Source organism: Billgrantia montanilacus, from assembly GCF_003336675.1.
Lineage (GTDB): Bacteria > Pseudomonadota > Gammaproteobacteria > Pseudomonadales > Halomonadaceae > Halomonas > Halomonas montanilacus.
In genome coordinates, this window is the sequence record NZ_QPII01000020.1 from 1 (window position 1) to 81,746 (window position 81,746).

At 59.6% G+C, this 81,746-nt stretch carries 78 protein-coding genes and 1 pseudogene; 53 read left to right on the plus strand and 26 right to left on the minus strand.

Annotated elements, in window-relative coordinates; all coding sequences use genetic code 11:
* The 3 genes from DU505_RS19190 to gntR form a co-directional block, all read left to right on the plus strand.
* A partial coding sequence (locus tag DU505_RS19190) for a TRAP transporter large permease subunit (protein WP_147273107.1) occupies nt 1-233 on the plus strand: 233 nt, incomplete at its 5' end.
* Nucleotides 234-246: 13 nt separating this feature from the next.
* Nucleotides 247-768, plus strand: coding sequence for a gluconokinase (locus DU505_RS19195; protein ID WP_114480580.1), 522 nt, complete (start codon nt 247-249; stop codon nt 766-768).
* 96 nt (nt 769-864) lie between these two features.
* Nucleotides 865-1,860 carry a gluconate operon transcriptional repressor GntR gene (gene gntR, locus DU505_RS19200; protein WP_114480581.1) on the plus strand — a complete coding sequence of 332 codons (996 nt, stop codon included), beginning with the start codon at nt 865-867 and terminating at the stop codon, nt 1,858-1,860.
* Nucleotides 1,861-1,895: 35 nt separating this feature from the next.
* Here the strand turns inward: gntR and DU505_RS19205 are convergent, their stop codons facing one another.
* Nucleotides 1,896-2,306: a RidA family protein gene (locus DU505_RS19205; RefSeq protein WP_114480582.1), complete on the minus strand. Its 411-nt coding sequence runs from the start codon at nt 2,304-2,306 to the stop codon at nt 1,896-1,898.
* A gap of 172 nt (nt 2,307-2,478) precedes the next feature.
* Between DU505_RS19205 and DU505_RS19210 the strand changes: the two genes are divergently transcribed.
* Together DU505_RS19210 and DU505_RS19215 are read left to right on the plus strand one after the other, a co-directional pair.
* Complete coding sequence (locus tag DU505_RS19210; RefSeq protein ID WP_114480583.1) at nt 2,479-3,879, plus strand: bifunctional enoyl-CoA hydratase/phosphate acetyltransferase; 1,401 nt, start codon at nt 2,479-2,481, stop codon at nt 3,877-3,879.
* Nucleotides 3,879-5,099, plus strand: coding sequence for an acetate/propionate family kinase (locus DU505_RS19215; protein WP_114480584.1), 1,221 nt, complete (start codon nt 3,879-3,881; stop codon nt 5,097-5,099). The genes DU505_RS19210 and DU505_RS19215 overlap by 1 nt, the downstream gene beginning before the upstream one ends.
* 52 nt (nt 5,100-5,151) lie before the next feature.
* On the opposite strand, the gene DU505_RS19220 is transcribed toward DU505_RS19215, so the two are convergent.
* Nucleotides 5,152-6,249, minus strand: coding sequence for a class I SAM-dependent methyltransferase (locus tag DU505_RS19220; RefSeq protein ID WP_245948082.1), 1,098 nt, complete (start codon nt 6,247-6,249; stop codon nt 5,152-5,154).
* A gap of 108 nt (nt 6,250-6,357) precedes the next feature.
* On the opposite strand from DU505_RS19220, the gene DU505_RS19225 reads away from it, so the two are divergent.
* Entirely contained in the window at nt 6,358-7,392 is a 1,035-nt protein-coding gene (locus DU505_RS19225) for a GlxA family transcriptional regulator (protein ID WP_114480585.1), read from the plus strand.
* Nucleotides 7,393-7,406: 14 nt separating this feature from the next.
* Here DU505_RS19225 and DU505_RS19230 read toward each other — a convergent pair whose 3' ends face one another.
* The gene (locus tag DU505_RS19230; RefSeq protein ID WP_114480586.1) at nt 7,407-8,801 is read right to left on the minus strand and encodes an aminotransferase-like domain-containing protein; all 1,395 of its coding nucleotides are present in this window, start codon (nt 8,799-8,801) and stop codon (nt 7,407-7,409) included.
* A 97-nt stretch (nt 8,802-8,898) separates the two neighbouring features.
* Here DU505_RS19230 and DU505_RS19235 point away from each other — a divergent pair, with 97 nt between their 5' ends.
* Nucleotides 8,899-9,501, plus strand: a complete 603-nt coding sequence (locus tag DU505_RS19235; RefSeq protein WP_114480587.1) for a LysE family translocator — start codon at nt 8,899-8,901, stop codon at nt 9,499-9,501.
* 46 nt (nt 9,502-9,547) lie between these two features.
* Here the strand turns inward: DU505_RS19235 and DU505_RS19240 are convergent, their stop codons facing one another.
* From DU505_RS19240 to DU505_RS19250, 3 genes are all read right to left on the minus strand, one after another.
* Nucleotides 9,548-10,495: a threonine/serine dehydratase family protein gene (locus tag DU505_RS19240; RefSeq protein ID WP_114480588.1), complete on the minus strand. Its 948-nt coding sequence runs from the start codon at nt 10,493-10,495 to the stop codon at nt 9,548-9,550.
* Nucleotides 10,496-10,649: 154 nt separating this feature from the next.
* Entirely contained in the window at nt 10,650-11,267 is a 618-nt protein-coding gene (locus DU505_RS19245; protein ID WP_114480589.1) for an exopolysaccharide biosynthesis protein, read from the minus strand.
* A gap of 106 nt (nt 11,268-11,373) precedes the next feature.
* Nucleotides 11,374-12,279 (minus strand): cation diffusion facilitator family transporter, encoded by a 906-nt coding sequence (locus tag DU505_RS19250; RefSeq protein ID WP_114480644.1) that lies wholly within the window; start codon nt 12,277-12,279, stop codon nt 11,374-11,376.
* Nucleotides 12,280-12,474: 195 nt separating this feature from the next.
* On the opposite strand from DU505_RS19250, the gene DU505_RS19255 reads away from it, so the two are divergent.
* The 3 genes from DU505_RS19255 (at nt 12,475) to DU505_RS19265 (ending at nt 15,739) form a co-directional block, all read left to right on the plus strand.
* Nucleotides 12,475-12,924 (plus strand): SRPBCC family protein, encoded by a 450-nt coding sequence (locus DU505_RS19255; RefSeq protein ID WP_114480590.1) that lies wholly within the window; start codon nt 12,475-12,477, stop codon nt 12,922-12,924.
* 196 nt (nt 12,925-13,120) lie between these two features.
* Nucleotides 13,121-14,836: a methyl-accepting chemotaxis protein gene (locus DU505_RS19260; protein WP_114480645.1), complete on the plus strand. Its 1,716-nt coding sequence runs from the start codon at nt 13,121-13,123 to the stop codon at nt 14,834-14,836.
* 99 nt (nt 14,837-14,935) lie between these two features.
* Complete coding sequence (locus DU505_RS19265; RefSeq protein WP_114480591.1) at nt 14,936-15,739, plus strand: class I SAM-dependent methyltransferase; 804 nt, start codon at nt 14,936-14,938, stop codon at nt 15,737-15,739.
* Nucleotides 15,740-15,915: 176 nt separating this feature from the next.
* On the opposite strand, the gene DU505_RS19270 is transcribed toward DU505_RS19265, so the two are convergent.
* Nucleotides 15,916-17,445, minus strand: a complete 1,530-nt coding sequence (locus DU505_RS19270) for a sensor domain-containing diguanylate cyclase (RefSeq protein ID WP_114480592.1) — start codon at nt 17,443-17,445, stop codon at nt 15,916-15,918.
* Nucleotides 17,446-17,670: 225 nt separating this feature from the next.
* On the opposite strand from DU505_RS19270, the gene DU505_RS19275 reads away from it, so the two are divergent.
* Nucleotides 17,671-18,522 (plus strand): AraC family transcriptional regulator, encoded by an 852-nt coding sequence (locus tag DU505_RS19275; protein WP_114480593.1) that lies wholly within the window; start codon nt 17,671-17,673, stop codon nt 18,520-18,522.
* Here the strand turns inward: DU505_RS19275 and DU505_RS19280 are convergent.
* Nucleotides 18,508-19,119, minus strand: a complete 612-nt coding sequence (locus DU505_RS19280) for a LysE family translocator (protein ID WP_114480594.1) — start codon at nt 19,117-19,119, stop codon at nt 18,508-18,510. The genes DU505_RS19275 and DU505_RS19280 overlap by 15 nt on opposite strands.
* Before the next feature lie 158 nt (nt 19,120-19,277).
* Here DU505_RS19280 and DU505_RS19285 point away from each other — a divergent pair, with 158 nt between their 5' ends.
* Nucleotides 19,278-19,592, plus strand: a complete 315-nt coding sequence (locus tag DU505_RS19285) for a YkgJ family cysteine cluster protein (RefSeq protein ID WP_114480595.1) — start codon at nt 19,278-19,280, stop codon at nt 19,590-19,592.
* A gap of 66 nt (nt 19,593-19,658) precedes the next feature.
* Here DU505_RS19285 and DU505_RS19290 read toward each other — a convergent pair whose 3' ends face one another.
* On the minus strand, nt 19,659-20,342 hold the full coding sequence (locus DU505_RS19290; protein WP_114480596.1) for a type 1 glutamine amidotransferase domain-containing protein: 684 nt from the start codon (nt 20,340-20,342) through the stop codon (nt 19,659-19,661).
* 206 nt (nt 20,343-20,548) lie between these two features.
* Here DU505_RS19290 and DU505_RS19295 point away from each other — a divergent pair, with 206 nt between their 5' ends.
* Nucleotides 20,549-21,022 (plus strand): GFA family protein, encoded by a 474-nt coding sequence (locus tag DU505_RS19295; protein WP_114480597.1) that lies wholly within the window; start codon nt 20,549-20,551, stop codon nt 21,020-21,022.
* Between the two features lie 75 nt (nt 21,023-21,097).
* Here DU505_RS19295 and DU505_RS19300 read toward each other — a convergent pair whose 3' ends face one another.
* Nucleotides 21,098-21,520: a DCC1-like thiol-disulfide oxidoreductase family protein gene (locus DU505_RS19300; RefSeq protein ID WP_114480598.1), complete on the minus strand. Its 423-nt coding sequence runs from the start codon at nt 21,518-21,520 to the stop codon at nt 21,098-21,100.
* A gap of 95 nt (nt 21,521-21,615) precedes the next feature.
* Between DU505_RS19300 and DU505_RS19305 the strand changes: the two genes are divergently transcribed.
* The 4 genes from DU505_RS19305 to DU505_RS19320 are packed head-to-tail and all read left to right on the plus strand — an operon-like array spanning nt 21,616 to nt 23,155.
* The gene (locus DU505_RS19305) at nt 21,616-21,798 is read left to right on the plus strand and encodes a hypothetical protein (RefSeq protein WP_220250903.1); all 183 of its coding nucleotides are present in this window, start codon (nt 21,616-21,618) and stop codon (nt 21,796-21,798) included.
* A gap of 37 nt (nt 21,799-21,835) precedes the next feature.
* Nucleotides 21,836-22,240, plus strand: a complete 405-nt coding sequence (locus tag DU505_RS19310) for a nuclear transport factor 2 family protein (protein WP_114480599.1) — start codon at nt 21,836-21,838, stop codon at nt 22,238-22,240.
* 1 nt (nt 22,241) lies between these two features.
* Complete coding sequence (locus DU505_RS19315; protein WP_114480600.1) at nt 22,242-22,400, plus strand: DUF3309 family protein; 159 nt, start codon at nt 22,242-22,244, stop codon at nt 22,398-22,400.
* 8 nt (nt 22,401-22,408) lie between these two features.
* Nucleotides 22,409-23,155 carry an SDR family oxidoreductase gene (locus DU505_RS19320; RefSeq protein ID WP_181872876.1) on the plus strand — a complete coding sequence of 249 codons (747 nt, stop codon included), beginning with the start codon at nt 22,409-22,411 and terminating at the stop codon, nt 23,153-23,155.
* Between the two features lie 44 nt (nt 23,156-23,199).
* Here the strand turns inward: DU505_RS19320 and DU505_RS19325 are convergent, their stop codons facing one another.
* On the minus strand, nt 23,200-24,120 hold the full coding sequence (locus DU505_RS19325; protein WP_114480601.1) for a LysR family transcriptional regulator: 921 nt from the start codon (nt 24,118-24,120) through the stop codon (nt 23,200-23,202).
* A gap of 113 nt (nt 24,121-24,233) precedes the next feature.
* Here DU505_RS19325 and DU505_RS19330 point away from each other — a divergent pair, with 113 nt between their 5' ends.
* Entirely contained in the window at nt 24,234-25,088 is an 855-nt protein-coding gene (locus DU505_RS19330) for an alpha/beta fold hydrolase (protein WP_114480602.1), read from the plus strand.
* A gap of 26 nt (nt 25,089-25,114) precedes the next feature.
* Here DU505_RS19330 and DU505_RS19335 read toward each other — a convergent pair whose 3' ends face one another.
* Complete coding sequence (locus DU505_RS19335) at nt 25,115-25,615, minus strand: CIA30 family protein (RefSeq protein ID WP_114480603.1); 501 nt, start codon at nt 25,613-25,615, stop codon at nt 25,115-25,117.
* 203 nt (nt 25,616-25,818) lie between these two features.
* Between DU505_RS19335 and DU505_RS19340 the strand changes: the two genes are divergently transcribed.
* The 6 genes from DU505_RS19340 to DU505_RS19370 all read left to right on the plus strand — a co-directional run bounded on the left by DU505_RS19340 (nt 25,819) and on the right by DU505_RS19370 (nt 33,585).
* On the plus strand, nt 25,819-28,011 hold the full coding sequence (locus DU505_RS19340; protein ID WP_114480604.1) for an OsmC domain/YcaO domain-containing protein: 2,193 nt from the start codon (nt 25,819-25,821) through the stop codon (nt 28,009-28,011).
* Nucleotides 28,012-28,445: 434 nt separating this feature from the next.
* Nucleotides 28,446-29,279, plus strand: coding sequence for an ion transporter (locus DU505_RS19350; RefSeq protein WP_114480606.1), 834 nt, complete (start codon nt 28,446-28,448; stop codon nt 29,277-29,279).
* 39 nt (nt 29,280-29,318) lie between these two features.
* Entirely contained in the window at nt 29,319-30,545 is a 1,227-nt protein-coding gene (locus DU505_RS19355; protein WP_245948086.1) for a GGDEF domain-containing protein, read from the plus strand.
* 85 nt (nt 30,546-30,630) lie between these two features.
* Entirely contained in the window at nt 30,631-31,281 is a 651-nt protein-coding gene (locus tag DU505_RS19360) for a dihydrofolate reductase family protein (protein WP_114480608.1), read from the plus strand.
* Entirely contained in the window at nt 31,282-31,929 is a 648-nt protein-coding gene (locus tag DU505_RS19365) for a glutathione S-transferase family protein (RefSeq protein WP_114480609.1), read from the plus strand.
* 300 nt (nt 31,930-32,229) lie between these two features.
* Complete coding sequence (locus DU505_RS19370) at nt 32,230-33,585, plus strand: diguanylate cyclase domain-containing protein (RefSeq protein ID WP_245948088.1); 1,356 nt, start codon at nt 32,230-32,232, stop codon at nt 33,583-33,585.
* Between the two features lie 64 nt (nt 33,586-33,649).
* Here the strand turns inward: DU505_RS19370 and DU505_RS19375 are convergent, their stop codons facing one another.
* On the minus strand, nt 33,650-34,096 hold the full coding sequence (locus DU505_RS19375) for a methyltransferase family protein (RefSeq protein WP_181872877.1): 447 nt from the start codon (nt 34,094-34,096) through the stop codon (nt 33,650-33,652).
* An 89-nt stretch (nt 34,097-34,185) separates the two neighbouring features.
* Here DU505_RS19375 and DU505_RS19380 point away from each other — a divergent pair, with 89 nt between their 5' ends.
* The 7 genes from DU505_RS19380 (at nt 34,186) to DU505_RS19410 (ending at nt 38,489) form a co-directional block, all read left to right on the plus strand.
* Nucleotides 34,186-34,794 (plus strand): Crp/Fnr family transcriptional regulator, encoded by a 609-nt coding sequence (locus DU505_RS19380; RefSeq protein WP_114480611.1) that lies wholly within the window; start codon nt 34,186-34,188, stop codon nt 34,792-34,794.
* Nucleotides 34,791-35,579: a VOC family protein gene (locus DU505_RS22640; protein ID WP_181872878.1), complete on the plus strand. Its 789-nt coding sequence runs from the start codon at nt 34,791-34,793 to the stop codon at nt 35,577-35,579. The genes DU505_RS19380 and DU505_RS22640 overlap by 4 nt, the downstream gene beginning before the upstream one ends.
* A gap of 57 nt (nt 35,580-35,636) precedes the next feature.
* Nucleotides 35,637-36,188, plus strand: coding sequence for a YdeI/OmpD-associated family protein (locus DU505_RS19390; RefSeq protein WP_114480612.1), 552 nt, complete (start codon nt 35,637-35,639; stop codon nt 36,186-36,188).
* A 227-nt stretch (nt 36,189-36,415) separates the two neighbouring features.
* On the plus strand, nt 36,416-36,868 hold the full coding sequence (locus tag DU505_RS19395; protein WP_114480613.1) for a Spy/CpxP family protein refolding chaperone: 453 nt from the start codon (nt 36,416-36,418) through the stop codon (nt 36,866-36,868).
* Nucleotides 36,869-36,944: 76 nt separating this feature from the next.
* Nucleotides 36,945-37,553 (plus strand): TetR/AcrR family transcriptional regulator, encoded by a 609-nt coding sequence (locus DU505_RS19400; protein ID WP_114480614.1) that lies wholly within the window; start codon nt 36,945-36,947, stop codon nt 37,551-37,553.
* Between the two features lie 2 nt (nt 37,554-37,555).
* Complete coding sequence (locus DU505_RS19405; protein ID WP_114480615.1) at nt 37,556-37,843, plus strand: YciI family protein; 288 nt, start codon at nt 37,556-37,558, stop codon at nt 37,841-37,843.
* 31 nt (nt 37,844-37,874) lie between these two features.
* Nucleotides 37,875-38,489 carry a DNA-3-methyladenine glycosylase I gene (locus tag DU505_RS19410; RefSeq protein ID WP_114480616.1) on the plus strand — a complete coding sequence of 205 codons (615 nt, stop codon included), beginning with the start codon at nt 37,875-37,877 and terminating at the stop codon, nt 38,487-38,489.
* Between the two features lie 91 nt (nt 38,490-38,580).
* Here the strand turns inward: DU505_RS19410 and DU505_RS19415 are convergent.
* Together DU505_RS19415 and DU505_RS19420 are read right to left on the minus strand one after the other, a co-directional pair.
* Nucleotides 38,581-38,844: pseudogene (locus tag DU505_RS19415) on the minus strand (beta-ketoacyl-ACP synthase II); the annotation flags it as partial.
* A gap of 55 nt (nt 38,845-38,899) precedes the next feature.
* Entirely contained in the window at nt 38,900-39,817 is a 918-nt protein-coding gene (locus tag DU505_RS19420) for a LysR family transcriptional regulator (RefSeq protein ID WP_114480617.1), read from the minus strand.
* Nucleotides 39,818-39,956: 139 nt separating this feature from the next.
* Here DU505_RS19420 and gstA point away from each other — a divergent pair, with 139 nt between their 5' ends.
* From gstA to DU505_RS19440, 4 genes are read left to right on the plus strand one after another with little or no spacing between them, the layout of a single operon-like run.
* A complete protein-coding gene (gene gstA / locus DU505_RS19425; protein ID WP_114480618.1) occupies nt 39,957-40,568 on the plus strand; it encodes a glutathione transferase GstA in 612 nt (203 codons plus the stop codon).
* Nucleotides 40,565-40,939, plus strand: a complete 375-nt coding sequence (locus tag DU505_RS19430) for a nuclear transport factor 2 family protein (protein WP_114480619.1) — start codon at nt 40,565-40,567, stop codon at nt 40,937-40,939. Before gstA ends, DU505_RS19430 begins: the two co-directional genes overlap by 4 nt.
* Nucleotides 40,940-40,955: 16 nt before the next feature.
* Nucleotides 40,956-41,174 carry a tautomerase family protein gene (locus DU505_RS19435; RefSeq protein ID WP_114480620.1) on the plus strand — a complete coding sequence of 73 codons (219 nt, stop codon included), beginning with the start codon at nt 40,956-40,958 and terminating at the stop codon, nt 41,172-41,174.
* A 25-nt stretch (nt 41,175-41,199) separates the two neighbouring features.
* Nucleotides 41,200-42,204: an NAD(P)H-dependent flavin oxidoreductase gene (locus DU505_RS19440; RefSeq protein ID WP_114480621.1), complete on the plus strand. Its 1,005-nt coding sequence runs from the start codon at nt 41,200-41,202 to the stop codon at nt 42,202-42,204.
* 98 nt (nt 42,205-42,302) lie between these two features.
* Here the strand turns inward: DU505_RS19440 and fabF are convergent, their stop codons facing one another.
* Nucleotides 42,303-43,568: a beta-ketoacyl-ACP synthase II gene (gene fabF / locus DU505_RS19445; protein ID WP_114480622.1), complete on the minus strand. Its 1,266-nt coding sequence runs from the start codon at nt 43,566-43,568 to the stop codon at nt 42,303-42,305.
* An 88-nt stretch (nt 43,569-43,656) separates the two neighbouring features.
* On the opposite strand from fabF, the gene DU505_RS19450 reads away from it, so the two are divergent.
* From DU505_RS19450 to DU505_RS19480, 12 genes are all read left to right on the plus strand, one after another.
* Entirely contained in the window at nt 43,657-44,301 is a 645-nt protein-coding gene (locus DU505_RS19450) for a TetR/AcrR family transcriptional regulator (protein WP_114480623.1), read from the plus strand.
* 223 nt (nt 44,302-44,524) lie between these two features.
* Nucleotides 44,525-46,726, plus strand: coding sequence for a catalase/peroxidase HPI (katG, locus tag DU505_RS19455; protein ID WP_114480624.1), 2,202 nt, complete (start codon nt 44,525-44,527; stop codon nt 46,724-46,726).
* Between the two features lie 370 nt (nt 46,727-47,096).
* A complete protein-coding gene (locus DU505_RS19460) occupies nt 47,097-47,711 on the plus strand; it encodes a DUF1294 domain-containing protein (RefSeq protein WP_114480625.1) in 615 nt (204 codons plus the stop codon).
* 262 nt (nt 47,712-47,973) lie between these two features.
* Entirely contained in the window at nt 47,974-48,651 is a 678-nt protein-coding gene (locus tag DU505_RS22430) for a hypothetical protein (RefSeq protein ID WP_147273108.1), read from the plus strand.
* 94 nt (nt 48,652-48,745) lie between these two features.
* Nucleotides 48,746-49,360 carry a hypothetical protein gene (locus DU505_RS22435; protein ID WP_147273109.1) on the plus strand — a complete coding sequence of 205 codons (615 nt, stop codon included), beginning with the start codon at nt 48,746-48,748 and terminating at the stop codon, nt 49,358-49,360.
* 128 nt (nt 49,361-49,488) lie between these two features.
* A complete protein-coding gene (locus DU505_RS22440) occupies nt 49,489-50,139 on the plus strand; it encodes a hypothetical protein (RefSeq protein WP_147273110.1) in 651 nt (216 codons plus the stop codon).
* Between the two features lie 119 nt (nt 50,140-50,258).
* The gene (locus DU505_RS23190; RefSeq protein WP_479688580.1) at nt 50,259-50,573 is read left to right on the plus strand and encodes a DUF7946 domain-containing protein; all 315 of its coding nucleotides are present in this window, start codon (nt 50,259-50,261) and stop codon (nt 50,571-50,573) included.
* Between the two features lie 585 nt (nt 50,574-51,158).
* Nucleotides 51,159-52,055 carry a hypothetical protein gene (locus tag DU505_RS22445; protein ID WP_147273111.1) on the plus strand — a complete coding sequence of 299 codons (897 nt, stop codon included), beginning with the start codon at nt 51,159-51,161 and terminating at the stop codon, nt 52,053-52,055.
* A 105-nt stretch (nt 52,056-52,160) separates the two neighbouring features.
* Entirely contained in the window at nt 52,161-53,018 is an 858-nt protein-coding gene (locus DU505_RS19465; RefSeq protein WP_245948090.1) for a HamA C-terminal domain-containing protein, read from the plus strand.
* Nucleotides 53,009-55,123, plus strand: coding sequence for a DEAD/DEAH box helicase (locus tag DU505_RS19470; RefSeq protein ID WP_114480626.1), 2,115 nt, complete (start codon nt 53,009-53,011; stop codon nt 55,121-55,123). The genes DU505_RS19465 and DU505_RS19470 overlap by 10 nt, the downstream gene beginning before the upstream one ends.
* Before the next feature lie 80 nt (nt 55,124-55,203).
* Complete coding sequence (locus DU505_RS22450) at nt 55,204-55,383, plus strand: hypothetical protein (RefSeq protein ID WP_147273112.1); 180 nt, start codon at nt 55,204-55,206, stop codon at nt 55,381-55,383.
* Nucleotides 55,384-55,874: 491 nt separating this feature from the next.
* Nucleotides 55,875-59,078: an ATP-binding protein gene (locus tag DU505_RS19480; RefSeq protein ID WP_181872879.1), complete on the plus strand. Its 3,204-nt coding sequence runs from the start codon at nt 55,875-55,877 to the stop codon at nt 59,076-59,078.
* On the opposite strand, the gene DU505_RS19485 is transcribed toward DU505_RS19480, so the two are convergent.
* From DU505_RS19485 to DU505_RS19495, 3 genes are all read right to left on the minus strand, one after another.
* On the minus strand, nt 59,001-60,743 hold the full coding sequence (locus DU505_RS19485; protein WP_114480629.1) for an NAD(P)-binding protein: 1,743 nt from the start codon (nt 60,741-60,743) through the stop codon (nt 59,001-59,003). The genes DU505_RS19480 and DU505_RS19485 overlap by 78 nt on opposite strands.
* Before the next feature lie 266 nt (nt 60,744-61,009).
* The gene (locus DU505_RS19490; RefSeq protein WP_114480630.1) at nt 61,010-63,082 is read right to left on the minus strand and encodes a diguanylate cyclase; all 2,073 of its coding nucleotides are present in this window, start codon (nt 63,080-63,082) and stop codon (nt 61,010-61,012) included.
* Between the two features lie 500 nt (nt 63,083-63,582).
* The gene (locus DU505_RS19495; protein WP_114480631.1) at nt 63,583-64,008 is read right to left on the minus strand and encodes a hypothetical protein; all 426 of its coding nucleotides are present in this window, start codon (nt 64,006-64,008) and stop codon (nt 63,583-63,585) included.
* Between the two features lie 270 nt (nt 64,009-64,278).
* Here DU505_RS19495 and DU505_RS19500 point away from each other — a divergent pair, with 270 nt between their 5' ends.
* The 5 genes from DU505_RS19500 (at nt 64,279) to DU505_RS22760 (ending at nt 72,038) form a co-directional block, all read left to right on the plus strand.
* Entirely contained in the window at nt 64,279-66,489 is a 2,211-nt protein-coding gene (locus DU505_RS19500) for a type VI secretion system Vgr family protein (protein ID WP_114480632.1), read from the plus strand.
* Nucleotides 66,486-69,911 carry a toxin VasX gene (locus tag DU505_RS19505; protein ID WP_114480633.1) on the plus strand — a complete coding sequence of 1,142 codons (3,426 nt, stop codon included), beginning with the start codon at nt 66,486-66,488 and terminating at the stop codon, nt 69,909-69,911. The genes DU505_RS19500 and DU505_RS19505 overlap by 4 nt, the downstream gene beginning before the upstream one ends.
* Complete coding sequence (locus DU505_RS19510) at nt 69,908-70,966, plus strand: hypothetical protein (protein WP_114480634.1); 1,059 nt, start codon at nt 69,908-69,910, stop codon at nt 70,964-70,966. Before DU505_RS19505 ends, DU505_RS19510 begins: the two co-directional genes overlap by 4 nt.
* Nucleotides 70,963-71,403 (plus strand): hypothetical protein, encoded by a 441-nt coding sequence (locus DU505_RS22755; RefSeq protein ID WP_220250905.1) that lies wholly within the window; start codon nt 70,963-70,965, stop codon nt 71,401-71,403. The genes DU505_RS19510 and DU505_RS22755 overlap by 4 nt, the downstream gene beginning before the upstream one ends.
* Nucleotides 71,404-71,546: 143 nt before the next feature.
* Nucleotides 71,547-72,038 carry a hypothetical protein gene (locus DU505_RS22760; protein WP_220250907.1) on the plus strand — a complete coding sequence of 164 codons (492 nt, stop codon included), beginning with the start codon at nt 71,547-71,549 and terminating at the stop codon, nt 72,036-72,038.
* A gap of 159 nt (nt 72,039-72,197) precedes the next feature.
* Here DU505_RS22760 and DU505_RS19520 read toward each other — a convergent pair whose 3' ends face one another.
* The 3 genes from DU505_RS19520 to DU505_RS19530 form a co-directional block, all read right to left on the minus strand.
* The gene (locus DU505_RS19520; RefSeq protein WP_114480635.1) at nt 72,198-72,938 is read right to left on the minus strand and encodes an SDR family oxidoreductase; all 741 of its coding nucleotides are present in this window, start codon (nt 72,936-72,938) and stop codon (nt 72,198-72,200) included.
* A gap of 81 nt (nt 72,939-73,019) precedes the next feature.
* On the minus strand, nt 73,020-73,940 hold the full coding sequence (locus DU505_RS19525; RefSeq protein WP_114480636.1) for an NADP-dependent oxidoreductase: 921 nt from the start codon (nt 73,938-73,940) through the stop codon (nt 73,020-73,022).
* 25 nt (nt 73,941-73,965) lie between these two features.
* Nucleotides 73,966-74,412 (minus strand): ester cyclase, encoded by a 447-nt coding sequence (locus DU505_RS19530; protein WP_114480637.1) that lies wholly within the window; start codon nt 74,410-74,412, stop codon nt 73,966-73,968.
* A 97-nt stretch (nt 74,413-74,509) separates the two neighbouring features.
* On the opposite strand from DU505_RS19530, the gene DU505_RS19535 reads away from it, so the two are divergent.
* Nucleotides 74,510-75,421: a LysR family transcriptional regulator gene (locus DU505_RS19535; RefSeq protein WP_114480638.1), complete on the plus strand. Its 912-nt coding sequence runs from the start codon at nt 74,510-74,512 to the stop codon at nt 75,419-75,421.
* 129 nt (nt 75,422-75,550) lie between these two features.
* On the opposite strand, the gene DU505_RS19540 is transcribed toward DU505_RS19535, so the two are convergent.
* From DU505_RS19540 to DU505_RS19555, 4 genes are all read right to left on the minus strand, one after another.
* The gene (locus DU505_RS19540) at nt 75,551-76,450 is read right to left on the minus strand and encodes a hydroxymethylglutaryl-CoA lyase (protein WP_114480639.1); all 900 of its coding nucleotides are present in this window, start codon (nt 76,448-76,450) and stop codon (nt 75,551-75,553) included.
* Nucleotides 76,451-76,865: 415 nt separating this feature from the next.
* The gene (locus DU505_RS19545; protein WP_114480640.1) at nt 76,866-78,917 is read right to left on the minus strand and encodes an acetyl/propionyl/methylcrotonyl-CoA carboxylase subunit alpha; all 2,052 of its coding nucleotides are present in this window, start codon (nt 78,915-78,917) and stop codon (nt 76,866-76,868) included.
* The gene (locus tag DU505_RS19550; protein ID WP_114480641.1) at nt 78,914-79,765 is read right to left on the minus strand and encodes an enoyl-CoA hydratase/isomerase family protein; all 852 of its coding nucleotides are present in this window, start codon (nt 79,763-79,765) and stop codon (nt 78,914-78,916) included. Before DU505_RS19550 ends, DU505_RS19545 begins: the two co-directional genes overlap by 4 nt.
* Nucleotides 79,766-79,889: 124 nt before the next feature.
* Complete coding sequence (locus tag DU505_RS19555) at nt 79,890-81,497, minus strand: carboxyl transferase domain-containing protein (RefSeq protein WP_114480642.1); 1,608 nt, start codon at nt 81,495-81,497, stop codon at nt 79,890-79,892.
* Between the last annotated feature and the right edge of the window lie 249 nt (nt 81,498-81,746).

The following is an 81,746-nucleotide window of genomic DNA, read 5'->3' on the forward strand; positions in this document are numbered from 1 at the left end:
ATCCCGCCTACTTCGGGGTGCTGATGGCCTTCATCCTCGGCATCGGGCTGCTGACGCCGCCGGTGGGCACCTGCCTCTATGTCGGCTGCGGGGTGGGCAAGGTCTCGATGGAGTCGCTGGTGCGCGCGATGCTGCCGTACTACGCGGCGCTGCTGGTAGTGCTGGTGATCCTGATCGCCTTCCCCGGCATCGTCACCTGGCTGCCCGACATCACCGCCGTGCGCGGCAACTGACCGGGAGCCTACCGTGACGGCAACTTCGCATCGCATCCTTGTCATGGGTGTATCCGGCTCGGGCAAGTCGCATATAGGCCGGCTGGTGGCCAAGTACCTGAGCATCGACTTCATCGACGGTGACCGCTATCACTCGCCCGGGAACATCGAAAAGATGGCCCGCGGCGTGCCCCTCACCGATGCGGATCGTCAGGAGTGGCTCGACACCCTGGCCGGCCTGTTTGACGAACATCGACGGCGCAATGAGTCGGTGGTGATTGCCTGCTCCGCACTGAAGGCCCGATATCGTGACATATTGCGCCAGGGGGACCCGGCGCTGTCCATTCTCTATTTGCGTGGCGGGCGCAAGCTACTGCTTGAACGTCTGTCCACGCGCCAGGGGCACTTCTTCAAGGGCGACAGCATGCTCGATAGCCAGCTGGCCGACCTGGAGCCCCCCGATGATGGCGAGGCGCTGGGTTTGGATATCTCGCTGCCACCCGAAACGATTGCCGGTGAATTCGCGCGTTGGCTGAGGCGGCATGAAATGTCGTGACGCCAGGCCGGCAATGATGTCGGGGCCTGAATGGTTTAAGGTATTCGGCGCTGAGCCGACCCTTGCTCAGGATATTCACCAGCACGCCGGGACGCCGTGAAGAAAAAACGCCCAACACTTCAGGATATTGCCGACCGAGTCGGTGCGACGAAGATGACCGTCAGCCGCGCCCTGCGCGACCCGACCACCGTCTCGGAAGGGCTGTGCGAGCGCATCTTCGCCGCCGCGGAGCAGGTAGGCTATATTCCCAACCGTGCCCCCGACCTGCTCTCCCGGGCGACGAGTCACTCCATTGGCGTGCTGGTGCCGTCGCTGACCAACCAGGTGTTCGCCGATGTGCTGGTTGGCATCGAGGCCGTGACAGAGCCGGCTGGCTACCACCTGATGCTTTCCCATTATGGCTACAGCCCGGAGCTCGAAGAGCGCAGCCTGGCATCACTGCTTTCCTATAATGTCGATGGTGTCATCCTTTCGGATAGTCAGCATACGACCCGGACCTGCCGAATGCTGGAGACAGCCGGTATTCCAACTATCCAGATCATGGATTCACGGACACCGCCGCTGCACCAGGCCGTGGGTTTCGACAATGTTCGGGCAGGCTATGACATGGTCAGCGAGATGATTCGACGAGGGCGACGGCATATCGTTTACCTTGCCGTCCGCCTGGACGAGCGAACCCGCCAGCGCGAGCAGGGCTACCGACAGGCAGTGGAAGAGCATGGCCTGCAACCCATCACCCTGCAGCGGAGCCAGCGTTCGTCATACAGCGTGGGTGCCGCGCTGCTCGGCGAGGTGCTCGACCAGTATCCCCAGACCGATGCGCTCTTCTGTACCAACGACGACGTGGCTGTCGGTGCCTATTTCGAATGTCTGCGCCGTGGTATCCGGGTGCCGGAGCGGATGGCCATCGCCGGCTTCCATGGCCACGACGTGGGGCAGGTGATGTCACCCCGACTGGCCAGTGTCATCACTCCGCGCCAGGCGATCGGAAACAGGGCCGCCAGTGAACTGCTCAAGCGCATTCGCGGTAATGCCATGGGCAAGGCGGTGATCGATCTGGGATACAAGGTCGAACCCGGCATGACGCTTTGAGAGTGCTTTGTTCCGGCAACGTCCAGAAAGTCGAATCAGCCCCTGGCACCTGCGTCTGTTTCTACAGGCCGGCGGGCCACAAGGGTAATCTCCACGTTCGAGTCACCGCTGAGCCGTGGCGATTCGGTGCAGGTCCGGGCTGGGTAGCGGTGGTCGTCGAAGAACTCGGCATAGGCCGCGTCCATGGTATGTATCGTATCCAGGTTGGTCAGGTGCACGTCCACCCGCACCGTGTCACTCAGGTTCCCACCGGCGAACTCCAGCATGCGTGCCAGGCGGCGCATGACCCAGCGGGTCTCTTCGGCAATGTCGCCGACCACGGCTTCGCCCCCCTGGATATCGGTGACCGTCAGTCCCGAGAGGAAGATATAGTCGCCGTCGATCACGATATGGCTGCCGGGAAAAACGGGTACGGCGAGAGTGGGGTCGTTGAGATATCGGTGCATATTGAGCTCCCCATGGTTTGCGTGCCTGTCTCACTATAGTTGGTCGGTCGCGGCCCCGTGTCAGCCAGCTGTCGTCACTTGATGTCGGTCAGCTATTGGCGGATAAACACTGACAACCTTTGCTGCGTCGCAGTATGCTGAATGGACCTGCCACACGGAGGATAATGGGCTTATGGACAGCAGTGACCAGATCGAAAACCGGACGTTCGACGAGATCAAGGCAGGCGACACTGCCTCGATCGAGAAGCGGCTCACGCTGGATGACATCAAACTGTTTGCCGTCATGTCGGGGGACATCAACCCGGCCCATCTCGACGACGACTTCGCCAAGAGCACCCGGTTTCAGGAAGTGGTCGCCCACGGTATGTGGGGCGGGGCCTTGATCTCCACCGTGCTTGGCACCGAACTGCCGGGGCCAGGTACGATCTATCTGGGTCAGACCCTGCGCTTTCTCAAGCCGGTGAGGCTCGGCGACGTGCTCCGGGTCAGTGTCCGGGCGCGTAGCAAGGATGAGCAGCGCAAGCGTATCGTCTTCGACTGTCTCTGCACCAACCAGAATGGCGACACGGTCATCGAAGGCGAGGCAGAGGTACAGGCCCCCACCGAGAAGATTCGTCGCACTCGCACCGTGTTGCCGCGGATTCGCATGGCCGAGCGGGCGCGATTGCATGAAATGCTGGCGGCAGCCGAGCACCCCGAGCCGGTCGATATGGCGGTGGTGCACCCGGTGGATGAAGTCTCGATCCTGGGAGCCGCCGAATCGGCTCGCCAAGGGCTGATCCGGCCGGTGCTGGTGGGGCCGGGGAGAAAGATCCATGCCGCCGCCGAAGCGGCCGGCATCGACATCGCCGAGTTCGAGGTGGTCGATGTACCCCACAGTCATGCGGCAGCTGCCGAAGCGGTCGCCATGACTCGCTCCGGGAGGGTAGGGGCGCTCATGAAGGGTGCGTTGCACACGGAGGAACTGCTGCACGAGGTGGTCAAGCGCGATACCGGTCTGCGGACCGAGCGCTGCTTGAGCCATGTGATGGCCTTCGACGTACCTACCTATCCTCGGCCACTGTTCATCACCGATGCTGCGATCAATATCTACCCTACGCTGGCCAACAAGATGGATATCGTGCAGAACGCCATCGACCTGGCCCATGCCCTGGGCAACGCCAATCCCAATGTGGCGATACTTTCGGCGGTGGAAACCGTCAATCCCAAGATCGCCTCGACCCTCGAGGCCGCGGCGCTATGCAAGATGGCCGAGCGGGGGCAGATACGTGGCGGGACGATCGACGGCCCGCTGGCCTTCGACAATGCCGTTTCCGAGGCTGCCGCGGCCGCCAAGGGGATCGTCTCGCCGGTGGCGGGGCGGGCGGATATCCTGGTGGCGCCCGACCTGGAGTCGGCCAATATGCTGATGAAGCAGCTCACCTATCTTGCCGATGCCACCGGGGCCGGTCTGGTAGTGGGCGCGCGGGTGCCCATTGTGCTCACCAGCCGCGCCGACGACGCCATCACCCGAATGGCCTCCTGCGCCCTGGCACTGCTGGTGGCTGAATACCATAAGCGGGAGCGCGGCTGATGCGAGAGATACTGGTCATCAACAGCGGCTCCTCCAGCATCAAGTTCGCCCTGTTCGGCGCCGTGCCGGAGGCCGAACCGAAGGACCTGCAGCTGCGCTATCGCGGCCACTTTGCCGGGCTCGGCAGCCAGGCCCGACTGAGCCTCAAGGATGGGGAGGGCGGCTCGCTGGACCCTGGCTTGGCCGGCCCTGCGCTGAGCGACGTGCCGGCCGATCTCGACCACGACGGGGCGCTGTCCAAGCTGTTGGCCTGGATCGAGGCGCACCCGAATCTTGGCGATATCGGCGCGGTGGGGCATCGCATCGTGCATGGCGGCAGCGACCACGTCGAACCAATTCGCCTCGACACCGGCGTGCTGGATGCCCTCGAGGCCCTGGTGCCGCTGGCCCCCCTGCACCAGCCCTACGGCCTGGCGCCGGTTCGTGCCCTGGCGGCACTTCGGCCCGACCTGCCCCAGGTGGCCTGCTTCGACACCGCCTTTCATGCCGAACAGCCCAGCGTGGCTCGAACCTTTCCCTTGCCGCGGCGGTATCGCGACGCCGGGGTGATCCGCTACGGTTTCCATGGGCTCTCCTACGACTACATCAACCGTACGCTGAACGACCGGATACAGCCGACGCATGGCGGCGAAGCAAAGGCGGGTAGGGTGATCGTCGCCCACCTGGGCAATGGCGCCAGTCTTTGCGCCATCCGCGACGGCAAGAGTATCGCCTCCACCATGGGTTTCACCGCCGTGGAAGGGCTGATGATGGGTACCCGAAGCGGCAGCCTGGACCCGGGTCTGGTACTGCACCTGATCAGGCAGGAGGGGATGGCGGCGGAAGCCGTCGAGCGGCTGCTCTACAAGGAGTCTGGCCTGCTGGGTGTCTCCGGTATCAGCGGCGACATGCGCGAGCTGTTGCAGAGCGATGCACCCGAAGCGGCCGAGGCTATCGAGCTGTTCGTCTACCGTATCGTCAGCGAAATCGGCAGCCTCGCCGCCGCCCTCGGTGGGCTCGACCACCTTGTGTTCACCGCCGGGATCGGCGAACGGGCCGCTCCGGTACGTGCTGCGGTGGTGGAAGGCTGCGAATGGCTGGGGGCAGTCCTCGATTCGGCTTCCAATCAGGCCGATGCCACTAGCATCGCGGCGGTAAACAGCCGGATGGGCCTGTGGGTGATCCCCACCGACGAAGAGCGCATGATCGGCTGGTACACCGCCGCTGAGCTGTTCCGCTGAGATTGGATGCAGGCCGGAATGGCCTGCATCCTCATGGGTCACCATTCGGGATTCATTTGCGACAGACGAAGTAATCGTTCTGGAAGTCATGCTCCAACTGATGGACTTCAATATCGCGAAAACCCGCCTCCTCCAGATAGGCAAGCGCTCTCTCGCGTCCCCACATGGTGCCCAGGCCTTCGCCGCCTTGGGCCAGGGATACCGTCATGCAGTGGCTTACTGAAACCGCATACAGCATGGTACCCAGCGGATGCTCCCGGTCGAGATGATGGTGGCTCGATGCATGGATGTCCTGCACCAGATAGATGCCATCTGGGGCCAAGGTACGGTGAATGCCCTTGAGCAGGCTGCGAGGCTTCGCTTGATCGTGAATGCCGTCGAAGGTAGTGACCAGATCGTAGGCGGCGGGCTCGGCCGTGATGTCGAAGTCGCTCAAGTCACGCACCTCGAAGGTGAGGTTGCCAAGGCCGGCTTTCTCGGTTTCCTGGCGCGCCCATGCGATGGCCTCCTCCGAGAGGTCATAGCCGACGAAGCGGCTGGTCGGATACCGCTCGGCCATAGCCATCAGCGCCCGTCCCCGCCCACAGGCGCAGTCGAGCACGTGAATGCCGCGATCGAGCCGTTCCGGCAGGCCTTCGGCCAGCGGAAGGATGCCATCGAACAGGGCTGGCAGGACGGTCTGAGCACTGTCGCTGGCCATGACCTCCTGAAAGCGGGGATAGCGCGAGTAGGGGACGCCGCCGCCCTCGTGGAAGCAGCGGACCACGTCATCCTCCACGTTGGCGAGGATGGCGATAAACTGGGAGTAGACGGCCAGGTTGACCGGCCCGGCGTTGGTGAGCAGCTGGGCGTGGGCCTCCGGTAGCCAGTAGTTGCCAGTCTGAGGGTCGTTCTCGACAATGCCGCTGGCTACCATGCCTCCCAACCACTCGCGTACGTAGCGTTCATCGAGTCCGGTACGTGCCGCCAGCGCCGAGCTGGTTTCCGGTGCAGCTCCAGCCATGGCCTCCAGCAGGCCGGTGCGATGGCCAAGCGAGAGCAGCAGCATCAAACCGCTTTCGTTGAGTGCCCGGACCAGCCGCTCCTCGAACGCATCGGTCGTGGTGGTGGCATCGGTGTCCATGGCGCCAAGGGTGTGAACGTCGCACATGGCCTCTCTCCTTCTGTTGCCTTTGTTATGGTTGATGCAAGGGCAACGTTACGACCAATGGAGCGACGCCACGCAAGTGTAATATGCCGAAATCGGGAGTTTTGAGCCATGAGCACAGATACTGCAAGCGCCGAGCCGTTGACGATCGCGCTTCTGGCCACGCCCGAAGCGACGGCTTCGACGCTGTATGGCATGTTCGACCTGTTTGGTTCGGCCGGGCGGGATTGGAATCTATTGATCCACGGGTGTATGGGAGAACCGCTCTTGCGTCCACTGATCGTCTCGAAGACTGGAGCAGGTTTTCGTGCGCCGAACGGTGCTTGGATCGAGCCCGACACCAGCCTTGAAGCGTGTCCGCCAATGACGGCGGCCTGCATACCGGATCTCCTGGTGGCACCCGATGAGTCGCTGACAGGACGCTATGGATCGGAGATCGCCTGGCTACGCGAATGCCATGCCCAGGGTGCTCTGCTGGCAGCAGCCTGTACGGGCGCCATGTTGCTGGCCGAGGCTGGATTGTTGGAGGGTCAGGAGGCCACGACTCACTGGGCTTATTGCGATGCGCTGGCGCGACGATATCCCCACGTGACGGTGCATCCCCATCGTATCCTCGTCGCCAGCGGGCAAGGGCAGCGGCTGATCATGGCCGGCGGCGGCACCAGTTGGTTCGATCTAGCCCTCTACCTGGTGGCGCGCCTGGTGGGTACCGACGAGGCAATGCGCCTGGCCCGTGTCCACCTCATCGACTGGCATCACGACGGGCAGCAACCCTATGCCGTGCTCAGCAGCTCACGACAGGTGGCGGACGCCTGCATCGCGCGCTGTCAGGTGTGGGTCGCCCAGCATTATGATTGCCACTCGCCCGTAGCCGGCATGGTGCAGGTCAGCGGCCTGTCGGAGCGCGCCTTCAAGCGGCGTTTCAAGGTGGCCACTGGCATGACACCGATGGACTACGTGCATACCCTGCGGCTGGAGGAAGCGAAACAGATTCTTGAACAGTGTGACGATCCCATTGAAGGAGTTGCCGAACAACTTGGCTATGCCGACCCCAGCTTTTTCCGCCGCCTGTTTAGCCGTCGCGTCGGGCTGACCCCCAGCCGATACCGGAAACGCTTTCGTGGGCTTAGGCTTCGTCTGTCATGACAATGTCGTTTGGCCTATACCGTCTGCCAGGGAGCGGCAGGAGGGTCGTGCAGCAGTTCCACCAGGATGCCCAGCGCCTTGGCCAGTGCTTCCTGGGATGGGGCGGCACTAAGGCACAACCGCAGCGCCTGGGGCGCGGGTTCGCTGCCGACGCAGAAGGGTTCGGCGCTGGTGACCAGTACATCGCGTCGTGCCAGAGCTTCCTGCAGCACTGCGCTGCGCTGCCCCTCCGGCAGCGGTAGCCACAGGTTGGCACCATGCGGGCGGCCGCCGACGGCGAAGCCGGCCAGTGTCTCCCGGGCCAGGCGCTGACGCTCCCCCAGCTCCTGCGTCTGCCAGGCAAGCAGCGTTCTGTCGTCCTCGCTCGCCACCCAGCGACACACGGCCTCGACCATCAGCGAGGGCACCATCCAGCTCTGGGCCCGCAGCGCCGCGGACAGGCGCTCGCGTAGCGCGGGCGGTGCCAGCAGGGTCCCGATGCGCAGCCCGCCGGCCAGCACCTTGGCGGTACTGAAGATGAACAGGGTGCGCTCCGGTGCCAGTTGATGCAGTGGCGTACCGCGCTCCTGTTCCGGCAGGTATTGAACGCCGTCCTCCAGAATCAGGACATCATGCCGGCGCGCCAGCTCGACAAGGCGTTCCCGGCGGTCCTGGCTGAGTACCGCGCCGGTGGGGTTGTTCTGGTCCGGCGTGAGATAGATCAGCCGGGGCGGCTGCTGGGCGCAGAGCCGGGCAAGGGCTTCCATGTCCATGCCTTCATCGTCCATGGGTACGCCCACCACCTTGAGGTACGATTGCTGGGCGGCGTCGAGTAACCCCGGGTAGGTGAGCACATCGGCGGCGATGCGTTCACCCGGTCGCGTCAAGGCCTGTAGCGCCAGGCTGATGCCATGCTGCCCACCCTGGGTGATCAGCAGCGCTTCGGCGTCGACAGGCATACCCAGGTCTGTCATCCAGGCGGCCAGCCGCTCGCGATGGGCCGGTATGCCGCGCTCGGACTGGAACTCCACCGCACGCTGAAGCACTTCGTCATCCATGGCGATGCCCTGCAGAGCCCTTCCCAGCGCCGCGGCACGCAGTGGGTGCGGCGGCGGCAAGCTGAGGCTGAGGTCGATCGTACGGGCATCCATGGGATGGCTGTGTCGCAGAGGACTCATTGGCGAAGCGTCGCCGTTGCGCACGTAGGTGCCACTGCCTACCCGGGCGATGACCCAGCCCTGGCGTTCGGCTTCGGCATAGCCCCGTGTCACCGTGCCAACGGTCACACCGAGCGTATCGGCCAGTCGTCGTTGGGGTGGCAGGCGCTGGCCGGGAGCCAGTTCACCGGTTTCTATTGCCCGGGCAATGGCATCGGCGATGCCACGGTAGCGGGGCCCCTGGGTTGTGATAGTGGGTTGCCATATTGTCATGGTGACAATAAAACCTTTGACGCCATAATTGTGCCCATTATGCTGAGAAGTGCGGGCAAAACCAACCAGCATGGGCAAAATTGTAGGGATACAAAAAATGGAAGCTTTGGCGTTACTAGGGCCGGCGGCCCTCTACATGATTTCCATGACCATCACACCAGGACCGAACAACGTGATGTTGACGGCGTCGGGCGCCAACTATGGTTTCATGCGCACCCTGCCGCACATCTTCGGCATCCTGGGCGGTTGTTTCCTGCTCTTTGCCGCTATTGCCCTAGGACTGGGGCTGGTCTTCGAGCGTTACCCACTGGTCCAGACGATGCTGCGTATCGTGGGTAGCGGTTACCTGCTCTATCTGGCATGGAAGATCGCAACGGCGCCACCGCCCGACCTGCGCCGTCGCGGCGAAGGGCAGCCGCTGAGCTTCTGGCAGGCGGCGGCCTTCCAGTTCGCCAATCCCAAGGCCTGGGTCATGGGCCTGGCGCTGATGGCGGGCTTCCTGCCCCAGGGCGGCGATACGGTCATGAATGCCTTGATGCTGGCGGGCTTCGCCGAGCTGGTGGCACTTCCCTGCATCGCGCTGTGGGCAGGGTTCGGCATGGCCATCGGCCGCTGGCTGCATACGCCACGGGCGTGGCGTGTCTTCAATGGCGTGATGGGCGGGCTTACCGCCGCCTGCGTCTACTTCATTCTGGCGTGATGTGTCGAACAGCCGGGAAAATGGTTGGGACTAACAATGGTTGGGACTAAAGGAACGGCTCCAGCTCCTCCCGGCTCATATTGCCTCCGGTAATCACCACCACGATATCCCCACGGGGCGGCAGTTCCACTGCCTTCTCGAGAAGAGCGGCGACACCCACGGCGGCGCCGGGCTCGGCCAACAGTTTGGCCTGGTAGATCAGGTGTTTCATGGCGTGGCGAATGGCACCTTCCCCTACACTGGCCAACGCCTGGGTATTGGCCAGGCAGAGCGGATAGGTGTATTCGCCGACCACCGCGGCGGCCAGGCTCTTGGCGCAGGTGTCCACTCGCTCCAGCGGAGCCGGTGCGCCGCCAGCCCAGGCATGGGCCATGCTGGCCGCACCGCTTGGCTCAACCCCGATCAGCGCGAGTTCGGGGCGCATTGCCGCCGTGACGACGCCAATGCCCGAGATCAAACCGCCTCCTCCAACGGGGCAGACAATGACCGATGCCTTGGGCGCCTGTTCGAGAATCTCCAGCCCGACAGTGCCCTGGCCGGCGATGATGCGCTCGTTGTCGTAAGGGTGCACCAGTGTCAGTCCGCGCTCCTCGACCAACTGATGCATCAGCGTCCAGGCCTCATTGATGTCGCCATGCAGTATCACCTCAGCCCCCAGCTCGCGGCTGCCTGTCACCTTGAACTGGCTCGCGTTTTCGGGCATCACGATGGTGACCGGGACACCCGCCTTGCGTGCCGCCCAGGCCAGGCCCAGGGCGTGGTTGCCGGCCGAGACGGCACCCAGGCCACCGGAAAGCTCGTCACGGGAGGCCGTTCGCACCCAGTAGAGTCCACCCCGCGCCTTGAACGAACCGGTGCGCTGGAAGAGTTCACCCTTGAGCCAGACGCGTCGCCCGAAGCGGTCGGACAAGGCGTGGTCGAGCAGCAGCGGCGTAGGAGACAGCATCGGAGCGATGGAGGCCCTTGCCTGCTGGACTTGCTGCAAGTGAATCATATCGATCGCCTACCCCTATGCGGATAACGAAAGCTGGGCTGTATAACTCAAGTTACGCCAGAAATATCAGGCTCCGCCTGGTAGTGAAAGAAAGTGAAAGTGAGCCAGACAGAGATCGGCAGTCAGGTAGAGAAAGGTCGTTGGGTAGAGAACGCTAAATCAGATAGTAAATGATTCCCGCCATTGTCGTTCCGGAGATCGCGAAGGCAATGAGCGCCAACAGGCCATCCCTGGCAATCAATGCGAGCCCGAACAGCGTGAGCGCCACCCCCGCTATGTTTACGGTGAAGGGCACGAACTCCATCGGCGGCATGGCCAGGGCGAGCAGCACACAAACTACCGCGATCAACTGCATGCTCGACTTGCCCACCATGAAGGAGAGGCGACGATACAGCATGCGGTCGACGAGGCGTGCGGGCTTGCGCATCCATTTCAGTCCCTTGCGGAGCTTGTCGCTGGATAATTTCCGATTGCGCAGCCAGCCGGGTAGCCAGAAGGTGCGACGCCCGATGAGCAGTTGAACGCAGACGAGTAGCGTAAAAAGCCCCATCAGCGAAGGCACCCCCGGGATGCCACTGATGATGGGCATCAGTGTCACCACGCCTGCCAGCAGCAGCAGGGGGCCGAAGGAGCGTCGGCCGGCGGCCTCCAGCACCTCGTCGAAGCTGATTTGGCCCGAAGGTGACTCAATTGCTTCGATGACAGCAATCAGCTCCGCCAGATTGCGGGGCTCCCTCGTCACTTCCTCGTTGTCTTCCCAGTCCCTTTCCATTCCGACTCCTTTTAATCTCACCCAGCATTCAGCATAGCCATTTCGTGGCGGTGGGCAGTACCCCGAGCCGGGGCTGTGTCTGTTGCGCCGACGAACAAGCGGCAGGCTACGTCCAGCGCGGGTCGGCGGTGAACGCCACGGTGAACCATCGCCGCTCAGGGGGGATGCTGAGCCCGGCGGCGATCTGTTCGCGAATCTCATCGAGCACGGTAATGCCGCTACCGCTGGCGAAATCGGGAGCGGTAACGATATGGATCTCGATGTAGTGGCCACGGCCGGCCTTGGCCACGTGGCTGAAATACTGCAGCAGGCCCTCGTGCTGCATGACCGGCTCCATGGCAGCATGTACCTCCCGGTCGGTATGACTGGGAGCGATCAGGAAAATTTCCTTCAGGGCGCGACGCACGATGCCGATGGGCACCGGCATGAAACAGAAGGTCAGTACCATCAGCAGCAGCGAGTCGACGTAGGGCGTGAGGTGGGCGTACGCCGTTTGCTCGAGCCCCAGCGCGATGGTAAAGGCCACCAGCAGCGAAGTTGTGATCAGTGCCGCCATCAGCCACCCCTGCATGTCGATTCGCACGAACTCCGAGTCCGCCCGGCGGTTGATGCGTCGCTGATAGGCGTACATGACGAAACAGGCGATGGCCACGACTACGGCATAGACGATGGCCACGTCGAAAGCGAGTTCGCGGCCTCCTTCCATCAGTCCTTGAGCGGCGTTCAGAAAGGCATAGAAGCACAGCAGCATCAGGATGCTGCCGTTCAGTGCGGCGACCAGTGGCTCCAGGTGCCAGTACCCGTGCTGGAAGCGCTGGCTGGCCTCGCGCATGGCCAGGCGGGCAACCACCAGCGCCAGTGCCGACATTGCCGCATCGATGGTTGAGAAGACCCCGTCGAAGAGGATAGATTGCGAGCCGGCAAGCAGGCCGAAGGTCACCCCCATGGCCGAAACCAGCAGGGTCATGAAGATGGAAATCTTGAGCGCGTGTTGCTCGAGGGAGGCTTGCATGATGGTTCTCTGATGCGGAAAACCGTCCATTCTAGCGCAGCATGGCAAGGCGGTCAGTGGACTCGATGGCATGTTCCTCGGTGATGTCGCGGTCAAGGTGCTGTCGAAACCGCACCTCCTCGTTCGAAGACACGGTGACATGCCCCAAGCTGTCAGCGAACGAACAGTGAACGACCAGCGCAAGGAGAATTGAACATGCCCAGCACTGTCCGCCTTCATCGTGTTTTCCAGGCGCCGCCGGAGCGGGTCTATCGTGCTTTCCTCGACCCGGATGCCATGGTCAAGTGGCTTCCGCCTAACGGCTTCACGGGCAAGGTTCACCACATGGACGCCCGCGTTGGTGGCTCCTACAAGATGTCTTTCACCAACTTCAGCACCGGCAACAGCCACTCCTTCGGTGGCGAATATCATGAGCTGATACCCAACGAAAAAATCTCCCACAGCGATATATTCGACGACCCCAACCTGGCGGGAGAAATGCAGGCGACCATTACCTTCAAGGCGGTCTCCTGCGGCACGGAGGTGAACATCGTGCAGGAGGGGATACCCGATAACATCCCGGCGGAAGCCTGCTATCTCGGATGGCAGGAGTCGCTTATTCTGCTGGCGAAACTCGTCGAGCCGGATATTCCCGATGGCCCATGAGCGCGTTAAGTTAAATACGTTAAGTTAAATAGACGAGCAGTACCGGGGCCGGCTGTGGGTAGCCTGCGGTCGATCCCGGTGATGATACCAAACGCCGTCTCGCAAGCTCTCGACCCCTCAATTTATTGCCATCCGTGCCGATAGACAGGAAACAAGCGTCCTGGCGGGGCGCTGCTATCGCATGGGGGGCAGTGCAATGAAACATCTATCCATCAAGTGGAGCCTGACGGCAGCGCTGGCAGCGCTGGTGCTGATGATCGGCCTGATCAGCGGCCTGGGCTTCTATTCAAGTGCCGCCAGTGAGGATGCGCTGCACGAGCTGGCGGAAACCAACGTCAAGCTCTCAAACCTGGCAAACCGCGGCCAGGTAAACGTGCTGCGGGCGCAGACATTCCTGGATCGCTTCGCCTCTCACAGCGCACAAGGTAACCCCGATCTTGGCCGAGAGAACCAGGAAATGGCGGTGGCGGCCGTGGCGGCTGCTCAAGAGCGTTTCGACGAATTCCATCAGATCCCCATTGACCCTGCCGATAGTCGGGCACCCTTCATCGCGGCCATTTCAGAGGCATACGATGCCTACGTGAACGAGGGAATGGTGCCTCTGCTGGATGCTGCGCCGTTCCTGGTGCAACGCCGGCAGGACGAGCTGGCCGAACTGGGAGCCGGGCTCGACGATGCCATGGAAGCTTTCATCGACTACAGCGAGCAGCGGGGCGATGCCGCCATAGCCCAAGTGGAAACCCTGGGCAACCGGATAGGAGCGGTTGCTATCGGCCTTCTGGTCGTGGCGTTGGTCGCCGCCTTCCTTATTCGCCTCGCCATGATTCGTGTGGTGGTCACCCCGCTGCGCGAGGCGATCGCGCATTTCGAACGCATCGCCGATGGCGATCTGACCGCACGCATCGAGGAACGTGGCCGCAATGAGATCGGCCAGCTCTACAGCGCACTTGGGCGCATGCAGGAAAAGCTCAAGACGCTGGTGGTCTCGCTGCGTGACAGCAGCGAAAACGTCTTTACCGGAGCCGGTGAAATTGCCTCGGGTAGCCAGGACCTCTCATCGCGCACCGAGCAGCAGGCTTCTGCCTTGCAGGAAACCGCTTCAAGCATGGAGGAGATGGCCTCCACGGTGAGCAAGAATACCGAGACAGCCATCGAGGCCGACCGTCTATCCGCTTCCGCCTCACAAACCGCCGAGGCCGGCGGCCAGGAGGTCGAGCACACCGTCAAGCTCATGCGGGCTATCTCCGAGAGCGCCAAGCGCATCAATGAGATCATCGGTGTCATCGACTCCATCGCCTTCCAGACCAACATCCTGGCATTGAACGCCTCGGTGGAGGCGGCGCGGGCCGGTGAGCAGGGCCGCGGCTTCGCCGTGGTGGCCAGCGAAGTACGTTCCCTGGCCAGCCGCAGCGCGGAATCGGCCAAGGAGATTCGTGGTCTGATCGAAGCCACCACCAGCCAGATCACCAGCGGTGCCGAGCAGGCCGAGCGCAGTGGTGAAACCATCAATGCGACCGTCGACTCGAGCCGCCAGGTGAGTTCCCTGATGGCCGAAATTTCCACCGCCACGCGGGAGCAGAACAGCGGTATCGAGCAGATCAACGCGGCGCTGACCGAGATGGATTCGGTGACTCAGCAGAACGCCTCCCTGGTACAGCAGACCAGCGCTGCCGCCGCTTCGCTGGAGGATCAGGCACGCAGCCTCTCCGCGTTGATTGCCACCTTCCGTGTCGACGAGAAAGCCGCTCCAACAGCGGCGCGGTTCGCACACCAGGCCGATGCCCTGGGGGAACAACAAGGTGGCAAGGCGAAAGAAAAACCTGACCAACCGCAGCTCGCTCGGCTGGCTGACCCCAAGCCGACGGGTTCCCGCCAGCGATCAACGGTGGAAGAGGAGTGGAGCGAATTCTGACGCTCTCCTCAACCCTCGGAGAGCCGACTCCAGCACTGACTGCTAGACTAGGGGCACCGGCTTAAAGGCACCGGGTGAAGGCGCCCGGGGTGGTGCGAGATGAGCGACTCGATTGATTACGAAACCATAACCGCGGTCCAGCAGGGCACGTGGGCGACTGGCGATTTTCACCAGATCGCCCGGCAGAACGTCTGCATGGCCGAAGCCCTTTGCGACGTCGTGGACCCTCACCCTGGCGAACGGGTGCTGGACATCGCTTGCGGTAGCGGCACGGCGGCGCTGGTGGCCGCGCGGCGATACTGCGAAGTGACCGGTATCGACTACGTACCTGAGTTGATCGAACGCGCCAGGCAGCGTGCCAAGGCCGACGATCTCGAGGTCGAGTTCGACGTGGGTGATGCACAGGACCTGCCGTACCCCGATGATAGCTTCGACGTGGTGCTTTCGATCTACGGCGTGCAGTTCGCCCCCGACCAGAAGAGGGCGGCACAGGAGATGTTGCGCGTGCTGCGACCGGGTGGCAGGATCGGACTGGCGACGCCCATCCCGGAAGGCTGGAGCGGCGATTTTTTTGCCACCAACGCCAAGCACATGCCACCGCCCCCGGGGCTCAATCCGCCGTTGCGCTGGGGGACCGATAACGGGCTGGAGGAATTGCTCGGGAAAGACACACGCTCAATCCAGAGTGAGAAGCGTACCGCCTGGCAGTACTACCGCTCCGTGGACCATGCCGTGGGCCTGTTCCTGGCCTATTTCGGCCCGGCTATCCGTGCTTCCGAGAATAGCGACAAGGAGGCCCTGCGGCAGGACCTGAACGAGGTATTCGAGCGCTACAACCGCGCTTCCGACGGCACGGCGATTGTCGAGAATACCTACTACCTGACCGTTGGCGTGCGCGCCTGAGGGCTGGGCGGCTTCTGCAATATCCAGAGCTTTCGGCATTGCCGGCTCACGCACGCCGAACCCACATATCACGCGTTTGAAGAGACTTGCGGCGATTGCCTTGGGGTTGATCGTCTAGGTGAAGGATACCGACGGCTCCGATGCGGCTGGCGTTCCAGCTGCCCGACGCCATCGTCTCAGCCAGGAACCCTGTTCTTGCGGCGCTGGGTCTTGTCGTCGTACATGCGGTTATCCGCGAGGGTCAGCACCTCCTGGGCAGGCGTTTCGCTTGAGCTGGCGTATCCCAGGCTCAAGCGAAGCGTCACCTCCACTCGCTCGCCGTGAGCGGAAGTGAGAGCGCACCGCTGGCCTTCCAGATGGGTCCTGATCAGGTCTGCCATGCGCGCCGGTGCCGACAGATCGGCAGAAGGAAAGAGAATGACGAATTCGTCACCGCCATAGCGCGCAAGGATATCGTCTTCCCGGCACTGCATCATCAGGCGCTCGGCGATCGTGAAGATGAGCTGGTCGCCCACCACGTGCCCGTGCCGATCGTTCACTTCCTTGAGTCCGTCGACATCCATCATCAGTACGGCAAAATCCAGGCCCGGTGGCCGTGCCTTGCCCCGGATACTTTGCTGCAGTGCCGACTCGAAGAAGCCGCGGTTGTAAAGCCCGGTCAGCCCGTCTCGTTCCGCCGTTTTCTGCAGTGCCAGGTGAAGCAGCTTGTTTTCTGTCGCAGCCGCCAGCTGGTCGACGAACAGGGTCAGCATTCGTTCCAGGGCGCCGTCCAGCTTGGGGGCACGTACCACCAGCCAGCCGTCATAAAGGCTCAGGCGCCCCGCCATGGCAGTGGCGTACAGCTGCTCTACATCGGATGTTTCGCTGAGCCTGATAGCCCCTTCATGATGCTCATGCACTGCGCCCAGCAGGCTGCCCAAGCGGCGTTCATCCTCGGGACCAAGACGAAGCCCGGCAACTGCTGCATAACGTGTCACCTCGGGGCGCTGGCGCTCCTGGAGAAACACGGCAAAGCCGTATTCCGGGAAATCGGCATGTAGATGCTTCAAGGAGTCATCCAACAGGGTATTGATGTCAGAGGCGCGGTTGGCGACGACGCCGAGGTCGAGCAGGGCGTGAAAGACCCGATTCTTGTATTTGATTTCAATGATGCTGCGTCCGATCTTGCGGTTCTGACCATACATCACGTGGGCAATTGCGAGAAAGTAGACCACTGCCCCGGCAACCTGGTAGATGTCCAGTCCGATGCTGACATACGGCCGAAAATGGAATCCCGTCAAAGCTCCCCAGCCCAAGGCGCCGACGGTGAACAGGGCGGCCGAGATAGCCATCCGGCGCGGGCCGCCAACCACCATGTTATTCATGAAGCAGGCAAGGGCGATGAACAGCGTGGCCCAGAGGTAATAATCCAGCACGCCGCACCAGATGCCAAACAGCAGGCTGTCGAAATAGAGGTTCCTGAACTCGGCGCGCTTCGAGTCCTGCGCCAGGGAGGCATGGCCGTACGCCACCGCCGGCCACAGCAGCAGGAGCAGGCCCGGTAGCATCAGCGACCAGCCGCTACCCTCTGCCAGAGCGATCCACACCGTGAGCCCGAAGGTGTGGCAGAAGGCGAAGGTTCGCGGGGCCAGCGTCGCCAGGGCGAGACGGTGGGGGCGCTTCAGGGAAGGCTGCGCCCGGGGCGGAGGTGACTTGGTCTCTAGCATGCCTGCCAGAATCTCCTGTCTATGCCTATGCAGGCAAGGCTACGTTGGTTCTGGGTCATTAGTCGGTTCAGCTTACGCGTTTCGCCTATCGAGAAAAATCCACTCTCTTGGTTTGGGGAGCAGTGAGCCAGGGCCATGTAAAATCAGGCTGATGCTGCCATCATTACTCCAAGCCTAGTGCATCTGCTCGTCGCAGCGACGGCCTTTCTCGGAGCGAAGCCCACCATGACGTCTCATACCAACCCCCTGTTCTGGCGCGATGCGCGCATGCCCCACGTGGAGCTGCGCAAGGTCGATGATGGCCGCAAGGTCTGCTATGCACCGCACAGTCACGTTCATTGGTCGCTGGGCGCCATAACCGAGGGGGAGAGTACTTTCCGCTATCGGGAGAAGCGCTTTCACGTGAGCGCCGGCACCCTGGTGATGATGAACCCCAGCTGGGTGCACGCCTGCAGCGCCATCGATGACCGGCCCTGGGGCTACCTGATGCTATACGTGGATACCGCTTGGCTGAGCGATTTGCGCCATCAGGAGGGGCTGTTGGGGACACGGCGCTGGCAGGATATTGCCACCGCCGTCATTCACGAGCCCCGGTGGTATGCCGGCTACTGTCAAATGGCAGCCTGCCTGCTGGATCCCGATCGCGACCTGCTCGACAAGCAGACGGTAGTGGTCGAATACCTCTCCGCCTTGATGCACGCGCTTGCCGGCCAGCCGGCTCAGACTGTTGCTCAGGCGCCGGCCGCCCTCAGGACGCTGGCTACCTACCTGGACGAGCACGCGGCCGAGGAAGTATCCCTGGACGATCTGTGTGAGCGTAGCGGTTACAGCGCCGGCCATCTGATTCGCGCCTTCAAGCAGCACTTCGGCTTCACGCCCCATGCCTATCTGATCAATCGACGCATCCAGCTGGGCCAGCGTGAGCTGAAGAGCGGTACACCGATTGCCGAAGCGGCACTGAATGCCGGCTTTTGCGATCAACCGCATTTCCAGCGCACCTTCAAGCGCCTGGTGGCCGCGACGCCCAACCAGTACCGGCAGCCCTTACTCGAAAAGCAGCTCTCACTCGAAAAGTAGCTCTCGCTCAAAAAACAGGAACAGGCAACTACCGGCCAGCAGCAGCGCCAGGGTGCGGTTCACCACTACCAGCACAGTGGGTCGCTGAATATAGCGGCGCAGGAAAGCCCCGGCATAGACCCAGCTACCCAGTGACAGCCAGCAGATCGGCAGGTAGAGCGCGGCGAACAGCATTACCTGCTGCAGGTCGCCACCGCTGGTGTAGGCCGCAATGCCCGACGCGGATGCCAGCCACGCCTTGGGGTTGAGCCACTGCATCATCGCCCCCGTGATAAAGCCTGGCGCCCGGGGAGCCTCACCCTTCGGCAGGTGGCCATCGTCGCGAAGCAGTCGCCAGCTCAGGTAGAGCAGGAACACGACCCCGGCCCAACGTAGCGCTTCCGTCAGCCCCGGCACCATCGTCAGCACCGAATAGAGCCCCAGACCCACGGCAACGAATAATACGACGAAGCCGAGCGTCGCCCCGGTCACGAACATCAGGCCCTGTGGGATGGGATAGCGGGTGCCGCTGGTCAGGCACACCAGATTGACTGGCCCTGGTGAAATCGAAGCGACAAGGGCAAACGCCGACATCGGCAGAATCATGGCAAGGCTCATCGTCATCCTCCTGGGTGGCAATGGCCGAAGTGTGCCGCGGCGACATGGTGGCGGTATTGAATGAAATTGATGTGGCGTGTGCGTTGCAGTTGTCGGTACCGTGGCCCGGCTTGCCGAATTGGGGTATCGTTGCGAAATTTAGCGGGTAGTGCCGATAGATGACTGTATTTTTTAAAGAAACATCAGAGCCGGAGGTCAGTTGTTCAAGCTGTCAGGCTTGCTGCTGTCGTTTGGAAGTGATGATCATTACCGATACGGGCGTGCCCGAAAAGCATATTGCCTACGATGAGTGGGGCGGAGAAACCATGCGGCGTCTGGAGGATGGCTGGTGCTCGGCCCTGGATCGTGAGACCTACCTGTGCACGATTTACGAACAACGTCCCTGGATTTGCCGAGAGTTCGAAGTGGGCTCGTATGAGTGTCTTGTAGAGAGACAAGAACTGGATAACTACCAGAACAACTCCCTCGGGTGAGACTCTCACTACCGGCCTGCTGGAGGCCGGTAGTCCTTTCGTTCGTTGATCGCTGCTGCCTCTGCTCTACAGGCCAAGTGCCTCCAGCAATACTTTTGCGACCGGTTCGGAGGAGGGCGGGTTCTGGCCGGTGATCAACTGGCCGTCTCGACGGGTATAGGGGGCGAAGACGTCGGCCTTCGAGTAGTGGGCTCCACCTTCCTTGAGCGCGTTCTCGACCAGATGCGGTACGACCTCGGTGAGTCCCACTGCGTCTTCTTCTTCGTTGGTGAAGCCAGTGACCTGGCGGCCGCGAATGATCAGTTGCCCCTCGGTGTCGCGGGCATGGATCAGTGCAATAGGGGCGTGGCACACCGCGGCCACGGGCTTTTGCTGTGCCCAGAAGGTTTCGATCAGGCGGATGGAGTCCGCATCGTCAACCAGATCCCATAGCGGGCCATGGCCGCCGGGATAGAAAATAGCATCGAAGTCGTCGGCGCTTACCTCACTGAGACGGCGAGTATTGGCCAACTGCTGCTGGGCCCGATCGTCCTGCTGGAAGCGGCGGGTCGCCTCGGTCTGGCTCTCCTCGGCGTCGCTCTTGGGGTCCAGCGGTGGCTTGCCGCCCTTGGGGGAGGCCAGTTCCACCTCGGCACCGGCATCCAGGCAGGCATAGTAGGGCGCCGCCAGCTCCTCCAGCCAGAAGCCGGTGGGCTCGCCCGTATCGCCGAGGCTGTCGTGGGAGGTAAGGACCATCAGAATGCGGCTCATGAATCTCTCCTTTTCTTGCTGCGGATGGCAACGGGGTCCATGGTAAGTGCATGGCTATACAGGAGCGTAGCGTGTCCAGGTGGCAAGGCCTAATGGGGGTGGAAAGATAGTTCTTCCCGGCCTCCCATCGGCGTGCCCGTCGCTGCGACTCAAGTCAATTGCTAGCAGCGAGTGGATCTGTCCATGAACGCCCAGGAGAAGACGCCATGTTGCTTGAAGGTTCCTGTCACTGCGGCTCAGTTTGTTTCAGCGTCGAGTCGCCGCATCCTTACCCCTATCAGCGCTGCTACTGCTCCATATGCCGCAAGACCGCAGGCGGCGGCGGTTACGCCATCAACCTGAGTGGGCTTGCCGAGACACTACGGGTCGAGGGAAGCGAGCACAAGGGTATCTACCAGGCAGAGATTGACGGCGAAAAGAGTTCAGGCGAGCGCCATTTCTGCAGACACTGCGCCTCGGCGCTATGGGTCTATGACCCAAACTGGCCCGAGCTGGTGCACCCTTTCGCTTCGGCAATCGACAGTGAGCTGCCGGTGCCGTCGGAGCGTGTCCACTTGCTGCTGGACAGCAAGGCCGGCTGGGTGGAGGTCGAGGCCCGGGAAAACGACCAGTGCTTCAATGGCTACCCGGAGGAGAGTATCGCCGAGTGGCATCAGCGTCGGGGGCTGGAAATGCCTTGAGGCTTATGCGACCTGAACCAGTTTGCACCGTCTCAGGAGTTGCGAAGGGCAGGTAAGCCAGCGCATCGATGAGCTTCAATGTCTTAAATTGTCGATCCGCCCTTTCCTCAACATCTTCAACAACCCATTTCGACACGCTCGAAGCAGCGGATAGAGCCGTGCCGTGCGTTCTGGGCTCGCAAACAGCCGATACATCAGTCGATTGAACACGCCGCTGCGAGTACCGAGCAGGGTGAGGCGGTGCAGGGCCTCGCTGCCGTGATACCAGCGTTTGCCGATCTGCAGGGCGAAGCCCTGGTCCAGATCGATGCCCATGGCGGTGAGTTGCTGGCGCGCTTCGCTGTCTTGCCTGGCGTCGATTAACTCGAGCTCGCCGACTTCCTTGCGCATGCGTTGCCAACGCACGTAGCGTCGGCAAATCGGACATTCGCCGTCGTACACCAGGCGAAGCCGGCGTCTCGAAGGATCCTGTATGCCGCAACCGCTCTCTGCCTGCATCTTGCAATGCCTCCCTTCGTTGGCGACGCTCTATGCACAGCATGAGGGCTGTGGAGCGCCGAGGCCAGGTTCTCGGTCTGACTGAGGGAACCTGCATGAACCAGAGATACAAGACACCACCGAATCAGGTCGAACATCACGGCGACTGCCGTCCCGATGCCACACTGCGGATCGAGACCGACGAACTCGAGGCGTTTCATTACAGCTGCATGCAGGACACGACGATAGCCGATCCGTTCGGCAACCGGCTAACCTTCACCAATACGATCAGTACCTGAACGCCGATTCCCTTCGGTGACTCGACAGGAGAGTTTCATGGACGAATCGACGAAACGCGACCTGCTAGAGCGATACATCACCGCCTACAATCACTTCGATGTCGAGGGGATGTTGGCCGTGCTTGACCCCGACGCTACCTTCGAGAACTACTCGGGAAGCGAACTCACCACCTCGGCCTACGGCATCGACGAGTTTCGGCATCTCGCCGAGCATGCCAAGGGATTTTTCTCCGAGCTCGTGCAGCGCGTTATCAGCCTGACCAAGGCCAATGAACTCAAAACTTGGGGTCCATGGACCATTTACGGCACAGGCGTAAAGACGGCCGTCTTCCTATGGTCTAGTGTCAATAAAGAACATGGCGACGAATGCCGGAATAAGAACGTCGTCCCGCTGCGAGCATGTGCTTCAACACTGTGCCCCACTCACTGCTGGGAGATGTGACATGCCAATAGGAACGATTCTACTGATAATCTTGGTGCTGCTTCTGATCGGCGCGATACCTGCATGGCCCCACAGCCGGGGATGGGGATATGGCCCCAGCGGGGGGCTCGGGCTGGTGTTGATAATCGTGATCATTTTAGTGTTGACGGGGACGTTATAGGTATCGCATTGAAAAAGATTCTGGTGATTACCGGCGGGAGCCGTGGCATCGGCGCTGCCACCGCGCGCCTGGGTGCCGCCAGCGGCTACGCCGTTTGCGTCAACTATCGTCATAACGAAGTCGCTGCAATGGCGGTGGTCGAAGCGATCACCAGTGCTGGCGGCGAGGCGATCGCCGTGCCGGGCGATGTCGGCTCCGAGGCCGACGTGGTGCGGCTCTTCGAAAAAGTCGACGAGAAGCTTGGCCCGGTCACGGCGTTGGTCAACAACGCCGGCATTCTGGAAGCGCAAATGCGCGTCGAGAAAATGGACGCCGCCCGCCTGGGCCGGGTGGTGACGGCCAACGTGATCGGCAGCTTTCTCTGTGCTCGTGAGGCCATTCGCCGCATGTCGACCCGGCACGGCGGCAAGGGCGGCGCGATCGTCAACGTCTCCTCCATCGCATCAAAGCTAGGCGCGCCCAACGAGTACGTCGACTACGCCGCGGCCAAGGGCGCCATCGACAGCTTTACCATCGGCCTTGCCAAGGAGGTCGCTGCCGAGGGCATTCGCGTCAATGCCGTCCGCCCCGGAGTGATCTACACCGAGATCCACGCCAGCGGTGGCGAGCCCGACCGCGTCGAGCGCGTGAAATCTTCCGTACCCATGCAGCGCGGCGGCCAGGCCGACGAGGTCGCCCGTGCCATCCTCTGGCTGCTTTCCGACGAGGCCTCCTACTCGACCGGGGCGCTGCTGGATGTGGCGGGTGGGCGATAATCGGCGACGAGCCGCCGCTCGGTGCACAAGCCTCCCATGGGACGTCAGGCCACTGCGTTGTCGATCTCAAGCTTTAGTGCAGGTGCCTGAGTTTCCAGATACTTCCACAATAACTCGGCAATGGGCCCGTGGGTGCGGTCGCGTCGACGCCCTGCGACCAGTTCCTCGCTAGCACCGGGGAAGTGCCGCCCGGCGATGGACAGCAGGCGGCCGTCGCGTAATTCCTCCTCGATCATGAAGCGTGGCAGGTGGCCCCAGGCCATGCCTTGCAGAATGAAATCCTTCTTCATCTCATGATCAGCCACGCTGCACTGAGAAGGGCCCCCTACCACGTAGTAATTGCGGGGCTCGGTGTGCTGCGCCGTGTCACGCAGCACGCATTGGGTCAGCTCGTGCATCTGCACCGGCGTGATCTCATTCGTAATGGGAAAGGGCAGGAAACCTGGTGCAACGACCGGTACCAATGGGATGGTGCCGAGATTGATCCACTCCAACTGCAAGTCGCTCTTGTCAATCCGGTGCAGAATCAGGTCGGCCTCGCCGTTCAGCAACCGCTCCCAGGGCCCGGTAACCGCTTCGTAGTGAAGCTGCAGGCGGGTGTTGGGGTGTTCGGCAAAGAATCGGCTGAGCAACCCAAGGAGCTTGGAGCGAGGGCACAGATCGCCGATCACGACGTTGAGGTGGGTTTCTTTGCCCATGGCCATCTGATGGGCATTAAGGGATAGCGCTTCCGCATCGCGCAACAGCGACTGGGCACGCCGATAGAGCGACAGCCCAGCTTCCGTAGGCCGTACTCGGTAGCCGCTCCGGTCCAGCAGGGCGATGCCGAACTGGCGCTCGAGCTTGGCCAGCGCAGCAAAGACAGCGGCATGGGAGCGGTTGAGTACGGCTGCCGCGGCCTGAAAGCCGCCCTCATCGACCACGGCGACGAAGCAGTGCAGTTCGTGCAGCGTGAATCTGTTCATTGTCAGCCTGGTTAACAGAGATGTTTTAAACTATGTAATATTTTTCTTATAACAACCGCAACTACTATCGAACTGTCACTCACCACCAAGGCAACTTGCCTCAGGAGTTCGATATGTCTCACCTGCTGGAATCTTCCACCAGCGGCAAGGCCAGTTTGGCAACAGCCGCTTATGGCGCACGCTCACACTTCACCACGGGCGATGGAGTACGCATTGCTTATCGCATTGATGGTGCTGCCGAAAACCCCATACTCGTGCTTTCCAACTCCATTGCCACCGACCTGGGCATGTGGGACCAGCAGGTACCCGCGCTGGCCGATCATTTCCGCGTGGTGCGTTACGACATGCGTGGGCACGGTGAGTCGGACGTGCCGATCGGTGCCTACTCCATCGATCGGCTTGGCAGGGATGTGCTGGAGCTGCTGGACAGTCTGGGTGTCGAACGCGCTCACTTCCTGGGGCTCTCGCTGGGCGGGTTCGTTGGCCAGTGGCTCGGCATTCATGCGCCGGAGCGCATCGACCGCCTGATCCTGAGTAACACCGCCTCATACCTGGGGCCTGCCAATCAGTGGGACGAAGCCATTGCCGCCGTGCTAAAGGCAGATGACATGCAGGAAACCGCTGAGAGGTTCCTGCGCAACTGGTTCCCGGCGAGAATGCTGGAGCCAGTGAGGCCCGATGTAGAACCGTTTCATTCCACACTGCTGGCCACGGATCGTCAGGGCCTGGCCGGCTCCTTTGCAGCCGTGCGCGATTTCGATATGCGGCGCACCATTGCGCTCATCACGAGTCCGACGCTCATCATCGCCGGCGAGCACGATCCCGTCACTACCGCTAGCCACAGCGATGCGATGGCCGCCACCATCCCCGGTGCCCGACTGTTGGTCATGCCAGCGGCACATATGACTCACATCGAGTGCCCAACGAAGTTCATGGTGGCGGTCTTGGACTTTTTGCGTGGCTACTGACTTCTCACTGATGCCACTCGGTTAGCCTAGCTGGCTTCCAGCGTTTCAATATTCGCTACTTCCAGCCGGAAGGCCCCGTCGCGGCGATCGGCAATCAACAGTCCGAGCTGTTGGATTTCGTCAGGTGCCAGCGGCGGGGCATTCTCAAGCAGGCGCCCACGAAATACCGCCTCGAATGTGCCCCAGGGCAGGGCGATGCGCTGCCACTCACCGACGAGGGGCTGAAATACGGCACGATAGGCGGCACCGTCGATCAGCTGATTGCTGTAAAGGCGCAGCTGGTACTTGCGACCGTCGCCACGCGCCTCTACGGTCACGCCTTGGTAGCCAGACAACCGCATGGGCTCTGGCTCGCGGCGTACCGAGGCGAAGCCGCCGCCGTGGGTCAGCAAAAGCTCTCCCGAGAAGACGCCCAGGGCACCTTCTGCGTGCATGGCGCCTCGAGATCCCCCACCCATGACCGTATCGTTGATGGCGCGCCAGCGTGCCGCTTCATCCCTGGCGCTGAAATCGATCAGTGTTGGCATCGTGCCTCCTGGCCCAGGTTGCGTGTCTGCATCCCTCAGCATGACGGCGATAGGCTACCGTTGCCAGGCCAGGCTGATGGGTTCGCTTTCAGCGGCCGATTGACAGGTGATACCATCACGCCCATACGGCAGCAGCCTGCGCACCTCTCTGCGCCCTCCATGCCCACCCCTCTTCCCAAGTTTTAACGCCTGGTACCCTGTTAATGGAAATCAAAGTCAATTTTCTCGAAAATCTCAGGCTTGAAGCCAAGTTTGACGATTTCACCGTCATCACCGACCAGCCCATTCGCTACAAGGGCGACGGCTCGGCGCCAAGCCCCTTTGATTACTTCCTGGCGTCCTCGGCGCTGTGCGCGGCCTACTTCGTTCGGGTCTACTGCCTGGCGCGCGACATCCCCACTGAGAACATTCGGCTCTCCCAGAACAATATCGTCGACCCGGAGAACCGCTACAACCAGATCTTCAAGATCCAGGTCGAGCTGCCGGAAGACATCTCCGAGAAGGACCGCGAAGGCATCCTGCGCTCCATCGACCGCTGCACCGTCAAGAAAGTGGTGCAGACCGGCCCCGACTTCCAGATCGAGACGGTGGAGAACCTGGACGAGGACGCCCAGGCCCTGTTGATGGCCAAGCCCGACGAGGCTGCCTACACCTGGATCGAGGGCAAGGACCTGCCGCTGGAGCAGACAATCGCCAACATGTCGGCCATGCTGGCCGACCTGGGCATGAAGATCGAGATCGCCTCCTGGCGCAACATCGTGCCCCACGTGTGGTCGCTGCACATCCGCGATGCCGCATCCCCCATGTGTTTCACCAACGGCAAGGGCGCCACCAAGGAGAGCGCACTCTGTTCGGCGCTTGGCGAGTTCATCGAACGCCTGAGCTGCAACTTCTTCTACAACGACCAGTTCTTCGGCGAGGAAATCGCGAACAGCGAGTTCGTCCACTACCCGAACGAGAAGTGGTTCCAGCCCGGGCCGAACGACGAGCTGCCCGAAGGCATGCTCGATGACCATTGCCTCGCGATCTACAACCCGGATGGCGAGCTGGGCGGCTCGAACCTGATCGACACCAACTCCGGCAAGGTAGAGCGCGGCATTGTCGCCTTGCCTTTTGTGCGTCGATCGGATGGCGAGACAGTCTACTTCCCCTCGAACCTGATCGAGAACCTCTACCTCAGCAACGGCATGAGTGCCGGCAACACGCTGCAGGAGGCGCAGGTGCAGTGCCTCTCGGAGATCTTCGAGCGGGCGGTGAAGAAGCAGATCATCGAGGAAGAGATCGCCCTGCCCGACGTCCCCCAGCAAGTGCTGGCCAGGTATCCCGCCATACTCGAAGGCATCCAGGCGCTGGAGGCGCAGGGCTTTCCGGTGCTGGTCAAGGACGCCTCCCTGGGCGGCCAGTTCCCTGTCATGTGCGTGACGCTGATGAACCCGCGCACCGGCGGCGTCTTCGCCTCTTTCGGCGCGCACCCCAGCTTCGAGGTGGCGCTGGAGCGCAGCCTCACCGAGCTGCTGCAAGGCCGAAGCTTCGAGGGCCTGAACGATTTCATGCCGCCGACCTTCAATACCATGGCCGTGACCGAGCCGAACAACTTCGTCGAGCACTTCATCGACTCCTCGGGGCTGCTTTCCTGGCGATTCTTCAGTGCCAGGTCGGAGTACAAGTTCTGCGAGTGGGGCTTCTCCGGCAGCAACGAGGAGGAAGCGGCCACCCTGTTCGGTATCCTCGATGAGATGGGCAAGGAAGTGTACATGGCCGTGCATGAGGACCTGGGTGCGCCGGTGTGCCGTATCCTGGTGCCGGGCTACTCCGAGGTGTACCCGGTGGATGATCTCATCTGGGACAACACCAACATGGCCCTGGACTACCGCGAGGACATCCTCAACCTCCACGCCTTGAATGACGAGCAGCTGACCGACCTGCTGGAACGGCTGGAAGAGAGCCAGCTCGACGACCACATGGACATCATCACCCTGATCGGCATCGAGTTCGACGAGAACACCGACTGGGGGCAGCTCACCGTTCTGGAGCTGAAGCTGCTGATCAACCTGGCCCTGCAGCAGCATGAAGAGGCCCTCGAGCGGGTCGAGATGTTCCTGCAGTACAACGACAACACCGTGGAGCGCGGGCTCTTCTACCGTGCGGTGAATGCGGTGCTTGAGATTCTCCTCGATGACGAGCTGGAGCTGGGCGACTTCCTCTACAATCTCCGGCGCATGTTCGGCGAAGAGACCATGGCGGCCGTGGTCGGTTCGGTGATGGGCGAGGTTCGCTTCCACGGCCTTACACCCACCAGCATGGCGCTGGAAGGCCTGGAGAAGCACCAGCGCCTGATCGAAAGCTACAGGAAGTTGCACGCTCACCGCGCCGCCAGGGCAGGGGTGGCGCTGTAAGCCTGACAGGCGCCACATCGGAAGTACGAATACGCCCCGGGCCAGTTCAGTTCACTGGCTCGGGGCGTTTCTTTGGGTTCTCCATGGGTCGCGTGAAACGGGCGGAGCTCGACGTCCCGGTACGACGCTTGCGCTTCCCGGCAAGGAGCGATGAACCAAAACCTGTCCGGCATGCATGGCCAGCATGACTACTATTATGTGAAGCGCGGAAACTGCAAAGCCAATGCCTCGATAAAGCAGCCATGGCTTACCTGGGGCTGGCGTAGCCTGAAGGTAACCAAGGACGTCCGGAGACCTGCGGGAAGTTCCAGCGCCAGTTTCTTGTCTATCGACAGGGGTAAGGACGGATCCTGGAAAATATCGACCGAGGGTTTGAAAAAGCGTGCCGTCCACTATGCTTAATATTTCCAAAATTTCAGTAGCTTGGGGGTTAGATGAGCGACGGAGACGCGAGCAGAAATCCTGATGCGGAGGCAGTGGACGTGGAGGAGCTGAAACGGCAACGATACGAGCTGCTACAGCGCCTGGAGGACTGGCTGGAAACGCCGATGATAGTTCTCGCGTTCCTGTGGCTGGTGCTGTTGGTCGTGGAGCTGGTTTGGGGCGAGAGTCAGTTGTTCTATTTTCTCGGCACGGCTATATGGGTCGTCTTCATTTTCGATTTTTCTGTGAAGTTGTTCCTGGCCCCGGACAAGGTCGTTTACCTCAAGGGTAACTGGTTGACCGCTATTTCGCTGTTGATCCCAGCACTGCGTATCTTCCGCGTCTATCGTATCTTCCGACTACTCCGCATGGCCAGGTTAGGGCGGGGGTTGCGTCTGTTCCGCGTCGTCAGTTCGCTGAACCGCGGGATGAAGGCACTGGGGGCGAGCCTGAGCCGACGTGGCTTCGGATATGTGATCACCCTCACAGTGTTGGTCACATTCGCCGGCGCGGCAGGGATATACGCTTTCGAGAGCGAGGCACCCGGCGGCCCGAGCAGCTACGGCGAGTCGCTATGGTGGACTTCTATGATCATGACGACGATGGGCTCGCAGTACTGGCCGCAGACGGCCGAGGGGCGCGTACTGTGCGTTTTTCTGGCGCTGTACGCCTTCGGTATCTTCGGCTACGTGACAGCGGCACTTGCCACTTTCTTCGTCGGCCGCGACGCCGAGAGTATCGACGCTGAACTGGCAGGAGCCGAACAGTTGGATATGCTCCGCGATGAGGTGATGGCCTTACGCGATGATATTCGCGCTCTGTCGAGACAACCGCCGGAGTTGTGACTACGGGCATTTACCCTCCAGGTCACGTGGAGTGCCAGGATGAGCAAGTTATACAATGAGCGTATGAGGGCTCAAATAGTGGGAGAGTCCGTTGTATTTTTGATTGGAACGAGAATAAAAAAGCCATGGCAGATGATCATGGACGATGGAGCAGGTAGGTTCTCCAGTGCAGTGCTCCAGGAAGGCGGTCAGCGGCTTTCCGAGGCCCCATGCGACGCTGATGGTGGTATTGTTGCTTTGAATTCAGCCATGCTGTCGCAGTGTCGGTTGGATGCAAGGTTCGATCCTGCACGGACGCCCATACCAGAATTTTGGGACCATGAAGCCATGAGTGACGACGCCACTGAGATAGGTGTAGACACCGCCGTTTATAAAACGCTACTGGAGTCGACCAAGGCGATTCCCTGGAAGATCGACTGGGCAACATTGCGTTTCGCCTATATCGGGCCTCAGATCGAGCGTTTGCTGGGGTGGTCCCAGAGCAGTTGGGTCGGCATCGACGACTGGGTAGAGCGCATGCACCCGGAGGATCGTAGCTGGGTCGTGGATTTCTGCGTTGCGCAGTCGAAGGCGGGTGTCGACCACGAGGCCGACTATCGCGCACTGACGGCGGAAGGCAACTACGTGTGGATTCGCGATGTCGTGCACGTGGTGCGCAATGACAAGGGCGAAGTGGAGGCACTGGTCGGCTTCATGTTCGATATCAGCGAGCGCAAGAAAAACGAAGAGAAGCTGCTGCGGCTGCAACGGGAACTCGAGGAACTCTCGTATCAGGATGGCCTCACCGGTGTGGCCAACCGGCGCTTGCTCGACTCCGTGCTGGAGGTAGAGTGGGCGAGTGCCCAGCGCAGCGGCCAGCCGCTGTCATTCATCATGCTGGATATCGACTTCTTCAAGCAGTACAACGACCGCTACGGCCATCTCGCCGGCGACGACTGCCTGCGGCGAGTGACGCAGATTCTGGATTCCGCGTCCCTGCGTCCACGTGATGTGCTAGGGCGCTTCGGTGGGGAGGAGTTCGCGCTCGTCTTGCCGGAGACAGATCGTGAAGCTGCACTGCTGGTGGCGGAGCGCTCTCGGGCGCTGATCAATGATGCGGCTATCTCTCATCAAGCTTCTGAAACCGCTCACCACATCACCGTCAGTATGGGTGTGGCAACCGCGTCTCCTGCGGAAGGCGGCAATCCCGCCTGGCTGGTCGAGAAGGCGGATCAACTGCTCTACCTAGCCAAGCAAAATGGGCGGGACCAGATCGTTGCGGACTGACAGGGGAGCGGCCTAGCCGATATGTCGAAATCCTCAAGGGTCGTTCGACGACTGATCGTGAATAGTGCCCTACCAGGAGATCACGATGAGTCAGCTGCACGTATCCTGTTTCAGCCTGTCGCTGGATGGCTATGCCGCCGGCCCTGAGCAGAGCCTGGAGAACCCGACTGGCCTCGGAGGCCTGGAGATCCATGACTGGCAGTTTGCGACCGCGACGTTCCGTCGAACCGTTCTGGGCGAGGGAAGCGGTGAAACCGGCGTAGACGACGACTTCGTGGCCCGTGGCTTCGAGAACATCGGGGCGTGGGTCATGGGCCGTAATATGTTCGGTCCGGTTCGCGGCCCCTGGCTGGACGACAGCTGGAAGGGGTGGTGGGGGGATAACCCTCCGTTTCACACGCCTGTCTTCGTGTTGACGCAACATGCTCGTGATCCCATCGAGATGGCAGGCGGCACGACCTTTCACTTCATCACGGATGGCATTCATGTGGCCCTGGAGCGCGCCCGTGAAGCCGCCAACGGCAGGGCTGTGCGCCTCGGCGGTGGAGTGGCTACGATTCAACAGTACCTTCAAGCGCAGCTGGGGGATGAACTTCATCTTGCCATCACGCCGGTGGTGCTCGGTTCTGGGGAACACCTGTTCGCCGGCATCGACATGCGAGCCCTCGGCTATCACTGTGTGGAGAGGGTGGCCAGCGAGCGGGTTACCCATATCGTCCTCAAGAGGGGTGGCTGAATGACTGAATTGATCCTGACCACCTTCGATTGGGTCCCCGAAACGCCTAGGGGGTTTGTGCGCGATTTACGCCTGAGCTGGGCGATGGAAGAGGCCGGATTGCCCTACCGAGTCGAGAGCGTGCCGTTTCGTGAGCGAGGGACCGAGCACTTCACCCATCAGCCCTTCGGCCAGGTGCCGTGGCTCACCGATGGTGATATCTCGATCTTCGAAAGCGGCGCGATTCTGCTGCATCTGGGCGAGCGCAGCGATCTGCTCTTGCCAACCGATCCCCGGCGGCGGAGCGAAGCCATCGAATGGCTGTTCGCGGCGCTCAACTCCGTCGAGATGGCGAGCCTGCCCTGGACCATCTTCAAGTTCACAGGCGATACCGAAGAGTCACCCGGTCGGAAGAGCCTGGACAACTTCCTGGCATCCCGGCTCCAGCACATGGAGCCTGTCCTGGCGGGACGAGAATGGCTGGCCGGCAGTTTTTCCATCGCCGACATCGCCATGGCGGATGTGCTGCGCCTTGTCGACCGGTTCGATGGCTTGGCGGGCTACCCGGCCTGCCGTGGCTATGTCATGCGCGCCACGGCTCGGCCGTGCTTCGTGAAGGCGCATGCGGACCAGATGGCGCATTTCGCTGCGGCAGACCAATCTGCTTGAAAACAGTCATGAAGCCAAGCGGCTGATCTTAAACGCCGCATGGCCTGGCGCAGACACTTTTCTGACAAGGCCTTCTGTCTCTTTGGGCTTGTAGTGTATCCACTATGAAGTATTCTTGATGATAACAAGATGCTTGGTTTATCTGAAAGTCAGTCGCCGGCTAATTATTTCATGGCAAACAGGCTGGATGTCCGAAGCAAAATTTCTCCCGGTGGGAAGTCTATGACTGAGTTGGTGAGAAAACGTCGTGTAAGATAAATCCCTGTTTTGGATATTTCTTCCCTTGTTGTAAGGAGCATCATGCAAATGGATATGCGATTAGCGGATTTTATTCGGTCGGAAATAGAACAGATTCTTCAGGATTGGGAAGAATTCGCCAAAACCATCCTTCATGCCAGTAATATGGACAAGTCTGGACTGCGCGATCACGCCAGAGACATGCTGCTGGTGATTGCCGATGCTCTCGATTCCTATCAGAGCGAATCCGATCAGGCCGCCAAATCGAAAGGCTTTGGGTCAGAGGATGGGGAGAAGTCATGGGCAGAAGTGCATGGGCTTGATCGACAGAGCAGCGGCTTCAGCGTCATGGAGACAGTTTCCGAATTTCGGGCCCTGCGTGCGAGCGTGGTGTCACTCTGGAATAAAGCCCACCCAACGATTACCGAACTTCAGATGCAAGACTTTACCCGATTCCATGAAGCCATCGACCAGGCCGTCGCGGAATCGCTGGAGCATTATGCTACCGCAAAAGAGATGGAGACCCGGCTCTTTGGCGCTATTCTGCTGGCATCACCGGATCCGATTTACGTGCTGGATCTCGAAGGCAGATTTATTTATGCGAACAAGGCCACCGCTGATCTTTTTGCTTTGGAGCACAAGCAGATCATCGGAAAATCTACCTTTGATCTCGGGTTCTCGTTCGCCGCAGACTTCCAGAGAAACCTGGATAAGGTGATTGCTGATCAGTCCACCTACCGAGGCAAGTTGTCCCATATCTTTTCTTCTGGGCATGGTGAAAGGTTCGAGTATCTGCTTGCGCCCGTGCTGGACGAGTATCAAAACACAGAAGCAACAGTCTGCATTTCCCGGGATGTTACCGAGCGGGAGATTGCCGAGGAAAAAATCTGGCACAACGCCCATCATGACCTTCTTACCGGGCTACCGAATCGACGTCTTTTTCTGGATCGCCTGGAACAGGAGGTCAAGCATGCAAAGCGCAGCAGTCTTTCTCTTGCCGTACTGTTCATGGATCTTGATGGGTTCAAGGAAGTCAACGATTCGTTTGGGCATGAAGTAGGGGATCGTTTGCTGTCAGAGGTGGCAGACCGTATCACTGGTTGTGTACGGGAGGCCGATACGGTTGCCCGTTTGGGGGGCGATGAATTCACCGTCATTCTCACCGGTGCTGGGCAGCGGAAGGGTGCCGGGATTGTTGCCCAGACTATCAATAATGCCCTCTCGAGGCCCTTCAAGATTGATCAACAGCATGTTCAGATTTCCGTCAGCATTGGGATAACGTTCTACCCCCAGGACGCATCCACTCCTGTCGAGCTGCTGGAAGCCGCGGATCGGGCCATGTATAAAGCCAAAAAATCCGGGACGAACCGGGTGTGCTTTTTCAACCCGTCCGATCATGCCGACATATGTCCGGCCTAGGCTTTAAGCCATAGAAAGCGCCGAACAAGTTCAAGCCTCTCTGGTCGGCCTACCATGGGGCTGGCTAGAGCCAGCGACGTACCTCTGCCTTGTAATCGAGGTACACCTGGCCGAACTTGCGTTGCATGTTGCGCTCCTCGACCGGGATGTACCAGAAGTTGACCAGCAAGGCGAAGCAGAGCGTTGCCAGGAAGGGGGCAAGAGAGCCGAGGCAGACAGCGAGCCCCGTCAGGGCAATGATGAAGCCCAGATACATGGGATTGCGCGTCACCGCGAAGAGGCCCTGTCTTGTCAGCGAGCCGGGTTCGCCGAAGGTGTCGATGTTAGTTTCCAGTCGATGAAACAGGCGTGCATGCCACTGCGCGATGCCAAGGCCAATGAGCAGCACGACGATGCCGCTCCATCGGTAAGGCGATTCCCATAATTGCGCGAGCGGAACATACTGATTTAGAAGCACCATGACGATAGCGGTGACAACCAGGACGACGGGTGGCAGGATGAGAAAACGCATGTCCATTCTCCTGAGGGCGGCTTTTTGCAGCAGCATCTCTTGGCGATGAACGGTCAGCGTTAACCCAGGTTAATGCGTGGTGAGGGGCTGTGAGCGCTACAAAAGAGATTCTCGAGCGGTTGGCTGGCGATTCGCTACCGGACTGGCACCTTGTTGAGTCCGCGCTACGGCGCAAGACACTAATGCCCGGTGAGTGTCTGTTCTTGGTGGGAATTGTTCATCCTGTCGTCTATTTCGTGGAAGCCGGCGTCATCAAGATGGTTTACGAAACCTACGATGGTGATGCCTGGGTCAAGGCCTTTGCCGAAGAGGGTGGGTTTTTCGCAAGCCTCGCCGCCTTGGCCCCCGAGGGTAGCACGAGCTTCTCTGCATTGGCGGCCTGCCCGGCATCTGTCGAAGTGGTGCCCTACAAGATCCTGCAGCAGCTGGGCGACAGGCATCCGCTATGGCAGCGCACCCTCAGGCAAGCTTTCGAGATCTACGGCTTTCGTAAGGAAGCGCGAGAGCGCGACCTGTTGACCCTCTCCGCGGAAGAGCGCTACATGCGCTTCATCAACGACAACCCCAGCATTGTCGAAAGGGTGACGGAAAAAGACATCGCGGGTTATGTCCGGATAACACCGGTTGCCCTCAGCCGAATCAAGGCACGAATCAAGCGCAGGCAGGCGGGAAGCGGGTTGCACGGAGGCGAACCATGAACCATCTCTTTGTCCCACGCGTCGGCGGCGTCCTCAGCGCCGACATAGCGGTTCCCGAATACGAGCGAGAGGTTCGCTTCTACTCGCGTGTTCTCAGTACAGGGGAACATCCGCTTTGGCGCGAGGAAGACCTCATGAACAACCTGGGCATGCCCATCATCGGTTTGGGCGAGCGCAGCGAGGACTACGCTCACCTGCCGCTCCAATGGATGCCGCATATCCAGGTCGCCGACGTGGCGGTCAGCGTACAGCGTGCGCATGACATGGGCGGCAGCGTACTGATGCATGCCAAAGACGACGATGGAACGAGTCAATGGGCCGTGTTGCTTGATCCGAACGGGGCGGCATTCGGGATCATCCCGGTCGTTCCTGCGGAGGCAATGCCTTTGGCATCGCAAGACGCCTCGGCGACTGCGGGGGGCATCTACTGGCTCGACCTTACCGTCGCCAACGCCTCTGCAACCCGAGACTTCTATCGGCAGGTCGTTGGGTGGGATGTGCGGAACGTCGAGATGGAGTACGGGGGCGAGCTGTACGCCGACTACTCCATGCTGGGTGACGATGGGAAGCCAGCGGCGGGAATCTGTCATGCGCGCGGAGCCAACGTAGGCTTGCCGCCAGTCTGGATGATCTACCTCCCTGTGGGCGACCTCGCCGAAAGCCTCCGTCGTGTACAGGAAGAAGGGGGGACGATAATCAAGGCAACGCCGGGGAATGAAGGGAATGACGTATTTGCGGCTGTCCGGGATCCGGTGGGGGCATGTTTTGCGTTGATGCAGAGGTAGGGGGTGGGATGTGTTCCCTGGGAGCCGACTCTTAGGCGCATTTTGGGATGATTCGAAATGGCAACAAACGATACAAGCTCAGAGTTCAAGGCTGAGCTGCTTCGCCCGGCCAAGCCGGGTGGCGATACGCCGTGGGCTTTCGTGATTCTGCCCAAAAGCGCGAGCGAAAAGCTTCCAAGGCGAGGAAGAACGACGGTAGAGGGCACTATCAACGATCATGACTTTCGAGCCACCCTTGAGCCGGACGGTCAACTCAGCCATTGGCTGCGGGTAAACCAGGAGCTACTCGACGTCATAGACGCGAACATCGGTGACATTGCCACATTTGAGATCATGTCGGTGGCGGAGGAGCCAGAGCCTGAGGTCCCTTCTGACCTGGCAGAGGCCCTGGCACTGGCCCCTCAGGCGCGTGTCGTCTGGGACGAGACAACCACCATCGCGCGCCTGGACTGGATCCACTGGATCACGTCAGCCAAACAGGCGAAAACGCGAGCGAAACGAATCAGTGATGCATGCGACATGCTGGCTTCTGGTAAGCGGCGAGTCTGCTGTTTCGACCCATCAGGCTATTACAGTAAAGCGTTAAGCGCGCCCAAAGCGGCGGAATAGGGCAATCTATCCAGGATTCCTCATGCCCACATTGCCGATCAGCGATCACGGCGCCATCTGTGATCAGCACCACCCTCAGCCGGTGATCAGGGCGCCTGGGAAGGTCAGATCGCTCCGGCGCCGCGCGAGGCCGGCCACGGCACGCTGAACTGGAACCTGCATTGCCAGGTCGACAGCAGGTCGGGCTGATATCCCGTCAAGGAAATCAAGGCGCTGGCAGCCAGTGAATGGAAGGACTGAGGCTGGGCAGGGGGATGGAGCTATCCCTGCCAGCGGAGTTGAACGGCCATCCGGGCCCAATGCACGTACTGGAGCTGGCCGATGCATTGAACTTGAGCGAAGAGCAGCGAGAGCGAGTCGAGCTAGTCTTTGAGCGCATGCGTGAACGCCCGAGTAGCCTTGGCGAACAGGTGATCGAAAGCGAGCGCGAACTCGACCGACTCTTTGCAGATGGACGCGCAATGCTCGAGGAGATCGAGCGTCTTACCGATCAGACGGCTCGGCGCTGGGGGCAACTGCGAACGGCCCACCTCGAATATCACCTTTACATGCTCAAGGTGCTGGATGAGGAACAGATTCTGCGTTACAGCCATCTGGGGCGCCACGGGAGTGGCGATTATCGTCTCCAGGGGCAACCCACCGACCGCTTGCTTGCTGAAAATATCCTTGAATCACCTTGACCGAATAGGACGAGCGTCCTATGTTTTTGCTATCGTTAGGACGAGTGTCCTATTCGGCTAGGCATAAGGGGGTTCGATGCAGGCAAACTTGACGCGTGGATCGATTGTCAGTTCAGCGGACGATCTTTTTTATCGGCAAGGCTTCGAGCAGACCTCTTTTGCGGACATATCGGAGGCTGTTGGCATATCCCGGGGTAATTTCTATTACCACTTCAAGACGAAAGACGAGATCTTGGAGGCAGTCATCAAACGCCGTCTTGCCAATACCCGCAATATGCTCGATCAGTGGGAGGTCAATAGCAGTGAGCCCGACGAGCGCATCCGCAGCTTCATTCGAATCCTGATCAGTAACCGGGGCAAGATCATGCGACACGGCTGCCCGGTCGGCACGCTGTGCGCCGAGCTTGCAAAGCTGGAGCATCTCCAGCGCGATGCTGCAAACGAGGTCATGACCTTGTTCCGGACCTGGCTAGGCAGGCAGTTCGCTGCCTTGGGATATGAGGCTGATGCAGATGCTCTCGCGATGCATCTGCTGGCGCGAAGCCAAGGGATCGCTCTCGTGGCGAATGCCTATCAAGACGAGAAATTCGTCGATGCTGAGGTCGAGCAATTGCTCGATTGGCTAGATACAAGTACAGGCGTATCTCCGCGCCTTCACACTGAACAATCACACAAAGGGGGCTGATGATGCACTTGGTACTTCTCCGCTTTTCGGACAACAAGAGTGAGGCAGGCCGTTTCATGGAGGGCCACAAGCAATGGCTCGAGCGCGGCTTTGATGAGGGTGTGTTTCTCGTTTCGGGCAGTATCCAGCCGAAGCAGGGTGGAGCCATCCTGGCGCATAATGTCTCCCTGGATGACCTGCAGCAGCGTGTCAGTGAGGATCCGTTCGTGGCAGAGGGTGTCGTGAGCGAGGAAATCATCGAAGTGAGCCCCTCGAAGACGGATGAGCGGCTAGCGTTTTTGCTCTCCTAGCATTCCGACCTGTTTTACTCAGGACTAGAAAATGACAAATCTGATTCCTGGTCCCGATGGCCGCCAACGTTGCCGCTGGTGTAGCGTTGCCCCTGAGTTTCTCGCGTATCACGACACGGAGTGGGGGTTCCCGGTCAGCGATGATCGGCGCTTGTTCGAGAAGCTGTGCCTCGAGGGATTTCAGTCAGGTCTGAGCTGGCGCACGATCCTCGCGAAGCGAGAGAACTTTCGTGCCGCTTTCTATGGCTTCGACTTTACCCGCATCGCACAGTTTGACCATCACGACGTCGAGCGCTTGCTAGGCGATCCGGGAATCGTGCGGCACCGAGGGAAGATCGAAGCTGTCATCAACAATGCTCGCCGTGCCATTGAGTTCGTTGAGCGGGAAGGCTCTCTTGCGGCCTTCTTCTGGCGCTATGAGCCGGCACCACTCCAGGACGTCGAGCCACAGAGCGTATCGACATCGGCGGAGTCGATCGCCCTGTCAAAGGCACTCAAGAAGCAAGGCTGGAAGTTCGTTGGTCCGACGACGGTTTACGCCTTTATGCAGGCCATGGGGCTGATCAACGACCACGCAATGGGTTGTGTCGTCCGTGACGAGGTCGAACATGCCCGTTTGACTTTCGAACGGCCTGTCGCCGGGTAGCTAAGCAGAAAAGCGCCAGCAGTGTGCCCCGAGCCAAGTGGCCGGCTTGGGGCTCTCACGTTTCTAGCACCGCGAGAGCGCGAACAGACCGCTACACCTTGCTCACGATCAGCGCCGCATTCACCCCGCCAAAACCGAAGCCGTTGCACAGCACATGCTGCGTGCGATGCTCACGTGCCGAGCCCGTAACGATGTCCAGGTCCTGCAGGTCCTCGTCGGCGTTCTCCAGGTTCAGGGTAGGGGGCAGGCGGTCGTGCATGACAGACAGGGCGGAGAAGATGCTCTCCACGCCGCCGGCGGCGCCGAGCAGGTGGCCGGTGGCCGACTTGGTGGCGGAGATCGGGATGCTGCCCATCAGGGCCATGGCTGGACAAGCTTTAACAGTAGGGCAGTTGTCTCTCGTAGCCGCGTTAGCGCTCAGTTTGCGATGCTGGTTGAGGTACATCCATATCGAGTGGAGTTTGCAAGGCACCCCATATCGTATTCGCGACGACTCCGGTGGAGCGGGAACGCTGACGTATTAGGTGTAGCTGGGAACAACGTACAGGGAAGCCTGCCAGATCCAGCGGTACCAAGTCTCCAGATAAGATTTCCGCCCTCACGAGATGCTCCGGCAAGCCACCCCACCCCATCCCGGCGAGAATAACCTCCTTTTTAGCGGCCATATCCGAGACCGTCCAGCGCAATCCGTCCGGCAGAACATCACGACTCTGCTCAAATGCGCCATCGCCTGTCCCGGCCAGGATGACCTGGACAAAGGTTCGCATCTGCGCATTACTGATCTGTCCCGGAATGCGGGCAGGACCATAGTCTGGCCGGGCCACCGGCACGATAGTCACCGTTGTGTAGGAGAGCGCTTCGACCGCATCGGCAGACAGGCCGTCCATGGTCGAAATGACTATATCAGCCTCTCCGTTCATCAATCGCTCCGCTGCTCCGCCCATAGCTTCAGTGCTCAGTCGAATGTGGGTCGCGGGGAAGCATTGTCCTATCCTGCTCACCACTGCCAAAAGCGGCGCCAGTGGGCAAGTGGCGGTGACAGCCAGGACGACCTTTGGCTCCTGGTGTGCGGCCAACTGTTCTGCAAGATGGCCGAGTTCCTGCACCTGCTCCAGCACCAAATTTGCTTGCCGGTAGAAGACTTCCCCCGCCGGAGTAAGCGTCGGCCGATAGCCTTCGCGAGACAATAACGTTAACCCGATCTCTTCCTCGAGCGTCTTCAGCATCTGGCTCAGCGCCGGTTGAGATTTGTGCAGTATCGCGGCGGCACCGCGGAAGGTACCCGCCGTCACGATCGCCTGCAGCACTCGCAGCTGTTCCAGTTTCATGGTGAATGTTCCCCTTCCTCCCACATGATCTGATTTTATTATCATTCATATCATAACTCAATATTATTTTTTTATGTCTCGATTTCTTACTCTTGCTGTGTTCGGGCCTGATGCCCTCACACCACGAGGAGTCGAAAACATGAAATTGTTCTACAAGGCAGGTGCTTGCTCTCTGGCGTCGCACATCGCCCTGCGGGAAGTTGGCGCAGAGTTCCAGCTGGAGGCAGTGGACACCCAGCGGAAAATGACGGAAACCGGTACAGACTACCGATCGATAAACCCGAAGGGTTATGTACCCGCGCTGGTAATCGGCTCCGACGTGCTCACCGAAGGGGCCGCGATTCTGCAGTTCATTGCAGACACCCATCCCCTGAGCAATCTTGCGCCAGACGTCGGCACCATCCCACGGGCCCGGCTTCAGGAGCACCTTAATTACGTCGCGTCGGAACTTCACAAGGCCTTCGGTCCCTTCTTCCGTGACGATACAACAGAAAAGCAGAAAGAGTACGCAGCCCATGCCGTTGCGACGAAGTTTGATTATATCGAAACCCTGCTCTCTGACGATCGCTCTTACTTATTGGGAGATGGCTTTACGGTGGCGGACGCCTATCTTTTCGTTGTCGCCAACTGGGCGAACTTTGTGGGGATCGATCTGAAATCCTGGCCGTATCTGGCATCTTTCGTCGAGCGCGTAGCGGCTCGTCCTGCCGTGCAGGCCGCAATGGTCGCTGAAGGGTTGACGGAGCAATGACCCAACCATCCACCCATATAGCAATCATGCGCTTGCTTGATGCATATCTGGACGGGCTCCATTACGCCGACAGCGGAATGCTGCAGGAGGTGTTTCACTCAGATGCCCGGTATATCAATACGGTAGCCGGCGACTACTGCAACCTTTCGGTACCGGAATATTTCCAGTTACTAGAAGAACGGGTTGCGCCCGCCGAGAGTGGTCAAGAACGACAGGGTAGGGTCGTGGCCATTGAAGTAGGGGGACCATGCATGGCCTTCGCAAAGGTCGAAGTGGCTATGCTGGGTCGAGCCTATAACGACTTTCTGACCTTGCTTTTCGACAATGGAAAATGGTCCATCATCACAAAGGTGTTTCACTACAACACGTAACCATGGGGGTTATGGAATGCCATACGTCAATATCAAGGTGACACGCGAGGGAGGCCCAGACGGAACCGGCCCTTCCGATGACCATAAGGCACAACTTATCGCGGGTGTTACCGACTTGCTGGCCCGAGTGCTGAACAAAAACCCTGAAACCACGGTGGTCGTCATTGATGAAGTCGATCTGCCCAACTGGGGGATCGGCGGCCTTGCGGTTCCTGAGTTTCGGGAAAAGACGTAGTATCACTAAGTGGAGGTAGCCGAACGTGAGTCTCAAAACGCAAATAACCGCCTTGCTGGGGATTGAGCACCCTATCCTGCTTGCGCCTATGGCTGGCGTCAGCGGTTCACAACTAACGTCTGCCGTCAGCGCAGCGGGTGGTTTGGGCCTGCTCGGCGGAGGTTATTGTCACCGTGATTGGATACGGCAGGAACTCGATGCGCTTCAGGGAACCTTTTTCGGTGTCGGTCTGATCACCTGGGCACTGGATAAGGACCCGGAAGTTCTCGAAATGGTGCTTGCCTACGAGCCTGAGGCGGTATTCCTCTCTTTTGGCGATATCGGGCCTTACGTGCAACGGATCCAGGGGACGGGAGCACGCGTCATTGCACAGGTGCAAACGCTCGCTGGAGCGCAGGAAGCGGCTGCACATGGAGCGGACATCATCGTGGCGCAGGGTACCGAAGCGGGTGGCCACGGTGGGGCTCGTGCCACGTTGCCGCTGGTGGCTGCAGTAGTTGATGCCGTGTCGGATCGTCCGGTGCTAGCTGCGGGAGGTATTGCGGATGGGCGCGGCCTTGCCGCCGCTCTTATGCTAGGTGCCCAGGGTGTGGTTTGCGGCACTGCATTCTGCGCCAGCGACGAGGGGTTAAACCACACTAGAGCGAAGTCGGCGATGATTCAGGCTACTGGTGATGACACCCTGCGCAGCACAGTATTCGATCTTGCACGCGGAGTCGATTGGTCCGGGGACTGGAAGCTGCGTTCGCTGGCCAATGACTTCACAGCACGCTGGCACAACGACCTGGATGCGTTCCGTCGTCACTTGGCGGCTGAACAGGTTCGCTACAGCCAGGCTCGAGAGGCGGGGAATTTTCAGGAGGCTGCGGTGATCGTCGGCGAAGCAGTCGATCTGGTGCGAGCCACGGCACCGGCTAGAAAAATCGTCAGCGCCATGGTCCGCGAGGCCCAAGACTGCCTGAAAACGGCACCCAAGTTCTTGGAAATTTCGGACCAGCCTTCGACCCGACCGGAACGCTATCGAATGTAACCGACGGGGGTGGTCATAGTCTCAAGGCCTCGGCCGAGTCTCTGCTGGCTCGGGGCTTCGCTGCTGGTACGACCCTTTCTGCGTGAGTGAACCCGCCCCTACACCTTGCTCACGATCAGCGCCGCATTCACCCCGCCAAAACCGAAGCCGTTGCACAGCACATGCTGCGTGCGATGCTCGCGTGCCGAGCCCGAGACGATATCCAGGTCGTGCAGGTCCGCGTCGGCGTTTTCCAGATTCAGGGTCGGGGGCAGGCGGTCGTGCATGACCGAAAGGGCAGAGAAGATGCTCTCCACGCCGCCGGCGGCACCGAGCAGGTGGCCGGTGGCCGACTTGGTGGCGGAGATCGGGATGCCGGCGAGGGCGTCGCCGAAGGCGTTGCGCAGCGATGCGATCTCGGCCCGGTCACCGACCGGTGTCGAGGTGGCGTGGGCATTGATGTGGTCGATCGCTTCGGGAGACAGCCCCGCCATTCTCAGTGCTGAGCGGATGGCTGCCGCGGCACCCGCGCCGTCTTCCGGGCCGGCGGTGATGTGGTGGGCGTCGGAACTGGTGCCATAGCCGCTGAGGATGGCCAGGGGCGTTGCACCGCGGGCCTCGGCGTGGGCCAGGGTTTCGATCACCAGCAGCCCCGCGCCTTCGCCCATGACGAAGCCGTTGCGGGCCTGGTCGAAGGGCCGCGACGCACTGGCGGGATCGTCCTGCTCGGTGGAGAGTGCCTTCATGGCATGGAAGCTGGCCAGCGACAGCGGGTCGATACAGGCCTCGGCACCGCCCACCAGGGCAACGTCGGCTTCGCCGCTGCGTATCATGCGCATGCCGTCACCGATGGCTTGCACGCCGGCTGCACAGGCTGTCACCGGGCAGCCCAGCGGCCCGCGGAAGCCATAGCGAATCGACACATTGCCCGCCGCCAGGTTGGCCAGGAAGGCCGGCACGGTGAACGGGGAGAGCCGGCGGTGGCCGCGCGTCGACAGGGTGTTCTGCGCCTGGGTGATGGTGGGGAAACCGCCGATGCCGGAGCCCACGATGGTGGCCGTGGCCAGTTGGTCCGCCTCGCTCGACGGGAACCAGTTGGCCTGGGTCAGCGCCTCTTCGGCGGCGGCCATGGCGTAGAGGCTGAACAGCTCTATCTTGCGACGCTCCTTGGCGTCGGCCACGCGGTCCGGATCGAAGCCGGCTTCCGGGTCGTCGGCGATGTCGGGCACCGAGCCCGCGACCTTGATCGGTAGCTCGCCGGTATCGAAGCGATTGATCGGAGAGATGCCGGAGCGGCCGGCAAGAAGGCGCTCCCAGCCTGCCTTGACGCCGGAACCGAGGGGGCTGATCATGCCCATGCCGGTGATGACGAGCGGTGATTGCATGGTAATGTCCTGAACAGCTGGGTGTTGTGCCACGCTAACACTGGGCTTGATATGATCAAGGTAATATTCAGCGGAGTGAGAGGTTGCCATGCCCTACTCGACGAACCACAAGGCCAAATCGCGGGAACGCATCCTTAAATCCGCTATCGAGCTGTTCAGCCGCAAAGGCTTCGAGAAGGTCTCCATCGGCCAGATCATGAAGCTGGCCAAGATGACCCATGGTGCCTTCTACGCGCACTTCGCCTCGAAGGAAGCGCTCTACCACGCCTCGGTGCGGGAAACCCTGGACGGCAGCCGTGCGGCCAGGCTGGTCAAGGGGCCGCTCTCGGTAAAGCACCTGACCGAGCTGGTCGCCAACTGCTGGAACCTCCAGGAGCTGGAGCGCAAGCACAAGCCGGGACCCGAAACCGTGCTGTTCAACGAGATCGGCAACGAGAACGCCGAGGTCCGCACGCTGTTCGAAGCCTCCTACCTGCGCATGAAGAAGATGCTGGAAACCCGGCTCATCGCCCTCAGCCGCCTGAAGAAACTGCCCTTCGAACCCGACCGCGAGGTCATCGCCGACAAGTCCCGCGCCATTCTCGCCTCCCTGGTGGGCGCCGTGGCCATCGCCAAGAGCCTGCCCGGTGAGCAGGAGCGCCAGCACATCCTCAACGCCGCCCAGCGCAACATCCTGCAGATGCTCGGTGTGAACGAGAGCGAGCTGGAGAGCATGCTGGATGCCACGGGGTAGGAGCAGAGCCCGGCCTGAGCTGCTCTCATAGCCTGCCCCTATCAAGGCGAAAGCCTCCCTTCGCCTTGACGGCTTCGGTCCTGAATCCTTCACTGATACTGACGGCTTATAGGAACTCTCAATGCCTTCGGCATAGGGTCGGAAGGTGTTTACAAAAAATGAGGCGATGCGGCGACGTCGGCTCAAATCTCCTGTAGGCCACCATCCAGTCGAGGAGAAGACCGTGTCTGAACAAAAGTCTACACGTCGGGAGTGGGGGGCACGCACCACGCCCAGTCTGCAGGGCAACGAACACTGGTGGCCCGACCAGCTCAACCTCAATGTACTGCACCAGAAGCACCCCGACGCCAGCCCGTTCGGTGCCGACTTCAGCTATGCCGAGGCGTTCTCGCAGCTCAACGTCGACGAACTGTGCGCCGATCTCGATGCCTTGATGACCGACTCGCAGGAGTGGTGGCCCGCCGACTGGGGCCACTACGGGCCGTTCTTCATACGCATGTCGTGGCACGCCGCCGGCACCTACCGCGCGGTAGACGGCCGCGGTGGCGGCGGCACCGGCGCCCAGCGCTTCGCGCCGCTCAACAGCTGGCCCGACAACGGCAACCTGGACAAGGCCCGCCGGCTGCTCTGGCCGATCAAGCAGAAGTACGGCGAGAAGATCTCCTGGGCCGACCTGCTGGTCCTTGCCGGCAATCGCGCGCTCGAGACGATGGGCTTTCGCACCTTCGGTTTCGGCTACGGCCGCGCCGACATCTGGGCACCGGAGGACGACATCTACTGGGGCCCCGAGACCGAGTGGCTCTCGACCAACGACGAGCGTTATACCGGCACCTGGGAGGACGGCAGTCGCACCCTGGATAACCCCCTTGCCGCGGTCCAGATGGGGCTGATCTACGTCAACCCGGAGGGCCCCAACGGCGTACCGGACGCGATGAAGTCCGCCCAGGACGTACGCGAGACCTTCGCCCGCATGGGCATGAACGACCGCGAGACCGTCGCGCTGACAGTAGGCGGCCACACCTTCGGCAAGATGCACGGCAACGGCTCGCCCGACGCAGTGGGCGAGGCGCCCGAGGCTGCGAAGATTCACCAGCAGGGGATCGGCTGGGCCAACAAGAACGAGACCGGCCTGGGTGAATACACGGTCACCTCCGGCCTCGAAGGCGCCTGGACCCCGACGCCGACCAAGTGGGATAACTCATACCTCAACACCATCTTCGCCCACCAGTGGGAGGTCAAGAAGTCGCCCGCGGGTGCGAATCAGTGGGAGCCGGTCGAGGTGAAGGAGGGGTTCTGGGTGCCCGATGCCCACGTCGAAGGCAAGAAGAACCCGCCGGTGATGAATACCGCTGACATGGCGATGATCACCGATCCCGCCTATCTCGAGATCGCCAAGGAGTTCCACCAGAACCCGGACGTGCTCGCCGACGAGTTCGCCCGTGCCTGGTACAAGCTGCTGCACCGTGACATGGGTCCGCAAGCCCGCTACCTCGGCCCACAGGTGCCCAACGAGGATCTCGTCTGGCAGGACCCGGTGCCCAAGCATGAGGGACCGCTGGTCAACGATCAGCAGATCGCCACCCTCAAGCAGCAGATCGCCGACTCCGGCCTGACCGCCAAGCAGCTGGTGGGAACCGCCTGGGCCGCGGCCTGCACCTATCGCCAGACCGACCACCGCGGCGGCGTCAACGGCGCGCGCATCCGTCTTGAGCCGCAGATTGGCTGGGACGTCAACGTGCGCTCCGGCGTGCCCGAGGTGCTCGATCGGCTCGATAAAATCAAGGAAGACTCGGACGCCAATATTTCGCTGGCGGACATGATCGTGCTGGGCGGTAACGTGGGGGTCGAGATGGCGGCGAAGGCGGCCGGGCACCACATCACGGTTCCGTTCTCCCCCGGCCGCACCGACGCGAGCCAGGAGATGACCGAGATCGATGCGCATGCCTACCTAGAGCCGAGGCACGATGCCTTCCGCAACTACATGCAGCCCCAGGCGACCTCCATCCCGGCAGAGCACTTGATGATCGACCGCGCCTTCATGCTGAACCTCAGCGTACCGCAGATGACGGCGCTGCTCGGCGGCATGCGGGCCATCGGCGTCAACGTCGGTGACAACAGCAACGATGGCACCTTCACCGACCGCCCCGGCCAGCTGACGAACGACTTCTTCGTCAACCTCGTCGACATGGGCACCGTCTGGGAGCCCCTCGACGAGGAAGAGGAGCGCTTTGAAGGCCGCCACCGCAAGACGGGCGAGAAGAAGTGGACCGCCACCCGCGTCGACCTCGTGTACGGCTCCAACTCGCAGCTACGCGCCATCGCTGAGGAGTACGCCGCCAACGGCGGCGAGGAGCGCATGATCGACCGCTTCGTGAAAGGCTGGGTCAAGGTCATGGAGAACGACCGCTTCGACCTGCACCGCTGAATGACAGGTCCGCGGCGGTAACGCGGACCTGGCTTCCACAATGACCCCGAAGGTTGGGTATCCAGCCTTCGGGGTATTTATTTCAACCTCATGCTTTCGTTGGCGTTGCCCTCAGCGTAACGGTTGTTTACGGTAGGTAAAAAGCTGTAGTAGACGGCTTAGCGACCAAGCATACGCAGGGACTGCCGCACTAATGATGATGCGAATTATCATCCATTCTGCCAGCAGGGGCGGTAGCGTGCCCCGACTCCCGATTTCCCCGCCTGACAAACACCAATCTTACCGACAATCTCCAGCCACCTATTGGATTTAAATCGATTCGGCCGCGCATGGTATTCTGACAAGCTCCTGATTAACTAGAGATAACCCAATGCGGCATGACGGCAAGCTCACACAGTGGAACGACGACAAGGGCTTCGGGTTCATTACGCCGACCGCAGGCGGCCCCCGCGTATTCGTCCACATCAGCGCCTTTCCAAGCGGTGGGCGCCGGCCAACGGTCAACGAGCCGATTACCTACCACCTGACACAAGACAGCCAGAACAGGCCGAGGGCGCAGAAGGCGATCTACCTGAACGCGGCACGCCATGCATCCCCGCGTTCAAGAGGGCTGATGCTGGCAAGCAGTATCGCCGCTGCGTTTTTCGCGCTTCTGGCAGCCTTGAGCGCTCTAGGGCATATGCCAATGCCGCTCCTGGCGGCATACGCGCTACTGAGCGTGATCACCTTCGCCATGTACGGCATCGACAAAGCCGCAGCAGGGAAGGGCAGAAGGCGCACACCAGAAGCCACTCTGCTCTTCGCAGGTTTGATAGGCGGCTGGCCCGGCGCGCTGGTGGCGCAGCAGCTTTTTCGGCACAAAACCAGGAAGCAGCCGTTTCAGGCCATATTTTGGTGTGGGGTGGTGGTGAATTGTGGAGTGTTAGGGTGGCTAATTTATTCGGGTGAACTGGCAAGCCTTTGGGCTGGTTTGGGGTTTGGTTAACACAGTTACACGGGCTGTGGCGCGTAATGCGCTTGGCTGTATCCCTGTATATTAATTAATATGCATATAGTGTATTGGTACCGGCAAAACCCGCAAGCATGCGAATTCTGCATAGGTCGCCTAGCTATTCTTAGTCCAGTGAAATATCAATGGGTTAGGTGCGAAGCAGAAGTCTAGATAAGATTCTTGAAGGCGCCGCCGCGTTCAAGATGGTGAACGAGCGTGCTATCCAATACCTGTTATATTTCGAAGGAAGCATAGTGTGTCAGTAGACAAATACGCCGAAAAAATGGCTAGAGCCGACTCAATGGCGTTTGTCAGGCGCGTCATGTGGAAGTCGCTTGATGAAAGAATACGGCAGGTCTTCGATGCGCACTCAGAACATACGTCAACGCTGAATCAGTTTGGTGGCCTTTTCATCAGGAGCGCACGTGACGACGAGCCAATTCGGTCATCTGGTTTATTATCGTCTCAGCATATAAATTCGACCCATATTTTTACGGGCCATCGACTTCTTGGGGTTTCACTGGTTGATCAAAAAAAGAGCAACCTGAAAATTGCCTCTGAAACTAATGCCCAGTTATGGTATTCCCAAGGCCCTTCTGGTCAGGTACTGGTTTTCGTCGCACCTTATAAATCGGATGCCGGGGAAATAGACGAGAAAGAAATCATAATCGGAAAGTATATAGAGCCGGCATCCATATCGGTTGCCGATGTGAAGCGTCATTTTAGAGTGTTCTTTAAGTATTGTTCCTGCACAAGCCAGCATTCAGCCAATAGCTTGCTACATTTCTTGTACAGGAAAAGACTAATGATGAGCGACTTTAGGTATCGCAGTGATTTCAGAGCCAAAGCTATAAAAGTAGTTGAGAGGGTCGCAATATTGATACTAGGTGGGGCCGCAGTTTGGGCATCTCTATATGCGGGTGGAAAAATATAACTATGCCAGTCACGGCGACGGTTACTGCATTGCGGCTGCGCCTCCATTCCGTAACCGCGCGTGCTGGGCGGCGTTATCTCTAGGGAAGAATTCTATGCCTAAGCAAATACAGAGAGATCATGAGATCTATATCGCTCCCGGTATATTGGGACTTTACGAAAATGATTCCCCGGTCGCAATAGACCAACTTAATGATCAAAATAGGTTAGATCCGACCAATGTGGATGACAAAATTACCATATATGAGCGCGAGGTAACTGGTTGGTTTTTAGAGCCCGCTTTAAAGCTTCTTGATGAAGACAGCTTTCAAAACGCGTTTATTGTCCTGATGGTTTGTATGTCTTATCTTGAAGGGGTGGAACAATATAAAACAGGAATAGACAGTAATCGAAGAAGTAAAGATTGTTTTGTGGAATCATTAGAACGCTTATATCCAGATCAATTTCATAAGAGAGATCTGGAAAAATTGTATTCTAAGTCTAGGTGTGGACTTTTCCATAATGGAATGGTGAAAGGCGGAGTTGTTTTTAGCTCTGAATACGATAATGTTATGAGTTTTAGCAATAATGCTGAAATTATTAAAATTAATTCTCGCCTTCTATTGAACAGAATTCGTCAAGACTTTAGCTCATACATAAATGAGTTACGCTCGGAAGAGCAATCCGAAACAATTAGAGACAACTTTAATAGAATATTTTCTGTTTTATAGGAAAATGAGATAACAAGGGGCTGCAACCGACCTCCGGCCATTGTCAACTTTTTGCGGTTCGCAGAAAAAAAGCCGCCAATAGCCTCCGGCGGCTAAGCCCGGCGTTAGATTCTTACGAGAAATAAATCATGGTCAGTTGGAACTCTGAAATACTAGAAAAACATATTGCTCCGGGTATAAGTGATTTCACAGAAGCCCATATCCCCGATTTGCGTAGTGACTACGACCAGGCAGAATACTGGCTAACAAATCACTTCCTAAATAATGCCTTACGCACATCGTTTAATCCGCCAGTAAAGCAGTATGTTCAAAACTATATATTTCGAGCAGAGGTTTTGTTTCGCTTATACCATGAAGCTAGAGATGTCACATTGGGCTATCTTGAGGGCAACGATGCACGAAACCCTAGAGTGAGCAGGTACTATAAGGCTATTTCAATATGGGAGACAGTTTTTCTTAATTGGGCGGTCGCTTTTGATCTGATTGTTAAGCTAAACGATAACAAGAAGCTTTTTGTAAAAGGTGAGGGCTCAGAGGAAGAGGGAGCTTACGAGATACAGAATGAAATAAAACATTGCGGCGGAAGCATTTTCGGTGGTCATTGGACAGAAACCAGTACGATTCCAATCTGGCTAACAAATAGTGGTATATCTAGCCATAATTGCAATATTTCTTTTTCTGAACTATCTGAGCTAGTAGCAGAAGTTGCTAAGCTTGCTAATGAATTACAAGATCCCTTGTCATTTTCTGAATCTAACAAGGGCAATCACTCGGACTAATTTTACGCTGACGCTCCAAATTATCCGGTGTTGCCAGCGTTACGTTTTGCGCATGCTCTGGAATTAATACAAAAGAGGGTGAGTTTTGGCTGAGCTAAAGGTTAAATTTCGATACCAAAATGGTACAGCCGATACCGGTCGGTTGGGCATTATACAATGCTTCTGTTGCGCTGACAGGGGTGGCTAGAGCAACTTCTATAGTTACGCATGCGTATCTGAACGGTGAAGTCAGGTCGCATGGAGATGCCGCACACGGTGCGGAGTTCTATATCAACACCCCTAAAAGAGGCAGCTTCACTTATGAGGCTATTATTTGGGTCTCAGGGGCAATATCAGGGGGTGTTTTCTATGATTTTGTTAAATATTCCTTCAATGAAGCGGTGGGTGAGACCTCGCAACCTGATGATATGTACGCCCAATTAGCTAAGCTATAGAACCGACAATAGATGAATTGCCCGCTATTCTTGAGTCGCCCTTATCCGATATGCATCGGCCTATTCGGAAAGAGCCGGTAATGATTATGGACGTAACTCGTCCACGTGGAGAAAAGCTTGCGACGTTTGATTCGGATACGGCTCTATACCTGCTTCCACAAACGATACCTGCACCGCACCAGATCGTTGGAAATGTAACTAAATACAACAATATAACTGGCTGGGGTCGATTTTTGACAGGATCGAAGGCAGGACGATTTCGTTTAACACCAGCCTAAAAAGTCCTGAGTCCCAGCGAGAACTGATCACGTGGTCACAGCATGAAAATAACCGCGGCAATGAAGGACTTCTGTATTTGAGTGCGGACGCAGTTGTCACTCCAACTGATGTAATTAAAAGGTACATAGTCAAAGAGGTGAGTAAGTCACCGATTTAAAACGTAACAAGCGGCTGTTGCCGGACGCACCTGCGCTAGCGCTCCGGTGCGCCGAAAAGCCAAAGCGTTAGGCTCAATAGAGTATGGATAAGTATCGAACACTCATAAGTACCTGCACCTCAATAGACGAACAATTTCGACGAGATCAGATGAAATTGTGCTTTCTCTGGTATGACGAAATTCTGTTCGAAGATATTGGCACCTATGACGAATCAAGATGGTTCTCAAATCTATTGTTGGGCGAGGAGTTGCCTAAGAAACTGCTTCACGACTTAACTGATTTAATAGTTCCACTTCGCTCTCGTACCAATGTTGATATGAAAGAGTACTATGAGAAGCAACTAGGCCGCGGGTATCCAAGATGGGGTAAAAGCTGGGAACAATACACTTACCCAGAACCGGAAAATGCCGAGCAATATGCGCACAATGCTCTTTTGAAAAAAATAGAAGCTGAATGGGGCTTAGATGGCCTATCAGATGAGCACGCAGAGGGTCGCGCTCGTGTTGCCACCGATGCAGTAAATCTGTGGCAGGTGATAAATACAGATTTGCCTTGCATGCTTCAAGCAAATGATGATGAAAAGCTAGCGATGAGTTCTGCTACTTCATTCTATTCCAGCAATCAATCATCTGCACCGGATACCTTTGAATTGTTTTCATTATCAGTGCCCGAAATGAAGGCTGTCCCTTGGAGTGAGGTTATAAATCTGAAGCGAGAAGGAAAATTTGACCAGCTTAGAAACCGGCTGAAAGAAGTAAGTCAATCTTCGAACGGTGACATAAATGCGGCTCGTTCTGAGTTGATCAAGCATGAACAGCGAGCAACAGAAGAAATAATTGAAAAGTATCGACCAAATGTTAAAAAAGTGGTGGCAGAGTCTCTTTGGGCGAATATACCAAATATTCCATTTCTAAACCCTGTGGGTGCTTACTTTGGAGCTAGGGACATTAAGTTAGAAAGAGACAAGGCTTCAAACCTCAATTGGTTCTATTTGCTCAGAGATATAAGACAGCTTCCTGAGTGCTCTGAGTCCGATGAAGCCTAACAAAGCGCTGCTGTCTGACAAATTTTCCGCAGCGCTCCAAATTTGCCGCAGAGCGCGGCGTTAAATGCTAAAAGATGTATCGCTGACCATGAAAAGGAATAGTAGATGTCAGATGACGAAGCAATGAAGCATCCTGCTCCATTTTTGAAGGTCAGAGTGTCAGACTTTGAAGCTGAACCATGGCTTGTCGCTATGTGTGCCGGTTATGAAAATGGAGAATGGCGAGAAGATCAGTTGATTGAGCATGCAATGGAATGGCTACCAGAGTTTTCCTTAAAGTATAGCGAATGTGTTTCGTTAGGAGCTCACAACGCAGTGAAGCTTTTAAGAAAAGCCGCTAAAGCGCTTTATAAAACTGAGAAGTTTAAGAGTCGAGGAGAGTTTGGAGAGCTTTTCCTTCATATGATTCTGAGGCAGGTGTACGGTACAATACCAGCGATTTGTAAAATGCACTACAAAGATTCTCGAAATGACACTGTTAAAGGTTTTGATTGTGTGCATGTTGTTTCCAAAGACGATGAGCTAGAGCTTTGGATTGGAGAGGTCAAATTTTATAAAGAAATAACATCTGCAATAAGAGATGTTGTAAAAGAACTCCATGAGCATACAGAAAGGGACTATCTTCGTGACGAGTTTGTTGCCATTACAAACAAGATTGATGAGACGTGGCCTCACTCCGAAAGGTTAAAGAAGCTACTTGATGAAAATGCTTCACTAGACGATGTTTTTGACTCTGTGGCGATCCCTGTTCTTCTAACTTATGATAGCAAAACAATCAATGGTCATAAAAAGATAACTAAGGCATTCGAGGTTGAGTTTGAAAAGGAAATTCGACAGAATTTTGATAAGTTTGTAGAAAAAGAGATCCCTGAGTGCATAAATGTAAGTCTAATATTGCTGCCGCTTAGGTCAAAAGAAGATCTTCAGAGCAAGCTGCATGGAGAGTTACAATTATGGAGCTAAGTCTTCTGATCGAAAAGCTAAAAGATTCAAGTGTTATCGAAAGGGAATCCTTTTCGATTGCCAAATCATTAGCGAATATCTACAACAATTCAGATTCTCAGTCTATATCAAAGGCGCAAGAATATATTTTGAGAGCGATGGATAAATATGAATATTTTGGCGATTCCAAAGTAGTTATTGATTCCTTGGCAAGGGAGCTTGGCCTTTTCCCTTACTTAAAGATGGAAAGCCTAAATATACGTGATATGTTGGCAGCCGAGGCGCACAGGATTTCAATTGGAAAAGAAGATATATATTTCCATGGCCCGCAGGCAGAAGTTTATTACAAGATTATTGGTGGTCAGAGTGTCGTGCTAAGCGCGCCCACAAGCTTCGGGAAGAGTTTAATCATAGATGCACTTATAGCTAGTGAAAGATTTTCAAATATTGTAATTGTCGTTCCTACAATATCCTTAATAGATGAGACGCGTCGAAGATTATCTAAGTTTAGTCCTGAATTCAAAATTGTAACACACTCACTTCAGTCTAAAGGCGAAAAAAATATTTTTGTTTTAACTCAAGAGCGTGTCCTAGAAGAAGATTTCATTGACAAGGTTGATTTTTTTGTTATTGACGAATTTTACAAGCTAAGTCCTTGGGCTGATGGTGGAAATAGATGCTCATTGCTGAATGAAGCTTTTTATAGGCTTTATAAAAAATGTTCTCACTTTTATATGTTGGGCCCTAATATTCAAGGCGTGGCTGGCGACTTTATAGAGAATGTTAGATTTGAGTTTATTAAGTTTAGCTTTAGTACCGTTGTTACCGAATTTCATGACCTCACCTCAACTGAAAAGGAGGATGTTTTATCCGAGTTATGCGAATCAATTGATGGCCAAACGATCGTTTTCTGTAGTTCACCAGCTAGAGCAAATTCAGCCGCAGAGTTAATGGCAAGCAATATACATTTTGAAGGGGAGGAGGAAGCACTAAACCTTGCAGATTGGATATCTGAAAATTACCATGCGGACTGGGTTTTAACAAATGCTCTGAGATGTGGTGTTGGGATACATCACGCGAGAATTCCACGCAGCGTATCTCAGTACATAGTAGATCTTTTTAATACCGGAAAGATAAAGTTCTTAGTATGTACATCTACCTTGATTGAAGGGGTAAATACGGCCACAAAAAACATCGTATGCTATGACAATAAAATAAATAGAACAAATATTAACTTCTTTACTTTTAATAATATAGCTGGCCGAAGTGGTCGGATGTTTAAGCACTTTATAGGGAATGTATATCTATTAGCTGCTCCGCCAACTGAACAACTGCCATTTGTAGATATCCCTATATATTCTCAGGGGGCAGATGCACCAGAATCACTACTAGTAAATATGGATGAAAAGGATCTTACTCAGCAGTCGAGAGATAGGATAAAGTCAATTACCGAGCAGAATTATTTAGATCTTAAAACAATTCGCGGTAACAAGACGGTTGAGCCTGCCCTGCAAATTGATTTCGCGATTTTACTGGACAAAAATTATGAAGTTTGGATTAATCAACTTCTTTGGAAAGGGTATCCTAGTTACGACCAGCTTAAATTCATGTGCAGCCTAATTTGGGATATATTTGATGGGGCCAGGGTCGGCAATAGAAGCGTATTCTCTGCCTCTCAACTTGCTTTTAAGATAAGTGAATTATCCATGAGAAAGCCAATAAGTCAGTTAATTGAAGAGGCGCTAGCTTACAAACCTGACGAAAAAGTCGATATCATTATTAGTAGAATATTGGATTTTAGGCGGCTTTGGGCAAACTTTCATTTCCCTCGGTTATTAAGAGCAATAGAGTCGATTGTGAATAGCGTCCAAAGGGCAAGAGGAGCTAATAAATTTTGTGACTATAGTGCCTACTCCATCATGGTCGAGAACTATTTTTTCGATCCTTCCCTGGTTGCCTTGGAGGAATATGGTTTGCCAATCGAAGTTTCTTCTAAATTTGAATCAGCACTATCTCATGAAGGTGACTTAGATAAGGCGCTTATTGCATTAAAAAATATCGGTGATTCCTATGGTTTATCTGAGGTCGATCGAAGATTTGTGATACGAGCACAAGTGGGCATTTAACAAATTGCTGCACGGGGAAAAATTACTCGCTGCGCTCGCAATTTTCCGGTGAGCAAGGCGTTATATGCCAGGGAGTAGTAGTGAATAAAGAACTCTTGAATGTTGCGGTAGAAGAAGATATCGACGGCGAAGCTGCCGACCAATTGAAAGCCGCTATTGCTTCTTTTGGTCAAGATGCAGAATTCCATGAGATTCCAAGGAGAGGGCCGCAGGCGTCATTGCTTTTGCTAGGCTTCACCTCCATAGCGTTGGTATTTTGAGGAGCTTTCGTCAAGAAGCTCGGGGACAAGGCGGCGGAAGACTGCTATCCGCATTTTAAAAATGCACTTTTGGATGTGTATAAAAAATACTTTGGAAAAGATGCAAAGTATCGGTCGCTAATAGTTACATCATTTGAGAAAAAATCGCCAGGTACGAAATATTCTTTGATATTGGCTATTTATTGTTTTGGTGTGAATAATGAACGTGTTAAGTTTCTGTATGTAACGGGTTGGAGTCATGAGGAGTTCGAAGAGCCAACATGTGCGTATATCAAATCCATGGCTGAATTTGTAAATGGAAATGGCGGAGCTGTGTCTAAATTAATATCTGATAACCCAAGTCGTATGCAACCATATTTAATTGCCTGGAATTCAAGTGAAAAAAAGCTTGTTCGTGTAAATGCTCTGCCAGAGGGTGTCGACATATAACCAGCTGTACAGTGATGGTATTCGCCTGACATATGGCCCACACCCGGCAAAGGAACCGAACAGTGATAATCCCCCAAGACGGGCGCTTGCGGCTGGATCGTGAGCGCTTGAAGCAGCATCGCAAGCGGCTGGGCCTGAGTCAGGAGGCGCTGGCCGAGTACTGTTTTGATCGGCGTTTGTGTGTCTCCATCGCTTCCATCAAGCGGGCGGAGAGTGGCAAGGCGGTGCTCTATCGTACCGCGCGCCATCTGGCCGAGATCTACGGCGTCGAGGTAGAGGCACTGTCGGCGGAGGCCGAGGAGGCTGCCGTTGTCGCTTCCGACATCAAGGAGATGGAGAGCGCCCGCGTGCTGATCCAGTTGCATGCCGTGGCGGCCGACCAGTCGGCCCTGGCGAGCTGTGTTCAGCATTTCGGCGGTAGCCTGGCGGAAGGTGGCACAGCCCTGTTCGGGCTGCCCCGGGCTTACCGTAGCGACGCTCAGCGTGGTCTGTTGTGCGCCGCCACCCTGGTGGAGCAGGGCGTGGCGAGTAGCGTTCATCTTCAGGCCGGCCACTGGCCGTCGGCTGAGCCTCCTGTGATTGCGAAGGATTCGAGCGGTGTCTGGGTCGAGCGTGGGGTGGCGGTGCAGTTGGCTGAGCGCTTCGTTTTCGACGATGAAGGCGGGGAGTGGCTGCGCTATCGCCATCCCCGGGGCGAGGCGCACGAGGCCCGCTTCGATTTGGTGGGGCGCCGGGTGGAGCTGGGGCAGCTGCAAGCCATCCTGGAGAGTACCCGGGCCTACCAGGCCGGCCATCTGGTCTATATCCGCGGCGTGGCCGGCATCGGCAAGACGCGCCTCAGCGCCGAGTTTGCCGAAATGGCCGCGGCCCACGCCGATCATCACCAGGCCGAGGTGCTGGACTTCGGTACCCGCGCCGATGAAGGCCCGCTGATGCAGCTCACGCGCTCGCTGCTGCAAACGGCCGGCGAGGCGCAGGGTGAGATGAAGGGAGATGCGAAAGGCGAGATGAAGGGAGAGGGGCAGGGGGAGGTTCTAGCCGAGGCGCAACTGCTCGCCCGCCTGTCAGCGCTACGCCTGCCGACGGATCATGCCATGCTGCTGCGTCCGCTGCTGGGGTTGGCCCAGCCGGAGGAGGCGCAGTCGCTCTATGCGGCCATGACCCCCGCGACCCGCAGCCAGCGCTTGGTACAGGCGCTGCGCGACGTGCTCCTGGCGCGCTGCATCCATCGCCCCCAACTGCTGGTGGTGGAGGACCTGCACTGGGCCGACGAGGCGCTGCTGGCCACCCTCACCGGGCTGCTGCAGGAGACCCAGGATGCGCCGGTGATCTGGCTGTTCACCTCGCGCCTGGAGCAGGACCCGCTGGAGACCCGCCTGCGGCCACAGCTGCCCGAGCTGCCGCTCACGCTGATCGAGCTGCCGCCGCTGCGCGCCCAGGAGGCCGAGGCCCTGGTGGCCAGCTTCGGCACGGTGCCCGCCGAACACGCCGCTCGCTGCGTGACCCAGGCCCAGGGCAACCCGCTGTTCCTGACCCAACTGCTGCTGTTCCACCCTCACCGCAGCTTGCCGGCCAGCCTCGCTAATCTAGTACAGACCAAGCTGGACCAGCTCACCGACCTGGATCGTCGGGCCATGTGCATCGCCGCCGTGATGGGGCAGCGCTTCTCCCTGGCCTCGCTGCAGGAGGTGCTGGGTCAGGCCGATTACCAGCCCGAACTGCCCCAGCGCTACAGCCTGGTTCGCCCGCTGGAAGAGGGCAGTTACCGCTTCGTGCACGACCTGATCCTGCAAGGCATCTACGAAGGCATTCCCAAGATACAGCGCGACCGCCTGCACCTGCGCCTGGCCGAACTCTACGGCGAGGCGGAACCGGGGCTGCGGGCGCGCCACCTTCACCGGGCGCGCTCGCTGGAGGCGCCGAGTGCGTTCCTGCAGGCGGTGGCGGCGGAAATGGCCCGCTACCGGCACGAGGAAGCCCTGGCGCTGCTGAAGCAGTGTCGCTCCATCGATTATGCGCCGAAGGATGAGTACCGGCTGATGCTGCTGCAGGGCCAGGTGGCGATGGCCACCGGGCAGATCCAGGCGGCGCGGGAGCACTTCGAGGCGGCCCGAGCGTTCGCCCAGGAGGAGGGGCAGCGCATCAGCGCAGACCTGTGGCTGGCCCGGGTGCTGAACATGCTCGATGCGCTGGAGGCGGAGGAAGCGATACTCGATGGCCTGCTGCCCCTGGCCGAGGCGCTGGAGGACCCCTTGCCCCTGGCCGAGGCGCTCTATCTCAAGGGCAATCTCTATTTCCCCCGCGGTGATTTCGCCACCAGCCGGGCCTATCACACCCGCGCCCTGGAGCAGGCCCGCCGTGGCGGCGACGTGCGCACCGAGATCCAGGCCCTGAGCGGGCTTGGCGATGCGCACTATGCCGAGGGGCAGATGCGCAGCACCCTCGAGCTGTTCGACCACTGCGTGACGCTCTGCCGAACCCATGGCCACGCCGACCTGGAGGCGTCCAACCTGTTCATGCTGGGTACGGCGCGTATCTATGCCAACGAGACCGAGGCGGCGCTCGCCGACTGTTTCGATGCCGCCGAGCTGGGCAAGCGGGTCGGCAATCGACGTGCCGAGGTGGTGGCGCGGCTCACGGCGGGATGGATTCTGATCTCCCAGGGTGACCCCCAGGCGGCGGACGAGCAGATCGAGCAGGCGCTTGCGGTAGCTCGCGGCCTGGGCTCGGGTCGCTTCGAGGCCTTCCTGCTGGAGAGCCGGGCCCGGGTCGAGCTGATCACCGGGCGGCTGGACGAGGCGCGAGCCAGCATCGAGCGCGCCTGGCAGTTGGTGGAACAGCATGCGCTGAAGGCCTTTATCGGCCCTTGGGTGCTGGGCACCCGGGCGCTGCTGGAAGACGATCTTGAGACACGCTTGGCGACGTTGCAGCAGGGCGAAGCGATATTGGATGCCGGCTGCGTGGGCCACAACGGCTATCGCTTCCTGGTCACCGCGGCGGAGGTCAGCCTGCTCGACCAGCGCCCCGATGCGGCGCGCCACTATGCCCAGCGACTGACCCAACTGATGGGGGCGGAGCCCTGTGCCTGGGGCGAGCACCACCGGGCCCTGATCGAGGCTCACGCCGACTGGCTGGAGAACGGCCACGTGCAGGAAAAGGAGAGCGACGACGAGAGCACCCTGGAAGCCTTACGAGCGTGCTGGCACCGTGGCGAAGCCGCTGGCCTGGCGATGACGCTGCCTCGTCTGGCTGCCAGTCGGCGCTAGCCGCAGGGGATTGACCCTACGCTCCGGTGCCGTCAGCAACAGCGTGACGAGATGCGCTGACTGCTCCAGGCACTGCTCCTGCAGCCCGGCACCGCGAGTCCAGCCGCCGGCGAACAGCAGCGAGCAACTGTCCTGGTGGCCCTCGAAGTGCCGTCGGGCCGTGGTCTGGTTGTAGCGCTCGATCTCCGCTTGCGCCTCCAGGCAGTTGGCATCCAGCACATTGTGCTTGAACAGGGTCCAGGCCTTGGCTTCCAGGGCGGCGTCCATCGGCGGCAGCCGGTCGCGGTAGCCTGCCTCGCCGGGCGCGGTGGCAGCCAGCGCTGCGGGCGCGTCCAGGGGGGAGGACTGCCGCTCGAGCATCTCGCTGCGGGGAATCCGGTTGAGGTCATCCACCAGGGAGACGAAGTACTGCGGGAGCCCTGCCTGATTGTAGGCGGGGTTCTCGGCATCGTTCTGGTGGCGGTTCGCCACGTAGTCGATACGGTAGGGGAAGAGGGTGTCCTCGGGGTTGCGCACCTCGCTATTGTAGGTGCGCCACAGGTTGCGATCGGGCGGTAGGCGGGCGGCGGAGGTGTGACAGACGCTGTAGCTGCGGGTGTAGCGAACCTTGCCGAGGATATGCTGCAGCTCCCGCTGGGTATTGCTCAGGCCGTCGCCGAACGTCAGCAGCGGCAGGGCGTCTTCGGCATGGGTGGCCATGAACAGCAGGTCGGCCTCCCAGCGGCGTTCGCCGGGATCACGCTCCGTCAGTGTCACGCCCTGGGTCGAGAGGCTGGCTTCCACTTCGATGCCGCGCAGGATCTGGACGCGGGGGCCCGGCGTATTCGGGTTGGTGATATGCGCGGCCAGGGCCTCCAGCCAGTGCTGGGCGCCGTGCTCGAAGTAGCGGCGGTCCGGGGGCGAGCCACCCTCCTGAATGCGGTAATACTCGAAGGGGGCCTGGAGCGGCATACCGCCCGGGCCGCGATCGTCGGCGAAGTACATGGCCGAGATGCGGGGGTAGTAGATGGTCTGGCGGATACGCTCCAGCCGGGCCGGCAGCTCAGGGTCCTGCCAGTCGATGGGAACTCTCAACCTCTCCGCTGCCGCTGCCAGCATCTCGGCGGGGGCGGCGATACAGGCATCGAAGAAGTCATCCAACGTATAGCGCGGCGTAACGCGGCGTTCTTCCACCAGGGCGATGGCGCTTTGGTGTACCACAGGGATCAGCAACGCCAGCCGGCCTCCATCGACCTTGCTCAACTCATGGGCCGGGTCGCTGACGCCACGGAACAGGTCCCTGTCGTCGGTCAGGGCGATGCTCCCGTCACGGCTGAAATAACTCTCGGTATTCTCCAGGGGCTTCATGCGCTCCAGCTCGCCGATCTCGCCGAGGATCGTGCGCAGGCGGTGGTAGGTGGCCAGGTTGACGTCATTGACCCCCAGGTCGGCCCAGCGGCGGTAGGGCGAGTCGGGCTTTCCCGGATGGCGCCGACAGCCCAGGTCGACCCACACCGTCTCGGCGTTGCCGCCCAGGGTGGCCTTGCGCTCGAAGATGGTGACCTCGAGCTGTTGGGCGGCCTCGCTGCCAAACTTTTGCCCGCCGAAACTTTGCAGATAATAGGCCAGCGAGAGGCCGGAGACGCCGCCGCCGATGATGGCGATCCGTAGCGGTGCATGGTCCATGATGGTGCTCCCTGAGGTGACGATTGCCTCAAGGATCAACCAAGCGCGCGTCGCGACCAAGGGGGTAACATCAGCTGATACCGAAGTGATCCGTTGCGTACTGTCACTCGCTTCGACGCGCCCTGCAGCTGGAACGCGTGGTACCAGCAGGGGATAAGCCTATCCAAGGTGAAACCAGGTTCGATGTGGCCGCGCGTCAGCATGACCTCACTCTGCGACCGATAAGAGCCTGGCCTGCACCCTGCCTTTCAGCTGGTTCCTGCCTATCAGCTCGATTCTTTTGGCGACAGCTCCGGCAGCACTTCATCAGCATCGATGATCCGATTTCGGCCCGTTTGCTTGGCTTCATAAAGTGCGATGTCGGCTACTTTGAGCAAGCTATGCACGTCCTGGCCGTGTGTGGGGTATAGAGCGGTGCCGGCGGAAACGGTGACTTTCTCGGCCAGTTCGGGCAGGTCCATCGCCTCGATGCGGCTGCGTACCAGCTCGGCCAGGGCGCGCAGGCCTTTAGTGTCGGCTTCGGGGATTATCAGCGTGAATTCCTCGCCGCCGTAGCGGCAGGCGATGTCCTCGCGGCGAACAGTACGTCCGAGAAGATCGCCCACGTTGCTTAGAACTTTATCGCCGATATCGTGGCCGTAGCAGTCGTTGATACGTTTGAAGTGGTCAACGTCCAGCATGACAATGCCGACTTGGCCGCCATACCGTTTGACTCGGGAAATCTCGCTGGCGAGTGCCTCCTCCAGCCGCCTGCGATTGAACAAGCCGGTCAGCGAGTCCTTGATGGACTGTTGACGGAGTCGCTCGCGGAGCCGCAGGTTGCTGACGGTGAGGGCGGCATGCTCGACGACCGTCGTCATCAGCGGCTGACGGTTGTCGAGCACCTGGCTTACGTCTTCCCCGCGCTCGATGGTCGGGATCAATTCGATGATTCCGATCATGGCGTCTTCCGTCTGCAGTGGTATGCATAAGCTCGCCACCCCTTCGTCGTGATATTGATGGCATCGGGAAGCTTCGGTAGCAGGCACATGGCGTTGAACCTTGCCGAATCGAGTCGCCGTGCACGACGGGGCGGGTCCTTCTGGGACGAGGTGAGCGTTGTTGCCCCACTGGGCTGCCAGCTGCAGCTGGTCGTCCGAGTCCACCAGATAGGCCCGCCCCGCATCATGCGGAAAAAGGGCCTTGCATGTTTGGGTCACGGCAGCGAATACCTGCTTTTCGGTGGAGCAGGACAGGAGACGTTCGCTCATGCTGGTGAGTTCGGCGTTCTCTCGGCTGCGGTCCTCCAGGTTCCGGACCGTTTGGGCCAGCTCGGTGGTACGCTCCGCTACGCGGTGCTCCATATTGTGAAACTGGTCACGGAGACGGGCGACCATTGCATTGAAGGCCTTGGCGAGGATGCCGATTTCGTCGTTGCGATCGATGGTCGTACTGGCTGAGAGGTCGCCGTCGCCGACTCGGGTTGCGGTTTCGGCGAGCCGGCAGATCGGCGTGATGATTCGGCGCAGAAAGAAGTAGGCACCGATCAACGTAACGATCAGAATCAGGCCGTGGATGGCCAGTATTCTCGCGGTCAGTTGGTCGCCGGTACGCTGTAGCTCATCGCGGTAGACCGAGGAGGCGATGTACCAGTCGAATGCGGGGAGATAGCGGACCCAGGACACCTTGTCGTAGATATAATTTCCCGGATCGCTCGGCTTGTCCCACTTGTAGACGACCCGATCGCCCGGCGTATCCGCTGCCGCCATCAGTTCGCTCGAGAGCGAGCGATTGCTGATCGGGTTCAGCAATTCACGGACGTTGACACCCTCGATGTTCGGGTTGGGGTGGATGACCATCTCATGTCCGCCATCGAATACGAACAGGTAGCCTGAATCGGCGATGCGGGTTTCGTGCAAGTGGCGGCGCAGGCGCTCGGTCAAGATGACCTTGCGCGCAGCAACCTCCTCCTCTATGTAGTCGATCCCACTGTTACCCTGCTCGTCTACAGCAAGGCGAATGCTCTCTAGCAGTATTGCCGTTGCCGTCTCGGCATTAACGTGTTGGGCACCGTTTTGCGCTTCCAGGCGACCGGTGCCCGTCTCTACGAGTTGGAGAAGATTGCGTAGGTCGTGGCGGCGCATGCGCAAGGCTGATTCCTGCCACGCCAGGATTTCTTGTTGCGCGCTGGAGGCAAGTTCGTAAACGTTGTCGAGGACTACCCTGCCGGTGCGCTCCTCCTGGTGTTCGAGGAGATCTCGAAGCCAGGGTACAGACGACAAGTAGCTGACTGCGGCGAACACCATCACACAGGCGATAATGCCAGCATACGTCTTGAGAAAGAGCTTGGATTTTAGCACATGCTATTCCCAGGCGGGCTCATGACCGGCTGCGTTCTTTTTAGTATGTTCGTGAGGCAATCTCTCGCCTCCGCCAGTATCCATAAAATACCTTATTGGAAAAATGTTCGCAGCATCCATGCTTCGAAAGGCAAAGGTTGCCCTGGTCTGGTAGCACAGGGATCACGGCCGCAGACCATACAGACAACCCGTGGGCTCCGTGTTGATTGAGGTCAAATGACTTTGTATCTCTTTCGCCTGGCACCGCCCTGAAACGTGCCGGATATCCCTGCACAAGCGACGAGCTGTAAAACCCCCCCGAGCCAGGCGTCTGACTCGGGGGTTCTTCGTTGCTGGCACCAAATTGCGTTTGCCGCTAGCGCCACGCAGCCTGAAGGGGCTCATCCAACGCTGTGCAGACTGTAGTGGAGTCATCAGGAAACGGCACGAGGAAAGCAGTCGACTTGAGTATCGGAGCCGTCTGGCGATTGTCTGTTCCGCCGTGACTGCTTCCGCCGCTACTATTGAGGTAGGCTCAATTGCTCCAGCAGAGGTCCACTGCACTGCCGATCACGATCGGCATCCCCCGAGAGGCAATCCTCGACGGTTCGCTTGAGTTCGTTACCGATGTCTCCGTCTCGGTCTAAGACGAAGTGCAGTGGAGTATAAGTCCACTCGGAGCGGGGATGCTGCATGTAGATCATGCCGACTTTGCAACGTCCGTCATCGGTGCTGCCTTCGACCAGATACTGCGCCTGGGCGTTTGCGGCTGTGGTTGTCATGAAGCTGGTTTCCGCCTTACAGGCCGATACCGCCTCAATGAAGCATGCCTGCGATTCACAGGGCGGCGGACCGTCGGCACCCATCATCGAATTGGCCTCGACTGCCCAGAGCGCCAGCAGTACCAGGGGGACGGAAGCTAAACCGTTTCTCTTTCTTGTTCGCATATTCACTCTCCCAAGCGTACGACTTCTGTGTTGTAACCTAGTTGCTTGCGGCTAGATCCACAAAACAGATGGTCGGTGAGGAACACTGGCACACGTCAATGACGTTTCGGTATACCACGCCTACCTGCGTTCGATCATGTAAGCCATTTCCTACACCGCTGTCGGCGAAGCCCCACAGATAACGGCTATTGTCACTGGTATGCTCTCCGCGTTCGGTACGATTGACTAATAAACGAATAGCAGCGGTATCTCCAGACGCAGGGAGGCGTAATGGCCAGCGCAAGCGGATTGCAATTCACCTTGACCCTATCCAGGGCCGAGGACGTGGCGGTCATCGAGTTCACCCACCGCGAGCAGCTCTCCGCGCCCTTCGAGCTGACGGTACGCTTCGCCAGCAGCGACCCCGACCTGGGTGCCGAGGCTATCCTCGACCGCGAGGCCACGCTGACGATCTGGCAGGATGGCGAGGTGCTGCGTCGTATTCACGGCGTGGTGAGCGAGTTCGGCTGCGGCGATAGCGGCCACCGCCGTACCTTCTACCACGTGGTGATTTGCCCTGCGCTGTGGCGCCTTGGGCTGCGCCAGAACTCGCGTATCTTCCAGAACGTCTCGCCGCTTACCGTGCTCAACACCCTGTGCGACGAGCACGGCCTGAGCAACGTGGCCTTCGCCGCCACCCGCGAACCCGAGTCCCGGGAGTACCTGACCCAGTACCGCGAGACTGATCTCACCTTCGTCCAGCGCCTCGCCGCCGAAGAAGGCTTGTTCTACTTCCACGAGTTCTTCGAAACCGGTGGCGATGCCCCGGGTGCCGCCCATCGCCTGGTCTTCGCCGACGCCCCCCAGGTGCTGTCCCACCTGGGCAGCCGCAGCTACCACAGCCGTAGTGGTGGCACGCCGCCCCAGCGCCATGTGCGCAAGCTGCAGCAGGTCGCCCGGGTCGCCCCGGCCTCGGTCACACTCAAGGACTACTCCTTTAAGAACCCTGGCTATTCACAGTTACATCAGGCCCAGCTACACGACCCTATGGCCGACGGGCTGGAAGCACATGCGCAAAGTGCCGTCGTTGATAAAGGGTACGAACACTACGACTATCCCGGCCGCTACAAGGCCGATGCCTCCGGCGAGGCCTTCACCCGTATTCGCCTGGAAGCGCTGCGCCAGAACGCCAGCACCGCCGATGCCGAGAGCGACCTGCCCGAACTCGCCCCCGGCACCCGTTTCACCCTGACCGACCACGACCTCGACGAGCTCAACCAGGACTGGCAAGTGCTCGGCGTGGTCCACCACGGTACGCAACCCCAGGCCCTGGAAGAGGACGGATTCATTCAGAGCACTGGCCAGAGCGATGGGCAGGGGAATGGTGGCCTGCAGGGGCGGGCAGGCTCGGAAGCCATGACCAAGTACCACAACGAACTGGTGCTGATGCCCGCCAACCTGACCTGGCGGCCCACGCCCAATGCCAAGCCCCGGGTCGACGGCCCGCAAGTCGCCTTCGTTGTCGGCCCCGAGGGCGAGGAGATCCACTGCGACGAGCACGGCCGGGTCAAGGTGCAGTTCCCCTGGGATCGCTACGCCGAACCGAATGAAACGGCCAGCGCTTGGCTCAGGGTCAGCCAGGACTGGGCCGGCGGCGGCTACGGCAGCATCGCCATTCCGCGGATCGGGCATGAAATTATCGTCAGCTACCTCGAGGGCGACCCCGACCAGCCGCTGATCACCGGGCGCACCTATCACGCCGTCAACACGCCGCCCCATGAACTTCCGGCTCACAAGACCCGCACCGTGATCCGCACCCAGAGCCACCAGGGCGAAGGCTTCAATGAACTGCGCTTCGAGGACGAAGCCGAGGGCGAGCAGATCTGGCTCCACGCCCAGAAGGATCTGGAGCTGCTGACGAATCACAATCGCACCGAAGAGATCGGCAACGACAGCCACCTCACGGTACACCGCAACCGCATCAGCGAGATCCACGCCGACGACCACCTGACCGTGCATGGCCAGCGCCACGTCCAGGTCGACGGCGACGACCACCTGATCGTCGGCGCCACCCGCCACGAAAAGACCGCCCGCGCCCATCTCACCGAAGCCGGGCAAGAGATCCACCACAAGGCCGGCAGCAAGACGGTCGTCGACGCCGGTGCCGAGATCACCCTCAAGGCCGGCGGCAGCTTCATCAAGCTCGACCCCAGCGGCATCACCATCGTCGGCGCCCAGGTCAAGATCAACTCCGGCGGCAGTCCTGGCGTTGGGAGCGGGCAGGGAGCTCAGGCGCCGGAACTGCCCCAGCGTGCTGAGCGAGAGGAACATACTCAAACCGCCTTCACAGGCCATGGACCCAGCCAGCAGGCGCAGTTGGTCGAGGCAGAAGGCCTGGGCGAACGGGAGTTTCTCGTCGACGTCACTAGCGGCGGTCAGGATGGTCAGCAGGTTCGTCTGCGCAAGGGGCGGTCCCGGGCGAATGGGGGGCAGAACGGATGAGCGAAGGCGATCTCAAGGAACTGCAAGACGAGGACGTCGACCTGGGTGTGCGGCGTCGTGTCGAGTACGACGATGACGAAGACGGCACCTTGGCGCTGGTCATTGCCAAGCGTGAAGGCGGCGGCGAGATCGAGATACCGCTGGTGGAGCATGCCCGAACCGTTTTCGAGCGCAACGATGGCAGCCTGCAGGACAATACCCTTCTGGCCGTTCGCCCCCTGGCGGAGGTGGGACGCAACCGCCCCGTTCAACGAAGTGGGGTGACGACTTACACCGGTATCGCCACCGCCATGCTGCGCCCGGGCTATCTGTACGTCTTCTATGACAACCGCCTGTGGCGTGAGCTCGAGGTTGGTACCGATGGCAAGCTCAGCGACGTGGACCTGGAGCGCTATCGTGAGCTGGCCGAGCAGGGTGAGACGCCCGACGAGCGTGACAGCGAAGGCGAGTGGCTCGATGACATCCTGCTGCCGGCAATGCTGCAGGGGCAGGCCACCCTCTACAAGGTGCGCCTCGCCTACAGCGAGATCGCCTGGAGCTGGCCCTACATCTCATGGTTGGAGGCGAATCCCAACCGGCTCGATGCTCGCACCAGTGCCGTGGGGCATGCCCATGCCGTTATCCTCGATACGACTAGCTGGCTCACCATGCAGACGGGTTTTCCCGCCGGGCGCGTGGCTGAACAGCCGGCACTGCGTGAGCGCGATCTCGGCATCGAACTCATGCTCGAAGCACCCGAAGCCTTCACCCCCGACTTTTCCGCGCCGGCAGGCGATGAATTGTGCTCAAAGCTCAAGGACTTGTGGGAGCAGGCTGGGGAAGCCGACCGTGCCGCCTCACTGGTGCTGGAATGCGATGCAGGCGAAGACCTCTTGGCTGGTATACGGGACAACGCCGGCATCGTTGCCGTGGCACTGACGGACCCCCTGTTCACGCTGCGCCATGCCCTGGCCCAGATCCATCTTGCCCAGCATTACCTGGATGGCCTCGACAGCCGGCTGGCCGACAATCCCTTGGGACATTCGGCCAAGTTGATTCGTCAGGCTCTCTTCACCGCGCCGAGCAGTGGCGAGGCGAATCCACTTGCCGAGTTTCGGGGCGCCATCGACCCGACAAAGCTCGATGACACCCTCGAGCAGGCCGAACGCAACGCCGCGCTTGCGGTAGTGCGCAAACAGCTCGACGCCCTCGAGCAACTGGCCAGCCAGGGCCAGCTAACCGCCGTGCTGCGCGATTTCACCAGCCATCATCAGCTCGGCATATGTGAAGGCTACGGCCTGTGTGGTGATCTCTACGGCGTGCTGCAACAGCTTCCTGGTGTGCTTCAGGACCAGGGCGACACCCGGCAAGAGGCCCGTACCCGGCAGCTCCTCAAAACGCTGCTGACCGACCGGGAGCTGCAAGCGCTTTGGAGTGCAGACGAGAACGAGGCCACCGGTGAATCGGCTGAGGACGCAACAAACGATGGCAGTGGAAACTTCCGGCCTGCCTTCCTGCGACGGCTCGCCAATGACGACCGCGATATCGACGAGGCCCTGGCCGAAAGCCTGGGGCTGGAGACCCTAGGGCTGATCGCGCGGAATCTGACCGAGCAAGCGTCGGCCGACCAAGAACAAGCGCAACAGAACGAAGTGCTCAGCCTGGCCAATGCCGGCAAGGTGAGCGGCTTGGTCAACACGGTAGTGGGGCAGTGGAGCCAGGCCGTGCTGCGGGTATCGGAACGGGTCGGCGACGACGTGGACGTGGTGCACATGCGGCGTGTGTTCACCTCCGTTGGCACCCATGCCAACCTGGTCGATGGCAGCCTGAAGGGCGAGCTACAAGTTATGCATCGTGGCGATGTCGACCTGAGCCGCTACGTCATCATCGGCGTGCATGGGGATGGCATCGAATGGGGACTAACCGAGCGCGACCGCACCAGTGGCGTGTTCCAGACCCAGCGAGACTACCTATACGCCGAGCAGGTGGACCCCAGGGGGAACGTAAGTACCTCGACCAGCCCGAAACGCATGTCGTCGGAGGTAGACGATGCCATCCGTCAGGTCGCCGGCCATGTCCTGGTGTACGTACTCCCCGCAGGCCACCCCGAAGCCGCGAAGGTAGCGCAACTGCGTCTGACCAAGCTAGCCGGTCAGGTTAAAGTGATGATAGATGGCCCGGCGGTGTCGAGACTGTTGGTGGGGTTTGCGATATATAACCTTGGTCGAGAAACAGCTATTGCTGTCAAAGCACGTAACGATGGTGAGCTAACAGGGCTTCAACTTACTAAGGCGTTTAGTGGTCTGCTGGATTTGGGGGCTGCGTCAATGAAGTTGCATGCAGTGCTATACCCAGAACCAATTTCTACCGTGGGAAATTTTATTCAAAGGCCTTTGTTCGATTTGAAAAACTTTCCCAAAGTTGGTCCTTGGATAGCAAATCAGCTTGCTCGTCAGGGAGGAAGTGGTCTGGTTCGAACGTTGGGGCTGGCAAATTTTCTGGCTGGTGTAATGGTCGTAGGAATCAGCAGTTGGGAATTACGGAGTAGTTTGCAACAAGGTGATCGTGATGCGGTCCTCGGCCATAGTGTAGCGATTGTCGGTGGGGCACTGTTTCTTGCCGCCCCCCTGATGGCAGGGCTTGTGATGATTCCTGGCTGGGGCTGGGCGCTGCTGGGTCTGGGGTTGGCCATCGGTGGTACTAGCTATGCCGCCATGAACCAGGATACTCCCTTCGAGCAGCTGCTCAGGCAAGGCCCCTTGGGTACCCATCCCGCCAGTACGATGACAACGGCCGACGATACCGTTTACTACCCCCAGCTGTTGACACAGCTGAGCCCGGCCCAGATTGAGGTAATTCGCTATGGAAGCCTAGCTGCCGAAGAGCGACGGGCATTGCTGGAAAGCGTATGGGAATCCACGACGGATACCCCCAGCAGCCGCGACTATGTGGTGACGATCAGTACGCCGCTGATCAGCCGCTACAAGATTGGTGAGACATTGAACCTGGCCGTACAGGAGCTGGAGCAGACCGATACCGGGACTATCAGCCCGCTTGGCACCTATGAACAGCTCTCGTATATCACACGTACACCGGAACCGTTCGAAATCGGCAAGCGGCAGTTACTGCCGCAGCAAAGCGCAGTACGCTTTCTGGTCAAGCGCAAGGTGGCTGAGGAGAGCTTCCAGATGGGTGGCACCAGCGTGACCTCCACGGCTCGCCTACGTGTTGCCCTGCAGGCGAGAATAGAATGGGAGCTGGGAGAGATGGTATTGCCCACCCCGATGCTCAAAGTGTATGAGCCCTACGTGGAAGGCGAGCACGATGCATTGCCGGCCCGGTCGCATCGTACGGTGGATAACCCGATCGCCAATTTGATCAGATCCTTTACGGGGCGTTCACAGGATTCCCGTTACTGGTACATCCAGGAATTCCAGGTATGAAAGAGGCAGTTTCCTCCCACTATGGCCCCGGTGCTTACCGTGTCGGTGCCATTCCTTCCATGCCGGCACCGCCCAAGAAGCGCGAGCGTATTGGTGAGGAGCTGCTGCCCTTTGGCGATTACGCAGGCATTGATCCTTACCAGCAGCTCTGTGAGGATGCGGAGTTCGTTCAGCATCAGGATCGTCAGGATAAGGCGTTCTACGAAACGAATGACTGGTGGTGGGATCATCAGAGGATTCGTTTTCTAGAGAGTAAGATGGGGATCACAGCGCTCCTTTTGCTGGTTCCTTATATGTTGGCTGTCGCACTTCTTGTTCTTGTGGTTTATATGGGTATTGAGTTAACTTTTTTTTTAGACCCTTTGATTGGGGGGCTGTCAATATTTGTGGGGATGGTTTTTTTTGTTATAGGGATGATTTTTGTTTTTATTGCGATGCCACATATTAGTCGGTTCGCTATGAGTGGTGTCGTTTGGCTGGCAACACCACTTCACAAATATATTTCCAGTAAGGCTAGGGGCTACATGGAAAACCGATGCAGTGAGTTTAATCGTCAAACCGGGACGGCAAGCTTCGCTCAAGGCAAGAAGAAGCCACCGCTGAAGGCACCTTTCGTCGAGTTCGATGGCTACGTGGAAAGGGTTGTGCAGCGTGGCGGTATCTTCTATCGGCTGATGTTCGTGCATCGATATACCGGCAAGCAGTTCAGCCAGACCACACTCAGCGCCATCGTCGATCACAAGCACGAGGTGCACGCCACGTGGGACATGTTGCAGCGTTATATGGACGTGAGCCAGCCCATGCCGGATGTACCGCGCCTGGAGCCGTTCCGCCATCTTGATCCCACTACCGCCGAGCACGACCGGCAAACGGGCCGCAACCCGCGCTACTGGCGCGATCTGGATCTGGAAACTTGGAAGGCGGGCGAGGGTGCTGCCCAGCTCAAGGCGCAGATTGACTATCCCTGGTCCCGCCAGCGCTGCCAGCTCACCCCGCAGCTTGGGAAGGTGGAGATGACTATCTACCGTGAGCGACAGGAAGCTGCGGTGGCATGAGGGAAGCCAGATCCTCCCACTATGGCCCCGGTGCTTACCGTGTCGGTGCCATTCCTTCCATGCCGACATCGCCTAAGAAGCGCGAGCGATTCGGCGAAGATCTGCTGCCCTTTGGCAACTACGCCGGCATCGATCCCTACCAGCAACTCTGTGAGGATGCTGAGTTCGTTCAGCAGCAGGATCGCCAGGATAAGGCTTTCTACGAAACGGATGATTGGTGGTGGGACCATCAGCGCATTCGTTTTCTGAAAAGTCAAGTAGGCTTTTTGCTCATGCTGATGGCATTTCCTTTTTTATATTTTTGCATTTTGGTGGCAATTCCTTCTTATCTTTCTTTCGTGTTTCTTTCTTATGCTCAGAACGAAGGATATAATTCGGTCATTCCTGTTCTTGCTTTTTACGCAATGATAGGGGGGGGCTGGTATTCGCAATCGTGATGGCGGCATATACGACACAGCCCGTTTTTAATGGGATTGCAAAGGCGATGGTTTTTCTGCTAAAGCCATTTTACAAGCGAATTGAAAGACGCGCCAATCGCTACATGGAAAACCGATGCAGTGAGTTTAATCGTCAAACCGGAATGGTGAGCTTCGCCCAGGGCAAGAAGAAGCCGCCGCTAAAGGCGCCTTTCGTCGAGTTCGATGGCTATGTGGAGCGGGTGGTGCAGCGTGGCGGTGTCTTCTATCGGCTGATGTTCGTGCATCGCTACACTGGCAAGCAGTTCAGCCAGACCTCGCTCAGCACCATCGTCGACCACAAGCATGAGGTGCATGCCCTGTGGGACATGCTGCAGCGTTATATGGACGTGAGCCAGCCCATGCCGGATGTGCCGCGTCTGGAGCCCTTCCGCCATCTTGACCCCACCACCGCAGAGCATGATCGCCAAACCGGTCGGCACCCGCGCTACTGGCGCGATCTGGATCTGGACGCATGGAAGAAGGGCGAGGGTGCCGCCCAGCTCAAGGCGCAGATTGACTATCCTTGGTCCCGCCAGCGCTGCCAGCTCACCCCGCAGCTTGGGAAGGTGGAGATGGCTACTTACCGTGAGCAACAGCTGGCCGCGGTAGCATGAGGGGAGCCTGCAGTATTTAACATAAGATGGGCGGCAATATGCCCGAGCCGGGAGCGCTGGAGTCTGAAACGCCAGCGTGTATCGCATGATGGCTTCGGGCAAACCATTTGCCACGTCAATCCAAAGACTTCCGATCATCTTGACGTAGCGTTACGAGGGTTAAGCAAAACCGCCATTCACTCGGAAGGCCTGCGCATTGACCCAACCCCCATCCTTGCCCACCAGGAAGGAAACCGCGCTGGCGATATCCACCGTCTGGCCCAGGCGCTCCAAAGGCGCCATGTTCGCAAGTGTTGCGATCTGCTCCTCGGTTTTGCCGTTGAGGAACAACTCGGTGGCGACCGGCCCCGGGGAAACCGCATTCACCGTGATGTTGCGGCCACGCAGCTCGTTTGCGAGTACGTGAACCAAACCTTCGACGGCAGCCTTGGAAGCAACGTACGGTCCATAGCCTGGCATCGCCTTGGCGATAGCGCTGCTGGAGAGGGCTACGATGCGCCCACTATCGCCCAGGACTTCCGCGGCCTTGGCCAGAACGAGGAAGGTGCCCCGGACGTTCGTCGACATTATCCGGTCCAGCGCCTCCGCGCTATCCATCTTGATCGGCGCAAGCTCCATGGTCCCTGCGTTGCAGATCACCGCATCCACACGCCCGTAGGTCTGCTGAGTAACCTTGAACAGCTTGGCGACATCGTCGGCATCGGCAACGTCGCCCTGGACTGCGACGGCGAGGCCACCTTGGGCCTGGATTGCCGCGACCGTGTCTTCCGCCTGGGCCTGCTGTCCCGCATAGCCGACGACAACGGCAAAGCCATCAGCCGCCAAGCGCAGTGCGATTTCCTTGCCGATGCCGCGCGATGCGCCGGTCACGACGGCAACCTTATGTTCAGCGATATTCATGGTTTCGATTCCTGAGCTGTATCAGTGAGCCCTATTGGGGCTGCGACTGCCGCGGTTTCCTTCCTCACGGCGTTACGAGAATTAGTTGCTTATGCGTACGAGGACCTTGCCGCGTGCATGTCCGGTGGCCAGCTTCTCCAGCGCCGAACGCGTCTCCTCCAGCGGGAAGATCGAGTCGGTGATGATCTGCAGGTGTCCAGCCTGGAACTGTCGGATTGCCTCTGGCAGGAAGGACGTCGCGCTCGCGAAAAAAACGAACTCTCCGGTTTGCCCGCTTCTGGACTTGATGCCGAATTCCACGAGGCTTGCGATGCGCCCCCCGGGACGAAGCACGGACCACGACTTCTCCAGGGTCTCGCCGCCGATGGTGTCGAGCACCAAGTCGATGCCGCGCAGTCGAGTGAAATCCTCGGTGCGGTAGTCGATGACCTCGTCCGCGCCCAAGCTCTTTACTAGCTCGATGTTCCTGGCCGACGCCGTGGCGATGACATGGGCACCCGCATGGTGGGCCTGCTGGATGGCCATGCTGCCGACGCCTCCTGCCGCCGCATGAATCAGGACCCGTTGCCCGCGCTGAAGATGACCAACCTCGAAGAGAGCCTTTCTTGCCGTGCCGAAGGTGGTCGGCAGGGCGGCAGCCTGCTCGAAGCTCATTTCCGAGGGGATCACGCAGAGGTTCGCTGCGGCGATCACCACATTTCTACCGAACGCGCCCCCTGAACTCGGCTCAGTACGCCCGAATACGCGTTCGCCCGGCTTCAGGTTCTTCACCTCCGCCCCGACTGCATCGACTACGCCGCTGAAGTCGGTGCCCGGCACATACGGGAAATCGACGGGAAAAACCTGCTGCATATACCCGGCGGTGATCTTCAGGTCCAGTGGGTTGGCGCCCGACACTTCGACGCAGACAACGGCTTCGTTTGGCTGTAAATCGCGCAGGATGGCTTCGCCGATTGTGATGACCTCTGCGCCGCCAAAGGCGTTGAGAAGGGCTGCTTTCATGAGTGCCTCCAATGATATGGGTTGGTCAAGCCTGCTGCGGGAACTGGCCAAGCTGGATGAAGAGTCCGAACCAATCCTCCATGTGCCACGTCGTGGTGATTTGCTTGCCATTCAGCGAGTGGAACTCGTGGAGACGGAAACTCACCCTTTTTCCGGTAGGGGCGATGCCGAAAAGGTCGCCCCGATGAGTGCCGCTGATCTCGGCGCGAACGCCGATCTTGCCGGGTTCCTGGATCATGCCGTGAATGGTGATCTGAACGTCGGGGAAGGCCTGTATCACGCTGCGAATGATGGGCTTGATGCCATCCGGCCCGGCACCTTGACCGGGTGCCAGCGGAATGTCGTCCCAGGTGGGAGCAAGGACCTCATCGACAAGGTCGGGGTTCTTGTCGCTGAATGCTCGGTAGAACGTCTCTACGGCCTGGCGTTCAGTGCGAAGCCGATCAGCCAGTGCAATGCTTGGTGTGCTCATGGGGTTGCTCTCGTTCCGTTTGATGGGTATGGCGAGAGTCTGTGGGAAATTATAAAATCCGTCTAACAAATAGCCTGTATAGGTGTTTATTCGTTGTATGGATTTTCATGGCATCGACTTGAACCTTCTCGCGGCCTTCGACGCCCTGATGAGCGAGCGGAATGTGACCCGCGCGGCGACTCAGGTTGGCGTCAGCCAACCCGCCATGAGTGCGGCGCTGTCCAGGTTGCGCAAACTCTGCGGTGACCCGCTGTTCTTGCGTAGCGCGGACGGTTTGATACCCACACCGCGCGCGAGGGATTTGGCGGAACCCGTCTCGCAAGCCCTGAGGCAGATCGAATCGGCGCTCGTGAAGAAGCCTGAGTTCGTGCCTGGAGAGACATCGCTGACGTTCAAGCTTGGTGTATCGGACTACCCGGCCTTTGTGCTGTTGCCTTCACTACTGCAAGCGCTTGAAAAGGAGGCACCAGGCGTGTCGCTGAACGTGTATGCATTCAATGATCGGGACCACGCCGTCGATCTGTTGGATGCTGGTGCAATCGACGCAGCCATTGGCGTTCCACCCACCCATACCGACGGCCGGATACTGACGCGCCCTGTGCTTCGGGATGAATTCGTCACGATCGTTGCCACGGACCACCCCGCAACCAGGCGTGGGATGACCATGAAAACTTACCTGGAGTTGCGCCACGTCCTCATCTCTCCAGAGGGCGAAATGTATGGAGTCGTGGACCAGGCGCTTGCGCAGCAGCGCAATAAGCGCAAGCTGGCGCTGACACTTCCGCAGATGTTTGCCGTACCCGATATCGTCGCGCGAACCAATATGGCGGCCACGGTTTTGAAGCGGGTCGCCCTGAATTCGCCAGCAAGCCACCGCTTAGCGCTGTTTCCGCCCCCGGTCACGTTGCCTGAAGTCGTATTCGATCTCATCTGGCATCGCCGCAGTGATTCGCATCCTGCCCAGGAATGGCTTAGAGGGTTGATTTCAGAGCAGGCGGAATTGTTGTGACGGTAGCGAATGGAGAGGCCGTGCTTGTTATGAAAACCTAGTCCTCAATTAAAGCTGTTTTACTCATGACAATTGCAAAGCCCCTGAGTCAATCACCTGACTCAGGGGCTTTCCGTTTCTACCCCGTGATTACTTCGCCGCTAGCGCCACCCCCACCTTCGACCGATTCGGCCGGCCGATGGTCTGGGTGATCCAGGTGCCGGTGTCGGCGAGTTTGTTCAGATCGATGCCGGTCTCGATGCTGAGGCCGTTGAGCAGGTAGACGACGTCTTCGCTTGCCACGTTGCCAGAGGCACCCTTGGCGTAGGGGCAGCCGCCGAGGCCGGCGACGGAGCTGTCCACCACGCTGATGCCTTCTTCCAGCACGGCGTAGAGGTTGGCGAGTGCCTGGCCATAGGTGTCGTGGAAGTGGGCGGCGAGCTTCTCCATGGGGATGTCGCGGCTCACGGCTTCGATCATGCGCTTGGCGGCAAGCGGGGTGCCGGTGCCGATGGTGTCGCCCAGCGAGACTTCGTAGCAGCCCATTTCATACAGCGCCTTGGAGACTTCGGCCACCTTGGCGGGTGCGATCTCGCCTTCATAGGGGCAGCCGAGCACGCAGGAGACATAGCCCCGCACCCGCACGTTGGCCTGTTTGGCCCGTTCCAGCACCGGGGCGAAGCGCTCCAGAGATTCGGCCACGGAGCAGTTGATGTTCTTCTGCGAGAAGGCCTCGCTGGCCGCGCCGAATACCGCTACTTCTTCCACGCCACATTCCAGCGCCGCTTCCAGCCCCTTGAGATTGGGGGTGAGGGCGGCGTAGGTCACGCCTTGGCGACGCGTGAGGCCGGTCATCACCTCGCGATGGTCGGCCATCTGCGGCACCCACTTGGGGGAGACGAAGCTGGCGGCCTCTATGTAGGCAATGCCGGCGGTGCCCAGGCGGTCGATGAGTTCGAGCTTGGTGGCCGTGTCGATGGGATTGGGTTCGTTCTGCAGTCCATCGCGGGGGCCGACCTCGACCAGGCGCACGGATTTGGGGAATGTCATGGCGGTGTCTCCAGCAGTGGCACGGTCTGCATTTTGTGTCGGTAACATAAGCCTTTGCCAACTCCGCCGGGCGCCTATCGGCGCCTGTCGCGATGCGGAGCAGCGCTCCTACAGCTTCCGTTTCTTCTGTTGCGGTTGGTTCGGGAGGCCTTCGGCCTCCAGTCGCGATACGGAGCAGCGCTCCTACAGCTGTTTTTCTGCCATATTAGGCGATTGTCACCCTGTCGGAGCAGCTTCAGCTCGCGACTGGCGCCGTTAGGCGCCTTGGCGGAGGCTGACGGCGTTGGCGCTTATCACCGACGCCGGGCAACACCGCCGGGAGGCCTGCGGCCTCCAGTCGCGATGCGAAGCAGGGCTCCTACAGCTTTCTTTTCTTCTGTTGCAGCAGGTTCGGGAGGCCTGTGGCCTCCCTTTTTTATTCGTCGGCGGCGAATTCTAGCAGTACGTCGCCTTGGCCGACGGTGTCGCCGCCCTGGAAGTGGAAGGTTTCCACGTGGCCGTCGGCGGGGGCGGTCATGGTGTGTTCCATCTTCATGGCTTCCATGACCATCAGCGGCATGCCTTTCTCGACGCGCTGGCCGGGTTCGACCAGCAGTGCCACCACGGTGCCGTGCATGGGCGCGGTGAGGGTCGATTCCGCTTCGTGGTGGCCGTGGTCGATGGCGTCGATGCGGCGCCAGAACAGCCGGGTTTCGCCGCGCGGGTCGACCATCACGACGACGTTGCCGTCGCGGCGTGCCTGCAGGCGGCGGCGGTGGCCGTTGAGGGTCACGGCGACGGCATCGCCGGCCAGCGGTTGCAGGCTGGCGGTGAGGGTCTCGCCGCGGATGGTCAGGGTCCAGAGTGCCTCGCCGCTGTGGCGGGTGCCGTCGACCACCACCACGGTGTCGGCGTCTTCGCTGTCCTGCACGTGCGCCGGGTCGCACAGGGCGATGCGGATGCTGTGCGGGGCGTTGAGGCGGAAGCCGTCGTGGCGGTCCCAGGGGGAGTCGCTTTCGCACTCGCGGGCGAGCTGGTTGAGGCCCACCAGGGCGGCACCGGCGTACTCTTCGATGCTGTACTGCTTGGGGGCGAAGAGGGTGGCTTCATTGCGCTCGATGAAGCGGGTGTCGAGGTCGCAGGCCTTGAACGCCGGGTGGGTCGCCAGGCGCTGCAGGAAGGCGCGGTTGGTCACCACGCCCTGTACGTCCAGCGCGGCCAGCGCACGGTTGAGGGTGGCGAGTGCCTGGTCGCGGTCGTCGCCGTGGACGATCAGCTTGGCCAGCATCGGGTCGTAGTGCATGGACACGGCGTCGCCGGTCTCCACGCCGCTGTCCAGGCGCACGCGCGCCGGATCCAGGCCGGCGCCTTCCAGGTCCATGGCGAACTGGGTCAGCAGGCCGGTGGCAGGCAGGAAGTCCTGGTCCGGGTCTTCGGCATAGAGCCGCGCCTCGAAGCTGTGGCCGGTGATGGTCAGCTCGTCCTGGGTGCAGGGCAGGGCTTCGCCCATGGCCACGCGCAGCTGCCACTCGACGAGGTCCTGGCCGGTGATCATCTCGGTGACGGGGTGCTCCACCTGCAGACGGGTGTTCATCTCCATGAAGAAGAAGGAGCCGTCCGCATCGAGGAGGAACTCGACGGTGCCTGCGCCCACGTAGCCGATCTCCTTGGCGGCGCGCACGGCGGCGTCGCCCATCTCGCGGCGCAGTTCGGCGGTCATGCCGGGGGCGGGAGCTTCCTCGAGCACCTTCTGGTGGCGGCGCTGCACGGAGCAGTCGCGCTCGAACAGGTAGACGCCGTTGCCGTGGCTGTCGCAGAACACCTGGACTTCGACGTGGCGCGGCTGGGTCAGGTACTTCTCGATCAGCATGCGGGTGTCGCCGAAGGCGGCCTGGGACTCGCGGCGGCAGCCGTCCAGCGCGGCCTGGAAGTCAGCGCCGGACTCGACCACGCGCATGCCCTTGCCGCCACCGCCGGCGCTGGCCTTGAGCAGCACCGGGTAGCCGATCTTGTCGGCCTCGGCCTTGAGCAGGGCGTCGTCCTGGTCGCTACCGTGGTAGCCCGGCACCAGCGGTACGCCGGCATCAAACATGCGCGCCTTGGCGGCGGACTTGTCGCCCATGGCGGCGATCGCCGAGGCGGGCGGGCCGACGAAGACGATGCCGGCGGCGTCCAGCGCTTCGACGAAGCCGCCATTCTCGGAGAGGAAGCCGTAGCCGGGGTGGATGGCGCCGGCGCCGGTGCGCTTGGCGGCCTCGACCACGGCCTCGACCTTGAGGTAGCTGTCGCGGGCGGCGGCGGGGCCCAGGCGCACGGCCTCGTCGGCCTCGCGCACGTGGCGGGCGCTGGCGTCGGCGTCGGAATAGACGGCCACGGTGCGCAAGCCCATGGCGCGGGCGGTGCGCATGACGCGGCAGGCGATCTCGCCGCGGTTGGCCACCAGCAGGGTGTCGAACTGGCGGGTACGGGTGTGCGGTGTCTGGCTCATGAGCGTCGCTCCGTGTCGGCTGACGTCTTGGTTGAAGCGGCGGTGTCGTCGACCCAGGCGGGGCGGCGCTTCTCGAAGAAACTGGATAGGCCTTCCTGACCCTCGGCACTGACGCGCAGCTCGCTGATCACGCCGCAGGTGTGCTCGCGGGTGGCCTTGCTGTCGGGCTCCCGGGCGACCTCGAAGAGCAGCGCCTTGGTGGCGCGCTGGGCCTGGGGCGAGCCGCCGAGCAGGGTCTCGAGCATGGCGTTGACCGCGTCATCGATCACGTCGAGGCCGACGATCTGGTGGGCCAGCCCCAGTTCCAGCGCCTGATCGGCATCGATCACCTCGGCGGTGAGCGCGAAGCGGCGCATCTGGCGCGCGCCCAGGGCACGCTGCACGTAGGGGCTGATCACCGCGGGCGACAGGCCGATCTTGACCTCGGAGAGGCAGAACCTGGCCTTGTCGGAGGCGATGACGATGTCGCAGCAGGCGGCCAGGCCCACGGCGCCGCCGAAGGCCGCGCCCTGCACGCGGCAGATCGTGGGGCAGGGTAGGGTGTCCAGGCGGTGCATCAGCTGCGAGAGCTTGCGCGAATCGGCCAGGTTGCCCTCGAAGTCGTACTCGACCATGCGCTTCATCCAGTTCAGGTCGGCCCCGGCGGAGAAGCTTTTGCCCTCGGAGCCCAGCACCACCACACGCACGTGGCCGTGGTGGGCGTCGTCGTGGAGAGTGTCGAGATGCGCGTTGAGCTCGGCGATCAGGCTGTCGTCGAAGGCGTTGTGCACCTCGGGACGGTTCAGCGTCAGCCAGGCGACGCCGCGATCGTCGATGTTCAGCTGGGAAAATGTGTCGTTTGATGACATATCAGTACCCTTGATTCGTCTCTGCAGGGGACGGTTCGGTATTCCGGCTCTGCTGTGGGACGGCGATTGTCCTGCCTTCGATTCGACCCCGCCGTCGCGAGCTAAAGCTGCTCCTACAGAAAACCTACATCCGGAATACGCCGAAGCGCGTTTCCTGCACCTCGGCATTCATGGCGGCGGCGAGCGACAGCCCCAGCACATCGCGGGTCTGCAGCGGGTCGATCACGCCGTCGTCCCACAGCCGCGCGCTGGCGTAGTAGGGGTGGCCCTGGTGCTCGTACTGGTCGCGGGTGGGGGCCTTGAAGGCTTCCTCCTCTTCGGCCGACCACTCACGGCCCTCGCGCTCGTGCTGGTCGCGCTTGACCTGGGCCAGCACGCCGGCGGCCTGTTCGCCGCCCATCACTGAGATGCGGGCGTTGGGCCACATGAACAGCAGGTTGGGATCGTAGGCGCGGCCGCACATGCCGTAGTTGCCGGCGCCGAAGCTGCCGCCGATCAGTACGGTGAACTTGGGCACCTTGGCGCAGGCCACCGCGGTGACCAGCTTGGCGCCGTGCTTGGCGATGCCTTCGTGCTCGTACTTGGAGCCGACCATGAAGCCGGTGATATTCTGCAGGAAGATCAGCGGGATCTTGCGCTGGGCGCAGAGCTCGATGAAGTGCGCGCCCTTGACCGCGGATTCGGAGAACAGCACACCGTTGTTGGCGACGATGCCCACCGGGTAGCCGTGGATATGGGCGAAGCCAGTGACCAGGGTGTCGCCGTAGTAGCGCTTGAACTCGTCGAAGTCGGAGTCGTCGACGATGCGGGCGATGACTTCACGCACGTCGTAGGGCTTCTTGAGGTCGGTGCCGACGATGCCGTAGATCTCGGCCGGGTCGAGCCGCGGCGGCTTGGGTGCCTGCATGGCGAGCTGGCCACGCTTCTGCCAGTTGAGCCGCGAGATGCAGCCGCGCGCCAGCTGCAGGGCGTGGGCGTCGTTCTCGGCGTAGTGGTCGGCCACGCCGCTCACCTTGCAGTGCACGTCGGCGCCGCCCAGGTCCTCGGCGCTGATGCTCTCGCCGGTGGCGGCCTTCACCAGCGGCGGGCCACCCAGGAAAATGGTGCCCTGCTGCTTGACGATGATCGACTCGTCGGCCATGGCCGGCACGTAGGCGCCGCCGGCGGTGCAGGAGCCCATCACCACGGCGATCTGCGGGATGCCTTCCGCGGAGAGGGTGGCCTGGTTGTAGAAGATGCGGCCGAAGTGGTCGCGGTCGGGGAACACCTCGTCCTGGCTCGGCAGGTGGGCGCCGCCGGAGTCGACCAGGTAGATGCACGGCAGGCGGTGCTTGCGGGCGATCTCCTGGGCGCGGATGTGCTTCTTCACCGTCATCGGGAAGTAGGTGCCGCCCTTGACCGTGGCATCGTTGGCGACGATCACGCACTCCACGCCAGAGACGCGGCCGATGCCAGTGACCACGCCGGCGGCGGGAATTGGGCTGTCATAGGTGTCGTGGGCCGCCAGCGCCGAGAACTCGAGGAAGGGCGAACCCTCGTCGAGCAGATGGTCGATGCGGTCGCGCACGAACAGCTTGCCGCGGGACTCGTGACGGGTGCGGGCCTTCTCGCCGCCGCCCTGGCTGATCGCCGCGGTCAGCTCGCGCAGTTTCATGACCTCGTGGCGCATCGACGCCTCGTTGGCCTGGAAGACATCGCTGCGTGGATTGATCTGGGTGTTCAGGATGCTCATGGAAAGATCCTTGCTGTTCGTCTTCGAAGCAGGGTAGTGCTTCGCGGGCGGTGCGTCTTTGGTGGTTCTGTTCTGCAGGAGCCACCTACCTTGTTGGAGCGCTCGGCTCGGCCTCCAGTCGCGAGCTGAAGCTGCTCCAACATTAGAAAAAACGCTGTTGGAGCGCTCGGTTCGGCGTTCCGACTCCGCGTCGCGACTGGCGGCGTCAGGCGCCTCGGCGGAGGCTGCCACGTTGGCAATGTTGTCAGC

Bases quoted from the DNA above. Each gene is read 5' to 3' on its own strand.
- DU505_RS23190 (WP_479688580.1), top strand. From the start codon at position 50,259: ATGGTACAGCCGATACCGGTCGGTTGGGCATTATACAATGCTTCTGTT.
- DU505_RS22755 (WP_220250905.1), top strand. From the start codon at position 70,963: ATGAGGGAAGCCAGATCCTCCCACTATGGCCCCGGTGCTTACCGTGTC.
- DU505_RS19405 (WP_114480615.1), top strand. From the start codon at position 37,556: ATGCACTTGGTACTTCTCCGCTTTTCGGACAACAAGAGTGAGGCAGGC.
- DU505_RS19465 (WP_245948090.1), top strand. From the start codon at position 52,161: ATGTCAGATGACGAAGCAATGAAGCATCCTGCTCCATTTTTGAAGGTC.
- DU505_RS19375 (WP_181872877.1), bottom strand. From the start codon at position 34,096: ATGCGTTTTCTCATCCTGCCACCCGTCGTCCTGGTTGTCACCGCTATC.
- DU505_RS19240 (WP_114480588.1), bottom strand. From the start codon at position 10,495: ATGATTCACTTGCAGCAAGTCCAGCAGGCAAGGGCCTCCATCGCTCCG.
- DU505_RS19390 (WP_114480612.1), top strand. From the start codon at position 35,637: ATGGCAACAAACGATACAAGCTCAGAGTTCAAGGCTGAGCTGCTTCGC.
- DU505_RS22640 (WP_181872878.1), top strand. From the start codon at position 34,791: ATGAACCATCTCTTTGTCCCACGCGTCGGCGGCGTCCTCAGCGCCGAC.
- DU505_RS19210 (WP_114480583.1), top strand. From the start codon at position 2,479: ATGGACAGCAGTGACCAGATCGAAAACCGGACGTTCGACGAGATCAAG.
- DU505_RS19270 (WP_114480592.1), bottom strand. From the start codon at position 17,445: ATGCTAGAGACCAAGTCACCTCCGCCCCGGGCGCAGCCTTCCCTGAAG.
- DU505_RS22760 (WP_220250907.1), top strand. From the start codon at position 71,547: ATGGTGAGCTTCGCCCAGGGCAAGAAGAAGCCGCCGCTAAAGGCGCCT.
- DU505_RS19225 (WP_114480585.1), top strand. From the start codon at position 6,358: ATGAGCACAGATACTGCAAGCGCCGAGCCGTTGACGATCGCGCTTCTG.
- DU505_RS19205 (WP_114480582.1), bottom strand. From the start codon at position 2,306: ATGCACCGATATCTCAACGACCCCACTCTCGCCGTACCCGTTTTTCCC.
- DU505_RS19485 (WP_114480629.1), bottom strand. From the start codon at position 60,743: ATGGACCATGCACCGCTACGGATCGCCATCATCGGCGGCGGCGTCTCC.
- DU505_RS19250 (WP_114480644.1), bottom strand. From the start codon at position 12,279: ATGCAAGCCTCCCTCGAGCAACACGCGCTCAAGATTTCCATCTTCATG.
- DU505_RS19370 (WP_245948088.1), top strand. From the start codon at position 32,230: ATGCAAATGGATATGCGATTAGCGGATTTTATTCGGTCGGAAATAGAA.
- DU505_RS19355 (WP_245948086.1), top strand. From the start codon at position 29,319: ATGAGCAAGTTATACAATGAGCGTATGAGGGCTCAAATAGTGGGAGAG.
- DU505_RS19310 (WP_114480599.1), top strand. From the start codon at position 21,836: ATGGACGAATCGACGAAACGCGACCTGCTAGAGCGATACATCACCGCC.
- DU505_RS19350 (WP_114480606.1), top strand. From the start codon at position 28,446: ATGAGCGACGGAGACGCGAGCAGAAATCCTGATGCGGAGGCAGTGGAC.
- DU505_RS19290 (WP_114480596.1), bottom strand. From the start codon at position 20,342: ATGAGCCGCATTCTGATGGTCCTTACCTCCCACGACAGCCTCGGCGAT.
- DU505_RS19295 (WP_114480597.1), top strand. From the start codon at position 20,549: ATGTTGCTTGAAGGTTCCTGTCACTGCGGCTCAGTTTGTTTCAGCGTC.
- DU505_RS19460 (WP_114480625.1), top strand. From the start codon at position 47,097: ATGCGGCATGACGGCAAGCTCACACAGTGGAACGACGACAAGGGCTTC.
- DU505_RS19280 (WP_114480594.1), bottom strand. From the start codon at position 19,119: ATGAGCCTTGCCATGATTCTGCCGATGTCGGCGTTTGCCCTTGTCGCT.
- DU505_RS19275 (WP_114480593.1), top strand. From the start codon at position 17,671: ATGACGTCTCATACCAACCCCCTGTTCTGGCGCGATGCGCGCATGCCC.
- DU505_RS19435 (WP_114480620.1), top strand. From the start codon at position 40,956: ATGCCATACGTCAATATCAAGGTGACACGCGAGGGAGGCCCAGACGGA.
- DU505_RS19420 (WP_114480617.1), bottom strand. From the start codon at position 39,817: ATGAAACTGGAACAGCTGCGAGTGCTGCAGGCGATCGTGACGGCGGGT.
- DU505_RS19495 (WP_114480631.1), bottom strand. From the start codon at position 64,008: ATGCGAACAAGAAAGAGAAACGGTTTAGCTTCCGTCCCCCTGGTACTG.
- DU505_RS19300 (WP_114480598.1), bottom strand. From the start codon at position 21,520: ATGCAGGCAGAGAGCGGTTGCGGCATACAGGATCCTTCGAGACGCCGG.
- DU505_RS19285 (WP_114480595.1), top strand. From the start codon at position 19,278: ATGACTGTATTTTTTAAAGAAACATCAGAGCCGGAGGTCAGTTGTTCA.
- DU505_RS19360 (WP_114480608.1), top strand. From the start codon at position 30,631: ATGAGTCAGCTGCACGTATCCTGTTTCAGCCTGTCGCTGGATGGCTAT.
- DU505_RS19505 (WP_114480633.1), top strand. From the start codon at position 66,486: ATGAGCGAAGGCGATCTCAAGGAACTGCAAGACGAGGACGTCGACCTG.
- DU505_RS19325 (WP_114480601.1), bottom strand. From the start codon at position 24,120: ATGAACAGATTCACGCTGCACGAACTGCACTGCTTCGTCGCCGTGGTC.
- DU505_RS19400 (WP_114480614.1), top strand. From the start codon at position 36,945: ATGCAGGCAAACTTGACGCGTGGATCGATTGTCAGTTCAGCGGACGAT.
- DU505_RS19545 (WP_114480640.1), bottom strand. From the start codon at position 78,917: ATGAGCCAGACACCGCACACCCGTACCCGCCAGTTCGACACCCTGCTG.
- DU505_RS19470 (WP_114480626.1), top strand. From the start codon at position 53,009: ATGGAGCTAAGTCTTCTGATCGAAAAGCTAAAAGATTCAAGTGTTATC.
- DU505_RS22435 (WP_147273109.1), top strand. From the start codon at position 48,746: ATGCCTAAGCAAATACAGAGAGATCATGAGATCTATATCGCTCCCGGT.
- DU505_RS19235 (WP_114480587.1), top strand. From the start codon at position 8,899: ATGGAAGCTTTGGCGTTACTAGGGCCGGCGGCCCTCTACATGATTTCC.
- DU505_RS19340 (WP_114480604.1), top strand. From the start codon at position 25,819: ATGGAAATCAAAGTCAATTTTCTCGAAAATCTCAGGCTTGAAGCCAAG.
- DU505_RS19510 (WP_114480634.1), top strand. From the start codon at position 69,908: ATGAAAGAGGCAGTTTCCTCCCACTATGGCCCCGGTGCTTACCGTGTC.
- DU505_RS19260 (WP_114480645.1), top strand. From the start codon at position 13,121: ATGAAACATCTATCCATCAAGTGGAGCCTGACGGCAGCGCTGGCAGCG.
- DU505_RS19500 (WP_114480632.1), top strand. From the start codon at position 64,279: ATGGCCAGCGCAAGCGGATTGCAATTCACCTTGACCCTATCCAGGGCC.
- DU505_RS22440 (WP_147273110.1), top strand. From the start codon at position 49,489: ATGGTCAGTTGGAACTCTGAAATACTAGAAAAACATATTGCTCCGGGT.
- DU505_RS22445 (WP_147273111.1), top strand. From the start codon at position 51,159: ATGAAATTGTGCTTTCTCTGGTATGACGAAATTCTGTTCGAAGATATT.
- DU505_RS19555 (WP_114480642.1), bottom strand. From the start codon at position 81,497: ATGAGCATCCTGAACACCCAGATCAATCCACGCAGCGATGTCTTCCAG.
- DU505_RS19550 (WP_114480641.1), bottom strand. From the start codon at position 79,765: ATGTCATCAAACGACACATTTTCCCAGCTGAACATCGACGATCGCGGC.
- DU505_RS19305 (WP_220250903.1), top strand. From the start codon at position 21,616: ATGAACCAGAGATACAAGACACCACCGAATCAGGTCGAACATCACGGC.
- DU505_RS19450 (WP_114480623.1), top strand. From the start codon at position 43,657: ATGCCCTACTCGACGAACCACAAGGCCAAATCGCGGGAACGCATCCTT.
- DU505_RS19265 (WP_114480591.1), top strand. From the start codon at position 14,936: ATGAGCGACTCGATTGATTACGAAACCATAACCGCGGTCCAGCAGGGC.
- DU505_RS19410 (WP_114480616.1), top strand. From the start codon at position 37,875: ATGACAAATCTGATTCCTGGTCCCGATGGCCGCCAACGTTGCCGCTGG.
- fabF (WP_114480622.1), bottom strand. From the start codon at position 43,568: ATGCAATCACCGCTCGTCATCACCGGCATGGGCATGATCAGCCCCCTC.
- gstA (WP_114480618.1), top strand. From the start codon at position 39,957: ATGAAATTGTTCTACAAGGCAGGTGCTTGCTCTCTGGCGTCGCACATC.
- DU505_RS19220 (WP_245948082.1), bottom strand. From the start codon at position 6,249: ATGTGCGACGTTCACACCCTTGGCGCCATGGACACCGATGCCACCACC.
- DU505_RS19530 (WP_114480637.1), bottom strand. From the start codon at position 74,412: ATGAGCACACCAAGCATTGCACTGGCTGATCGGCTTCGCACTGAACGC.
- DU505_RS19520 (WP_114480635.1), bottom strand. From the start codon at position 72,938: ATGAATATCGCTGAACATAAGGTTGCCGTCGTGACCGGCGCATCGCGC.
- DU505_RS19245 (WP_114480589.1), bottom strand. From the start codon at position 11,267: ATGGAAAGGGACTGGGAAGACAACGAGGAAGTGACGAGGGAGCCCCGC.
- DU505_RS19535 (WP_114480638.1), top strand. From the start codon at position 74,510: ATGGATTTTCATGGCATCGACTTGAACCTTCTCGCGGCCTTCGACGCC.
- DU505_RS19540 (WP_114480639.1), bottom strand. From the start codon at position 76,450: ATGACATTCCCCAAATCCGTGCGCCTGGTCGAGGTCGGCCCCCGCGAT.
- DU505_RS19430 (WP_114480619.1), top strand. From the start codon at position 40,565: ATGACCCAACCATCCACCCATATAGCAATCATGCGCTTGCTTGATGCA.
- DU505_RS19395 (WP_114480613.1), top strand. From the start codon at position 36,416: ATGGAAGGACTGAGGCTGGGCAGGGGGATGGAGCTATCCCTGCCAGCG.
- DU505_RS19335 (WP_114480603.1), bottom strand. From the start codon at position 25,615: ATGCCAACACTGATCGATTTCAGCGCCAGGGATGAAGCGGCACGCTGG.
- DU505_RS19365 (WP_114480609.1), top strand. From the start codon at position 31,282: ATGACTGAATTGATCCTGACCACCTTCGATTGGGTCCCCGAAACGCCT.
- DU505_RS19230 (WP_114480586.1), bottom strand. From the start codon at position 8,801: ATGACAATATGGCAACCCACTATCACAACCCAGGGGCCCCGCTACCGT.
- DU505_RS19215 (WP_114480584.1), top strand. From the start codon at position 3,879: ATGCGAGAGATACTGGTCATCAACAGCGGCTCCTCCAGCATCAAGTTC.
- DU505_RS19525 (WP_114480636.1), bottom strand. From the start codon at position 73,940: ATGAAAGCAGCCCTTCTCAACGCCTTTGGCGGCGCAGAGGTCATCACA.
- DU505_RS19330 (WP_114480602.1), top strand. From the start codon at position 24,234: ATGTCTCACCTGCTGGAATCTTCCACCAGCGGCAAGGCCAGTTTGGCA.
- DU505_RS19255 (WP_114480590.1), top strand. From the start codon at position 12,475: ATGCCCAGCACTGTCCGCCTTCATCGTGTTTTCCAGGCGCCGCCGGAG.
- DU505_RS19315 (WP_114480600.1), top strand. From the start codon at position 22,242: ATGCCAATAGGAACGATTCTACTGATAATCTTGGTGCTGCTTCTGATC.